Source organism: Nocardia sp. NPDC003183 (assembly GCF_053590715.1).
In genome coordinates, this window is record NZ_JBSFTG010000001.1 from 1,420,730 (window position 1) to 1,534,600 (window position 113,871).

General features: G+C 68.1%; 110 protein-coding genes (2 of these 110 only partly in view). 71 read left to right on the top strand and 39 right to left on the bottom strand.

All coding sequences use genetic code 11. The features are described 5' to 3' along the window. Positions 1-924: the 3' portion of a saccharopine dehydrogenase family protein gene (locus tag ACWDXS_RS06500; RefSeq protein WP_387445165.1), read on the top strand. Its footprint begins 189 nt before the window's first position; only the last 924 of its 1,113 coding nucleotides appear in the window; the start codon falls outside the window, past its left edge; the stop codon is at positions 922-924. A 25-nt stretch (positions 925-949) separates the two neighbouring features. Here the strand turns inward: ACWDXS_RS06500 and ACWDXS_RS06505 are convergent, their stop codons facing one another. Continuing rightward, positions 950-2,161 carry an oxygenase MpaB family protein gene (locus tag ACWDXS_RS06505; RefSeq protein ID WP_387445167.1) on the bottom strand — a complete coding sequence of 404 codons (1,212 nt, stop codon included), beginning with the start codon at positions 2,159-2,161 and terminating at the stop codon, positions 950-952. Positions 2,162-2,236: 75 nt separating this feature from the next. Between ACWDXS_RS06505 and ACWDXS_RS06510 the strand changes: the two genes are divergently transcribed. Further along, a complete protein-coding gene (locus ACWDXS_RS06510; RefSeq protein WP_379313990.1) occupies positions 2,237-2,860 on the top strand; it encodes a TetR/AcrR family transcriptional regulator in 624 nt (207 codons plus the stop codon). Between the two features lie 151 nt (positions 2,861-3,011). On the opposite strand, the gene ACWDXS_RS06515 is transcribed toward ACWDXS_RS06510, so the two are convergent. From ACWDXS_RS06515 to ACWDXS_RS06525, 3 genes are all read right to left on the bottom strand, one after another. Further along, positions 3,012-4,283 (bottom strand): hypothetical protein, encoded by a 1,272-nt coding sequence (locus ACWDXS_RS06515; protein WP_387445169.1) that lies wholly within the window; start codon positions 4,281-4,283, stop codon positions 3,012-3,014. Beyond that, complete coding sequence (locus ACWDXS_RS06520; protein WP_449962789.1) at positions 4,280-5,347, bottom strand: polyprenyl synthetase family protein; 1,068 nt, start codon at positions 5,345-5,347, stop codon at positions 4,280-4,282. Before ACWDXS_RS06520 ends, ACWDXS_RS06515 begins: the two co-directional genes overlap by 4 nt. A 697-nt stretch (positions 5,348-6,044) precedes the next feature. Next, the gene (locus tag ACWDXS_RS06525) at positions 6,045-9,623 is read right to left on the bottom strand and encodes a CHAT domain-containing protein (RefSeq protein WP_449962792.1); all 3,579 of its coding nucleotides are present in this window, start codon (positions 9,621-9,623) and stop codon (positions 6,045-6,047) included. Positions 9,624-9,646: 23 nt separating this feature from the next. Between ACWDXS_RS06525 and ACWDXS_RS06530 the strand changes: the two genes are divergently transcribed. Then, complete coding sequence (locus ACWDXS_RS06530) at positions 9,647-9,997, top strand: hypothetical protein (RefSeq protein WP_449962795.1); 351 nt, start codon at positions 9,647-9,649, stop codon at positions 9,995-9,997. After that, the gene (locus ACWDXS_RS06535) at positions 9,994-10,869 is read left to right on the top strand and encodes a hypothetical protein (RefSeq protein ID WP_387445175.1); all 876 of its coding nucleotides are present in this window, start codon (positions 9,994-9,996) and stop codon (positions 10,867-10,869) included. The genes ACWDXS_RS06530 and ACWDXS_RS06535 overlap by 4 nt, the downstream gene beginning before the upstream one ends. A gap of 38 nt (positions 10,870-10,907) precedes the next feature. Here the strand turns inward: ACWDXS_RS06535 and ACWDXS_RS06540 are convergent, their stop codons facing one another. After that, the gene (locus ACWDXS_RS06540; protein WP_378995984.1) at positions 10,908-11,342 is read right to left on the bottom strand and encodes an STAS domain-containing protein; all 435 of its coding nucleotides are present in this window, start codon (positions 11,340-11,342) and stop codon (positions 10,908-10,910) included. 349 nt (positions 11,343-11,691) lie between these two features. Between ACWDXS_RS06540 and ACWDXS_RS06545 the strand changes: the two genes are divergently transcribed. Then, positions 11,692-12,636: an AraC family transcriptional regulator gene (locus ACWDXS_RS06545; RefSeq protein WP_379313848.1), complete on the top strand. Its 945-nt coding sequence runs from the start codon at positions 11,692-11,694 to the stop codon at positions 12,634-12,636. 71 nt (positions 12,637-12,707) lie between these two features. Here the strand turns inward: ACWDXS_RS06545 and ACWDXS_RS06550 are convergent, their stop codons facing one another. Beyond that, positions 12,708-13,088 carry an ATP-binding protein gene (locus tag ACWDXS_RS06550; protein ID WP_449962800.1) on the bottom strand — a complete coding sequence of 127 codons (381 nt, stop codon included), beginning with the start codon at positions 13,086-13,088 and terminating at the stop codon, positions 12,708-12,710. A 322-nt stretch (positions 13,089-13,410) separates the two neighbouring features. Between ACWDXS_RS06550 and ACWDXS_RS06555 the strand changes: the two genes are divergently transcribed. Beyond that, positions 13,411-13,767, top strand: a complete 357-nt coding sequence (locus tag ACWDXS_RS06555) for an STAS domain-containing protein (protein WP_378995992.1) — start codon at positions 13,411-13,413, stop codon at positions 13,765-13,767. On the opposite strand, the gene ACWDXS_RS06560 is transcribed toward ACWDXS_RS06555, so the two are convergent. The 4 genes from ACWDXS_RS06560 to ACWDXS_RS06575 all read right to left on the bottom strand — a co-directional run bounded on the left by ACWDXS_RS06560 (position 13,764) and on the right by ACWDXS_RS06575 (position 17,862). Beyond that, positions 13,764-14,225, bottom strand: coding sequence for a response regulator (locus ACWDXS_RS06560; protein ID WP_449962803.1), 462 nt, complete (start codon positions 14,223-14,225; stop codon positions 13,764-13,766). The two genes, ACWDXS_RS06555 and ACWDXS_RS06560, sit on opposite strands and share 4 nt — an antisense overlap. Then, a complete protein-coding gene (locus tag ACWDXS_RS06565; RefSeq protein WP_449962805.1) occupies positions 14,222-15,844 on the bottom strand; it encodes a sensor histidine kinase in 1,623 nt (540 codons plus the stop codon). The genes ACWDXS_RS06560 and ACWDXS_RS06565 overlap by 4 nt, the downstream gene beginning before the upstream one ends. Beyond that, complete coding sequence (locus ACWDXS_RS06570) at positions 15,841-17,070, bottom strand: PP2C family protein-serine/threonine phosphatase (RefSeq protein WP_449962808.1); 1,230 nt, start codon at positions 17,068-17,070, stop codon at positions 15,841-15,843. The genes ACWDXS_RS06565 and ACWDXS_RS06570 overlap by 4 nt, the downstream gene beginning before the upstream one ends. Before the next feature lie 453 nt (positions 17,071-17,523). Continuing rightward, a complete protein-coding gene (locus tag ACWDXS_RS06575; protein ID WP_379316125.1) occupies positions 17,524-17,862 on the bottom strand; it encodes a hypothetical protein in 339 nt (112 codons plus the stop codon). A gap of 1,150 nt (positions 17,863-19,012) precedes the next feature. Between ACWDXS_RS06575 and ACWDXS_RS06580 the strand changes: the two genes are divergently transcribed. The 5 genes from ACWDXS_RS06580 to ACWDXS_RS06600 all read left to right on the top strand — a co-directional run bounded on the left by ACWDXS_RS06580 (position 19,013) and on the right by ACWDXS_RS06600 (position 23,596). Continuing rightward, the gene (locus tag ACWDXS_RS06580; RefSeq protein WP_387444380.1) at positions 19,013-19,504 is read left to right on the top strand and encodes a beta-class carbonic anhydrase; all 492 of its coding nucleotides are present in this window, start codon (positions 19,013-19,015) and stop codon (positions 19,502-19,504) included. 67 nt (positions 19,505-19,571) lie between these two features. Beyond that, positions 19,572-20,345, top strand: a complete 774-nt coding sequence (locus ACWDXS_RS06585) for an SDR family NAD(P)-dependent oxidoreductase (RefSeq protein WP_379314497.1) — start codon at positions 19,572-19,574, stop codon at positions 20,343-20,345. Positions 20,346-20,517: 172 nt separating this feature from the next. Next, entirely contained in the window at positions 20,518-21,024 is a 507-nt protein-coding gene (locus ACWDXS_RS06590) for a pyridoxamine 5'-phosphate oxidase family protein (RefSeq protein WP_378996005.1), read from the top strand. A gap of 119 nt (positions 21,025-21,143) precedes the next feature. Beyond that, on the top strand, positions 21,144-22,754 hold the full coding sequence (locus ACWDXS_RS06595; RefSeq protein ID WP_449962815.1) for a GMC family oxidoreductase: 1,611 nt from the start codon (positions 21,144-21,146) through the stop codon (positions 22,752-22,754). Positions 22,755-22,894: 140 nt separating this feature from the next. After that, a complete protein-coding gene (locus tag ACWDXS_RS06600) occupies positions 22,895-23,596 on the top strand; it encodes a Crp/Fnr family transcriptional regulator (RefSeq protein WP_449962818.1) in 702 nt (233 codons plus the stop codon). Here ACWDXS_RS06600 and ACWDXS_RS06605 read toward each other — a convergent pair. After that, positions 23,571-24,122 (bottom strand): hypothetical protein, encoded by a 552-nt coding sequence (locus ACWDXS_RS06605; RefSeq protein ID WP_449962821.1) that lies wholly within the window; start codon positions 24,120-24,122, stop codon positions 23,571-23,573. The genes ACWDXS_RS06600 and ACWDXS_RS06605 overlap by 26 nt on opposite strands. On the opposite strand from ACWDXS_RS06605, the gene ACWDXS_RS06610 reads away from it, so the two are divergent. The 3 genes from ACWDXS_RS06610 (at position 24,115) to ACWDXS_RS06620 (ending at position 25,444) form a co-directional block, all read left to right on the top strand. Then, entirely contained in the window at positions 24,115-24,441 is a 327-nt protein-coding gene (locus tag ACWDXS_RS06610; protein ID WP_378996014.1) for a hypothetical protein, read from the top strand. The genes ACWDXS_RS06605 and ACWDXS_RS06610 overlap by 8 nt on opposite strands. Before the next feature lie 333 nt (positions 24,442-24,774). Beyond that, entirely contained in the window at positions 24,775-24,903 is a 129-nt protein-coding gene (locus ACWDXS_RS06615) for a hypothetical protein (protein WP_378996016.1), read from the top strand. A gap of 34 nt (positions 24,904-24,937) precedes the next feature. After that, entirely contained in the window at positions 24,938-25,444 is a 507-nt protein-coding gene (locus ACWDXS_RS06620; RefSeq protein WP_449962826.1) for a MarR family winged helix-turn-helix transcriptional regulator, read from the top strand. A 412-nt stretch (positions 25,445-25,856) separates the two neighbouring features. On the opposite strand, the gene ACWDXS_RS06625 is transcribed toward ACWDXS_RS06620, so the two are convergent. Continuing rightward, positions 25,857-26,408: a hypothetical protein gene (locus ACWDXS_RS06625; protein WP_449962829.1), complete on the bottom strand. Its 552-nt coding sequence runs from the start codon at positions 26,406-26,408 to the stop codon at positions 25,857-25,859. Positions 26,409-26,522: 114 nt separating this feature from the next. On the opposite strand from ACWDXS_RS06625, the gene ACWDXS_RS06630 reads away from it, so the two are divergent. After that, entirely contained in the window at positions 26,523-26,987 is a 465-nt protein-coding gene (locus ACWDXS_RS06630; protein ID WP_378996022.1) for an SRPBCC family protein, read from the top strand. 49 nt (positions 26,988-27,036) lie between these two features. Here ACWDXS_RS06630 and ACWDXS_RS06635 read toward each other — a convergent pair whose 3' ends face one another. Beyond that, a complete protein-coding gene (locus tag ACWDXS_RS06635) occupies positions 27,037-27,867 on the bottom strand; it encodes an SAM-dependent methyltransferase (RefSeq protein WP_378996024.1) in 831 nt (276 codons plus the stop codon). A gap of 183 nt (positions 27,868-28,050) precedes the next feature. On the opposite strand from ACWDXS_RS06635, the gene ACWDXS_RS06640 reads away from it, so the two are divergent. From ACWDXS_RS06640 to ACWDXS_RS06650, 3 genes are read left to right on the top strand one after another with little or no spacing between them, the layout of a single operon-like run. Continuing rightward, a complete protein-coding gene (locus tag ACWDXS_RS06640; protein ID WP_449962834.1) occupies positions 28,051-29,469 on the top strand; it encodes an MFS transporter in 1,419 nt (472 codons plus the stop codon). Between the two features lie 44 nt (positions 29,470-29,513). Then, on the top strand, positions 29,514-31,106 hold the full coding sequence (locus ACWDXS_RS06645; RefSeq protein WP_449962837.1) for a protein kinase domain-containing protein: 1,593 nt from the start codon (positions 29,514-29,516) through the stop codon (positions 31,104-31,106). Then, on the top strand, positions 31,103-32,299 hold the full coding sequence (locus ACWDXS_RS06650) for a DUF7373 family lipoprotein (protein WP_449962840.1): 1,197 nt from the start codon (positions 31,103-31,105) through the stop codon (positions 32,297-32,299). Before ACWDXS_RS06645 ends, ACWDXS_RS06650 begins: the two co-directional genes overlap by 4 nt. Before the next feature lie 17 nt (positions 32,300-32,316). Here ACWDXS_RS06650 and ACWDXS_RS06655 read toward each other — a convergent pair whose 3' ends face one another. Next, on the bottom strand, positions 32,317-32,808 hold the full coding sequence (locus tag ACWDXS_RS06655; protein ID WP_449962843.1) for a glutathione peroxidase: 492 nt from the start codon (positions 32,806-32,808) through the stop codon (positions 32,317-32,319). Positions 32,809-32,989: 181 nt separating this feature from the next. On the opposite strand from ACWDXS_RS06655, the gene ACWDXS_RS06660 reads away from it, so the two are divergent. Both ACWDXS_RS06660 and ACWDXS_RS06665 read left to right on the top strand, forming a co-directional pair. Beyond that, positions 32,990-34,471, top strand: a complete 1,482-nt coding sequence (locus ACWDXS_RS06660) for an FAD-dependent oxidoreductase (RefSeq protein WP_378631374.1) — start codon at positions 32,990-32,992, stop codon at positions 34,469-34,471. 144 nt (positions 34,472-34,615) lie between these two features. Next, positions 34,616-36,205 carry a GMC family oxidoreductase gene (locus ACWDXS_RS06665; RefSeq protein WP_387444351.1) on the top strand — a complete coding sequence of 530 codons (1,590 nt, stop codon included), beginning with the start codon at positions 34,616-34,618 and terminating at the stop codon, positions 36,203-36,205. A 45-nt stretch (positions 36,206-36,250) separates the two neighbouring features. Here ACWDXS_RS06665 and ACWDXS_RS06670 read toward each other — a convergent pair whose 3' ends face one another. Further along, complete coding sequence (locus ACWDXS_RS06670) at positions 36,251-36,595, bottom strand: DoxX family protein (RefSeq protein ID WP_378996034.1); 345 nt, start codon at positions 36,593-36,595, stop codon at positions 36,251-36,253. Between the two features lie 117 nt (positions 36,596-36,712). On the opposite strand from ACWDXS_RS06670, the gene ACWDXS_RS06675 reads away from it, so the two are divergent. Beyond that, a complete protein-coding gene (locus ACWDXS_RS06675; protein ID WP_449962848.1) occupies positions 36,713-37,591 on the top strand; it encodes a sigma-70 family RNA polymerase sigma factor in 879 nt (292 codons plus the stop codon). A gap of 73 nt (positions 37,592-37,664) precedes the next feature. Here the strand turns inward: ACWDXS_RS06675 and ACWDXS_RS06680 are convergent, their stop codons facing one another. After that, positions 37,665-38,141 carry an HAD-IIIC family phosphatase gene (locus ACWDXS_RS06680; protein ID WP_378631370.1) on the bottom strand — a complete coding sequence of 159 codons (477 nt, stop codon included), beginning with the start codon at positions 38,139-38,141 and terminating at the stop codon, positions 37,665-37,667. 183 nt (positions 38,142-38,324) lie between these two features. On the opposite strand from ACWDXS_RS06680, the gene ACWDXS_RS06685 reads away from it, so the two are divergent. After that, on the top strand, positions 38,325-39,551 hold the full coding sequence (locus ACWDXS_RS06685; RefSeq protein ID WP_378631369.1) for a PucR family transcriptional regulator: 1,227 nt from the start codon (positions 38,325-38,327) through the stop codon (positions 39,549-39,551). Positions 39,552-39,619: 68 nt separating this feature from the next. On the opposite strand, the gene ACWDXS_RS06690 is transcribed toward ACWDXS_RS06685, so the two are convergent. The 3 genes from ACWDXS_RS06690 to ACWDXS_RS06700 form a co-directional block, all read right to left on the bottom strand. Further along, a complete protein-coding gene (locus ACWDXS_RS06690; protein ID WP_379314825.1) occupies positions 39,620-40,801 on the bottom strand; it encodes an esterase/lipase family protein in 1,182 nt (393 codons plus the stop codon). A 184-nt stretch (positions 40,802-40,985) separates the two neighbouring features. After that, the gene (locus ACWDXS_RS06695; protein ID WP_449962854.1) at positions 40,986-42,350 is read right to left on the bottom strand and encodes a lipase family protein; all 1,365 of its coding nucleotides are present in this window, start codon (positions 42,348-42,350) and stop codon (positions 40,986-40,988) included. A gap of 250 nt (positions 42,351-42,600) precedes the next feature. After that, a complete protein-coding gene (locus ACWDXS_RS06700) occupies positions 42,601-43,830 on the bottom strand; it encodes a lipase family protein (RefSeq protein WP_449962857.1) in 1,230 nt (409 codons plus the stop codon). A 274-nt stretch (positions 43,831-44,104) separates the two neighbouring features. On the opposite strand from ACWDXS_RS06700, the gene ACWDXS_RS06705 reads away from it, so the two are divergent. The 4 genes from ACWDXS_RS06705 (at position 44,105) to ACWDXS_RS06720 (ending at position 46,197) form a co-directional block, all read left to right on the top strand. Then, positions 44,105-44,356, top strand: coding sequence for a hypothetical protein (locus ACWDXS_RS06705; RefSeq protein WP_378631365.1), 252 nt, complete (start codon positions 44,105-44,107; stop codon positions 44,354-44,356). Positions 44,357-44,436: 80 nt separating this feature from the next. After that, entirely contained in the window at positions 44,437-44,922 is a 486-nt protein-coding gene (locus ACWDXS_RS06710) for a DUF2599 domain-containing protein (RefSeq protein ID WP_449962860.1), read from the top strand. A gap of 12 nt (positions 44,923-44,934) precedes the next feature. Further along, on the top strand, positions 44,935-45,588 hold the full coding sequence (locus ACWDXS_RS06715; protein ID WP_449962863.1) for an SDR family oxidoreductase: 654 nt from the start codon (positions 44,935-44,937) through the stop codon (positions 45,586-45,588). Positions 45,589-45,942: 354 nt separating this feature from the next. Next, positions 45,943-46,197 carry a hypothetical protein gene (locus ACWDXS_RS06720; protein ID WP_378659728.1) on the top strand — a complete coding sequence of 85 codons (255 nt, stop codon included), beginning with the start codon at positions 45,943-45,945 and terminating at the stop codon, positions 46,195-46,197. A 103-nt stretch (positions 46,198-46,300) separates the two neighbouring features. On the opposite strand, the gene ACWDXS_RS06725 is transcribed toward ACWDXS_RS06720, so the two are convergent. Continuing rightward, complete coding sequence (locus ACWDXS_RS06725; RefSeq protein WP_378992032.1) at positions 46,301-47,185, bottom strand: helix-turn-helix domain-containing protein; 885 nt, start codon at positions 47,183-47,185, stop codon at positions 46,301-46,303. 18 nt (positions 47,186-47,203) lie between these two features. Next, positions 47,204-47,437, bottom strand: a complete 234-nt coding sequence (locus ACWDXS_RS06730; RefSeq protein ID WP_056817490.1) for a DUF397 domain-containing protein — start codon at positions 47,435-47,437, stop codon at positions 47,204-47,206. Positions 47,438-47,789: 352 nt separating this feature from the next. Between ACWDXS_RS06730 and ACWDXS_RS06735 the strand changes: the two genes are divergently transcribed. The 6 genes from ACWDXS_RS06735 to ACWDXS_RS06760 all read left to right on the top strand — a co-directional run bounded on the left by ACWDXS_RS06735 (position 47,790) and on the right by ACWDXS_RS06760 (position 53,876). After that, a complete protein-coding gene (locus ACWDXS_RS06735; RefSeq protein WP_067445892.1) occupies positions 47,790-47,978 on the top strand; it encodes a hypothetical protein in 189 nt (62 codons plus the stop codon). An 87-nt stretch (positions 47,979-48,065) separates the two neighbouring features. Continuing rightward, a complete protein-coding gene (locus tag ACWDXS_RS06740) occupies positions 48,066-48,500 on the top strand; it encodes a CBS domain-containing protein (protein ID WP_378992030.1) in 435 nt (144 codons plus the stop codon). Between the two features lie 86 nt (positions 48,501-48,586). Beyond that, positions 48,587-49,864 carry an aminotransferase class V-fold PLP-dependent enzyme gene (locus ACWDXS_RS06745; RefSeq protein WP_449962869.1) on the top strand — a complete coding sequence of 426 codons (1,278 nt, stop codon included), beginning with the start codon at positions 48,587-48,589 and terminating at the stop codon, positions 49,862-49,864. A 39-nt stretch (positions 49,865-49,903) separates the two neighbouring features. Continuing rightward, a complete protein-coding gene (locus ACWDXS_RS06750; protein ID WP_449962872.1) occupies positions 49,904-51,157 on the top strand; it encodes a heavy-metal-associated domain-containing protein in 1,254 nt (417 codons plus the stop codon). Next, positions 51,154-52,563: a decarboxylase gene (locus tag ACWDXS_RS06755; RefSeq protein ID WP_449962875.1), complete on the top strand. Its 1,410-nt coding sequence runs from the start codon at positions 51,154-51,156 to the stop codon at positions 52,561-52,563. The genes ACWDXS_RS06750 and ACWDXS_RS06755 overlap by 4 nt, the downstream gene beginning before the upstream one ends. Next, positions 52,563-53,876 (top strand): pyridoxal-phosphate dependent enzyme, encoded by a 1,314-nt coding sequence (locus ACWDXS_RS06760; RefSeq protein WP_449962878.1) that lies wholly within the window; start codon positions 52,563-52,565, stop codon positions 53,874-53,876. The genes ACWDXS_RS06755 and ACWDXS_RS06760 overlap by 1 nt, the downstream gene beginning before the upstream one ends. On the opposite strand, the gene ACWDXS_RS06765 is transcribed toward ACWDXS_RS06760, so the two are convergent. Next, positions 53,877-55,268, bottom strand: a complete 1,392-nt coding sequence (locus ACWDXS_RS06765) for a condensation domain-containing protein (RefSeq protein WP_449962881.1) — start codon at positions 55,266-55,268, stop codon at positions 53,877-53,879. Positions 55,269-55,614: 346 nt separating this feature from the next. Between ACWDXS_RS06765 and ACWDXS_RS06770 the strand changes: the two genes are divergently transcribed. The 3 genes from ACWDXS_RS06770 to ligD all read left to right on the top strand — a co-directional run bounded on the left by ACWDXS_RS06770 (position 55,615) and on the right by ligD (position 58,256). Next, positions 55,615-55,998 (top strand): cold shock domain-containing protein, encoded by a 384-nt coding sequence (locus ACWDXS_RS06770; RefSeq protein WP_378992022.1) that lies wholly within the window; start codon positions 55,615-55,617, stop codon positions 55,996-55,998. Between the two features lie 183 nt (positions 55,999-56,181). Further along, positions 56,182-57,261, top strand: a complete 1,080-nt coding sequence (locus ACWDXS_RS06775) for an ATP-dependent DNA ligase (protein ID WP_378992021.1) — start codon at positions 56,182-56,184, stop codon at positions 57,259-57,261. Further along, on the top strand, positions 57,258-58,256 hold the full coding sequence (gene ligD / locus ACWDXS_RS06780) for a non-homologous end-joining DNA ligase (RefSeq protein ID WP_387444329.1): 999 nt from the start codon (positions 57,258-57,260) through the stop codon (positions 58,254-58,256). Before ACWDXS_RS06775 ends, ligD begins: the two co-directional genes overlap by 4 nt. A gap of 4 nt (positions 58,257-58,260) precedes the next feature. Here ligD and ACWDXS_RS06785 read toward each other — a convergent pair whose 3' ends face one another. Continuing rightward, entirely contained in the window at positions 58,261-58,974 is a 714-nt protein-coding gene (locus ACWDXS_RS06785) for a hypothetical protein (protein WP_449962885.1), read from the bottom strand. Between the two features lie 257 nt (positions 58,975-59,231). Here ACWDXS_RS06785 and ACWDXS_RS06790 point away from each other — a divergent pair, with 257 nt between their 5' ends. Further along, on the top strand, positions 59,232-59,585 hold the full coding sequence (locus tag ACWDXS_RS06790) for a hypothetical protein (RefSeq protein ID WP_387444326.1): 354 nt from the start codon (positions 59,232-59,234) through the stop codon (positions 59,583-59,585). Here the strand turns inward: ACWDXS_RS06790 and ACWDXS_RS06795 are convergent. Beyond that, positions 59,582-60,151 carry a TetR/AcrR family transcriptional regulator gene (locus ACWDXS_RS06795; protein WP_449962889.1) on the bottom strand — a complete coding sequence of 190 codons (570 nt, stop codon included), beginning with the start codon at positions 60,149-60,151 and terminating at the stop codon, positions 59,582-59,584. The genes ACWDXS_RS06790 and ACWDXS_RS06795 overlap by 4 nt on opposite strands. Before the next feature lie 235 nt (positions 60,152-60,386). Between ACWDXS_RS06795 and ACWDXS_RS06800 the strand changes: the two genes are divergently transcribed. Together ACWDXS_RS06800 and ACWDXS_RS06805 are read left to right on the top strand one after the other, a co-directional pair. Next, entirely contained in the window at positions 60,387-61,817 is a 1,431-nt protein-coding gene (locus ACWDXS_RS06800) for an SDR family NAD(P)-dependent oxidoreductase (RefSeq protein WP_378992014.1), read from the top strand. Positions 61,818-61,886: 69 nt separating this feature from the next. After that, a complete protein-coding gene (locus ACWDXS_RS06805; protein ID WP_378992013.1) occupies positions 61,887-62,261 on the top strand; it encodes a DUF2784 domain-containing protein in 375 nt (124 codons plus the stop codon). Here the strand turns inward: ACWDXS_RS06805 and ACWDXS_RS06810 are convergent. Continuing rightward, the gene (locus ACWDXS_RS06810) at positions 62,242-62,988 is read right to left on the bottom strand and encodes a thioesterase II family protein (protein ID WP_449962894.1); all 747 of its coding nucleotides are present in this window, start codon (positions 62,986-62,988) and stop codon (positions 62,242-62,244) included. The genes ACWDXS_RS06805 and ACWDXS_RS06810 overlap by 20 nt on opposite strands. Before the next feature lie 48 nt (positions 62,989-63,036). Between ACWDXS_RS06810 and ACWDXS_RS06815 the strand changes: the two genes are divergently transcribed. Further along, positions 63,037-64,413 carry a CoA transferase gene (locus ACWDXS_RS06815; RefSeq protein ID WP_449962897.1) on the top strand — a complete coding sequence of 459 codons (1,377 nt, stop codon included), beginning with the start codon at positions 63,037-63,039 and terminating at the stop codon, positions 64,411-64,413. Positions 64,414-64,422: 9 nt separating this feature from the next. Here ACWDXS_RS06815 and ACWDXS_RS06820 read toward each other — a convergent pair whose 3' ends face one another. After that, positions 64,423-64,992, bottom strand: coding sequence for a TetR family transcriptional regulator (locus ACWDXS_RS06820; RefSeq protein WP_449962900.1), 570 nt, complete (start codon positions 64,990-64,992; stop codon positions 64,423-64,425). A gap of 107 nt (positions 64,993-65,099) precedes the next feature. On the opposite strand from ACWDXS_RS06820, the gene ACWDXS_RS06825 reads away from it, so the two are divergent. The 3 genes from ACWDXS_RS06825 to ACWDXS_RS06835 are packed head-to-tail and all read left to right on the top strand — an operon-like array spanning position 65,100 to position 68,286. Continuing rightward, complete coding sequence (locus ACWDXS_RS06825) at positions 65,100-66,314, top strand: FAD-dependent monooxygenase (protein ID WP_449962903.1); 1,215 nt, start codon at positions 65,100-65,102, stop codon at positions 66,312-66,314. A 53-nt stretch (positions 66,315-66,367) separates the two neighbouring features. Then, a complete protein-coding gene (locus ACWDXS_RS06830) occupies positions 66,368-67,408 on the top strand; it encodes a nucleoside hydrolase (RefSeq protein ID WP_378992008.1) in 1,041 nt (346 codons plus the stop codon). After that, positions 67,405-68,286, top strand: a complete 882-nt coding sequence (locus ACWDXS_RS06835) for an amidohydrolase family protein (protein ID WP_387444311.1) — start codon at positions 67,405-67,407, stop codon at positions 68,284-68,286. Before ACWDXS_RS06830 ends, ACWDXS_RS06835 begins: the two co-directional genes overlap by 4 nt. On the opposite strand, the gene ACWDXS_RS06840 is transcribed toward ACWDXS_RS06835, so the two are convergent. The 4 genes from ACWDXS_RS06840 to ACWDXS_RS06855 all read right to left on the bottom strand — a co-directional run bounded on the left by ACWDXS_RS06840 (position 68,287) and on the right by ACWDXS_RS06855 (position 71,959). Continuing rightward, positions 68,287-69,336 carry an alpha/beta hydrolase gene (locus tag ACWDXS_RS06840; protein ID WP_387444308.1) on the bottom strand — a complete coding sequence of 350 codons (1,050 nt, stop codon included), beginning with the start codon at positions 69,334-69,336 and terminating at the stop codon, positions 68,287-68,289. A 107-nt stretch (positions 69,337-69,443) separates the two neighbouring features. Then, positions 69,444-70,073, bottom strand: coding sequence for an NAD(P)-dependent oxidoreductase (locus ACWDXS_RS06845; RefSeq protein ID WP_449962908.1), 630 nt, complete (start codon positions 70,071-70,073; stop codon positions 69,444-69,446). Between the two features lie 96 nt (positions 70,074-70,169). Next, entirely contained in the window at positions 70,170-70,802 is a 633-nt protein-coding gene (locus ACWDXS_RS06850) for a response regulator (protein ID WP_449962911.1), read from the bottom strand. Continuing rightward, the gene (locus ACWDXS_RS06855) at positions 70,799-71,959 is read right to left on the bottom strand and encodes a sensor histidine kinase (protein ID WP_379312660.1); all 1,161 of its coding nucleotides are present in this window, start codon (positions 71,957-71,959) and stop codon (positions 70,799-70,801) included. Before ACWDXS_RS06855 ends, ACWDXS_RS06850 begins: the two co-directional genes overlap by 4 nt. Before the next feature lie 249 nt (positions 71,960-72,208). Between ACWDXS_RS06855 and ACWDXS_RS06860 the strand changes: the two genes are divergently transcribed. Further along, the gene (locus tag ACWDXS_RS06860) at positions 72,209-73,711 is read left to right on the top strand and encodes a multicopper oxidase family protein (RefSeq protein WP_449962914.1); all 1,503 of its coding nucleotides are present in this window, start codon (positions 72,209-72,211) and stop codon (positions 73,709-73,711) included. A gap of 13 nt (positions 73,712-73,724) precedes the next feature. Beyond that, positions 73,725-75,077: a TIGR01777 family oxidoreductase gene (locus ACWDXS_RS06865; RefSeq protein WP_387444298.1), complete on the top strand. Its 1,353-nt coding sequence runs from the start codon at positions 73,725-73,727 to the stop codon at positions 75,075-75,077. Between the two features lie 194 nt (positions 75,078-75,271). Here the strand turns inward: ACWDXS_RS06865 and ACWDXS_RS06870 are convergent, their stop codons facing one another. Further along, positions 75,272-76,108, bottom strand: a complete 837-nt coding sequence (locus ACWDXS_RS06870; protein WP_378991997.1) for a MerR family transcriptional regulator — start codon at positions 76,106-76,108, stop codon at positions 75,272-75,274. 172 nt (positions 76,109-76,280) lie between these two features. On the opposite strand from ACWDXS_RS06870, the gene ACWDXS_RS06875 reads away from it, so the two are divergent. The 7 genes from ACWDXS_RS06875 to ACWDXS_RS06905 all read left to right on the top strand — a co-directional run bounded on the left by ACWDXS_RS06875 (position 76,281) and on the right by ACWDXS_RS06905 (position 83,007). Next, entirely contained in the window at positions 76,281-76,874 is a 594-nt protein-coding gene (locus ACWDXS_RS06875) for a lipocalin family protein (protein ID WP_387444293.1), read from the top strand. Then, complete coding sequence (locus ACWDXS_RS06880) at positions 76,871-78,181, top strand: cryptochrome/photolyase family protein (protein WP_449962919.1); 1,311 nt, start codon at positions 76,871-76,873, stop codon at positions 78,179-78,181. Before ACWDXS_RS06875 ends, ACWDXS_RS06880 begins: the two co-directional genes overlap by 4 nt. A 61-nt stretch (positions 78,182-78,242) precedes the next feature. Then, positions 78,243-79,160: an alpha/beta fold hydrolase gene (locus ACWDXS_RS06885; protein WP_449962922.1), complete on the top strand. Its 918-nt coding sequence runs from the start codon at positions 78,243-78,245 to the stop codon at positions 79,158-79,160. Between the two features lie 120 nt (positions 79,161-79,280). Continuing rightward, a complete protein-coding gene (locus ACWDXS_RS06890) occupies positions 79,281-79,928 on the top strand; it encodes a fasciclin domain-containing protein (protein WP_449962925.1) in 648 nt (215 codons plus the stop codon). Positions 79,929-80,041: 113 nt separating this feature from the next. Beyond that, a complete protein-coding gene (sigK, locus tag ACWDXS_RS06895) occupies positions 80,042-80,689 on the top strand; it encodes an ECF RNA polymerase sigma factor SigK (protein WP_378991991.1) in 648 nt (215 codons plus the stop codon). Then, on the top strand, positions 80,686-81,417 hold the full coding sequence (locus tag ACWDXS_RS06900) for an anti-sigma factor (protein ID WP_378991990.1): 732 nt from the start codon (positions 80,686-80,688) through the stop codon (positions 81,415-81,417). The genes sigK and ACWDXS_RS06900 overlap by 4 nt, the downstream gene beginning before the upstream one ends. A 48-nt stretch (positions 81,418-81,465) precedes the next feature. After that, on the top strand, positions 81,466-83,007 hold the full coding sequence (locus tag ACWDXS_RS06905) for a molybdopterin-dependent oxidoreductase (RefSeq protein WP_449962930.1): 1,542 nt from the start codon (positions 81,466-81,468) through the stop codon (positions 83,005-83,007). Positions 83,008-83,016: 9 nt separating this feature from the next. Here the strand turns inward: ACWDXS_RS06905 and ACWDXS_RS06910 are convergent, their stop codons facing one another. Together ACWDXS_RS06910 and ACWDXS_RS06915 are read right to left on the bottom strand one after the other, a co-directional pair. Further along, positions 83,017-83,490, bottom strand: a complete 474-nt coding sequence (locus ACWDXS_RS06910) for an SRPBCC domain-containing protein (protein WP_379314931.1) — start codon at positions 83,488-83,490, stop codon at positions 83,017-83,019. Continuing rightward, positions 83,487-83,852, bottom strand: coding sequence for an ArsR/SmtB family transcription factor (locus ACWDXS_RS06915; protein WP_449962935.1), 366 nt, complete (start codon positions 83,850-83,852; stop codon positions 83,487-83,489). The genes ACWDXS_RS06910 and ACWDXS_RS06915 overlap by 4 nt, the downstream gene beginning before the upstream one ends. 109 nt (positions 83,853-83,961) lie before the next feature. Between ACWDXS_RS06915 and ACWDXS_RS06920 the strand changes: the two genes are divergently transcribed. Beyond that, a complete protein-coding gene (locus tag ACWDXS_RS06920) occupies positions 83,962-85,089 on the top strand; it encodes a magnesium and cobalt transport protein CorA (RefSeq protein WP_379314933.1) in 1,128 nt (375 codons plus the stop codon). Positions 85,090-85,102: 13 nt separating this feature from the next. Here the strand turns inward: ACWDXS_RS06920 and ACWDXS_RS06925 are convergent, their stop codons facing one another. From ACWDXS_RS06925 to ACWDXS_RS06940, 4 genes are all read right to left on the bottom strand, one after another. Continuing rightward, complete coding sequence (locus tag ACWDXS_RS06925; RefSeq protein WP_378991983.1) at positions 85,103-85,426, bottom strand: hypothetical protein; 324 nt, start codon at positions 85,424-85,426, stop codon at positions 85,103-85,105. 199 nt (positions 85,427-85,625) lie between these two features. Next, a complete protein-coding gene (gene meaB, locus ACWDXS_RS06930; RefSeq protein WP_449962940.1) occupies positions 85,626-86,723 on the bottom strand; it encodes a methylmalonyl Co-A mutase-associated GTPase MeaB in 1,098 nt (365 codons plus the stop codon). Continuing rightward, positions 86,720-88,984 carry a methylmalonyl-CoA mutase gene (scpA, locus tag ACWDXS_RS06935; protein WP_449962943.1) on the bottom strand — a complete coding sequence of 755 codons (2,265 nt, stop codon included), beginning with the start codon at positions 88,982-88,984 and terminating at the stop codon, positions 86,720-86,722. The genes meaB and scpA overlap by 4 nt, the downstream gene beginning before the upstream one ends. Beyond that, on the bottom strand, positions 88,984-90,855 hold the full coding sequence (locus tag ACWDXS_RS06940) for a methylmalonyl-CoA mutase family protein (protein WP_449962946.1): 1,872 nt from the start codon (positions 90,853-90,855) through the stop codon (positions 88,984-88,986). The genes scpA and ACWDXS_RS06940 overlap by 1 nt, the downstream gene beginning before the upstream one ends. Before the next feature lie 173 nt (positions 90,856-91,028). Between ACWDXS_RS06940 and ACWDXS_RS06945 the strand changes: the two genes are divergently transcribed. The 7 genes from ACWDXS_RS06945 to ACWDXS_RS06975 all read left to right on the top strand — a co-directional run bounded on the left by ACWDXS_RS06945 (position 91,029) and on the right by ACWDXS_RS06975 (position 98,811). After that, entirely contained in the window at positions 91,029-91,703 is a 675-nt protein-coding gene (locus ACWDXS_RS06945) for a TVP38/TMEM64 family protein (protein WP_387444268.1), read from the top strand. Positions 91,704-91,756: 53 nt separating this feature from the next. Beyond that, positions 91,757-92,695 carry a hypothetical protein gene (locus tag ACWDXS_RS06950; RefSeq protein ID WP_449962949.1) on the top strand — a complete coding sequence of 313 codons (939 nt, stop codon included), beginning with the start codon at positions 91,757-91,759 and terminating at the stop codon, positions 92,693-92,695. A gap of 255 nt (positions 92,696-92,950) precedes the next feature. Further along, positions 92,951-94,369: a condensation domain-containing protein gene (locus tag ACWDXS_RS06955; protein ID WP_378991977.1), complete on the top strand. Its 1,419-nt coding sequence runs from the start codon at positions 92,951-92,953 to the stop codon at positions 94,367-94,369. A gap of 2 nt (positions 94,370-94,371) precedes the next feature. Beyond that, the gene (locus tag ACWDXS_RS06960; protein WP_449962953.1) at positions 94,372-95,628 is read left to right on the top strand and encodes a glycosyltransferase; all 1,257 of its coding nucleotides are present in this window, start codon (positions 94,372-94,374) and stop codon (positions 95,626-95,628) included. Beyond that, positions 95,625-96,578, top strand: coding sequence for an ATP-binding cassette domain-containing protein (locus ACWDXS_RS06965; RefSeq protein WP_449962956.1), 954 nt, complete (start codon positions 95,625-95,627; stop codon positions 96,576-96,578). Before ACWDXS_RS06960 ends, ACWDXS_RS06965 begins: the two co-directional genes overlap by 4 nt. Before the next feature lie 29 nt (positions 96,579-96,607). Beyond that, complete coding sequence (locus ACWDXS_RS06970; protein ID WP_449962959.1) at positions 96,608-97,423, top strand: ABC transporter permease; 816 nt, start codon at positions 96,608-96,610, stop codon at positions 97,421-97,423. An 11-nt stretch (positions 97,424-97,434) separates the two neighbouring features. Beyond that, the gene (locus tag ACWDXS_RS06975) at positions 97,435-98,811 is read left to right on the top strand and encodes a hypothetical protein (RefSeq protein ID WP_378991973.1); all 1,377 of its coding nucleotides are present in this window, start codon (positions 97,435-97,437) and stop codon (positions 98,809-98,811) included. A 4-nt stretch (positions 98,812-98,815) separates the two neighbouring features. Here ACWDXS_RS06975 and ACWDXS_RS06980 read toward each other — a convergent pair whose 3' ends face one another. After that, positions 98,816-99,214: a DUF779 domain-containing protein gene (locus ACWDXS_RS06980; RefSeq protein ID WP_378991972.1), complete on the bottom strand. Its 399-nt coding sequence runs from the start codon at positions 99,212-99,214 to the stop codon at positions 98,816-98,818. A gap of 158 nt (positions 99,215-99,372) precedes the next feature. Here ACWDXS_RS06980 and ACWDXS_RS06985 point away from each other — a divergent pair, with 158 nt between their 5' ends. From ACWDXS_RS06985 to ACWDXS_RS07015, 7 genes are all read left to right on the top strand, one after another. Then, positions 99,373-100,368 carry an MsnO8 family LLM class oxidoreductase gene (locus tag ACWDXS_RS06985; RefSeq protein ID WP_449962962.1) on the top strand — a complete coding sequence of 332 codons (996 nt, stop codon included), beginning with the start codon at positions 99,373-99,375 and terminating at the stop codon, positions 100,366-100,368. Positions 100,369-100,750: 382 nt separating this feature from the next. Continuing rightward, entirely contained in the window at positions 100,751-101,800 is a 1,050-nt protein-coding gene (locus ACWDXS_RS06990; RefSeq protein ID WP_378631287.1) for a 3-oxoacyl-ACP synthase III family protein, read from the top strand. Positions 101,801-101,808: 8 nt separating this feature from the next. After that, a complete protein-coding gene (locus tag ACWDXS_RS06995; RefSeq protein WP_449962966.1) occupies positions 101,809-102,708 on the top strand; it encodes a hypothetical protein in 900 nt (299 codons plus the stop codon). Then, entirely contained in the window at positions 102,705-104,363 is a 1,659-nt protein-coding gene (locus tag ACWDXS_RS07000) for a fatty acid CoA ligase family protein (protein ID WP_449962969.1), read from the top strand. Before ACWDXS_RS06995 ends, ACWDXS_RS07000 begins: the two co-directional genes overlap by 4 nt. After that, positions 104,360-105,403: an NAD-dependent epimerase/dehydratase family protein gene (locus ACWDXS_RS07005; protein ID WP_378991967.1), complete on the top strand. Its 1,044-nt coding sequence runs from the start codon at positions 104,360-104,362 to the stop codon at positions 105,401-105,403. The genes ACWDXS_RS07000 and ACWDXS_RS07005 overlap by 4 nt, the downstream gene beginning before the upstream one ends. 77 nt (positions 105,404-105,480) lie before the next feature. After that, positions 105,481-106,683: a peptide synthetase gene (locus ACWDXS_RS07010; protein ID WP_449962973.1), complete on the top strand. Its 1,203-nt coding sequence runs from the start codon at positions 105,481-105,483 to the stop codon at positions 106,681-106,683. A 52-nt stretch (positions 106,684-106,735) separates the two neighbouring features. Next, positions 106,736-106,897, top strand: coding sequence for a hypothetical protein (locus ACWDXS_RS07015; RefSeq protein WP_378631280.1), 162 nt, complete (start codon positions 106,736-106,738; stop codon positions 106,895-106,897). A gap of 437 nt (positions 106,898-107,334) precedes the next feature. Here the strand turns inward: ACWDXS_RS07015 and ACWDXS_RS07020 are convergent, their stop codons facing one another. After that, entirely contained in the window at positions 107,335-108,789 is a 1,455-nt protein-coding gene (locus ACWDXS_RS07020; protein ID WP_449962977.1) for a PLP-dependent cysteine synthase family protein, read from the bottom strand. A gap of 277 nt (positions 108,790-109,066) precedes the next feature. Between ACWDXS_RS07020 and ACWDXS_RS07025 the strand changes: the two genes are divergently transcribed. From ACWDXS_RS07025 to ACWDXS_RS07045, 5 genes are all read left to right on the top strand, one after another. Further along, positions 109,067-109,807, top strand: a complete 741-nt coding sequence (locus ACWDXS_RS07025; protein ID WP_378991964.1) for an IclR family transcriptional regulator — start codon at positions 109,067-109,069, stop codon at positions 109,805-109,807. Between the two features lie 323 nt (positions 109,808-110,130). Beyond that, positions 110,131-111,213, top strand: a complete 1,083-nt coding sequence (locus ACWDXS_RS07030; RefSeq protein ID WP_378991962.1) for an ABC transporter substrate-binding protein — start codon at positions 110,131-110,133, stop codon at positions 111,211-111,213. Next, on the top strand, positions 111,210-112,073 hold the full coding sequence (locus ACWDXS_RS07035) for an ABC transporter ATP-binding protein (RefSeq protein WP_378991960.1): 864 nt from the start codon (positions 111,210-111,212) through the stop codon (positions 112,071-112,073). Before ACWDXS_RS07030 ends, ACWDXS_RS07035 begins: the two co-directional genes overlap by 4 nt. Beyond that, entirely contained in the window at positions 112,066-112,962 is an 897-nt protein-coding gene (locus ACWDXS_RS07040) for an ABC transporter permease (protein WP_378991959.1), read from the top strand. Before ACWDXS_RS07035 ends, ACWDXS_RS07040 begins: the two co-directional genes overlap by 8 nt. 13 nt (positions 112,963-112,975) lie before the next feature. After that, on the top strand, positions 112,976-113,871 hold the 5' portion of the coding sequence (locus ACWDXS_RS07045; protein ID WP_378991958.1) for an LLM class flavin-dependent oxidoreductase. 445 nt of this gene lie beyond the right edge of the window; 896 of the gene's 1,341 nt are visible here — the first part of the coding sequence; it begins with the start codon at positions 112,976-112,978; its stop codon lies off the right edge, out of view.

The window sequence follows — 113,871 nt, forward strand, 5'->3', positions numbered from 1 at the left end:
CTGCTCGGTCGCGGCGATGTTCTGGTGACAACGGTCGGGCCGTTCCTGCGCCATGGGGGCCCCGCACTGGCCGCGACGATCGCCGCGGGCGCGCATTACATCGACTCCACCGGCGAAGGGCCCTTCATCCGCACCGTGTTCGAGCACGACGAGCAGGCCCGTGCCGCCGGCGCGGGGCTGCTCACCGCGTTCGGGTTCGACTACGTACCGGGCAATCTCGCGGCCGGGCTCGCCTTGCGCGAGGCTCCCGCCGCGGTGCGTGCCGAAGTCGGCTACTTCATGAAAAGTCCCGGTACCAGCGGTGGTACCCGCGCGTCCATGGCGGGGATGCTGTTCGAACCCGGCTTCGCGCTGCGCTCCGGACAGGTGGTCGCCGAACGCACCGGCGCGCGTCTGCGTTCCTTCGATGTCGCCGGAGAGAGCCGGACGGGGGCATCGATTCCCGGGTCGGAGCATTTCGCGCTGACTCGCTCGCACCCACACCTGCGAGAAGTCGATGTGTTCCTCGGCTTGCCGCCGCTCGCGGCACAGACGCTGCGCGTCGGCTCACGACTGACCTCGGTCGTCGCACAGGTGCCTGCATTGAAGCGCGGATTCGACGAGGCTTTGGCCCGAACGGTCAAGGGGTCGACCGGTGGCCCCGACGCCGAAGCTCGCCGCCGCACCCGCACCTGGGTGGTCGCCGAAGCTCAGGACGCGGCCGGCACGACGTTGGCCACCGTCACCCTGAAGGGCGGCGATCCCTACGATTTCACCGCGGCGATTCTGGCCTGGGCCGCCGACACCGCACTGGGCGGCGGCCTCCTCGGCTCCGGCGCGCTCGGCCCGGTCGACGCGTTCGGCCTGGACGCGCTGTACACCGCCGCCCGCGACGCAGGCTGGTCGCCGCACCCGGGCCCCTCCATCGAGCCGAAGGCACCCTGACACCGGCCGCCACCGCGTCGCGGCGCTAGGCCGCGTGGGTGAGTCGCGCGGCCGCCGCGCCGACGGTCGGTCCGGCGCTGACCAGTGTCCCCATGAACCGATCCTGTTCTCGCGCACCGCGATTCGCCGCGCGGTCGAGTCCGCCGGGCAACAGCCGGGTGACCGAGCGCGCGACATTGACGGGGATTCGGATCGCCGGGTACCACGGAACGATCGCCGTCGGCAGCCCGAGCGCACGCATCGTGTGGCGGCCGAGGAAGGTCCCCGTCACCGACAGATGCTGGGCATAGGCAAGACGGCGCCTGATCGTGGGCAGCCGGTCATAGTTCCACGACAACGGGTCTCGTGACATCGGTACCGCGAGTTGAGGAGTCGACTCGTCGGGGTCGGCCAAGGCAGACAGCGTGTGCACCAGGACGCGCACACCGTCACGGAAGGAGTGCGGCAGCCACTGCTCCTCGACACCGAGCAGCCAGCCGACGTAGCGGACCAGGTGCGCGACAGCGTCGGTTTCGGCGGGGGTGAGCAACAGACCCAGGCCCATCCCACCGATCGCCGGCGCGATGAAGGCGCCGACGAGCGTTGCCGCCATGTCCGTCTGGTTGATGGGCAGGCCCCAGTCCTCGGTCCGCCAGTCCGGCATGGCGGCCACGTGCCTGCGGACGAAGGCGTGGATGAGTCGCACCCGGATCGTGGACCGGTATCCCAGACCCAGGGGGGACAAGCCGTCCTCGGACAGGACATCCATCGCCCACTGCATCGTCTCGGCCCACCGCTGATTGGAGCCCTTTTCCAGCGCTCCTGTGCGCAACAGGGTCTTGTTGAAGCCGGAGAACTGGTAGCCGCCGAGCATGGCGACATCGCGCGCGATGTACATGCCGTCGGAACCGCTGGTGAGCAGGACCTTGGCCCCGCGCACGAGCGTGTCGTGATCGACCCACGCCGGAACAGTCTCGACCGCGGTGAAGAACTCGCGCAGCGGATCCGGCGCCTGCGGTACCGCAGCGATGCCGTCGGTGAGCGCTCGATCGAACAGCGGACGCATCTGCTTCGAGCCCGCGGCGACCATCCAGTCCACCAGCCGATCCATCGCGTCGTCACCGACGAGCAGGCCCTCGCCGAGATGTTGCCATTGCGTCGAGTCGGGGCTGTGAACCCCTAGCATCGCCGCGAAGCCGCCGACGAGGGGCGGGACGCGGTGGGGACGATCTGGGTGACGGGCGGGAACGGTGGTCATCGACACTCCTCGTTGAGCGCTCCATTGTGGATAACGACTGATATCCAAAATAGGTCGACTGCTAAAGTCCTGTCAATGGCGCGTGCAGAGGTGGTCCGGTCCTACCGTGGAATCAGCGCGGCGACTCGACGTGACGAACGCCGCGACAAACTCCTCGCCGCAGGTCGCCAGATCTGGGGCGAGGCCGGCCCGAGCGAAGTCACCGTGCGCCGCGTGTGCGCCGCGTCGGGGTTGACCCCGCGCTACTTCTACGAACAATTCGCCACCCGAGACGCACTGGTCCTCGCCGTCGCCGAACAGGTGCAACAGGAGCTGTTCACCACCCTCGTCGACGCGAGCCAGGCCGAGCCGGGCACCTTGAAACGCAAACTCCTGCGGGCACTGACGACCTACCTCGACACGATCGCCGACGACCCCAGCATCCACCGCATCATGACCAGCGATACCCACAGCGTGGCAGGGCTCGAAGAGTTGCGCTCCCGTGCCGTCGGGATCGTCACCGACCTCGTGATGCAGTACAGCGCGGAATTCCTCGACGCTCCCGCGAATCCGGAGATCCGGCGCCAGGAAGCACTTTTCGTCGTCGGCGGGATCAACCAGCTGGTGGCGACCTGGCTGGGCGACCCCCATCGGCCGACCACCGAAGTAGCCGCCCTCTGCACCGAACTCGCACTGGCCGTGGTGAACCGAGCACCCTGACATGTCGGTGCAGTCGAATCAGTAGTTCGACCGCACCGCACGGTCGGCAACGACAGTCGTTTCTGGCCGAGTGGGCGGCGCCGACGCCGGTGAATCACTCCCTTCCGTGCGGTACTGCCCGATCCCGGGCGCGCGTGGCGGGTGCGCTGGTCTACCGGTTGTGCCCGCCCACGCTGGTATCGAGCGCGCCGAGTTGGAGTTGGGTGGCGAGGGCCTGGAGCGCTGCGGGGTCGTGCGGTGGCACCCGTTCCATCGCGCTGAAAGCCAGGTGGTCGGCGATCAACATGGTGCGCACCTCGGCGTCGGTGAGCTCGCCGGTCAGGACACCTTCGGGCAGGGTCTGCACCATAGCGAAGGTGGTGTCGACGATCAGTGGCACCAGCGAAGTCGGCATCGACAGCGGGTCGCCCACAACGAGCGCCTCGGTCGCTGTGTTCGTCGCGTCGGTGAACTCCGGTGAGACGTCCAGCATTCGGTGGACCGCCACGTCGACACTTCGCCGCACCCGATCCAGCATCGTGGTCCAGCGCCTCGACGAGGACGCCGCAAGCAGCGCGGCGCCGACCTTGCGCCGAAAGGGCGGGGGCGCGTCGACGGCCCCGCACAGGAAAGCCGTCGTGGTGATGGTCATGTGCGCCATCGCCACCCGCGCACCGAAACTCGGGGTGGCGGGACCGAGCCTGGCCAGGAGAGCGAAACCGCCCAGTGCCGGCACGAGGAGCTGGAGCATGACCTTCCGCTTCAGTTCCTCGCGATCGGCGACGCCATAGATCTGTAGCTCGTTGTCACGCAGGTCGTTGGCGGACTGAGCGATGATGGCGAGACAGCCGGCCAGTTCGCGCAGATCCGCCTCGGGCACAACGGCTTCGGAGGCGAGTTCACACGCGTAATAGGTGACCCGGCCGAGCACACCTTCGCTGTAGGCGACCCGCGACAGCGGCGAGTCGATATTGCGGGCCATCACCACCGCGACATCGATGACCACCGCGCCGACACGCTTGCGCCCGGCCGGCGACAGCGCTCCGAGCAGAGCTCGGATGTCGCCGATACGCTCGGCCAGGAGCCGGTCGACCGCTTCGCTGTCGCGGGCTTCGGTGCTGACCGAAGGCAATGCAGCGGGCTTGGTGTCGGTGTTGCCGGTGAGGTAGTCCGCAGCGTCCAGAACGGACCAGCTCGCGATCGCGCGATCGCTGAGATCCTCGAAGGCGTCCAGAACTCGGCAGGCCAGCAGGGCGGCGGTGGCCTCTGCCTGCAGGTGGGTGGGCAAGAAGCTCACCGCGATACCCAGGTTACGACCGGCTGGGATCAGTGCCAGCCGGGCCAGTTCCTCGGGTGAGGAGGCAGCCCGTAACGCGGCCAGGTCCGGTGCGCGGCGCAGGTGTCGAAATCCATGGGCGAGTGATCCGATTCTGGTCTGCCTCATCGGGTGATCACTTCCTGTAGCAGTGCATGGAGGTCGTCGCGAGCAGGCGATGGCGGGAAGATGTCCAGTGCGGCGCTCGCCTTCTGTGTGGCGTCGAGGGCAACCGCCCGCGCGGCGTCGGTGGCCCCGCTGTCGATCAGGTCGCTCTGCAGGATCGTGCTCGGGGTGTCCGCGGACAGCCACATCTCCCGCGCGCCGGCGCGCATGTCGAGCCATTCGATCACCGGCCAGGTCGGAACCCGTCGTTCCAGGTCACCCCCTGCGTCCTTGCCCAGCCCGGGACCGCCCTCGACGTCGCGGACATCGTCCATGATCTGGAACGCGAGTGCGAGCTCATCGGCGTATGTCATCAGCGCTCGCAGGCGATCGTGATCGGCACCGCCCGCGGTGCCGCCGTAGGAGCACGACAATCGGAACAAGGTGCCGGTCTTGGCGCCCGCGACGAGTCGGTAATGGCGGCGCAGCGCGGTGGCATCGACCGCGGGCGGCAGCATCTCGATGAGCTGACCGAAGGACAGGTCCGACAGCCCGTCGGAATACGTCACACCGGGCACCTCCCCCAGACAAGCAGACATTCCCGGGTTGTCGGCAAGCACCTCGGCGATCACCTGCACTGCGGCACCTGCCATGTGGAACCCCGCTCGGGCCGCGATGCGCACGCCGAATGCGGCGGGCACCGACGTCGCGCCGCGGCGTAGCAACGAGCCGTCACAGATATCGTCGTGCACCAGCGAGGACTCGTGCAGCATCTCCATCGCGCAGGCCAGATCGAGGGCGGCGCGACTGGGTTCGGACCCGACGGGCGCAAGCAGGCCTGCACTCGCGAGAACCAGACGTGCGCGCACACGCTTGCCCGGAGCGGCGAGGACGTGCCTGCCGATGTCGTCGAAACCCCCACCGCTGATGAGGATTTCGTACATGCGCGCGTTGACCAGCGCGAGAAGTTCGTGCTGAGTCCCACTCGGATGTCTGAGCATCAACGCGACCGGTTCGCCCTGGTGCTGCGGGTTGGCTGCCGGACGAGCGTCGTTACGGCGGACTTCGGGTAGCGCGGGATTGTCCATAACGCTGAATTCCTTTGGTGCGGCCATATGGCGGTGAGATCCCCTGATGGTTCACGGGGGCTGACGCGATTCAGACGGAGCCGTCCTGCCACAGCTACTGTTCTGCCGCAACGACAGACAGATAGGTAGCGTCGTGGCACGTAGGCATACGGTGAGCTGGTATTGCGCTGAAACAGTGAGGTTCGGACCTCACGATCCGTGGACGGTCACCTCGACGGGACCGGGACGATGTGGGTACGGTCGGCAAACACCTGCACTCGGACCGTTCACGAAAACGCCATTGTCCGGCGATCGGTCGTCGAAGGGAGCGACGTCGCTCTGCCGGCAATTCTACGGCGTGGATCACGTTGCTGCACAGTAGATTCGGCGCTTCGTGAGACTCCACGGCGCCGATCTCCGATATTGTGGGTTCCCGCCCAGTTTCCCGGCCATGACCGAACCGAGTCCTCGTTCCAGAGGGCACCCTCGACGTCCCACACCCACGCGGACCCTTGGATGCTGACGCGAATAGCGTTGTGCCACAGTGACTTATCCGGTCCGGGTCGCACCGGCCGCGGTCAGGGGTCAACGGCGAGGATGCGCGGGACGGTGCCGACGATTCAGCACGCTCCCCGCGCGAGTCGGCTTCCCTGGGTTTCGCCGCCGTCGGTCGATCGAGTCACCGAGATCATCGAGGTGTCGCACCACTGCGGGTAGCTCAGTCACCGACATGGACGTGTGCGGCCCACCTGGTCGGCACGGCCGGATAGGCGTTGCGCATGGTGCGCAACGCCTCGGTGAGCGCGGTGGCCGCCTCGGCCGTGTCGGGCGCCCGGGTGCCGTGCGCGGTGAGCGCCGCGTAGACCGCCTCGGCGGTCTGGGAGCTGTCCGCGGTGTGCCACAGCGTGCCGATGACACCGCGGAAGCCCGCGAGATGGAAGGCCGACGCCAAGTTCAGCGGCTCGTCGAGCAGAGCCGGGTCCGGGCTCGCGGTGTCGCAGGCGGACAGGAACGCCAGCTGTGCCCGCGTGGTGCGCAGGTCGTGCACGAACGAGGGCACGAACATCCCGTCGCTGAGCACCAGTCCCCCCTGGTCGGGATGCTTTGCCGAGCTGACCGCCCGGCCGTGGCAGGCGAAATGGGCGATCGCGTGCTCGTGCAGCCCCTGCTTGATGGCATCGAAGTCGGCGGCGGCGTCGATGAGCACAGTAGAGCCGGGCAGCAGTCCCGCCACCGCCTCGGCCTCGGCACGGGCGCTCGGCAGCACCGAGACGCCGTTACGCTCGCCGACACCGACGATGAGCGCGGTGTGACGGGCATGGCGCGGCCGGGGTGTGCTCAACGTGTCGGCGAGCGCGGTCAGCGACGGTGTGTACGAGGAGACCGCCCGGTCGAACACAGTCTGCCCCGCGTCCTCGCGATGTCTGCCCGCCGCGTGCAAGGGCAACTGGGCCATGATTCCGATCGGGCACCACCACAGCCGCGGCGTCGTGACCTTCTCCAGCACCGGCCGGGCCGTGGTGGTCCACAGCCATTCCAGCACCGCGTGCACCTCCAGCTGGGCCTGCTCACGCCGGTCGAACGAGCACGCCGGGTCCTTCACATCGGCCAGTGCTGCTCGCAACCGCCGGACCTGGGCGCGGGCGGTGGTCTCGGTGATCTGCGGCAGCGACACAGCCTCGACGGGCTCCCGACGGTCGGCGGGAACCACGAGCGCGCTGCCCTGAGCGCTGACGATCACCACGGTGTGCCCGGCCGTGCGCGTGCGCAGGACTTCGAGATTCGGCGGCACCAGCAGATCCTCGAACCCCGGCACCGTGCGCGCTCGCGCGAGCAGCCGGTCCCGCCGCATCGAGAGCTGCCGGATCTGTTCGACGGCCTGTGGTCGCGGGTCCCAGTCCCGGGAGGAGATCCGGCCGTTGAACTCCACTTCGATGTGAAACGTCAGGTCGGCGTATCCGTCGGCCCCAGCCAGCTCGCGCTCGACCTCGCTGAGCTCCTCGGCCAGCGACGGTTGCGTCTCGCCGAGTCGTGCCCAGCCGCGCCGGATACCCCACGCGTCGCCGAACAGCACGCCGCGGCACCGTTCGACCAGTTCCAGAGCTCGGTCGAGCTGGCCCGACCGCACACCGGCATCCACCACCCGGTCGGCGAGGCCGTGCAGCTGCCGCGCCGCCTCCACCCTGCGGACCCAGGACAACGCTCGGCTGACCGTGGCGGGGATGGCGGTGATCACCCGTTCCTGCGCGTCCAGCCATGTTGCCGGGTTCGCCTCGGCGAACATCGCGGCCTGGGCCTGTTCGCAGATCATCCGATGCTGCGTGCTGGTGGCCGGGTGGCCGGAAACTGACCGGTAATAGGTGATCGCGAGTTCGCGCAACCGGTCGGCTCCCGGCCCGCCGAAGGTGGCGAGCGCACGGGCCGAGCGCGCGAGCGCGAACGCACGCAACGGCCACCAATGGTGGTCTCCAGGGGTCTGACCGACGGCTTTCTCCGCGAGCGCGAGCGAGTCCTCCAGCGCGCCGAGATCACCGCACTGCCGGTACCGGTGATACAACACGTCGGCGATGGTGCTCTCGATGCGCGGCACGTCGGGGTGATCGGGACCCACGAGCGCGAGCGCGGCCCGGTAGGCGCGTTCGGCCTCGTGAAACGGTTCCGCATGCGTGACATCGGTGCTGACCGCCCGGGCCTGCACGGCACCGGCGTAGTTGTAGAGCATGCCGACCCGGCGCACATCGTCTGTCGCCATGGTGGACACCGCCGATGCCGCCGCGTCGACAGCTGTGGTGAACATGGCGTGATCACCGGCCTCGGCTACCTCCTCGGCCGCCCTGGACAGGGACGACCAGCGCAGCGGGAGGTTCGGGTCATCGGGTGGGGTCAGCGCGAGGGCCTGCTCCGCGACGGTGACAGCCTCGCGGCCCGCCGCGGGGCTGGAGCCGACTCGGCATTGCGTGATCAGCGCGGACGCGAGTGCGGAGAGCCGGAGTGCGCGCTGGTCATCGTCGGCGGCCGGTAAGTTCAGCGCGGCCCGGGCGGCGTCGACCGCCAGCTTCGCTTCGTCGCGAGAGCCGCTCGCCATCGCGACGGTGCTCGCGCAGTGGGCGAGCGCTTTCAGCAGCTGCGCCCGCAGCGCGTGGCTCGGTGTGGTGGCGAGCAGCGCTTCGGTCACCGCATCGTAGGCGAGCGTGATCGCCTCGGTGTCGCCGCCGATATCCCAGAGGTCGTTGTGCGCGTAGTAGAGATCCAGCAGCGCGGCAGGCCGCTCAGCGTGGTCCAGCGGCAGTCCGACGGCCAGCACCCACGCCTGGTCACGTCGCCGCACCAGCACATCGCCGGTGACCGGCTGCCGCCGCAGGCTCGCGACCAGGTCGTACTGCGCCTGCAGAGCGCGCGGATCGCGATGGCAGGTCATCAGGAATCGCGCGATATCGGAGCCGATCTCCCTGCTCGCCTCTTGCTCGAGCTGCGCGAGCGCGGGCACCCGCGCAGTGTCGCCGTAGTCGCGCTTCAACGCGTCGGCGAGATCACGACATGCGACCAGCGCACCGGCCAGGTGGATGGGCGCTGCACCGTCGGTGTAGAGATCGAACTCGTACTGGGCGAGCTCGAGCACGACGTCGCGCCACACCGGGCGTTCCCGCAACGCCAGTTGGGCCGCGGCCCGGTAGTCGGCGACGATCTTGCCCGGCGACAGGCCCGCGATGTCCTGCGCTCGGGCGCGATCGACCAGCCTGCGGGCGCGTTGCGGATCGTCGCGAGGTGTGTGCGCGATCGTCCAGTTCAGCCCGTTGACGACGGTCTCGCGGTAGGTATCGGAACCGTCGTGCTCGTCGAGCAGGAGCAGCAATGTGGCGTGATCGGCGGTGAGCGCGGCTTTCATCCGCTCGTCGTCCAGTGCGTTCATCACCGTCGTACAGGCGTTCGCGAACAGCACCAGCGAGTCACGGTCCTGGTAGACCTGGAACTGCTCGCGTGCCTGGTTCAACGCCCGGTATTGCGGCATGGCGACGACGCTCGCGACCGCGAGATCACCTGATGTGCCCGCGATGGCGGCCGCGATCTCCCGGTCGACCAGCCCGGCGAACCCGCTCTGCGCCTGGAACCGGTGCCAGTGCGCTCGGGCCAGGTGCGGCAACAGATTCGCGGGGCATTGCTGCGGTGGCGGCAGGCCCGCGGCCAGCAGTGCGCCGATGTCACCGGTGTCGGCGAAGTTCTCGACCACCGACCGAATGTCGTCGTACACGCGCAGCCCCCGATCCCGTTCGGTCCACGGTAGCGTGATCCGAATCACCAAGCAGGAGGTTCGAATTCGGCATGACATCAACGAGCGGTCCCCGAGTCGAGGTTCTCTGCGAGCAGGCCGGAGCGGCGCTGGCCGAACGCGCTTCCCGCTACGGCGTCGCGGACGTACTGGCCAGAATCGTCACGGCGGCACAGCAGGGCGAGGTGTCCGAAGCTGACCTCGACCTGCTCGACAGTGCCTTCGCCCAACACGGCATCGACAACCTGACGCGGGCGCACCGCGGCTTCGAGCCGTGGAAGGGACCGCGCGACATCGCCGTCACGGCATGGGTGTGCCCGACGAGTGCGTGCACCAGGGCGAGGATCGACGAAGGTGCGCGGTGCGGGCTCACCGGGCAACCGTTGCGCAGGATCGAGCTGTGAACGCGTTCCTCACCGAGCTCGGCAAGAACCTTGCTACCCGCTGGGCTGCCGCGCTCGCGCTGCCCGCCGCGGTGTTCGTGGCCGTGGTGGTCGTGGCGGTCGCGCTCGGGCCCTCGCACGCACTCGACTTCAAGCTGTTGTGGACCCGGGTGACGACGGTGTCGACCGGTCCCGCGCTGGTGTGGGCCGCTGCGGCGTTCCTCGCCGCGACCGCGATGGTGGGGTTGGCGGTTACCGCGCTCGGCGGCATCGTGATCGCCGCGTGGGCAGCCACCGGCACCGGTGCAGGCAGACCGTTCGTCGCGCTGCGCCACCGCCGTTGGCGGCGTGCGACGGCCAAGGCGGACGCCGCGGTCAAGGCGGTGCTGGCCGACCGATCGGACCGCCGGGCCAAGAGCACTGCGCAGCGAGCTGTGCTGCGGCGCAACGCGATCTCCGAGATCGAACCGGCATGCCCCACGTGGGCAGGCGACCGACTGCGGAGCGTGGACGAGCGCGTCAGCCGCGGCACGGGGCTCGACCTGACCACGACGTGGCCGCGATTGTGGCTGGTGCTGCCCGACGCGGCGCGCACCGAGGTGACGACGGTCCAGGAACGGTGTGGCTCCGCCGCCCGCACCCCGGTGTGGGGCTTGGCCTATCTGGCAGTCGGTGTGTACTGGTGGCCGGCGCTCGTGCCGGGAGTGTGGGCATTGCTGGTGTCGCGCCGTCGGATCCGCCGTGCGGTGGGGGTCTACGCGGACCTCGTGGAAGCCTCGATCGACCTGTACGCCCGAGACGTCGCCAACCAGCTCGGGTTCGAACTGACGGGCAGGTTGACACCGGCGATCGGCGAGCAACTGACCGAGGTACTGCGGAAACAGCCCGGGTAGCTGTGTGGCCATTTCTCGCGCGATCCAACCGGCCGGCGTCAGCCGCCGGAGCGCGGACCGGCCGTAGCGGCCAGAGCCGTGGCGAGGTCCCGGTGGATCGAAATCCACTCGGTCATCCCGGCGAGGTCGATCACGCGCGCGATGCTCGTAGGGGCCAGCCCGCCGGCGAGATGCATCCCGATGCCGCGGCGGTCCAGCTGCTGCGCCAGGTCGGCGACGACCATGATGGCACGGACCGACAGGAACGTGATCTCGGCCAGATCGACAACGAGATGACCACCACCGGCGGACGCCGGGACAGCCGACTCGAGCAGGCCCCGCCAGCGCGGGAGGGTGTAGGCGTCGATCTCCCCACGAGCATGCAGCACGATGACCTGTCCTGCGGATTCCGCGACGGCACCCAAGCGGCGGCAGAGATCGGCAGCCGGGTCGCCGGCTGCGGGCGAGCGGGTTTCGTCGGGACGATTGTTCAACGGACTCAATTCTTCAGCACCGGAGAGCAGTGCGCTGCCAACTGTCCTGTGTGCTCAAGATCGGGCCGGCAATCCTATTCCAGCACGCGGCCCGGCAACAGCCTTGCCCCGTCGCTGCCCTGGCGCCCAGTTGTTCGCTATCGGTCCTGATTCGCGGTGATCGGCCTTCGCATTTCGTCTCTGCGGCCGGGCGCCGCAGGGACGACACGCGGTGCGCCGAGGACGAGACAACGGGTGCGTCGCCAGTTGCCGAGCCGGTAAAATGGGGCCGGGAAACCATACGGGCGCGGTCGTCCGGCGCCCGTCTACACCGGCGTGCCCTTCATCGCGTGTCCACGGAGGGAGCGTCGTGCAGAGTCTGAATTTCGAGAGCGACGACCTCGCCGCGACCGAGGAGTTCCTCAACAACGCCTACACCCGGGTGCAGATCGGCAACCACGGCCCGCACCAGGTGCGTTCCAGGATTCGTCGCGAGGTGCTCGGTTCGATCAACTTCGACCAGCTCGAGATGGGTTTCGACATGGCCTACGATGCCGACCCGCTCGGCCGGGTCTGCCTGGTCACCGTGCACAGCGGTCGGATCGAGGAGAACTATCACGGTAGCGGTACCGACACCTTCACGCCCGGGCAGACCGGTCTGCTCACCCCCCACGACCTGCCCTACTCGGGGGTCATCCGAACCAGCCGCTACGACATCACCATGTTCGACCCTGCGATCCTGAACCGTATGGCCACCGCCGCGGGCGGAGACCGCGTGCGCGTAGACGGGCACCGACCTGTCACTGTGGCGGCCGGACAGCGGCTGCGGCGGGTGATCATCCACCTGCAGCAGATCGCCGCGGACCCCGATGCAGCGAGCAGCCCGCTCACCGTCACGACGGCCTCGGACTATCTCGCCGCGACTGTGCTGGCCACCATGCCGACGACCGCCGAGCACGAGCCCACCGCCACCGATCGTCACGATGCTCACCCGCACACCGTGCGCCGTGCCATCGCCTACCTGGAGTCGCATCTGAGTGACAAGATCGCGATCAGCGACGTCGCGGCGGCAACCTTTGTCACGCCGCGCGCCTTGCAGCTCGCCTTTCGCCGCCATCTGGACACAACACCGCTCGAGTACCTGCAGCGACTGCGCCTTGCCGCGGCGCACGAGCAACTCGGCGCCGCGCTGCCCGGTGACGGTCAGACTGTCGCGACCATCGCCTACCGATGGGGCTTCCCCCATCCGGGCCGCTTCGCCACGGCCTACCGCCGGCGCTACGGTCGGCCACCGAGCCAGACCCTGCGCGAATGAGCGCTGCCGTATCGCGTCGCGAACGCGGTCCGAGCCCGCCGCGCCGGCGCGACCGAGGGGTCAGGGCCGTCTCACGCCCGAGCGAACCGCATGTCCACCACCGTGCCTGCCGCCGATGTGCTGACCTCGAATTCACTGCTGAGAGCGCGCATGATGCCCATCCCGCGCCCACGTGACCGATCGATGTCCGGATCAGGGGTCGACCAGCGTCCCTCGTCGGTCACGACGGTATGGACGTGAGTCTCGGTGAGCGCCGTAGTGACGCGTACTGTGCCGCCGTCGCCACGGTGACCGTGCTCGACCGCGTTGGTACACGCCTCACCGACGGCGAGCACTATGTCGTACGCCTGGTTCGGGTCGACCGGTACCTCGGCCAGCCAGGCCTGTAGCGCGTGGCGCACTTCGGCCAACCGCGCGGCCTCTGCCGAGAAATCGATCTCGAACGGTTTCACGGCGCTGTCCTGCCGAGACGGGTGCGTCGTCACCTGATGCCTCCCTCTCCATCTCGACGTCCAACGAATCCGCGAGAGAACACCCGCGCCCTTGGCAGTACCCCTGCAGTATCCGGATATGCCACGTCCGGGCGTGACAAAACCCTCTCGCGGCAGCCCTGCGGATACGTCCGAGCCAGGGTACCCCGGTGCGGCGCAACGGTTTGCGGCCCGAGCGGATGGGGTAGGTTGCTCGAGCAAGAATCGCTCGCACATTCGCCGACCCGGCGAAGCTAGAGGCAAGAGGTAGAAAAGTGGCGAATCGCAACCGAGGAGACCTTCGGTGAGTGTAGAAGGCGGCTTCCGCGACCTCGACGTGCAGACACGAGCACAAGACGACTTCGAAATCCTCTCCGTGCGCGGTGAAGTCGACATGGCCTCGGCGCCCCAGTTGCAGGCGGCGCTGGAGAAGGCACAGCAGGGCGGCAAGACACTGGTGGTCGATATGACCCAGGTCGGCTTCCTCGGCTCGGCCGGACTCAGCGCGTTGCTGGTCGTGTCCAAGGCAGCGCCCTACCAGCTGCGCGTGGTCGCCTCCCATGAGGTGGCTCGACCGATCGAATTGACCGGACTGGACAAGCTGCTCGCTGTCTATGCCACCCTGGAGGCGGCAATCGCCGCGGAGCCGAACGCGCACTAGGTCCGCAGTCGCGGCTCCCGCACTCGCGGGAGCCGCACGACCTGCACGAAGAACTCATCGATCTGCCTGATCGCAGCGATGAACTGGTCGAGATCCACCGGCTTGGTGACGTAGGCGTTCGCGTGCAGTTTGTAACTGCGCAGAATGTCTTCCTCAGCCGCCGATGTGGTGAGCACGACCACGGGGATGTGGGACAGCTCCGGGTCGGCCTTGATCTTCTCCAGCACCTGCCTGCCGTCGTACTTGGGCAGGTTCAGATCCAGCAGGATCAGATCCGGCCGTGGGGCGTCGACGTGCGCGCCGGTGCGATAGATGAAGTCCAGCGCTTCCTGACCGTCCCTGACCACGTGCAGCGTGTTGCCGATCTTGTTGTCCTCGAAGGCTTCCCGCGTCATCAGTTCGTCGCCGGGGTCGTCTTCGACGAGCAGGATATCGACCGGCTGGGCGGGATCGGTCATGCGAATACCTCGTTCTCGATGGATGCGGCGGTGGTCGCGGGCGCTGCCGCCCGCAGGGTGAAGCACAGGCGGGTGCCGTCACGGTAGTCGGTGTCGAGCCAGATCCGGCCGCCGTGGAACTCCACGATCTTCTTGCACACGGCCAGTCCGATCCCGGTGCCGCCGTACGCATCTCGCGGGTGTAGACGCTGGAAGATGACGAAGACCTTCTCCGCGAATTCGGCCGCGACGCCGATTCCGTTGTCCGACACCGAGAACTCCCATTCCTCGGCGTCGTCGACGTTGGGCGCGCACGCCACCCGGACCACAGGGGTCAGGCCGGGCGTGCGGAATTTGATCGCGTTGCCGATGAGGTTCTGCCACAGCATGATCAACAGGGTCGGTTCCCCGAGGAGCTCCGGCAACGCCTCCGGGCGCTCGATCACGGCCTCGGATTCCTCGATGGTCGCCGACAAAGCGGCCATCGCCTCGTCCAGGGTCTGATCCAGGCCCACCGGCTCGGTGCCCTCCGACATCCGGCCGACGCGGGAGAAGGTGAGCAGGTCGTTGATCAGCACCTGCATGCGCTTGGCGCCGTCGACGGCGAAGTCGATGTACTGCTTGCCGCGCTCGTCGAGCTGGTCGCCGTAGCGCTTCTCGAGCAACTGGCAGAACGAGGCCACCTTGCGCAGCGGCTCCTGCAGGTCATGGGACGCGACGTAGGCGAACTGCTCCAACTCGGTGTTGGATCTGCGCAGTTCGTCGGCCTGGATGTCGAGATCCTGCTTCTGGCGCAGCAGTGCCGCTTCCTGGATGCGCGTGGAATCGAGCTCGGCGACGATGTGGTGGCGCATGTTCTCCACCGCCTCGCAGACCAGCGCGATATCGGAAGGACCGACAGCCTCGATCTGCGCGTCGAACTCCCCCGCGGCTACCCGCCGCGACGACTCGGTGAGATAGCCCAACGGCCGTACCACCAGTCGCCGTACCAGCACGGTGAGCAGCACCCCGGTCAGCAGGAAGACCGCGACGATGCCCCACAGCACGATGTTGCGGGTGGTGCGTGCGTTTGCCAGCTCGGCGGAATCGCTGTCGACGACCGCGACGAGATGGTCGTTCTGCACCGCGAAGGTATCGCGCACGGCGTCGAAGAGCGCCTTTCGACGCACCGCTCCGGTGGCGGCGTCGAGACCGATGCCCGTGCGAGACGACACGGCCCCGGTCGCCGGATCGGTGAAGTCGGCCCGCCACTGCTGGGCGGCGAGGTCGACAGCGACGAGGTCGGCGAGCAATCCGGGGTGGCCGACGAGCAGCTCCCGTAAGCGGTCCGCGGCGCGTGTCTGCTCCTGGCGCCCTCGGTCGTAGGGCTCGAGGAACTGCGGGTCCCCGGTGATGGCGTAGCCGCGGATGCCGGTCTCCTGATTCAGCAGCGCACCCTGCAGCCGATGGGCTTCGGTGGACGCGGGCAGAGTTTCGGCGAGCAGACGATCGGTGACCCGGCTGGTGTGCGCGATGACCTGTGCACCCGCCGCGGCACCGACGACCACCACCAGGATCATCAGCGCGAACACGAGCTGGAACCAGCCCTGTGCCGTCAGCTGACGGATCGCCCCCGACCGAGCTGGTGCACTACTCGTCACGTCATCCGCCTCGTCACATCACTCCACCGCAAATACAGGATGGCCACATCGTCATCCAAACCGCCTGCCGCCGAGGAAAGCTCCGCCACCTGCCCGATCAGCGCGTCGACGAAGGACTCGGGCTGCCTGACGGGCAGTGTCTGTGCCAGTTCGAACAATCCGTCCTCGCCGAGGCGGGTGCTGCCGTCGCCGACGCGCCCTTCGAACAGTCCATCGGTGAACAGCATCAGCCCCGCCTCATCCGGCAGTGCCACCTCGTGCGCGGGCCACTGCGCGTAGCCCGGCACGAAACCCAGGGCCGGTCCGCCGGGCACCTCCACCCAGCTCAGTCCGGCACCGGTGCACGACAGCATGCCGGGGTGACCCGCGCGGCGTACCGACACCTGCCGGGTCGCCGGGTCGAGTACCAAGCTGGTAGCGGTGGCGAAGGTTTGCTGGTCGGCGCGTTCGGCGAGCAGCACTTCCTCGAGCAGGCTCAGTTGCCTGGCACCGGTGACACCGCTGAGCACCAGCGTGCGCCACGCCAGCCGCAATGCGACCCCGGTCGCCGCGGCGTCGGGACCGTGGCCGGAGACATCACCGATGATGGCGTGCACGATGCCGGTCGGGTCCTGGACCACGTCGTAGAAGTCGCCGCCGAGCAGTGAGTGGTCGCGGCCGGGCCGATACCGCGACACCACCTCCACTGCGGGGTCGGCACCCAACAGCGGGGTCGGCAACAGTCCGCGTTCGAGTCGGGAGTTCTCCTGCGCCCGCATCTGACTGGCCTGCAGGGCCGCGCTGGTGAGTTCGGCCTGCTTGCGCTGGATCGCGTAACGCACTGCGCGCCCGAACAATTCCGGGTCCACCCGGCCCTTGACCAGGTAGTCCTGCGCGCCGGAGGCCAACGCGAACAGCCCGGTGCGCTCTTGGTCGAGCCCGGTCATCACCACGACAGGGACCTGATCGTTGCGGTCGCGGATCCCGGCCAGCGCCTCGAGTCCGTGCGCATCGGGCAGATGCAGATCGAGCAGCACGCAATCGGGGACGTCGGCGCGTAGGCGCTCGCCGGCCTCGGTCAGGGTGCGTACCCAATCCAGGTGCGGGCGCGGAGACAGATCGGCGACCATCTCTTCCACCAGCAAGGCGTCGCCGGGATCGTCCTCGACCAGCAGTATGCGGAGTTGACGTTGCGATCTGGGCCCGGCCGCGATGAGATCGGCGTTCAACGCGTCACTGCGCACCACGACCACCGCCGGCGCAGCCGAGAGTCGCCTGCTCGCGCCACATCAGACCTCCCCCTCCCCACCTGGACAGCACAAAACCCAGGGTGTGCACGAAAGCCTCCGATCACAGGCGCCCACGACGCGAACTGACTCCGCCGGCCGGTTGCTGGACCGAAAGGTAGTACCGGGGATGCTATCCGATTGCGCCGACACCCATGCCCACGCGGGATTTCGGCGTGGGCATGGACACCTTCGCCTATCGCACTACGTGCCCGGACTTGCGTGTCCGCGAGGTCGACCACCCTATCGAAGGCCACTCCGCCCCTGAGCTCATCGCCGGCTACCTCCACGGATCCGAAGGTTCGAGAGCGAATCGCCCGGCGCACTGCCCGCGAGCCGCGCACTGCCCGCGAGCCGCTGAGGATTGCCCGCCGCATCGACATGCACCACACCGGCCGCCGACGGGCCTCGTTGTCACATATGTGGTGGCTGGAGGTGGTCCTTCGCGAACACCGCCGTCACGTAATCGACGAGGTGAAGACGGAGGGCCGAAGGCCACTCTGCCGAGAGATCGTCGAGGTCCACACCGAGTGCCTTTTCGACTTCCTTCAACACGAAGGGAAGCGGGATGCTCTCGCGCGAACAAACCTGTACCGCGTACTCCAATTGATCCACGACATCGTGGAGATGAGCGGTCTCGCTGTCATAAGATTCAGCGCCATGAGCCGCAAAGCGGTATTCAAGATTTCGTGAAACCCGATCGCCGCCTGCGTCATCGCGCGATAGCGGGGTACCACTGATGTTCTCGTCCATCGATCCCCCTGTCGAAGTAGTTCCCCGTCAATGGTCGACCGTACCCGAATATTCGCAGAAAATGGAGGGCCAAACCGGACATCTTATAGCTAATTAGTAGCTAACATAACCGGGTTTGTGAGCCGTACCAAAGAGCATGTGATCTGCGCGAGATCGGCAGCCGGGCGCGAGGGCGGCCGCCTATCCGCGTGGCGCAGGGCGCTTCGGGCAGCCGTCACGACGCTTCCCACCTCGGCAAACGCCCAGTCTCGTCCGGATACAGCACTGCCGACAGGAACGTCGGCGAGATGCCGAGGCCGCGAGGTCAGCCCAGGTGAACCAGTGAGCCGATACGGCGCAGATATCCCGACCGGCCGAACGGAACCGTGTTGCGCTCAGCTTCGAGGAAGGCTGGCATCATTATCGCGGCCAGTTCTATAGCGTCCTTACGGTCGTGGCCGCTGTCGCAGTGTCGAAGCATTCCCCTGGAAACTCCGCAGCTTCGCGATGTTGGTGTTGAGAATTTTCTGTCAAACACCGGAAAGCACCGGAATACTACGCCTGAACGGCCGGTCCGGGCGGTCGAAAATTCTTCATCCCCTGCCGCCGATGACCATACTGTCGACACTGCATCCAACTGTGAATTGACCTGCGGCACAGAACAACCCGATTACTCCGTCTCGAATATTCATACTGCGATACCCGCGCCCGGCAAATAGCTGGCTCGACATTTCACTACGGATGCGACAGGAATCTCTTATACACGTCATCCATGGACCCAGCGCCGGTCGACATGCAGTGCTGACGCACACGGCCCCGGCGGTTACACCTCTGCCGTCACGACGGATCATGTTCGCGACCGGATTCGATTCACAGCTGACGCGAATCCTGATTTCATATCAACTCTCGCAATAGATGAATCAGGTTGCCCTGGACGACACACCGCCCCGCACAGGTGCGGGCCACAGAGGCGGCCGGTCGCGGTCGATCAGGCTTCCCTCCCTGCCCGACGCAGGCACCGTGGCATCGACACGGGCGGCGCCTACTCGTTCGCACCGCTGCGAACGACCCTTCGCCTCGATCTGCGCGAATCTCTGGCCGCCCTCCGAAACAGCACCAACCATGAAGGCGGAGATTCGTTGTCGCGACCCATCAACCCTAGGACGCCGCCATGACCGTCACAGACGAATACCTCAGTAACAACACCGCGTACGCAGCGCAGTTCAGCGGCCCGCTCCCGCTGCCGCCCAGCAAGCACGTCGCGGTGGTGGCGTGCATGGACGCCCGCCTCGATGTCTACCGCATCCTGGGCCTGCACGACGGTGAAGCGCACGTCATCCGCAACGCGGGCGGCGTGGTCACCGACGACGAGATCCGCTCGCTGGCCATCAGCCAGCGACTGCTCGGCACCACGGAGATCATCCTGATCCACCACACCGACTGCGGCATGCTCACCTTCACCGACGACGATTTCAAACGAGCGATCCAGGACGAGATCGGCATCAAGCCCACCTGGTCCGCCGAGGCCTTCGGCGATCTCGACGAGGACATCCGCAACTCGCTGCGCCGCATCGAACGCAGCCCCTTCATCACGCGCACCACCTCCCTGCGCGGATTCGTCTTCGACGTCGCGACCGGAAAACTGAACGAAGTACTCGACTGATCATCGGTGTGACTGCCCGAGTGGCCGAGATCAGATCCGCTGCTCGGGCTCCGACACAAGGCCCCAGATGAGCAAGCCCTCCCCCGCCGACGCGCGTCGCGTCGCGATCGTGACCGGCGCCGCGTCCGGTATCGGCCGAGCCACTGTCGAGTTGTTCGCCGAACGCGGGCACGACGTGGTCGCGGTGGATCTCTCCGAGCACGGCCTGACCGGATTCGGCGACGGCATCGTGACCCTGGCCGGCGACGTGTCCTCCGACGCGGTGAACCAGGCCGCGGTCGACGCCGCGCTGAGCCGTTTCGGCCGACTCGACACCATCGTCCTCAATGCCGGAACCGGCGGCACCCCGCCGCTCGAGGCTGCCGATGCGGTGCGCACAGCCGACCGCATCCTCGACGTGAACCTGCTCGGGCCGATTCGCGGGCTGCGAGCGGCGATTCCGGCATTGCGTCGGTCCGGGGGCTGCGCGGTGTTGACCGCATCGGTGGCCGGTTTGCGTGGCGATGCGGGAAACTGGGCCTACAACGCGTCCAAAGGCGCGTTGATCAACCTGGTCCGCGCGGTCGCGATCGACTATGCCGCGCAGGGGATTCGGATCAACGCCATCGCACCCGGGCTCACCCGCACCGGCATCACCGCCGGCGTACACCAGGACCTCGCACTGCTCGCCGCGATCGAACGCCGGATCCCACTCGGACGGTTCGCGGAACCACGTGAACAGGCGGAGGCGATCTGGTTCCTCGCCTCGCCCGCCGCCGGCTACATCACCGGCACCACCCTCGTCGTCGACGGTGGCCTCGACGCCAACCTGGGCATTGTGCCGCTGCCCGGCCAGTTCTGAACCAGCAGCGCCCATCCGAAGTTCTGTCGACTGCTGCGATTCACCCTGTGGGACGCGCTGTTCCAGCAGGCGACAACCACATGGGCCGCTGACCAGCGGAATAGTCGCGTTCGGGATCGCCGATCGCGGTTGCTCGATAGGGTCGGCGCAACGATCGAGCTGGAAGGTGAACGTGGGAATCAAACAGCGGGCCACGGTGCAGATGAGCGCGGACGAGATCGCGCAGTTCCTCGACCGCAGCAGGGTGCTCACCTTGGCCACCCTCGATGCCGAGGGGAAACCGCATCTGACAGCGATGTGGTTCGGGCACCTCGACGGCAAGATCTACTTCGAGACCAAGGCGAAGTCGCAGAAGGCCACCAACCTGCGCCGTAACCCGACCCTCACCTGCATGGCCGAGGCGGGCGACACCTACGACCAGTTGCGCGGCGTGTCGATCGAAGGAACAGCGCATCTGATCGAGGACCCCGCCGATGAGGAGTACTGGAACGCCGGAATCGACGTCTTCCGCCGCTACGTCGGTCCCTACACCGAGCAGGCTCGTCCGCTGGTCGAGTCCATGATGCACAAACGCATCGTCGTTCGGGTCGAGCCGACGCGGATCCGCTCGTGGGACCATCGCAAACTCGGTCTGCCCGCCATGCCGCTCGGCGGCAGCACAGCCGGCGTTCAACCCTGATCTGAGCCCGTCGGACGAGCACAATGAAGGGGTCCACTCTCGACCGCATCCTGGAAGTCGTCTCCGGCAGGGTGATCGTCGCCGTACCGGAAGAACGGTAATCGAACGGAGAAACGCCGATGACCGACGCCGATTACATCGTGGTTGGAGCCGGTAGCGCCGGTTGCGCGGTAGCTCGCCGACTCGCGGAAAGTGGCGCGTCTGTCGTGCTGATCGAGGCTGGGCGCGCCGACGACAAAGGCATCGCCAAGATGCTCTTCCAGATTCCCGGCGCTATCAACGTCATGCACTCCACGCCGCAGTTGAAGAAGCTGTTCGACTGGGGTTCCAAGTCGACGCCGCAGCGCTGTGCGCTCGACCGCACGATCCCCATGACGCGCGGCCGGGTCCTGGGTGGTTCGAGTTCGGTCAACGGCATGCTCTTCGTCCGCGGCAACAAGAAGAACTTCGACGACTGGGCGGCCGAGGGCTGCGAGGGCTGGGACTACGCCGGTGTCCTTCCGTACTTCAAACGACTCGAAGATTGGGAGGGCGGCGCCAGCGAGCTCCGTGGTGGCGGTGGCCCGATCAAGGTCACCCGGAAGAGCGATCTCACCGAGGCGGCCCGCGCGTTCATGGGAGCGGCGACCGAGCGCCTAGGGGTGCCTGCCATCGACGACTACAACGCGGAAAGTCAGGAAGGCGTCGCGGTCTTTCAGCAGAGCGCCGCGAAGGGGTTGCGCTACTCCACCGCGCAGGGCTACATCCATGCGGATCCGCTCCCGAACCTGCTGGTTCTCACCGAGACGACGGTCATCAGGATCGTCATCAACGGCTCGCGGGCCACCGGCGTCGAGATCTCGGTCGAGGGCGGCAAGCAGATTGTGCACGCCTCGCGCGAGGTGATCCTCTCGGCGGGAGCGTTCGGGTCGCCGCAGATCCTCCAACTGTCCGGAATCGGTCCCGCCGAACACCTCGCGCGGCACGGTATCGCGGTGCACGCGGATCTGCCGGTCGGCGACAACCTCCACGACCACCTCTTCGTCCCGCTCTCGTACAACATGAAATCGGCGGTGCGTCGACCGACTCCGTCGTACTTCCTGCGCGGACTCCTCGCGGAGAAGCGCCGGCCAGGGAGCTCGTGGGCGGCCGGATCATCGTTCGAGTCCGTCGCGTTCGTGCGCACGTCGTTCGCCCAGGACATTCCCGACCTGCAACTGCTCAGTCTCTACTGGGTCTACCCCTCGCCCAACCAGGACTCCGACAAGCGGGTCGTACCGCCGACGAAGAAGCCGGGGCAGAGTGTCTTCCCGACGCTGATCTACCCGGAGAGCCGGGGCACCGTCAGGCTCTCCTCGGCGGATCCGACCGCGGCTCCACTCATCGACCCCGGGTATCTGAGCGTGCCCAAAGATGCGGAAGTGCTGCTCGAAGGCATCGCGATGGTGCGCGAGATCATGGCGGGAACCGGCGACAACGCAGGCGAGATCAACCCCGGGGCCGAGTTCGCCGACGACGCGTCGCTGCGCGCGGAGCTGCCGAACCGAATTCACACCGTGTACCACCCGGTGGGCTCGGTGCGGATGGGCGTCGACGAGCGTGCGGTCGTCGATCCGACGTTGCGGGTTTCGGGCATCGACGGTCTGCGCGTCGCGGACGCGTCGATCATGCCGTCCATCATCGGCGGGAACACCAACGCGCCCTCGATCATGATCGGCGAGAAGTGCGCGGACCTGATCCTTCGCCCTTGAGCGGTTCCGCATCGGTATGCACGCGGTGGGTTCTGTTGCCGAAGGGAGGACAATGGGCGGTGGGTTGACCAGTTCGTACGCACCTTCAGGAGCACGCGATGCTACACAGCCACCGAACGTTCTCCCACTTGCTGCACGATATGGGTGAGCAGTCTTTCGACGACCACCGAGTGCGTCATGCGGCCTGGGTCGCGCGATGGGTAGGCCACGGCGCCACCGCTCCCCTGCATCTCGACGACCTCACCGCCCTTGCCGACCGTCTCGAGCCCCAAGCCCTGCCCGCCGGATCGGTGATGTTCTCGGCGGACCAACCGCCGGACGGAGTCTGGATCGTGCGGCAAGGGCAGGTCGAACTGTTTGTCGAGTCGGGCACACAGCGTGCGGTGGTAGGCATGTTGGGTCCTGGCGATGTCGACGGCGATATCGCGCTGGTGCTGGGGGTGCCACTGGCATACACCGCGCGCACGCTCGCCGAGGCGCAGTGCCTGTTCCTGCCTCAGCGCAATTTCGACACAGTGCTCACCACCCACCCCGAGATCGCTCGGCGCTGGATATCCACTGTGGCGCAACGGGTTACGACGGTCCAGACCCGGCTGACCGATATGCTCGGCCGCCCGCTCCCGGTCCAGGTGGCTCAATTGCTTCTCGACGAAGCCGTCGACGGGTCGGTGCAGCTGGATCAGCGCACGCTCGCCGCCATGCTCGGCGTGCGGAGCCCGTCGTTCCACAAGGTCATCGAGGAATTCGAGCGACACCGCCTGATCACCATCGGCCCAGGAAGCATCGGCATCGATGACGGCGACGGATTGCGGCAGCTCACAGCAAAACTTCACAGCCACTGAGCAGCCGGCGGGTGATGACAGGCCGAGACAATACCGGCCTGCGAAAAACCTTTCCGCAGTTAACTATTCCGGATAGATATCTAATTGCGGATAATGATATTTTTGACACGCTTGGATTTGCGATTTCAACAACAGAAAGATGTGAGCGGGTTATATTTTCTGAACACCCATTTTTTAGCGGTTCGAACTCCCGTCTTACCGCTGCTCGACATTCCCTGGAGATCGCCATGATATCGACCTCTTCCCTGTTTCGTGCGGGCTTTATTGCCCCGGTCGCCATCGCTACCGTCTTTTGTTTGGCCGCACCGGTAAATGCTGCGCCCGTCAGCGTGAACTGGAGCTGCCGGGGCACGGTCCTCGGTATCGGCCAAACCTCGAGCATGAACACCTCGGTCACCGGCACCGCGCCGAGCTCGGCGGCGTCGGGTTCCGCGGTGGCCATCACCATCACACCGGGCGCCTCGTCGGTGCCCAGTTCGGCTTCCGGATTCACCGTGAACAACATCAGCAACCTGAAGATGACCATTCCGACTCCGGCGAATTCGACGGTGGTCTCGGCTACCGCCTCCGGGGGCACCGTGGCGGGCACCGTGGCCACATCGGGCGGGAATGTCGTACTGACCGTGCCGGGCCCGATCGCCGGCGGCACCAGCTTCACCCCGCCGGCGGTGACCATCAACGTCACCGCCGGCGCCGCCGGAACACCGATCACCAGCAAGTACGCGGGGACCAGCTACACCAGTCCCGGTATGACCATGACGACCAATGTCTCCTTTGTCGGCAATGTCGCGACCTCGTGCTACCCGAACCCGTCCCCGACCCTGACCACCACAGCTGTCGTCTGAGCTCACCCGACGAGTGCCGCCGGATGATGACCGGTGTCCGCGCCGGCGGCCTGTGGTGAAGGGGCCGGACCGGGTTGCCTCAGCAGCCCGGCCCGGCCCCACCGACCCACACCCGACGGCAGCATCACCTGATAGTGGTTGCCCTGCTTACGGTTTGGAGCCGAGAAGTCACTTCGACCGAATTATCCGATGCGCAGTATCGCCTCGCCCGGTGTGTCGTACAGTGCATGTCCGGCACAGCCACGGCCGCTTCGATGACCGGAGCGGTGCCGCTTTCGTGATGTTCGTCAGCCGCGGTTCGGGCAGCCGGTCGATCGATGGACAGGAGCGCCCATGCCCACTTCGAGCACCTGGCCGCAATCCCTGCTGCCGCGCCCTGCGGCATCCATCGACTCCGCCGCGCGTCCCGGCTCCCCTGAACGGATCGCGGCGCTCAGCAACCGAGCAGGCCCTGATCGGTGACTTGTGCTGAGCGGTTCTCTGTTTCCAGTGATCGATGGGAAAGCCCGTGTGCCCGACAACAAGCGAACCCGCCCGGATCTCGGTCGAGCTCAAAAGGGCGCTGGAGTTCTACCACGGAAGCGTCGAGGACCTGGTCCGTGAATTGATCAGAGTGCTGGGCGTGAACGAGACCGATCGGCGTGCGCTGGAGATCGTCCTGCTCGAGGAGAAGTCCACGACGCCGGGCAGGCTGGCCGAGCGGCTCGGTCTCACCTCCGCCGGTGTCACGATCATGCTCAACCGGCTGGAGAAACAGGGCTACATCACACGGTCGCTGCACCCGACCGATCGTCGTCGCGTCATTGTGATGGCCACCGAACTCGCGGCCGATCGCGTACAGGAACTCGTCGTTCCGATGATCGTCGAGAGCTACAAGATGTTGCTGAATTATTATGACGCCGCCGAACTGGAAATAATCGCCGACTTTCTCACCCGTGCGGGCGAACTGCAACGAATTCACCGGCAACGGCTGCGCGAGGTGGATCCCTACTCGCGCCCCTGAGAACAGCACGCCGGTCGGCGTATTTCGAGGGAGAAAGCAGGAATGCAATGCGCACCTTCGACAACAGCGAAGACCCGGTTACGGAGCCTGTCACCGAGACCGAGCCTCGACCTCAGAATGCGCGACGGTGCGGCCACCCGCCCGCGCCGCGATCAACAGATCGGTTCCGGCGGCACGTGTCGCGTGCCGGGGTGGCGGCCGCGTTGGCGATGACGGTTATCGGGACAACGCTCGTGGTGCGGGCAGATTCGAGCCCACCGGCGCGGGCGAACAGCGCGGGGCCGTTCGCGGGCCAACCCACCGCACGATTTTCCGACTACAGTGCCGGCCGAAGCCAGTCCATCGCGACGATCACGAGCACAACAGCCGACAACCCGAGCGAGGTCGCCGTACCGGTCGACGTCTCGGGCGGCTACCCCACTACCGATACCGAGTCCGCCCAACCGGGCGCCGATTCCCCGAGCACGACCACTGCGACGGAAACGACGACAACCATACCGACGGAAACCGCGACGGCGAACTCGACGGTTGTTTCGGTGAGCGCGAGTTTCTCTGCCACGGCAAGCCTTTCGGTCCAGGACACCTCCGATGTGCCGGGCCCAGCTGCCGTCACCCAGACCCCGACCTCCACGGTGCCCGTCGCCATGACTCCGACTGACACGTCGACGATCACGGTGACGGCCGATCCGAGCACGGTGACGATGTCTGCTGATCCCTCGACCGTCACCATCACTTCCACCACAGTGCCGGGCACCACTACGACGGCACCGCCCAGCAGCACGACAACAACCGATCCGCCGAGTTCGACCACGACATCCCGGTCACCGGCGATATCCACGACACCGGCGGCGCCGACGACCACATCGGCGCGGTCGACAACGACCACGTCGCCGACGACGACCATGCCCCCGCCCACGACGAAGCCGCCGCGTCCGACTCCATCGATCGCCCGCCCACCGGCCACCGCACCGAGGTGACAGCAGCGGGACGATCGGACCTGCCGCGCACGCGTAGCCGTCCGGTTCAGCTGGCGTCAGTGGCGGACCGCATCGACGCCGAGTGTGCGAGGGTGGACGACATGACGGTAGAACGGTTCGAAGTGCAGCGGCAGGTCCCCGCGTCACCCTCGGAAATCTTCACACTGCTGTGTTCCCCCGAAGGGCACGTAGCGATCGACAGTTCGGGCATGCTGCAATCGGCGGAGGGCAAGCCCGTCACCGGCGTCGGCGACGAGTTCATCGTGCACATGGATCGTGAGTCCCTCAACGATTTCCCGATGGGCAAATACGATGTCACAGTGATCATCACCGAGTTCGAGCAGGACAAGCATCTCGAGTGGACGATCTCGGGCGCCATCCAACCGCCGATCGAGCACCTGTACGGATATCGCCTCGAGCCCAGCGACATCGGCACCCTGGTCACCTCGTACTACGACTGGAGCAGGATCGCGCCCCGCTACCGCGAAGCAGCTATCTTCCCGATCATTCCCGAGTCCGCGCTGCGGGCCACTCTCGGCATCCTCGCCCGCACCATCAAGAAGTAACCCAGCGCCCCGAAAGGTAGCGCCGGGAACTCGGATCCGGATCGCGGCGCTAGGGTTTGCGGCCGACGCCGCCGACGATGCAGTTGCGGACGTCGGAGAGGGGGGTGAGGTGGGGGCCGTCGGACCACCAGTCGTCGCAGCGGACGAGGCCGGGTTCGACCATGTCGAGGGTGCCGAACATGGCCTGGATTTCGTCGCGGGTGCGGAAGCGGCCGCTACCCATCGGGCTGTGGATGAACTTCTCTTCCATTTTCCGGGCCAGCTCGCTGTATTCGGCGGTTTCCGGGTCGTGGAAGTGGGCGATCGCGACGAACGAGCCCGAGGGCAATGCGTCGATGTAGGTCTGCATGAGGGCGGGGCCGTCGTCGCCGAGATAGTGGTGCAGGGTGCCGATGTGGAACAGCGCCAGCGGGCGGGTGAAGTCGAGTTCGCGGCGGACCGTCTCGTTGCCGAGAACTTCCAGGGGGCGGAAGATGTCGGCTTCGGCGATGCGGGTGCGGCTGTTGCTGGCCAGTAATGCCTGCGCGTGGACGAGCACCGACGGGTCGTTGTCGACATAGACGACCTTGGACTGAGGGTTCACCCGCTGGACCACCTGGTGGGTGTTCTCCGCGGTGGGCAGACCCGATCCGAGGTCGAGGAACTGGTCGATGCCCGCCCTGGCCAGGAATCGGCAGGCGCGGATCAGGAAGTCACGGTTGGCCCAGGCCAGGTCGTTGACCTGCGGAGCGACGGTGCGGACCTGGTCCAGCACTGCGCGATCCACGTCGTAGTTGTCCTTGCCGTTGAGTGCGGCGTCGTAGACACGCGCGATACTCGCACGGGTGGTGTCCACCCCGACCGGAACAGCGCTGGGGTAGGCGGCAGAAGAATGCGACATCGGGAGCGCCTTTCGAGCATCGGAGCCAACTGGACGAATCAAGCCTAGAGCATCAGTTACTTTGGCAGACAAGCTATTCCGACTCCATCCGGGGCAGGCCGCGAGCGGGGTATCGGGAGTACCCGTATCGGTGGGCTCCTATTCATCCTGTGCATCCGGTCCCAGGATCTGAGCATGATCCAGATGCTCAAACCAGCCCCGGTGCCCGATTCGGTGGTGGGCAGGCGTTCGATCGCCGTGCTCGTCGTCATCCTCACCGGCCAGTTCATGACGGTGCTCGACGGCTCCATCGTCAATGTCGCCATTCCGTCCATTCGGTCGAGCCTCGACACCGGTGGGGCCGCACTGCAATTGATCGTCGCCGGGTATGTGATCGCGTACGCGGTGTTGCTGATCGGCGGTGCGCGCCTGGGTGATCGGTTCACGCAGCGACGCACCTTCATCGCGGGGCTGGCGGGGTTCACCCTGGCTTCACTCGCGTGTGGACTGGCATGGAACGAGCTGTCGCTCATCGTGTTCCGGTTCGGTCAGGGCGTCGGGGCGGCCGCGATGGCGCCACAGGTGATGACGTTGATCCAGCGCACGTTCGCCGGGGCGGCGCGAGCCAGAGCCCTGAGTATCTATGCGGCGATCGTCTCCGGTGGCCTGCTGGCGGGCCAGATTCTCGGCGGATTGATCGTCGACGCCGATCTGGGCGGCACCGGTTGGCGTGGGGTGTTCCTGGTGAATGTGCCGATCGGCATCGCACTGCTGGTGCTGGCTCCACGTGTCCTCCCGGTCACCGTCGCCCGCACCGATCGAACGGTCGACGGGCTGGGCTTGGTGACGCTCACGGCCACCGTGTTGTTGCTGGTCGTGCCGCTGGTGCTCGGCCGGGAGCTCGGGTTTCCGCGGTGGTCGTGGCTGTGTCTCGGAGCGGGTGTGCTCGGGCTGGCGGTGTTCGTTGTGATCGAGCGGGCGGTCGCCGGGCGCGGCCGCGATCCCCTGTTCGCGCCGCAGGCGCTCGGCGCGCCCGGTCTGCTCGCCACTGCCGCCACCCTGCTCATGGTGATGGGGACCTTCGGCGGCTGGCTGTTCGTGAGCGCCATCCACATGCAGAGCGACCTCGGCTACAGCGCGCTGCGGGCGGGCATGCAGTTCTTGCCGATGGGTGCGGCGTTCGCCGTGGCCGGACTGTCCTGGCAGCGCGTTCCGGCCACGCTGCACGCGAGGATGATTCCGTTCGGGCTGGTGATGAGCGCGGCCTCGCTGGGCTGGCTCGCGTGGCTGCTGGGCGACGGCGCGGGTATCGGTATCGCGGCGTCGATCGCGTTCGGGGTCTTCGGTCTCGGTAACGGGCTGGCGTTCAGCCCGTTGATGACACGGGCATTGGCCGCGGTACCGGTGACACTCGCCGCCGACGCCAGCGGCATTCTCGTCACCAGCGTGCAACTGGGGACCGTGGTCGGGATCGCGAGCATCGGGTCGGTGTTCTTCGAACTGGTGGGAGCGACCGCGTCATCGGCGGCCGACGCGGTCGCGGTCGTGCATCTGATCTGCGCGGCGATCACGCTCGTCGCCGCCGTCTCGGCGGCACTGGCTGTGCGCGGGATCCGCCGCTGAGCGTGCTGATCGCGGCGCCACCGGTCCTGAGCTAGCGTGACACCATGCACGAGCTCAGGGCCGGTGACCTTTTCGCCGGCTATCGGATCGAGCGGGTGCTCGGGGCGGGCGGGATGGGGAGTGTGTACGCCGCCCGGCACCCGCGGTTGCCGCGTCTGGTCGCGGTGAAATTGCTGCACTCCTCGTATTCGGCGGATCCGGTGTTCCGGGGTCGATTCGAGCGCGAGGCCGATCTCGCGGGGCGCCTCGATCATCCGAATATCGTGGCGATCCACGACTGCGGAAACGAGGACGGGCGGCTGTGGATCGCGATGCAGTACGTCGCGGGCAGCGACGCGGAAACGGCGCTGCGCACAGGGGCTGTGGCACCGCGGCGGGCGTTGCACATCGCACGGTCGACGGCGGACGCGCTCGATTGCGCGCACACGGCCGGGCTCCTGCATCGCGATGTCAAACCCGCCAATATTCTGCTGAGCGAGAGCGCGGGCGGCAGCGGTGAGCGGGTGCTGCTCACCGATTTCGGCATCGCGAAGGCAGTCGACGAGGGCACAGCGCTGACCGAGACCGGCACATTGGTCGCGACGCTGCGCTACGCGGCGCCCGAACAGCTCGACGGGCGCACCGCGGGCGCGCGGTCGGACCAGTATTCGTTGGCGTGCACGCTGTTTCACCTGCTCGCGGGGCGCCCACCGTTTACCGCGACCCATGCGGGGGCGTTGATCGGTGCGCATCTGATGCAGCCGGTGCCGCGGATCAGCGAGATCGCGGCGGGCATGCCCGCTGCGATGGACGCGGTGTTCGCGCGCGCCCTCGCCAAGGATCCCGATCATCGATTCCCCAGTTGTGCGGCGATGGTCGCGGCGGCGTCCACGGCCCTGACCACCGGAACCGCTCCAGCTCGTCCGATGACCGGCCCCGTCGGACCGGCTCAGCCGATCGACCACTTGGTGCGAGGGCCACAGGTCAGCAGGGTAGGCCCAGACGCGGTAGCTGGGACCGGCGTCGCGGGCAACCCGACGTTCGGTGCCGGCAATCGGGCCGAGCTCGACACCGCCACTCGTGCTGGAGCGCGTCGCCGGAACGCCGGGTGGTGGGTAGCTGGCGCACTCGGGGCGGTCGCCATGATCGCGATCGGAACTGTGATCCTGTCGATCCGAGACTCCGGGAGAACCGGCGCCGTTCCGACGAGCGCAACGGTCGCGCCGCCCACCACCGTCGACGCGTGGGCGGCGGCGCGGCCCACGATCGCGATGTTCCCCGACCTGCTGCCCGCGAGTCCCGACAGTGCAGGGTATCGGGAACTGCGGTGCAGTTTCGCGACGAAGAGCGCGGAGGCGATGTGGGATACGGGGTTCGACTGCACCGACCGCGAAGGACTGCACGTGCAGGTGATGGCACACAAGGATTCCGGGACCGTCGAACGGTTCGTCGCGACCCTGCCCGCCGGGGCGACCCAGCAGCCGCGGTCGCGGTACGGCAGACCGCTGACCGTGCACAGTTTCAACGGCTCCACCGGACCATGGCTGCTGGTGCGATTCGACGCCGCGCCGTATTCGACTGTGCTGCTCCAGGTGTACTGGAAGGGCCACACCCATCAGGAGATGATCGACCAATGGTTGAGCACCGCACCTCTGTGACCGCACGACTGGCGCTGGGCTCGCTCGCTGTTCTGCTCGTCGGCTGCGGCGCGGTCGAGGGCACCGCGACGCCGGGTGAGATCGATGTCCGCTCCCTCGGCGTGGGTAGTTATACGACAGCGCCCGCCGATATCGAGGCGGGCCGAAAGTCCACGGACGGGCCGATTCTGGAAGGGCTGCGGATGGCGGGCGCGGTGGTGTTGCCGCACGAGGTCGATCCGGCTCTGACCCACAGCTGGGGCACCGATGTCCTGGACACCCCACGGCGGGCTTCGGACACCTCGGCGATCTCGAATGTGAATCTTCCCGTGCTGGAACGGCATCGGATGATCGTGGCCTTCGACGTCGCCGAGGGCAGCCAAGCCTTCGACAAGGCGACACCGGCGATCGAGACCGACGCGCGGATCACCAGGGTGGTGCTGGCGCGGTTTCCCGGCGCGAAGACCGCCGAGGAGGCGGCGCGGGAACTCGAGGCGACCGATTTCCGGGTGAGTCCGGACAATCAGCCGGTGTCGATCCCCGGTTACGCTGCCGCACACGCGCATTGGCGGCCCGGCATCAAGACGATCGGTGCCACCTTCGCCCACGGCGAGATCGTGGTGAGTATGTTCCTCCAGCATCCCTCGCCCGACATCGACGCGCTGGCCACACGCGTCGCGGCCGTCCTCGACGCCCAGATCCCCCTGCTCGACAAGTTCACCCCGACCGCGCCCGACCGGATCGCCGAGCTACCCCGCGATCCCGACGATCTGTTGCGCCGCACCCTGATTCCCGGCCCGGCCAATCAGCGGATCGCCATCTCCTCGCGCGAGTTCGCGGCGTGGACCGGCCGTGCGGGACTGCACTACCGCCCCACCGAACCCGCCGAGCTCGGCGCGGCGTGGGATCGCGGTGGCGTGGACAGCGTGGCGAATTCCTACAGCACCACGCTGTTCCGGTTCCGTGACGAGGCCGCGGCCCTCGCCTTCGGCACGACATGGCAGAACACACTCAGCGCGGCAGCGCATCCGGTCGCGGCGCCCGAGGGCCTGCCGCAGGCGCGGTGCGCGGAGCGGCGTGCGGGGAGTGCGCCCGCACTGACCCGCTGCTATGTGAGTTACCGGCGCTACGGCGCGTTCGTCAGCGGCGCCGAACCCGCCGGAGTTCGCCAGCAGGCCGCGGCACAGTACGCGCTGCTGGCGAACGCTCAGTAGTTCGGTGCTGGTCTAGATCAGAGCTGGGCTTCGATCGCCTGCACGACCTCGGCGGCATCGGGGGTCGTGCGCGGGCGGAACCGGCCCGCGACCGTGCCGTCGCGACCGACGAGGAACTTCTCGAAGTTCCACTGCACGTCGCCCGCCGCGCCCTCGGCGTCGGCGGTCTCGACCAGCGCGGCGTAGAGCGGGTGCCGGTCGTCGCCGTTGACATCGGCCTTGGCGAGCAGCGGGAAATCGACGCCGTAGGTGACCGAGCAGAATTCGTGGATCTCCTCGGCGCTGCCGGGCTCCTGGCCCATGAACTGGTTGCTCGGGAAGCCGATCACGGTGAAACCGCGCTCGCCGTAGGTCTTCTGCAGTTCCACCAGGGCGCCGTACTGCGGGGTCAGGCCGCACTTGGAGGCCACGTTGACCAGCAGTACCGCCCGCTCGCCCGCCAGCTCACCCAGTGTGGTGTCCTCGCCCGCCAGGGTCTGCACCGCAATGTCTCGAATGTTCGCGCTCATCACATCACCACCAGATCTCGTCTATGTCGGTTCGATCGCCACCGTACCGGAGCCCGATCGGCGCGCAAGTGTCCCGCTCGGCGAGAGAATCTGTAACACGTTCTTGTTTTGTGACGCGGTTCACGGCACCATTCCTATGGATGGGCGGTGATGCCCGCACCCTGAGCACCGGAGGAAGCCCGTGAGCGACCAGCCACATCGGATCGATACCGTCCGCCCGCTGCGCGCGAGCGAGGTGACGCAGTGGGATTTCGACGCCGATGTGGTGGTGGCCGGTTTCGGCATCGCCGGCGTGTGCGCGTCGATCGAAGCCGCGCGAGCGGGCGCGAAGGTGCTCATCCTGGAACGGACCGGCGGCTGGGGTGGCGCGGCGGCGCTGGCGGGCGGATTCGTCTACCTCGGTGGCGGCACACCGTTGCAGAAGGCACTCGGGTTCGACGACACCCCGGAGAACATGGCGGCGTTCCTCACCGCCGCGCTCGGACCCGGCGTCGACGAGGCGAAGATCAAGGACTACTGCGCGGGCAGCGTCGAGCACTACAACTGGCTCGTCGACTGCGGGGTGCCGTTCAAGGAGTCGTTCTGGGGCGAGCCCGGCTGGGAGCCCCCGCACGACGAAGGCCTGATGTACTCCGGTGGCGAGAACTCCGCACCGTTCCTCGACATCGCCGAACCCGCTCCGCGCGGCCACGTTCCGGAGCTGGCGGGTAAGAAGATCGGCGAGCGCAGCGGCGGCTACATGCTGATGAAGCCACTGGCCGACACCGTGGCCGAGCTCGGCATCGACGTCGAGTACGACACCCGCATCCGCCGGCTGGTCGTCGACGACGAGGACCGGGTGGTGGGCGTGCTGGCCACCACCTACGGCAAGCCCGTCACCGTGCGGGCCGCGCGTGGTGTCGTCCTGGCCACCGGCAGCTTCGCCTACGACACCGAGATGATCGACCGCTACACCCCGCGCCTGAGCGGCAGGCCCGGCGCGGCCATCGAAGAACACGACGGCATCGGCATCCGGCTGGCTCAAGCGCTCGGCGCCGAGCTGGCGCACATGGATGCAAGCGAGGTGGCCATCTTCGGCGATCCGCAGATGATGGCGCGTGGCATCCTCGTCAACGGACGCGGCCAGCGCTACGTCACCGAGGACACCTATCCCGGCCGCATCGGTCAGGCGACGCTGTTGCAGAACGACAACCAGGCGTTCTTGATCATCGACGAGACCTCGCTGGAAGAGGCGCTCGCCACCGAGAGCGCCACCCCGTTCTTCCGCTTCCAGCCCAAGTGGGTCGCCGAGACGGTCGCCGAGCTCGAGGCCGAGATGGGCCTGCCCGCACAGACATTGCAGACCACCGTCGCCACCTACAACCAGCACGCCGAGCACGGCACCGACCCGCTGCTGGGCAAGAAACCCGAATGGGTGCGCCCGATCAAGGGGGCGCTGGCCTGCTTCGACCTGCGCGGGTTCACCGCCGGGTTCACCCTCGGCGGGCTGCGCACCGACCTGGATTCGCGGGTGCTGCACGTGAGCGGTGAGCCGATCGAGGGCCTGTTCGCGGCGGGACGCTGCACGTCCGGCCTGTGCGCGTACGGCTACGTCAGCGGGGCCTCGCTCGGCGACGGCAGCTTCTACGGCCGTCGCGCGGGCAAAGCGGCGGCCGCCGGCTGAACCGCGGACGACCCACCGCACGGGTTCTGTCAGTACTCTGCTTGCAGCGTCACGCCCGACGACGAGTCCGGCTGGGCTCACGGTCTTTTCACGCCCGGGAGCAGGCGCGCCGAACGAAGACGCAATGCAGATCGGAGTTGGACAGTGCAAGCAGGTGGGACGTCCGCGGATTACGTGATCGTCGGCTCCGGATCCGCGGGGGCGGTGCTCGCGAATCGGCTCAGTGCCGACCCGGGCACCACGGTCGTGCTGTTGGAGGCAGGTCCGGCAGACGACGACAAGTTCGCCCACATCCCGGCCGCGTTCTCGAAACTGTTCCGCAGCGAGCGCGATTGGGACTATCTGACCGAGCCACAGCCCGAGCTCGGCGACCGGCAGATCTACTGGCCGCGCGGCAAGACCTTCGGTGGCTCGTCATCGATGAACGCGATGATGTGGGTTCGTGGCTTCCGCGCCGACTACGAGGAATGGGGGCTGCTGGCGGGCGAGAAATGGAATTTCGCCGCCGCGGTGGAGCAGTTCCGCAAGATCGAGAACGTCCAGGACGCACAGTTTCCCGACGAAGGTTCCAAGGGGCCCCAGCACGTACAGCGCCAGCGCAGCCCGCGCGCGTCGACGCACGCGTTCCTCGAGGCCGCGCGGCAGGCGGGCCACGAGCTCGAATCGGCGAACCGGCCCGCGCCCGAGGGCTTCACCCAGACCATGGTGACCCAGCGCGACGGCAGGCGCTGGAGCACCGCCGACGGGTACCTGCGTCCGGCGATGAAGCGGGCGAACCTGACCGTGCTGGCCGAATCGCTGGCCACCCGGGTGCTGTTCGAGGGCACCAAGGCTGTGGGCGTCGAATACCGCAGCGGCGGGCAGACCCTCACCGTGACCGCCGATCGTGAGGTCATCCTGTGTGGTGGCGCGGTGAACAGCCCTCAGCTGCTGCAGCTTTCGGGCATCGGCGATCAGGACGAGCTGAAAGAACACGGCATCGAACTGGTCGCGCACTCCCCCGAGGTCGGCGCGAACCTGCAGGATCACCTCATCTCGGCGCTCGGCTACAGCGTGGACTCCGATTCGCTGTTCACCGCGGAGAAGCCCCTCGAACTGATCAACTACCTGGTCCGCCACCGCGGGATGCTCACCTCCAATGTCGGTGAGGCATACGGCTTCGTGCGCAGCGCGCCCGACCTCGAGCACCCCGACCTCGAGCTGATCTACGCTCCGGCGCCGTTCTACCACGAGGGTCTGGTCGAAGCCACCGAACACGGTGTGGTGCTCGGCGCGATCCTGCTCCGCCCGCGCAGTCGCGGCAAGATCAGCCTGGCCTCGGCCGATCCGACGGCCAAGCCGGTGATCGATCCCCGGTATCTGTCCGATGCCGAGGGCGCCGACCGGGCCGCGCTGACCGCCGGACTTCGGGTGTGTGCCGGGCTCGCCGCGCAGCCCGCGCTCAAGAGCGCGCTGGGCGCGCTGATCTACCCGCCCGAGGCACCCGAGGATCTCGAGGCGGCCATCGCGCTGACCATCGAACAGTTCTCGCACACCCTCTACCACCCGATCGGCACCTGCCGGATGGGCACCGATGCCGCCAGTGTCGTCGCCCCGGACCTGAAGGTTCGCGGCGTCGAGGGTCTGCGCGTCGCCGACGCCTCGGTGATGCCGCTGATCATCCGCGGCCACACCAACGCCCCCGCCATCTTCATCGGCGAACAGGCCGCGGACTTCATCCTCGCCGAGGCCTGACCCAGGTGCTGGTGGCGCGCGGGCACGGGCGCGCCACCAGCTGCCTCATGCTCCCGCGAGGCCCAGCGAAGCGGCCGCGAGCAGCAGGTACGGCAGCGGATAACCCAGATCCGCGTACTGGCGCGCCCGCAACACGGTGAATTCGGCGGCGACGAAATACAGCACGAGCCCGGCCGCGGCTGCCACCGCCAGCGGCCGATAGGCCAGACCGGCGAGCAGACCGAGTCCACCCGCCGCCTTGATCAGGGCCAGCGGCGTGAGCGTCCAGGGCGCGATGCCGTAGTGGCGCATGTTCTCGCGTACCCAGTCGGCGCGAACGACGTCGATCAGCGCAGCTGCCAAGGCGGCGACGGCCGCGAGCACGGTGACGACGAGATAGGTGGTGTGCATCGGATCAGATCCTCCGGTTTCGGTGATCGGCGCCTCTGTCATCGTGGAGACAGCCGCCGTGATGGGACAGCGAGTGCCGTCCTCGGATAGACGACCGGCGCGAGCGAAAGGTGACCGATGCGCACTGACCGGACCGAAGTGTCGGCGCGCGCCTTCGAACAACGGCGCGACCGCCTGCGTGGCGTGGCCTTTCGGATGCTGGGTTCGGGAGCCGAAGCCGAGGACGCGGTACAGGAGGCGTGGTTGCGCTTGGCCGGGACCGCTACCGAGATCGCCGATCTCGACGGCTGGCTCACCACGGTGGTATCGCGGATCTGCCTCGATATGCTGCGCGCCCGTACCCGTCGCGCCGAGATAGCGTCCTCCGAGACTTCCGTTCCGGTGGCGACGGGCGCGGGTGTGGATCCCGAAGCCGAAGCGGTGCGGGCGGATTCCGTCGGGCGGGCGCTGCTGGTCGTTCTCGACACGTTGGGCCCCGAGGAACGTGTCGCTTTCGTGCTGCACGATCTGTTCGCGGTGCCCTTCGCCGAGATCGCGCCGATGCTCGGGCGCACGCCGGCCACCACCAAGAAACTCGCGAGCCGGGCCCGGCTGCGTGTGCACGCGCCCGCCCGGGTCGAGCCGGCGGAACTACTCGCGCATCAGACCGCGGTGACGGCTTTTGTGCAGGCTGCTCGCGAGGGCGATCTCGGCGGACTGCTCGCGGTGCTCGCACCCGACGTGGTGCGAACCGCCGACCCGGCGGCGCTCTCGCCCGGAATGGCCCTGGTCGTGCGCGGCGCCCGTGCCGTGGCCGACGGCGCTCTCGCGCTGCGGCGGCGCTCGCGCGAGGCGGTGCTGGTGCTCGTCGACGGCAGGCCCGGCCTGGTGGTGCCGGGAGCCGACGGACCGGATTTCGTGGTGACGTTCCTCGTGCGCGGTGGGCGCATCGAGGCTTACGACGTGGTGGCCGCGCCAGCTCGGTTGGCCGCGCTCACCCTGTCGCTGCTGCCCTGATCAAAACCCGCGAACGCCCGGATTCCGCATTTTTGCATTCGATGCAATGTTGCGGTCACTGCGTCGATCGCGGTCAGAGGGCGGGAACGCGGGCGAATCCCAACGGTGGAGTCGGCACGGGGCCCGAACGGAGTTCGTGGCGGAAGTCCGGGAGCAACGGCAGCATGTCGACATTGCGGGCGGCGTAGCAGCGCACCATCGGCAGCGCTCGCGAGACCTCCGCGCGTTCGACCGGCTCGGCGTCCACGAACGCGAGGGAGTCCAGACCCAGGCCGAGGGTGCCTGCGATGCGGACGATCGAGGCGGACTTGCGCCCCCAGCCCACCTCGACCGCCGAGAACATCTCGTACAGACCGTGGCGGTACAGCGTGTGCATGGTTCTGGCTCGGTCACCGCGTGCGGCGACAGCATGGAGCACACCGCGCTCGCTCAGTTTCGTCAGCGTGCGCAGTGCCGGTGGGCGCGGCGTGGTGCCGGTCTCGTCGTGGACGACACCCTCCCACAGGGTCTCGTCCAGTTCCCAGACCAGACAACGGACGGCAGGTCGCATGGCGCTGAACTCTACAACCACTGATAGCTAAGAACCAGACTTGTGATCCGTCACTACGGCGACCGCCAGGGCTGGGCCCCCTACCCAGAACCTGACAATCCATTCCGGTTTCCTTTGTCGTTCGTTAGGGTGGGGTTCGCTGGACAGCGGGGGGTACAGCCGAAACTGGCGAAGGGAACACAGATGTCCGTCCACAATCCACCCCGACCGTCGCTGACCGTCTCGGGCAAGCCGATGTCGTTGCCACTCAAGGACGTTCGCGCACTCTCGCGGCAGATGGTCGGCCATTTCGTCGCTACCGTCGCACCCTGCGGGACGCTACCCGGTGACGCCATCTCCGGCGATGTCACCACGATCACCCGGATCTGCCTGGAATTCGCGGTCGGCATGCTCGACGGGCGTGATGTCCCGAGCCAGCTACAGCGCCTGCAGGACGCGGCCAGCGCGTGGGCCCGGGAGGGCGTACCGATCGACACGATCCACCACTCGATCGCCGAGGGCTTCAAAATCGGCCTCGACCTGGTGGTATCGAGCGCTTCGGGCAAGGATTTCGACAGCCTGGTCGGCGGCGTCAAGGTCGTGATGGAACTACTCGACACCATCACCGCCCAGATCTCGCTGGCCTACGTGCGCGAGCTGCGCGGCGTGGTGAGCGAGCACCACACCGCCGTGCACACCCTCACCTCCGCCCTGCTCGGCGGGCACAGCACCTCGACGATGGCCCGCGAATGCGGCATCACCATCGCCGAGACCTACGCGGTCTTCGCCCTGGCTATCCCCCAGCACCGCGAGGAAGCCAACCCGGCACTGGACTCGAAGGTCGTCGCCCGCCGCAAGTTGCGCCGGGTACAAGCCGAACTGGCCAAGCGCTGCGGCGACTCGGCACTGTCGCTGCTCAGCGTCGACGGCGGGACGGTGCTGATCCCCGCCAACGCCTTCGACCGCGAGGGTTTGACCGCGCTCGTCGCCCAGCTCTCCCAGGCGGCCCAGGTCGGCATCACCGCCGCGATGGTCGAAACGAGCACCACCGGGGTTCCCGATGCCGCCGATCAGGCCCACGAGTTGCTGGACATGGTGCAGCGGCTCGAGGTGACCTCGGGTCTGTACCGCTTCGACGAGCTCGCCCTGGAATACCAGCTGACCCGCCCCGGGCCCGGCCGCGAATTCCTCGGCTCGCTGCTGGATCCGCTGGATCAGTACCCCGAGCTGCTCGAGACCCTGCAGCGTCACATCGCCAACAACCTCAACCGGCAGCGCACCGCTCGCGTGCTGCATGTGCACACCAATACGGTCGACTACCGGCTCAAGCGGATCGGCCAGCTCACCGGCTTCGATCCGACTCAGCCTTCGGGGCTGTGGTACCTGCGTTCCGCGCTCGTCGCGCGCAGTTACCGCTCCGTTCCGGCCTGATCCCCGACACGACGAAGGCGCTGCCCACCATGGTGGGCAGCGCCTTCGTCGTGCTCAGTGCGGGCGGGTCAGAGCGAGCCGCCGCCACCGACCAGCCACGGGTTGAACGCGCAGGTCAGCTGCGGGTTCTGCACCGGGTCGAGCGCGCGAAGCGCGATCGAGAGGGCGCGCGGTGAGTACATCATCGTCAGGTGATCGGAGATGTCCTGCTCGCAGCCGTCCTGCAGGGTGATGTTGTGGACCGTCGCCCCCGGGCCTGCCTTCATGAAGGTCAGTTCGTAGGGGTTGGTCACCTCGTCGTAGCGGGTGCCGACGATGGTGTAGTCGACACCGGCGACGGTGTCACCGCCGGCATTGAGGTTGTTGACGAAATCCGAGCCGATCGTCTGCTGGATACCCGCGTGCCCGACGAAGATCTCGATCGGACCCAGGATGTCGATGCCCAGGTTGTTGATCATGCGACCCAGGGCGCCGATGCCGTCGAGGCTGGTGCCGTGGTGGGTGGCGCCGAAAGTGATCAGCTTGTTGACCTTGGCCGCCCCGCCCTCGAACTTCGTGTAGTAATTCGCCATCGACCCACCTTGGGAGTGCGCGATGATGTCGACCTCGTCGGAACCGGTCGCGGCGAGCACGCGATCGACGAACGCCGCGGTCTGCTTCGCCGAATCCTCGATGTAACCGGTGCCCATCACGCCGGGCAGGAACGAACCGAGGCCGCCGCCCTCCATGATGTTGGAGCGACCGTAGTTGAACGTGAACGTGCAGTAGCCGGCGTCCTTGATGGGCTGGCCCATGTAGGCGTACCCGTTGTAGGCGTTCATCCAGGTGCCGTGCAGCAGCACGACCGGGCGAGGATGCTCGGCCGTCGGCTTGCAGTTCCAGTCGTTCGTCCCGGGCGCGGCCGCATCGGGGTTGCCGAGGCCGTAGGCGAACGCGGCGAGGAACGCCGTCGACTCCGGTCCGTACGCACCGGGATCGGAGGAATAACCGCCCGAGGAACCCGAGCTGGAACCCGAACCGCCGTAGCAGTCACCGGACCCGTTACCGGAGCCGGCGCCACTGCCGGAGGTGCACGCCGACCCGGAGCCGGCGACCTGCCGGCCTTCGGAGATGATGCCGGCAAGATCCTGCTCGGTCGGCGCCGAGGCGGGAGCCGCGCTCGCCCCCGGCCCGGTGAACACCATGGAGAGAGCGCCGACTCCGGCGAATACCGCCGTGTGCAGCGTGCGCCTGCGACTGGGAGATTTCATGTGTTGACTTGTCTTCCTGTGCGATTCGAATATTCGTCGCCCTTTTCTTCCGGGAGAACGAATGGCTTGTCGAAACCGCCCAAAACATAAGCCGCAGAATTACTTACGAGACGATTGTCACGCGCGGTCTGGGCAGGTCACCACAGCCCCTCGAAAACTGCCATGACAGGGCACAGGAAAATATTCAGCACTCGCTACGTGCCGCGACTCCGAGAAGTCGCTCGTCGAGCCACAGCACCGCCTCCGGATAGCCCGTCGCCGCACCGATGATGTGCTCACCGAGCACGCCGCGATACACCGCGTTCGCCCCGAGTTCGCACTGCTCATCGTAGAGATTGCGCGCGCCCTCGGCAGGAATCCACCACTCCTGGTCGCCGTTGTAGATGTAGAGCGGCGTCGACGACCGCATTCCTTGCATCCGGGTGATCTCGTAGATGTCGGTGGCCAGTTCCGAACGCAGGGGGTCGGCGATGTTGGCGCCCACATCGATCGGCAGTTGCAAGATTCCCGGCACCGCGAACACGCTGGCGCACGTATCTTTCATAATCGAGGTGGTGACCCAGCGCCCGAGATTGTTCATCGCGGCGAGGATTTCAGGTCGCTCCCGTCCGATTGCGAAGGTCGCGGCCATAAATATTCCGGATGCGAGGTTGGCATTCATACTGCGCGAGAGGATTTCGAAGTCGGCGGGCACCCCGCCCAGTGCCGCACCGACGATGACGTCGGCCAGTTCCGGTGCGTAGGAATCGATCAGCTTGGCCGCACCGTGGGTGGCGATGGCGCCACCGGAATAGCCGGTCATCGCGAATCGGCTGTCGCCGTAGGCCGCCAGGTCACCACCGCGCACCGCCCGGATCGCGTCGAGCACCGCGTGCCCGGCGACATACGGTTCGGCGTAAGCCATCCACGGGCCCTCGTGGTCGGGCACCAGGACCGCGTACCCGCGCAGGACCGCCAGCTGCGTCGTCGGCGGAATGAACTCTGTCGAGCTCGACTGCGATGTCAGGCCGTGCGCCAGCGAGTAGCCGGGAGTGCACTTGCGACCCAGCGCGTCGATGGGCAGGTTGTTCACCAGCACAGGGCGATCCCCCGCCCCGGTCCACTCGGTGGCGGGCACGATCAGGGTCGCGGTGGCATAGGACGGTCTGCCGTGGGCGTCGTCGGTGCGGAATTTCAGCAGCGTCGCCGAGCGGATGGGGACCAGGGTCAACCAGGCCGCGGTCGCGGTGACGTCGCGGGATTCGATCAGATCGCCGGGCGACAACTCGTCGAGCCCAGCCGGCCACTGGTCGAAGATCGGATCGCCGACCGCCGACGGGAGCACCGCCGCGTGGAGTGCCGCGAGTTCGGCCGCCGGATCGGCGGCGTTCGCCGGGATCGGCGAGGGAATCACCTGGTCGATCCAGCGCTGCAGATCGGGCAGGAAACCGGGTGTCCCCAGCTGCGGCACCGGGAATTCCTGGGTCGGCGGCGGCTCGGCGGCCGCGGTACCTGCCGCACAAGAGACGAGCAGCAGCACCGAACCGATAAGTACTCGAACAGATCTCATGGCACACACGCCTTCGGGTGGCAACGGATTCGTCGATGACGTGCCACTATGCGGTGCTCCGACCCCTACCGAAACTCCCCCACCGCGCCGTCGTCAGATCCTTCACGCTACGGGGCGCGGCGAACCGACTTCGGCGTTGTGCCCGAGTCGTGTGCGCAATGCCGCTGTATCGCAACAAGAATCGTCGATGGCGACGCGAATCGGCCCGGATCCGCTTCGGGGCGAGCGGATCCGGGCCGATCGAACCGGCTCAGCAGGTGCTGGGCGCCGGTTCCCCCTGCAGCCGGGCATCGAGCCAACTCAGCGCGGAAGGCAGTCCGAGCACAGCTGCGGTCAGATGGTCCGGGGTCGGTGTCTGCTGACTGACAACCTTGGCGCCCGCGGCACACCAGCGATGAGTGGTGGAGGTGATCGCGTCGACCGGGATGAGGCCGTCGATCGGCGAATGCCATTCGAAGACAGGCATTGTCGGCGCGCCCGGATACAGCTCCAGGCTGTTCTCCTCCACCACAGCGCGAGCTTCGGGATCCTCCACCAGTGAGGTGGTGGCCGCGAAGTCGAGGATGCCGCGCCCGGCTCCCGCCCCGAGGATGTCGTTGGTGCAGGCGTCACGGATCGACGCGCGGGCGGCCAAACCGCTGGCATTCATCTGATCGCTGATCGGGAACCGTTGGGGGTATTCCCGTTCGAGCCCGATCCCCGCGGCCAGCGCGAGACCGAACACGGGATGTGAACCGAAGCCGAGCCCCTCGAGCATCGACACCAGGTTCATCGGCACCCCGCCCATCGCCGCCCCCGCGATCTCGAGCTCGGGCGCGTACTCGGGCTGCAATGCCGCCGCCCACGCCGTCGCCATGCCGCCACCGGAGTACCCCGCCATCGCGACCCGGCTGCCACTCACCCGCAACTGCTCGACCTGGCGCACCGCGCGGATACCGTCGAGGGTCACCTGGCCGCCCAATTTCGCTGCGCCGTAGGCGAAATTCGGTCCGAGGTGGTCGGGCACGGCCATCGTCCAGCCGCGCTTGAGCGCGTAGTTCCAGGCCACCGCCTCGCGCACCATCAGGTCCGGATCGTCGGTGTAGAGGACCTTGGAAACCGAGCAGCGCGTGCCGAGCCCGTTGATGATGTGCTGGTAGGACAGCACGGGGGCGTCGGTGCGGTGGTTGTTCGGCTGCAGCACCGTCGTCGTCGCGGCGATCGGGTCGCCCGCGGAATTGGTGGAGCGGAACTGGATCAGGGTGATGGTGGTGTCGGGGAACATGGCCAGCGCCGGCATCTGCCGTACGCCGAGTACGTCGCCGGGCTTGTGCTCGGCCAGGTCGGCCGGCTGGCTGTAGAAGGGGTCGGGGTCGGCGGTCGGGTACAGCGGTGTGGTGTGGCCTGCCGCGGCGGGGACCACGGTGAGCACCGCTGCCGCCAGGCAGACCAATAGTGTTCGGCCCGGCCAACTGTGTCGTGCCGCGGCATCCCAGATCATGCGGCTGTCCCTCCCGTGTCGCTGCTGTCGAGACCGATCTTCGCCGGTACCGTGGCTCCTCGTCGACGGGTCGCCGCGAACATCGGCGGAGCTCACAACCTCATCTGTGTGTGGTTGTGACCGGAGGCAGCACGCCGATATGCGGGCGCACCGCCGCGGCGACAGGTGGATTGTGAGATCTCCAAGCGAAATCGGAACGTGTTCCTCTCGATGGTGCAAGACCTACCGTCGAGTAGGAAGGCGCTCACCAGTGCCGGGGCGAAAGGAGCACGCCATGATTCCCACCGACGAGAACATCGCCGCCACCCTCCACCGCATCGACCCGAACGAGATACCGACCCGGCGGATCACGGTCTACTTCGACGGCCCCACCCCCGAGGACGCACTGGTCCTGGAATACGCCGCGACCCAGGCCGAGGCGTGGGAGTTCACCTCGGCGGCCGTGCATTCCGGCCTGCTGGTGACCGTCGACGGCAATGTCGGCCCCGGCCTGCGCCGGCTGCCCTGCCGGTCGCTGTGGCACTGACGCTCGCGGCGCCGCACCGCCGGCCGCACTAGGCTGGCACGGCGGGCACCGCTCGGCCCGCGGTGAGAGAAAGGGCATTCGTGACACGGTGGCAGTTCCCGCTCGCACTGGCCGCGGTGGCCGTCCTCACCGGCTGCGGCTCGGCAGACACCACCGAGGTCGCCACCCCACCCAGCACCACCACCCCGACGACGACCACCACCAAGCGGGTGCCCGCCACCATCGCGCCGCCCACCACCACCGTCGACCCCTACGCGGGCCTACCCCTGATCGATCACGTGACCTGGACCGAGAACGTCGACGGCCCCCGTCTGCTCGTCTTCCCCACCCAGGCGGGCCGCAAGACCGCCGCGCCCGGCACCGACGAACTCGCGTGGCAGGAAGTACGTGCCCTCGACGCCGACGCCGACGCGCCGGGGATGCGCGACCAGTTCGTCTGCCACTGGGTTTGGGCCAGGATGGTAGCGCCCGACAAGCCGAGCTGGAATCTCGAACCGTGGCGCCCCGACGTCGGATATCAGGCCACGGTGGCGGCGAACTGCAATCCCGGCGGCCCCGAACGCTGATAGGAGCATCCCATGCGCATCGTCATCGCCGGTGGACACGGCAAAATCGCTCTCCTGCTCGCCCAGGTCCTGACCCGGCGCGGCGATCACGTCCACGCCCTCATCCGTGAACCCGGCCAAGCCGCCGATATCGCCGCGACCGGCGGCGTGCCGGTCATCTACGACATGGAACGCGACACCCCCGCCGACCTCGCGGCCGCGGTCGCCGGTTCGGACGCGGTGGTGTTCGCAGCGGGTGCGGGCGCGGGTAGCGGTGCCGCGCGTAAATACACGGTCGACCTCAACGGTTCGGTACAACTGGCCGACGCCGCCGAGCACACGGGCGTCACGCGGTTCGTGCAGATCTCCACGATGGGCGCGGGCAGCCCGCCCGCGCCGGGGACCGATGAGGTGTGGGCCGCCTATATCGACGCCAAGACCCGCGCCGAGCAGGACCTGCGGACTCGCGAGCTGGAGTGGACGATCCTGCGACCGGGCCGGCTCACCGACACCGAAGGCAACGGTCTGATCACGCTCGGACCGCCGCCGATTCCGCGCGATGCGGTGCCACGCGCCGATGTCGCCGCGACACTCGCGTCGATCTTGGTCGCGGACAACACTTTTCGACGCACACTGGAGCTGGTCTCCGGATCGGAGACGATCGAGTCAGCCGTCGCGGCCATTTGATAGCCACAAATTAACTATCACAACATATTTCGCCCATTGAACGCCATTGTCGTCAACTCGCGCCACATTGTCGTCACCTGATGAACACGGCCAGCCGCCGGTCACGCCGATATTCGAGCGCCACATATGACGGAGATGGTGGCGCCACCCTGGATTCGCCGCTCAGAAGCCGGGAAATGCACCGCATCGAGACGGAATCGATCGTGCAGATGTGCTTGCATCTGAAAGTCTCCCCGTCCTAAACTCAGGGCCGCAACACAATTCAGGGGACAGTCAGGGGAGGCCGCGAGCGGCACACCCGGGGCCAGGATTGCCTTGGGTTTGCCACTGCCTGAGAAGCACAGGGGCATTCACATGAACAACACCACGGGCCGTTTCGGCCTCGCCGATCGCGCGGCGGCCGATCACCCAGGCTCCGCTCGATGGTCCAGGGAAAGCGCGGTCGCCTTCGTCATCGATGCCGTGGAATCCACCGGCGCGGCGACCCGCAACGATTTCGATATCGACCGAATCGTGACCACTGCGCACGAACTGGCCGATGACTGGGATCTGCAAACGCTGACTCCCGATACTTTCTGGCGTATCGCCGCCGGCTGTATCCGGTACTGACCACGAATCGGTACCGACGGATCGACTGTCCCGCCCCTCGCGCGCAGTCCGATCAGCTCTCCGTGTGTTCGATTCCGCCCGACCGATCAGCTCCGCTCGGCTGTCAGTCCCGCTCGGAGTAGGACAGCAGTATCTCGCGTGAGCGATCCGGCCGTTCGGCTTGGACGCTGAGCTGATCCATCACCGATAGATACATCGCGAGGTCCTGGCGGCGCTCGAGGTAGAGCGCGCTGGTGAGTTGCTCGAGGTAGACGATATCGGGCAGTTCCGGCTCGCCGAAGCGCAGAATGCTGAACGAACTACCCGCCGCCGCGTGCCCGCCCGCCGAGTACGGCAGCACCTGCACCGTCACGTTCGGCAGTTCCGAGAGCTCGGCCAGGTAGCGAAGCTGGGCCCGGTGCACGTCACGTCCGCCGATCGGACGATGCAGCACTGCCTCGTCGATCACCGCCCACACCACCGGCGGGTCGACCCGGCGCAGGACATCCTGGCGTAACTGCCGAACCTGGACCCGGCGGTCGGTTTCGGCGTCGTCGAAACCGAGGGTGACGATCGCCCTGGTGTACTCCGGCGTCTGCAGCAGGCCGGGTACCAGCTGTGCTTCGTAGGTGCGGATCTGGCTGGCCGCCTGCTCGAGCCCGAGATAGGTGCTGAACCACGACGGCAGCAGGTCGCTGTAGCGATGCCACCAGCCGGGTTCGCTTGCCTGCCTGGCCAACTCGAAGAACGAGGTGCGTTCCACCGGGTCGTGCACGCCGTAGAGCGTGAGCAGATCCCGGATGTCGCGTTCCTTGAAACCGGTGCGGCCCAGCTCGAGTCGGCTGATCTTGGCGTGCGAGCCGCGGATCGCGTCGCCCGCGGCCTCGCGGGTGATGCCTTTGCCCTCGCGTAGCTTGCGCAACTGGCCGCCGAGCGCGATACGCAACACGGTGGGGCCACGGTCGACAACAGGTTGTACGCGACCGATCTCGTCGGGTTCAGCCGTCATGGACCCAGATCCTACCGATTACCCGGTGAGGTAGTCGAACTCTCCGGCCTTCGCGCCGCGGATGAATGCGTCGATCTCGGGCCGGGTGTAGAAGATCACCGACCCCTGCGGGTCGCGCGAGTTGCGTACGGCGACCGAGCCGTCGGCGGCTTCGGCGACCTCGACACAGTTGCCGCTGGGGTTGCTGTAGGTGCTTTTGCGCCACGCACCGTCTCCCGGGCGTTCACGCTGATCATGCTGCATTCCGGACATACCGCACTCCTCGTTGTCGAATGATGCCCACCGGTACGAAAATTGCAGATGCACGCACAAACGTTCTTGCATCTGCCTTGCGCGATGGGGACATTAACACGCGAAACGCCACCGCGCACCGGTCGGTACTTTCCCGGCGTCATGACCGCGGCCAGGCGCCGACCGTCTCGTCCAGCCCCCTGAATTCGTAAGCGCCGCAACCCCATCGCGAGCCGACACGGCCGCAACGAGCGTGCAGATGTGCTTGCATTCGAAAACGAACCGCCCGTAGACTCAGGCCGCAAGATCACCGGGAGGTACCGCGGCTCCACCAGCCGGGCGGGCCTCCCGTCGCCGAATGGGAGGGGACTCGATGAGCAGTCCGTTTCAGCGACACCTCGGTGCCGCAGGCGCACCACCCACGGCGTGTAGCGACGAGCCGAACGGGCTCACCTACCGTCAGGCGCGCGAGATGCTGAGCCAACACGACATCCATGGTCCGCAGTGCCGTCAGTGGCTGGCCGCTGCCGCGTACCTGTCCGCGGGACTGGACGACGAATAGTGCGGTCGTAACGTCTTCGTGCTGGTCAGACCGGTTCCGACAGGTCATGCTGGTGGGCGACGATCGATCCGGACAGGTGGTGCGCGTATGCGGATAGCGGAGATCCTGCGCAACAAGGGCAGGGCGGTCACGACCGTGCCGCCGCAGACCACCGTGCGCGACCTGCTCGCGGCGCTGGCCGACCACAATATCGGCGCGGTGGTCGTTTCCCCCGATGGTGCCGTGATCACGGGCATCGTCTCCGAACGCGATGTGGTGCGTCATCTGCACGCCCACGGCGCCGCGCTGCTGGATCGGCCGGTCACCGACATCATGACCGCCCGGGTTCGTACCTGTGGGCCCGATGAGGATGTGTCCTCGCTGCGCGACGTGATGACCGAGCACCGGATCCGGCACATGCCGGTGGTGAAGTCCGACCGGCTCATCGGCATCGTCAGCATCGGTGACGTGGTGAAGAGCGAGATCACCGAACTGGCCGCCGAACGTGAACACCTCGTCGAATACCTGCAGGGCAACTACTGAGCCCGGCACCGACCGGCGACACCGAAAAGCCTTGCGCCTGAGAATTCTTCGCGAGCTGTACCAGAAACGTGCGTATCGTTGAGCGGGTGCACCCCGTCCGGCCCGAGCTCGCCGCCGCCTCGGCGATTCGGCACGCGCCCACCCCGGTGCCCGCCTCGATTCGCACGCGGTTTCCGGCCCTGGCCGATCCCGCGGTGGTCTATCTCGACAGTGCCGCGACGACGCAGAAGCCCGATACCGTCATCGCGGCCGTCACCGACTACCACCGCGAGCACACCGCCAACGCGGGCCGCGGCACCTACGGCTGGGCCACCGCGCTGTCGGCGCGGATAGCCGGCGTCCGTACCCGGGCGGCCGGTTTCCTCGGCGCGCACCACAGCGACGAGATGGTGTTCACCAGCGGAGCCACCGCCGCACTCGGCGCGATCGCGCACAGTTGGGGCCTGGCCGAGCTCGACGACGGCGACGAGATCCTCTACAACCCGGCCGATCACGCCGCCAATGTGCTGCCGTGGCACCACCTGCGCGACACCCTCGCCAGGTTCGGGCGCCGAATAGTGTTGCGGCCCTATCGCAGCACCGCTACCGGCGAAGCCGACATCGACGACATCCTCGCGCGGGTCGGTCCGCGCACCCGTCTGATCACCACCAGCCATCTCCATCACGTGTACGGCGGGCTCACCACCCTCGAGGAATTGCACGGCCGGATCGACCCCGAGATCCTGCTGTGCTTCGACTGCTCGCAGAGCGGAGGGCACCTGCCGGTCGACGTCACCGCGCTGCGAGCCGATTTCGCGGTCTTCGCGGGACACAAGATGTTCGGTACGCCCGGGATCGGCCTGCTGTACTGCCACCGCCGGGTGCACGCCAGGCTGCACCCCTTCCTGCCCGGCGGGAACACCGGGGTCAGGATCACCGAAGACGGTCTCGTCACCACCGGAATGCCCGAGCTGCTCGAAGGCGGTACCCACAACATCCCCGGGATCCTCTCCCTCGCACCGGCTTTCGACCTGCTCGACGAGCTCGACCGATTCGCTGTCGCCGAGCACAACCGGGTGCTCACCCTGCGGCTCATCGACGGCCTGCGCGAGGTCCCCGGGCTCGACTTCCTCCCCGGGCCGGCACACGCCACCTGCGCCGTCGGCTATGGGATCGTCTCGTTCACCCTCGACGCCATCAGCGCCGCCGACCTCGGGTTCGTCCTGGCCGATGCCGGATTCCTGGTGCGAACCGGAGCGCATTGTGTGCCCTCGGCCGACGCCGGGAACGGTTCGGTGCGGGTGAGTACCCACCTCTACAACACCCTCGACGAGATCGACCGATTCGTCGCCTGCGTGGCCGGCCTCGCCGGTGACGGGCGCTGAACAACCTGTCCTTCAAGCCCCCGACGCCGAGGAGGAACGATGGGCTCGCCCACCGTGCAGCACTACGATCGTCGCGCCGCGTCCCGGGTACTGGCCCGCCTGGCCGCTCCCGGACTGTTCGCCGCCACCGAACCGCCGCCTCCGGCCCGAATCACCTACCGTGCCACGGCATTACAGCCTGAATCGGGTGCCGCGCTGACACAGTCCCAGCGGATGTACCTGGAACGGTTCATGCGCCCCTGCCGCCCGGATCAGGTGACCAGCGCGACCCATCGCCTCACGTGGACCGACAGCGCGGGAATTCCCAACACCGGGTACTTCCACACCGCGGGCGCGGGCCCCGAACTCGCGGTGCTCGCGCGGGAAACAGTCCTCGCGCTGTGGCATTCGCTGGCGGCATCCGAACTCCCGGCGCGCGCTGCGGCCCTGTCCGCCCACGATCACGGCGTTCTTTCCGCGACCACCACCGATCACGATCCGCACGAGATCTTCCGGGTCGGTATCGAGGCCACAGGGCGCGCACTGGTCCAGCACGGGCTGATCGCCGCCGACACCCCCTATCGCGGGCTCGTCGAATTCGCCACCGGCATGCGTGATTGCGGCATCTTCACCGCCGTCGCCACCCGCTGGTTCTGGGAACTGCAGGCATCGACATTCCGGCGCGGGATGATCCCGGTGCGCTTTGCCACCCAGCCCGACGGGTCCGTGCGCTACACCGCCGACTCGATCGCCGTCCTGCGCGCGATGAAAGACGCCACCATCGCCGACGCGCACGCGGTGATGCTGCGCGCGACCGGCGAGGAGGGCCTCGAGACCGAAGCGGCCGTCGCGAAATACCACGACGACCTCGACCTGATCTCACGGCAATACGCGCTGCTGCCCGCCGACACGCGACCCACCTGTCTCGCGGCGACCCAACACGACATCGACGGCGCCGATGTGCACGTCCTCGCCACGGTCGTCGATCGGTTCGTCGAGACGTTCGCCGCGCTGACAGGCTCGGTGGAAGTGCTCGAGGACCTGACCGAGGAACAGCCGGGTACCGCCCCCACCGGCGACGACGGCGTCTTCTACGTCCCCGATATGAGCTGCCGGCATTGCGTCCGCACGATCACCGCCCTGCTCGAGTCGATGGAGATCCCGGTCGTCGAGATCGATCTGGAGTCCAAGCGGGTGATCGCCCGGATCCGTAGTCCGCGCAACAGGTTCCGTGTCTTCGAGGCACTGCGCGATGGCGGCTACAACCCGGTCGACGACGTGCCGGCGCAGGTGCCCGGCGCGTCGGTGGGATGATCCCGCCCGCCGTTCCCGCCGCGCTGCATCCGCTCGTCGCCGCGTTCCTCGCCGATCGCGACGGCGTGCGCGCCGCCCTGCGCCGCTACGGCTCCCCCGTACATCTGGTGTTCCCGCAGATCTTCACCGCCAACCTCGCCGCACTGCGCGCCGTGCTCGACGCGGGAGCGGTCCGGCATCGAATCTGCTATGCGCACAAAGTGAATCGCTCCGCGGCGTTCGCCCACACGGCCGCGCACGCGGGAATCGCCGTCGACGTGGCGTCCACGGGGGAACTGCGTTCCGCGCTGTCCGCCGGATTCCCCGCCGATCGCATCGAGGTGACCGGCCCCAAGGGCACCACGATGCTGCGGGCCGCGTTGACGGCCACGGCGACGATCAATGTCGACAACCTCTGGGAACTCGCGACCCTGGCCGAGCTGGCGTCACCGGCGGCGGCTGTCCCGGTACTGCTACGCATTTCGGGTTTCTCCGGCAGCTCACCGAGCCGGTTCGGGATCGATCTCGCCGACGTGGCCACGGCGCTGGAGCTGCTGGTACGTCACCGCGACCGGCTGCGGCTGCTGGGATTCGCCTTTCACCTCGATACCGCTGCCACCGCGGAACGGGTCAACGCCGTGGGCGACTGTCTGGAACTGATCGAACGGGCCTACGCGCACGGCCTGACGCCGACGGTGCTCGATATCGGCGGCGGCCTGCGCCAGGTCTTCACCGCCGATGCCGGGGGGTACGACGCCTACGACCACGCACTGCGGGCGGGCCTGCTCGGGCGTGGCCCCGCGATGCACTGGGGCAACAACACTTTCGGCTATCACGTCGCCGAGGGAATGGTGCACGGCGCACCGGTGTTCCACAAGTACGCCAATACCGAACCCGCCGCCGGCATCCTCGCCGAACTGCTCGCCGCTCCGCTGCCCGGGCACGGTGGACGGGCGCTGGCGGCGGTCCTCACCGACAATCTCCTCGACCTGTGGCTCGAACCGGGCAAAGCGCTGGTCGACCAGGCAGGCATCACCGTGGCCCAGGTCGAGTTCGTCAAACAGGCGGGCAACGGCGCGACGCTCGTCCATCTGGATCTCAGCCGCGACACCGTCACCGCCGCCGACCAGGAGGTGCTCATCGATCCGATCGTGCTGACCGACGTAGCCGAGTCACGGCCTGCCGGGGTGTATTTCGCCGGGCACCTGTGCCTCGAGCGCGACCTGATCACCCAGCGGCAGGTGCGAGTCACGCAGCTGCCGTCCCCCGGCGATCCGGTGGTGTTCCCCAATACCGCCGCGTACCACACGGACCTGTCGGCCGCGCAGGCCGGCATGCACCCGACACCCGCGAAAGTCGCTGTGCTGCACCGAGAAGGACAGTTCGTTCTGTGCCCTGATGCCGACTATCGGCCTGGGGGCCGGTGATGGTCTACACCCACATCACCGAGCTGATCGGCAACACTCCCCTGCTGCGCCTGGACCCCGCCGTCCACGGGCTGGCCGACGTCGAGCTGTACGCGAAACTGGAGTCGCACAACCCCTTCGGTTCGGTGAAGGACCGCGTTGCCTGGGCGATGATCCGCGACGATCTCGAGCGCGTCCGCGCAGGCGGGCAGTCTTTCATCGAGGCGTCGAGCGGGAACACCGCCAAAGCGCTTCGGGTACTCGGCGCGCTGCACGGCATCCCGTTGCGCGCGGTCACCAATCGGATCCGGGTGAGCGAGGTCCGCCAATTGCTGCAACTGCTCGGGACCGAGATCGTGGAACTTCCCGGCCTGTCCGAATGCCCTGATCCCCATGCCGCCGATGATGTTTCGGCGGTCATCGAGCAGACCATCGGCCAGGCGCCCGACCGCTGGTATCACCCCTCGCAATACACGAACGAGCGCAATATCGCCGCCCATCACGACGGCACCGGCACCGAGATCGCCACCGACCTCGCGGACGCGGGCATCGACCACCTGGACTACCTGATCGGCGGACTCGGCACCACCGGCTCCACCCGGGGCACCGCGACCGCCCTGCTCGCCCACCATCCGGACCTGCGCACCGTCGGGGTGGTGTCGGACCGCTTCGATTTCATCCCCGGTATCCGCTCCGAGCGCGAGATGTGGGACGTCGGGCTGTTCCGGCCCGATTTCTACGACGAGATCGTCACCGTCGACTCCGCCGCGGCCATCGAGTCGACCCTCGACCTGATGCGCGGCTACGGCGTACTCGCCGGACCCACCAGCGGCGCGGGCTATTGCGCCGCCCTTCGCACTCTGGCTGCGGCACCGCGCCCCGAGGGCAGAGCACTGGTGGCTGTGCTGATCGTGTGCGACCGGATCGAACCGTATCTGTCCTATCTCGCCAAACGCAGGCCGGAGCTGTTCGGCAAGCCCACCGGGCCCGCACCCCCGAGCCCCGACGACACCGCGCCGACGCTGTCTCCCGCTGAGCTGGCCGAACTCGACCGCACCGCCAGACCCACCGTCGTCGATACCCGCGGCGCGATGGCCTACCGCGTCGGGCATGTCCCCGGCGCGCTCAACATCCGCGACGACCAGCTCGACGAGATGCTCACCCAGGGCGTGCCGTTTCCGCGGTCACGGCCGGTGGTGTTCGTGTGCCCGGTCGGGGAAACCTCGCTGCGTTTCGCCGCGGTGGCCCACCGCGCGGGCTACGAGGCATACAGCCTCGCGGGCGGCATCGTCGCGTGGCGCGACGCCGGATACGCGATGGAGCGCGGCGGCTGATCAGACGAGCACCCTGGTGGCGCGGCGCGCGGTGCTCAGCGCACGACCGCGACCGGTGGTCGCCAGCAGCGCCGTGAGCGGTCCGCGATACCCATCGGCGAGCAGCCCGACGACCGCGCGGAAGCGCGCCACGAACTGCTGCGCGGTCGCCTCGTCGAACCGGGCGATCGGGTAGATGAACGACCCGTCGACCCCGGCGGGCGCGCCGAGTGGATCGTAGTGGTCGGTGAGCCCGAACTCGAGGTCATGCTTGGCCCTGACCACCCCGGTCGGCAACTCGGTGATCGAAAGCCCCTGTGCAGGAGGGTGTTCGACGGCGGTGCGTGGGGCCCCGGCTCGCTGCAGGATGAGTGTGGCCTGGAACAGCGGCAGCGCCGCGTCCTGCGGCAGGCAGCGCTTGAGGCGTGGGTTGGGGGTGTCGGGGTGGGCGTACGCGGCGAGCGCGACCCGGCGCACCTGCTCGAGAAGTTCGCCGACATCGGCGGCACGGTCGAGGCGCACCCGCATCAGCACATCAGCGGAGAAGTTGCCGACGAGATCGTCGAGCAGGCGGTGATCGCGACCCGAAACCGCTGTGGCGACTGTGACATCGGCGCTACGCGCGAACGCGCCGACGGTGAGCGCGAACGCAGTCTGCAACACCATGAACAGGCTCGCCCGCCCCTCCTGCGCCATCCGCAGCAGCCCGGCATGGGTCTCGGCGTCGAACGAAATCGGCAGCAGCGCACCGGCAACCGGGTCGATCGGGGCCGCGGGGAGCTCACGCGCGGGTAGGTCCAGCAGGGCGGGGCGGCCGGCCAGCGCATTGGCCCAGTACCGCAGCTGATGGGTGGCCCGGCTCCACTCGTCGGTGAACTCGCCGAGCTGCTCGTGCTTCCACAGGGTGTAGTCGATGTAGCTGATCGGCAGCGGCGGCCAGTGCGGGGAGGTGCCGGCGCGACAGGCCAGATAGGCGGTGACGAGGTCGCGGATCAGTGGGCCCATCGAGCGACCGTCGACCGAGATGTGGTGCACGACAAGGGCGAGCACCACATCGTCGGGCCCGAGCACGAACAGCCGCGCCCGCACCGGCAGATCGCGGGCGAGGTCGAAGGGCTGCCCGGCCAGCGCGGCGACGGCGGGGGCGAGGCCGGCTTCGCCGACGCCGCATTCGGCCACATCGAGGACGGCATCGTCGGGGTCGACGACGCACTGAGCCGGACCCAGCTCGGTCGCCGGAAACCGGGTCCGCAGCGGAACATGGCGACCGACGAGAAGTTTCAGCGCCGCTCGCAGTGCTGCCACGTCGACCGACGCGCCACGCAAGCGCATCGCCCGCGCGACATTCCAATCCGCCGACCGGCCGAGTCGCGCGGCATGCCACATCCGCTCCTGCGCGGGCGCCAGGGGCACATGCGACGGACACGGTCGCGGGCCGAGCACCGGTGACGCGGCGGGCCGCGCACAGACCGGGTCGCTCCCGGTGCGCGCCGTCGCCGGCAAAACGCCACTGCCGGCGCCGTATCCCCCCGATCTCCGCCCCACACCGGGGTCCGACACGCGTCTACAACCTCCACACCGTTTCGACAGGTGAGCAACGCTAACGAGCCGATGTGAACACGCAGTTACCGGATCGTGACCATGCTCGGTCAGCCCGCCCGCATCGCGAATCCCAAGATTTCGCCGACTATCCACTTTCCGGGCGAAATCGCCCAAAAGCCGCGTTAGAGTAGCGACGGGAAGCGGAGCGAGGAGTTGGTTGGTGTCCATCGGGAAATTGGTGTCGTTCGACGGTTCACGGGGTTTCGGTTTCATCCGGCCCGATGACGGCGGGCCCGATGTATTCGTCCACGTCAACGACATCGGACTCGACGAGGACGAGTTGCGCCAGGGTCGCCTGTTCGAATTCGATGTGACCGAAGGCGATCGGGGTCCCAAGGCGATCAACCTGACCGGGGTCGGACAGCCCCCCGCCGCTCCGAAGACACGCAAGGGCGGCGACCGGCTCGGTCCCGACGAACTGCGTCAGCAGATCACCGAATTGCTGCTGGAGGCGTCCCCCGCGCTCACCGCGGCCGAGATCATCACCATCCGCGACCGGTTCACCACCTTCGCCGACGAGCACGGCTGGCTCGACAGCTGATCTCGCGCCGGGGCGGTTGTCGCGCCCGCCGATGAACTCCGGCGCGGACTCGGCGAGCGCGACAGGCACGCACTCGATGTCCGCGCACGTGTCGGTCCCCCGTCCTACGATCGCCTCACACACCGATGAATCGGGCGTGCTCGCATCGTCGACACGGGTGAACACACCCGCGAGGAGGATCGGATGGATCTACCGGTGATGCCGCCAGTGCGCCCCATGCTGGCCAAGTCGACGCCGTCGCTACCGCGCGAGCCAGGACTCAGCTATGAGCCGAAGTGGGACGGCTTCCGCTGCGTCGTGTTCCGCGACGGTGACGAGATCGAACTCGGCTCCCGCAACGACCGCCCGCTCACCCGGTACTTCCCCGAGCTGGCCGAGCTGCTGAAGGAGGCGCTGCCGCAACGCTGCGTCATCGACGGGGAGATCGTGGTCGTCACCGATCACGGCCTCGATTTCGACACCTTGCAGCAGCGGTTGCACCCGGCCGCGTCGCGGGTCACCAAACTCGCGGCGCAGACACCGGCCAGTTTCGTCGCCTTCGACCTGCTCGCCCTCGGCGATCGCGATCTCACCACCGCACCGTTCGCGCAGCGGCGCCGCGAACTCGAGTCGTTGCTCGACGCCGCGCCGGGCCGGATCCATCTCACGCCGATCACCCAGGATCCCGACGTGGCTCAGGACTGGTTCACCCGCTTCGAAGGCGCGGGCTTCGACGGCGTGATGGCCAAGTCCGACGAACTGGCCTACCTGCAGGACAAGCGAGTGATGCTCAAGATCAAGCACGAGCGCACCGCCGACTGCGTGGTCGCCGGTTACCGGATGCACAAGGACGGCGAAGGCGTCGGTTCGCTGCTGCTCGGCCTGTTCGACGACGAGGGCAATCTGCACCATGTCGGGGTGGCGTCGAGTTTCACCGCGGCCCGGCGCCGCGAATTGCTCGGCGAGCTGGCGCCGTTGCGCGAGAACGCGCTCGACGACCATCCGTGGCGCACCTGGGCCGACGCCGCCGCGCAGGCGAACGCCGACGGCAAGATGCCCGGCGGGCAGAGCCGCTGGAGCGGGGGCAAGGATCTGTCGTGGGAGCCGCTGCGGCCCGAGCTCGTCGCCGAAGTGCGCTACGAGCACGTGCAGTCGGGACGGTTCCGCCACGGCGGGCGGCTGGCGCGGTTCCGCGCCGACCGAACCCCCGATTCGTGCACGTACGCCCAGCTCGATGAAGTGGCGCCCGCCGAGCTCGACGCGATCTTCGGAGTCGGCCGATGAGCGCCGCGGTAGAACTCGACATCGACGGCCGGGCGCTCACCATCAGCAATCCCGACAAGGTCTACTTCACCAAACGCGGCGAGACCAAGCTCGATCTGGTCAACTACTACCGCGCTGTCGCCGAACCGCTGCTCGGTGTGATCGGTGGTCGCCCGCTACTGCTGGAACGCTATCCCGACGGCGCGTCGGGCAAATCGTGGTTCCAGAAGCGGGTGCCGAAGTCCGCGCCGGACTGGTTGCAGACCGTGGAGGTGTCCACCCCCAACGGCACCACCAGCGACGCGCTGGTGGCCCACGATCTCGCGCACATCCTGTGGGCGGTGAATCAGGGCTGTCTCGGTTTTCACGTGTGGCCCAATCATGTTCCGGATCTGCGGATCGCCGATGAACTACGCATCGATCTCGATCCCTCGCCCGGCATCGGTTTCGATGATCTGCGCCGGGCCGCGGTGCTCACCCGCGAACTGCTGGCCGAACTCGGCGTCGACTCGTCCATCAAGACCTCGGGCTCACGTGGCCTGCACATCTACGCGGCGCTGGAACCGCGCTGGGACGGCTACGAGGTGCGGGCCGCCGCGGTGGCGCTGGCCAGGGAGCTCGAGCGCAGGCATCCCGAGGAGATCACCGCGCAGTGGTGGAAAGAGGAACGCGGCTCGCGGGTGTTCATCGACTTCAATCAGAACGCCCCGCACAAGACCGTGTTCGGCGCCTGGTCGGTGCGGCCGAAGGTCGGCGGTCAGGTGTCGACACCGATCACCTGGGCCGAACTCGACACCGTCGTCCCCGATGAGCTCACGCTGGCCACCGTGCCCGCCCGCCTCGCCGAGTCGGGTGATCCCTGGGCGAACCGGGCACCGCAATCGATCGAACCGCTGCTGACGATGTCGGAGCGCGATATGGCAGCGGGGCTGATGGACGCACCGTGGCCACCGCAGTATCCGAAGATGCCCAACGAGCCGCCGCGCGTGCAACCCAGCCGGGCCAAGAAGGAGTGAGAACCTATTCGGAGGTCCACAGCGACCAGACCGCGGCGCTGCCCTTGCCCTCGCACACAAGCGCGTGGTTGTCGGAGGTACGGCCCGATTTGTCCACCGAGGGATCGCATTTCGCCCCCGCGGTGTAGTAGGACCCCGATACCTTGAACGGCCCCGACCAGGTATGACCACTCGGTCCGCGCAGACACAGCAATGTCGCACCGTCTGCCGCGACGCCGAGCAGACCGGCCTTCTCCGCGGTGCACTCCGTGCCCTTCTCGACCACGCCGCTCTTCTCGCCGCCGCCCGCGGGGCTCGTCACCGGGACGGCCTCGGTCACCGTCGGTGCCGTGTGCGAGGTCACCGACACCGGCGTCGGCGTCGTGGTCGCCGCCGACTGGGCGAGTGCCGGCATCGACACGTCCAACCCGCCGAAAACGGCGAGCCCGATCGCTGCCGCGACCGCCACCTCGGAGATACCGAGCAGGAGTGCCAGCACCGCGATCCCCCGCCCGCGTGGATGCCCGAACGACAGCAGCCCGAACACGATCGCGATCGGGAACAGCAGCACCAGCGCGGCGGCCAGTGCCACCATCGAGTACGGATTCACGCGCGGTTGGTCACCGCGGCGACCGCCGGTCGCACTGTCCGCGCTCACCTGCGGCCAGCGCTGGCCGTCCCAACGCCGATCGTCGGACTCCTGCTCGGGGTCGTCATCCCATTCCTCGTACCGTGCCATCAACCCCGGGTCCCTCTCCGATCTTCCCGGGCGCACAACGAAACAGGTGCGGCGCCGGGTTACGCGACGAGAATAAGGACTCACAGCCCGGTAGCACAGCTCAAACGCGAAATAGGGTCACAGTGACATAACGTGTCAACTCGCGCGAGCGCCCTGGTAACGAACCGGCTAACACCCTTACCCCGGCGGACGGAACAGGTTCATGCTGGTCATCAAGTGCAGCGTTGCGCGCACCCCTGAGCTCGCGAGGAGGACTCATGTCCGACAGCACGCCGTCGGCAGACCGCGCCTGGCATGCCCAAGCCGGTGATCTGCTGGCCGACGATTACAACGTTCCCGGCATCATCATGTGCGCGATCGGGGTGGTCGGGCTCGCGTGCACCCTCGTCGCGGCTGGTACCGAGCACACCGGATGGGCCGTGCTGGCCGGGATCATGACGTTACTTTTCCTCGGCGGCGGTGTCGGTGCGCTGATGTTCGAGCATCACCGGGAGAAGAAGATCGAGCAGATGCTCGGCCGCACCGGGCACGCGCCCGGCCATGCCGGACCCCAGCGCTACAGTGCCGCCGCGATCGCGATGCGGCGCTCGAATCGCGCGCTCGATTCCTAGCGCTCGCCCGATTCCACGGTCGGTTCCGGCTCGGTGATCAGCACGCTGGGAATCGTCACGGTGATCATCGTGAGCAGGGTGTCGGCCAGCAGTTGATGCACCTGCGCCCTGGTGAGGGTGCCGCGGGTGATCCATTCGCGCCCGGCGACTTTCACCAGTCCCGCGTAGGCGAGGACCAGCGCGCGCAAACGTGCACTGTGTGCCAGATCGGCGCGCCCGATCATCACCAGCATGCGTTCGGCGGCGGCATCGTCGGCCTGATCGAGGATCTGCTGCACCTCGGGGTCGTCGCCGACGCCCTCGTGGCTGGTCACCTTCACCCAGGTGGTGCCGTGCTCGGCGATGGTGTCGAGCAGCCAGCCCACGATCGCGTCGACCCGCTCACCCGGTGTGCCGTCGGGAATGGACACCTTGTCCTGACGCGGCAGAGTCACCATGCGGCGCACCACCGCCAGATACAGGTCGCGCTTGTTGCCGAAGTAGTGGTTGATCAGGCCACGGGCCACCCCCGCGCGCTGGGCCAGTTCCGCGGTCGACACCGCCGCGTAGGGCCGCTCACCGAACATATCGATGGCACACGCCAGGATCTGCGCTCGTCGCTCGTCGGGTTCGAGCCTGCGCCTGCGCGGCGCGTCTGCGGTGTCGGTGTCCAGCGGGGAAATCGCGGTTCTCCGTCGAGTTCGATAGCCGTCGCGCGGTTGCGACGACGGCCCATCACGATACCCAGCGGGTCGCTCGCGCGGCCAATGCGACAATAGATGTCGTCCACCGCTCCCGCACGAAGGAATGTCGCACTCCCCGATGACCGAGAACATGATCGATCCGGACGAGTTGGCGACCTGTCTGCGGGTACTGGAACGCGCCGGGCAGCTGGAGAAGGAACATCCCGACTCCATCGCCGTGCAGCGCGCCGTCGGGCACATGTTCAAAAAGCTCAAGCACCGCCGTCGCATCGAGGCCAGGGAGCAGATCTCCTCGAACGACCGCGCCGTCATCGCCGCGACCGCGACGGGCTCCCCGCAGCGCATCGACGACGAAACCGCGGGCATCCCGATCAGCTCGTCCACCACGGGCGCCAGCGCGGGCACCCTGCTCAAGGCGCGTCCCTGCTACATCTGCAAGCAGAAGTACACCCAGGTCGACGCGTTCTACCACCAGCTGTGCCCCGAGTGCGCGGTAGCGAGCCACACCAAACGCGACGCGCGCACCGACCTGTCCGGCAAACGCGCCCTGCTCACCGGCGGTCGCGCCAAGATCGGCATGTACATCGCGTTGCGGCTGCTGCGCGACGGTGCGCACACCACCATCACCACTCGCTTCCCCAACGACGCGATCCGTCGCTTCGCCGCCATGGAGGACAGCGCCGACTGGCTGCACCGGCTGCGCATCATCGGCATCGATCTGCGTGACCCCGCGCAGGTCGTGGCGCTGGCCGATGACGTCGCCGCCCAGGGCCCCCTCGACATCCTGATCAACAACGCGGCCCAGACGGTGCGCCGATCGGCCGGCGCCTACAGCGCGCTGGTCGACGCCGAGACCGCGCCGCTGCCCGCGGGCGTCCTGCCGGAGATGGTCACATTCGGCAAGACCATGCAGGCCCACCCGACCGCACTCACCGCCTCCCTCACGCCGTCGCTGTCGGCCACCGATGTCGCCGAACTCGCGCTGGTCGCCGGTTCGGCCACCCCGGAGCGGATCGCGGCGGGCGTCGCCATCGACGCCGGTGGTCTTGTCCCCGACCTCGCGCACACCAACAGCTGGGTGCAGACCGTCGGCGAGGTGGAGGCCACCGAGCTGCTCGAGGTGCAGCTGTGCAACTCGGTCGCGCCGTTCATCCTGGTGTCACGGTTGCGCCCTGCCCTGGCCGCCGCGGCAGGCCGGCGCAAGTACGTGGTCAACGTCTCGGCGATGGAAGGCCAGTTCGGCCGCGGCTACAAGGGCCCGGGGCACCCGCACACGAACATGGCCAAGGCCGCGCTCAACATGCTCACCCGCACCAGCGCCCTCGAGATGTTCGAGGCCGACTCGATCCTGATGACCGCGGTCGACACCGGCTGGATCACCGACGAACGCCCGCACTTCACCAAGGTCCGCCTCGCCGAGGAGGGCTTCCACGCACCCCTCGATCTCGTCGACGGCGCCGCCCGCGTCTACGACCCGATCGTGCAGGGCGAGGACGGCGTGGACCTCTACGGCTGCTTCCTCAAGGACTACCGGCCTTCACCCTGGTGACGCAAGCGATGCCGAACCGGAATGATGATCATGATGCCGCCCGGGGAGCACGGTACATATCCTGAATAGGTGCCGTTCCGGGTGCTGGCCGACGTTCTCGCCGTCACCCACGTCGCGTTCATCGCGTACGTGGTCGCCGGCGGCTTCCTGGCGTGGCGATGGCCCCGCACGATCGGCCTGCACGTACTGGCCGTGGCGTGGGGCTTCGGCACCATCCTGATCGGCTTCGACTGCCCGCTCACCTACGCCGAGAACTGGGCGCGCAGGCAAGCGGGGGTGGGCGAGTTGCCCGCCGCCGGCTTCATCGACCACTACCTCACCGGGGTGATCTACCCCGACAGCGCCCTCGGCTTGGTGCGGGCACTGGCGGCGCTGGCGGTGCTCGTGTCGTGGCTGGGCTACGCGCGCCTGCACCAGCGCCGGCTCAGTTCACGTGCCGTGTGATCTCCTGCGCCACCGCGGCGTGCTGTTCGTCGAGGTAGAAGTGCCCGCCACCGAACGTGCGCAGGCTGAACGGCCCGTCGGTGACCGCACGCCACTGTTCGGCCTGGTCCACCGTGGTCGTCGGATCCTCGGTACTCACCAAGGCGACGACCGGGCAGCTCAGCTGTGCTCCCGGCCGACGCCGATAGGTCTCGACCGCCTGGTAGTCGGCCCGCACGGCGGGCAGCACGAGATCGGCCAGGCCCGGTTCGGTGCGCAGCAGTCGCACCGGTGCGGGATCGTTCGCCAGCCGCTCCAGCTCGTCGATGAGCGCGGTGTCCGATCCTCTGTGTAGCTGTCCGGTTTCGACGAATTCCGGTGCGGGACGACCGGAGACGATGAGGACGCGGGGCGGTTGCCCGGCGGCGGCGAGTCGCAGTGCGGTCTCGTAGGCCACGGTCGCGCCCATGCTGTGCCCGAACAGCGCACGGGCCGGTCCCGGCTGCCGCGCGATGTCCGCGGCGATCCGGTCGGCGAGCAGATGCAGGTCGGTGATCGTCGGATCGCCGAGCCGGTCCTGCCTGCCGGGATATTGCACCGCCGTCACTTCGACACCGGCGCCGATGTGTCGCGCCAACTCCCGATAGAAGGTCGCCGATCCCCCGCCGGGCGGGAAACACGTCACCCGCACGCGGGCCGCCGCCTCCGATCGCAGGATCCGAACCCACTCCGTCGCAGCCGTATTCACGCCCACATCACACTCCTCACCCTCTCCACCGCAACTAGGCTGGTCGATGTGACCACCGCGCAGCAGCTCGTCCACGCCTACGAGACGGGACTGGGACTCCCGCCGTCGAGCGATGCCGACGTGCCGGATCCCGGTGCGCGGTTGGCGGCCACCCTACCGGTGTGGGCGCTCGCGGCGGGTTCGGTCGCGGCAGTGAGCGCGGCCGCCAACCGGGTCAGAGTCGTACGCGGCCTGCCCGCGCGCCCCGTTCGCCTCGATGCCGACCGGGTGACCGCGGCGTTCAGCAGTGAACGGCTGTTCCGGCGAGGCGGTAGCGCGCCCGCGTTCTTCGCCGAGCTGTCCGGCTTCTTTCCCACCGCCGACGGATGGGTGCGCACCCACGCGAACTACCCACATCACCGGGAGCGCTTGCTGCGCGCGCTCGACCTCCCGGCAGCCGGTGACGCCGCCCAGCTCACCGCCCGGTTTTCCGCGATGAAGGGCGCCGAGATCGAAGATGCCGCCGCGGCCGTGGGCGCCATCGCGGCACGCGTCCGCACCGAGGGCGAATGGGCGGAAAGCCCGATGGGCCGCGCGGCCGCTCTCGGAGCATTGGTCGCCGTCGACGCCCGCGACGCCCGCACATCCACCCCACCGTGGCCAGGTGCGGGCGAGCGCGCCGCTACCGTCGAGCGACCGCTGACCGGCCTTCGCGTGCTCGACCTCACCCGCGTCCTCGCGGGCCCGGTGGCCACCCGAACGCTGGCCTTGCTCGGCGCCGACGTGCTGCGGATCGACCCACCGCACCTGCCCGAAATCGACTGGCAGTTCTCCGACAACTGCCAGGGCAAACGCTCGACCTTGCTCGACCTGCGCACCGACCTGGCGACCTTCGAGATCCTCCTCGACGAGGCCGATGTACTGGTCACCGGTTACCGCCCGGGTGCCCTCGCCGCGGCCGGTGTCCGCGCTGCCGGACGTCCCGGCTTGATCGAGGCCACGGTCTCGGCCTGGGGTACGAGCGGGCCGTGGGGCGAGCGACGGGGCTTCGACAGCATCGTCCAGGCGGTGTCCGGCATTTCGTTGCTCGAGGGAGCGCCCGATCGGCCCGGCGCACTGCCCGCCCAGGCACTCGACCACGGGTCGGGCTACCTGCTGGCCGCCGCCGTCATGGATGCCCTGCTGGCTCGCGCCGACGACGGGTTCGGCCGCAATGTCCGAGTTTCCCTGGCACGCACCGCATCCTGGCTCCTGACCGCGGACGACCGCTGCCCCGGCCACCCCGCGCCGACACCGCCGGACCCGGCGTCGACCGTCACGCACAGCGAACTGGTCACGGCCGCACCGGCATTCGCCGACTACGACGACTACCGCTGGCCCGCACCACCCTACGGATCAGCGCAGCCGTTCTGGGTCGAAGCACCCGATCACTACCACCGCCCGTGACCCGCCGGGTCACTTCCCCGCGAGCGCCCGGATCGCCACAGTGAGCTGATCACCATCGACGGCCACCTCGCCCGGGTCCAGCAGCCACAGCATCCCGAGCCCCTGGGCGATCACGAAATACATCCGCCCGATCGCCGCGGCCTGTGCCGCGTCGAGCTCGGGGTGGGCCGCCCGCACATGGGCACCGAGGTCGGCGAACGCCCCGGACAGCTGGTCGCCCAGCTGCGCTCGTGCGTCGTCGGAGCGCACGATCCGCACGATGTTCTCCAGGCTGGCCAGCATCGCCTCGTGATTGCCCGCGAACACCTCGGGCATCCCGTTCCACAGCAGCGCGAGCCCCTCCAGCGGTGACTTGCCGGTGCCCGCGGCGATCAGCTCGTCCATCGCATCGCCCATCCCGGTGCCGAGCGCCTCGCTCAACGCCTCGGTGACGAGGCGATCCTTCGACCCGAAGTGGTAGCCGATCGCGGCCAGGCTCACCCCCGCCGCGGCGGCGATATCACGCGCGGTCGCCTTCGCGACGCCGCGCTCGAGAATCACTTTGCGCGCCCCCGCCAGTAGGTCTTCTCTGTTTCCCATGCTCAGCAGCCTACCCGACCGTCTAAGACATTTGTTCTAGACATACGTGCCAATCTCTGTTAGACATATGTCTAAGACATTCGTACATCAGACGGGGAACCACCATCATGAGCATCACCAGCACCCTCCACGTTCTCGTCTCCGGCGGCGGCATCGCCGGCAACGCGGTCGCACTCCAGTTGCTGCGCACCGGCATTCGCACCACCGTGGTCGAGCGCGCCGCGGCCCCCCGCCCCGGCGGCCAGGCCGTCGACCTGCGTGGCCCGAGCAAGGAAGCCGCTGAGCGGATGGGCCTGATGGAAGGCATCGCCAAGTACCAGCTCGACGAGCGCGGCATGTCCTACATCGACGGCGACGGCAAGATCTACGCCAGGATGGCGATGGAGGACTTCGACGGGCAGGGCGCCGTCGCCGAAATCGAGATCACCCGGGGCGACCTCAATCAAGTGCTCCTCGACGCGCTGGCCACCGCCGACAACGGTCAGCTGGACTACCGCTACGGCGAGTGGATCGACCAGGTCGTCCAGGACGACACCGGCGTGGACGTCACGTTCGCCTCCGGGGCCACCGAGCGGTTCGACCTGGTGATCGGCGCCGACGGCATCCACTCGGCGACGCGGCGACTGGTCTTCGGGCCCGAGGAGAAGTTCAGCACCAACCTCGGCGGCTACGGCGCCTTCTTCACCATGCCCAAGCCTGCTGATGTGGAGCCCGGCTGGTTCAGCATGCGCCTGGTACCCGGCGCCATGCTCGGCATCCGTCCCGACGCCGACCCGAGCACCGCCAAGGCGATCATCACCATGCGCACCGAGCCGGACCCGGCGCTGCGCCGCGACGTCGACGCCCAGCGCGCGCTGATCAGGAAGACGATCGGCGACGCGGGCTGGCATGCTCCCGCCGTCCTCGCGGCGATGGAAACCACCCCCGACTTCTACTTCGACGAAGTCGCCCGCGTCGACGTTCCCGAATTGTCCGTCGGGCGCGTGACACTGATCGGCGACGCGGGCTACTGCGGCTCACCGCTGACCGGCATGGGCACCGCGATGGCCATCGTGGGCGCCTACATCCTGGCCGCCGAGATCGCGGCCACCCCGGACGATCTGGCCGCCGCGCAGCAGCGCTACCAGGACAAGATCTCGCCGTTCCTCGACAAGGCCAAGGAGATCCCCGGTGGCGGCATGGCGATGATGATCCCGAAGTCCCCGCTGTTGACGCGGCTCGCCAAGACGAACGTGCGGCTGATGATGTCGCGCCCGATGCGTCCGCTCACCAAGAAGATCTTCTTCGGCCACACCGAGGAATTCGCCCTCCCGACCTACTGACCACCCGCAGACTGGCCGCGGACCTCGACAGGTCCGCGGCTACTCTCGATGACGTGCCGCAGAAGATCATCCTCGACGTCGATACCGGAATCGACGACTCCCTGGCCATCCTCTACCTGCTGGCCTGCGACGACGCCGAGATCATCGGCATCGCGGCCACCGCGGGCAACGTGGACGGCGCCCAGGTCGCGGCGAACACCCTGGCGATGCTCGACCTGGGCCGGGCACCCGAGATCGAGGTGGCGCTCGGTGCCCCCGAACCGCTCGCCGTGCCCTTGCGCACCACCGAGGACACCCACGGTCCGCAGGGACTCGGCTACGCCGTGCTGCCTGTGTCCTCGCGTGCGCTGTCGCCTCGATCGGCGGCCCAGCTCTGGGTGGACCTGGTTCGCGCCGCGCCGGGCGAGGTGATCGGCCTGTGTACCGGTCCGCTGACCAATCTCGCACTGGCCCTGCGCATCGAACCCGAGCTGCCGCGCCTGCTGAACCGTCTCGTCATCATGGGCGGCGCGTTCAACCACCCCGGCAATACGACGCCGACCAACGAGTGGAACATCCACGTCGACCCCGAAGCGGCCAAGGAAGTGTTCGACGCCTTCTCGGCGGCGCCACCGGAGCGCAGGCCGCTGGTGTGCGCGCTGGATATCACCGAGTCCATCGAGATGCTGCCCGAACACCTCGCCCTGCTCGCACAGGCGGCACGCAGCGCACCGATCGAGCATGTCGGAGCGGGTGATCCCCCCGAATTCCGTTCGGCGGCCAGTAATCCGATCATCCGCTATCTCACCGACGCGGTGCGGTTCTATTTCGACTTCCACCACCAGTACGACCTGGGATATCTGGCCCACATGCACGACCCGTTCGCGGCGGCGGTCGCGCTCGACCCGACCTCGGTGACCACCCGCCCGGCCACCGTCGACGTGGAACTGGCCGGCACCATCACCCGTGCCACCACGGTCGCCGACTGGGCGGGCATGTGGGGCCGAGAACCCAACGCCGACATCGTGATCGGCACCGACCCCGCCGTCTTCTTCGAACGCCTCGTCACCCGCGTCGGCGCCCTGGCCCGCCGCCTCTACCCGGAGCAGTCATGACCGTAGACACTGTCGCCTACCTCGCCGACTTCCGCGCGCGCTACCAGCTGCCCGCGATCATCGACGTCCACACCCACTTCATGCCCGACCAGGTGATGCGCAAGGTCTGGGCCTACTTCGACACCGCGGGGCCACTGACGGGCCGACCGTGGCCGATCACCTATCGCGACGACGAACAGGTGCGCCTGAAGACCCTGCGCGACTTCGGCATCCGGGCGTTCACCTCCCTGGTGTACCCGCACAAACCGGAGATGGGCGCCTGGCTCAACGACTGGACCGCCGAGTTCGCCGCACGCACCCCCGATTGCCTGCACACCGCCACCTTCTACCCCGAGCCGGACGCGCCACGCTACGTTCGCGAGGCCATCGACCGTGGCGCGCGAGTGTTCAAGGTGCACATCCAGGTCGGCGCGTTCTCGCCCTTGGATCCGCTGCTCGACCCGGTGTGGGCGATCCTCGCCGAAACCGGCACGCCCGTTCTGATCCACTGCGGATCGGGCCCCGCCCCCGGCGAATTCACCGGACCCGTGCCCATCGCCGAACTCCTGCGGCGCTTCCCGACCCTGCGCTTGATCATCGCGCACATGGGGACCCCCGAGTACAGCGAGTTCCTCGACCTGGCCGAGCAGTACCCGCGGCTCTACCTCGACACCACCATGGTGTGGACCGATTTCAGCGAAGGCGATGCGCCCTTCCCACCCGCCGAACGAGAACGCCTGCGCCGCTTCGCCGATCGCATTCTGTTCGGCAGCGACTTCCCCAATATCCCGTATCCCTACGCCGAGTCCGTCGCCGCACTGGAACGCCTGGACCTCGGTCCGGAGTGGCTGCGCAAGGTCTGCCACGACAACGCGGCGCGGTTGTTCGAGCTCGACTGATCAGACGGGGATCCCCATCCCCTCGGCCAGCAACGGCCAGGAGTTCTTGAAGGCCTTCTGCCAGTAACCCCACGAGTGGGTGCCCTGGGTCGACAGGTCGAAGGTCGCCGGAATGTCCAGTTCTTCCAGGCGATTCTGCAGGTTCTTGGTGCACCAGCGGGTCGTGGCCTCGATGACGCCGCCGACGACGATCTGGTTGGCCAACCCGACCGGGCCCCAGGTCACCAGGTGCGAGTCACCGAGCTTGTCGAACTCGCCGGGTAGTCCGTTGCCGTTCGAGACGTAGAGCTTGGTCCCGCGCAGGCCCTCGGCGTTGACGACGGGATCGTTGGCCGCCCAGGCCGGATCGCCGGGCGGTCCGTACATGTTCGACGCGTCGCCGCCGCCGGTTCCGACCACAACATTGACGAACTGCCTGCCCACCGGGTCGCTGATCTGGGCGCAGCCGCTGTAGGCGGCTACGGAGCGGAACAGGCCCGGCTTCGCGATCGCGAGCTGTAACACGGAGGTGGCCGTCATCGAGTTCGCCGCGATCGCGTTGCGCCCCGTCGTGGCGAACATCGTGTCGACGAGCGTGGGCAGTTCGTCGAGGAAGAAGGTCCGCCATTTGTTCACGCCCAGCATCGGATCCGGCTCGCGCCAGTCGGTGTAGTAACTCCACGCGCCACCGATCGGCATGACGACGTTGACGTCCTTGCCCGCCAAGAAGTCGACGACATCGGTGTTCTGTTCCCAGGTGGCAGTGTCTTCGCCGCCGCCAGCGCCGTTCACCAGATACAGCGACGGCCGCGGCACCGACGTGTCGGCGGGGCGCTGAACCTTCACCGAGACCTCGCGTCCCATGGCGGCCGAGTGGATCCGTACGGTCACCTGCCGACCGTCGATCGAGGTCACCTCGGCCCGCGAACCATCGATTGTGACGGTCTGATTCACCACCGCGACAATCGGTTCCGGCTCTTGCGCGTGCGCCCCGCTGACGCCCGTCATCGAGCCCACCACGACGAGCACCGCCGAAACCGCGCTGCGGCACCTCACCGATCCAACCTCCATGCGAAAACCGACCGCTCAGTGCGGCTCGTCACAATATCGGGCTGGATCACACTGTCGTTACCGGTTTCTTACCGATTTGTCACCGAACACAACGCCGATTCGGTGAATCAGCGTGCCGCGACGGTGAATCGGGCCCGTCGATGAGCGGGCCGCTCCGCCTCGTCGAGCAATGCCACCGCGAAGTCCTCCATGGAGATCGCCGAGACGCCGTCCGCGTCGACCAGCAGTTCGTCGGCACCGACCCGGTACCCACCGGTGCGCTCCCCCGGAATCAGATCAGCGGGCGGGCTCAGATAGGTCCAGTCCGCCACCGCGTCCGATCGGCACGCGGCGAGCTGATCGGCGCACGCCTGTGCGATCGCCGCGAGTTCGGCCGGGAACTCCGGGGTTCGGCTCAGCGGCGCCCCGGCGCCGGGAACCGTCAGCGTCGCCGCACCACCGACGACCAGCAGCCGCACACCGGTGCGTGCGGTGCCGTCGAGCATCGCCGCCGCGACGGCAGGCAGTTCGGATTCACGTCCCACCGCGGGCCGGGTCGCCGAAATCACGAGATCGTGTCCGGCGCTGATCTTTTCGACGTCGTCGGCTCGGCTCGCGTCACCGATCCGCACCCGCACACCGTCCGGAACCGGCATCTCCCGCCGCGACACCGCGGTCACCTCGTGCCCACGCGCCACCGCCTCGGCGACGACCCGGCTCCCGACGGCCCCACCAGCTCCGAACACCGCGATCCGCATGACCAATCCTCCTGCACGACAATCCGACTGCCTGACAGAGGGAAATATATCTTAATGTTGACTTAGTTAATGATGACTTATCTCACTCTCGAGATATCAGCGGCCGATGACCTCTGCCGCGTAGACGGCGAGGCGAACACGGTTGTCGGTGCCGGTCTTGCCGAGCAGGTTGGCGATGTGGGCCTTGACGGTGCTGACGCCCAGGTGGAGCTGGTCAGCGATCTCCTGGTTGCCGTACCCCTGGGCCACGAGACGAAGGACGTCGAGCTCCCGTGGCGTCAGATCAGGAGTGCGGACCAGCGCCGACGGCGCCGCGAGCGCCCGATCGACCAGGCGGCGCAGCAGCGCGGGCGAGAACATCAGATCGCCCTCCACCGTGCGCCGGATCGCATCGAGTAGCACGGCGGGCTCGGTGTCCTTGACGAAATAGCCCGCGGCCCCGGCCGACAGCGCGGGAAACAGGTGTTCGTCATCGTCGAAAGTGGTCAGCACCAGCACTTTCGCGCGTGGTGACGCGGCCAGGATCTGCCGGGTCGCCGCGACACCGTCGAGTCCTGGCATCCGCAGGTCCATCACGACCAGGTCGGGCGCGAGCTCGGCGTAGAGCCGCACCGCCGCGACACCGTCGGCCGCCTCCCCGACGACGGCGAGGTCGGTGGTGTCCTCGATGAGCATCCGCAGGCCCGCGCGCACGAGGCGCTGATCGTCGACCAACAAGACCGTGATCACGACAGCCCCATTCCCCTCGTGGTGTCCGGCAGCCGAGCGCGCACTGTCCACGTCGCGTCGCCGTTCGCGACCGTACCGACGGTGAGAGTGCCTCCGGCGAGTTCGGCGCGCTCGCGCATCCCGACGATTCCGTGCCCAGGAGGCGCCGCCGCCCCGTCGCGTCCGCCGTTGACGACTTCGATGGTGACCCCGCCTTCGCACCGGAGAATTGCGAACCGTACCGGCACATCACGAGCCGCGTGTTTCATCACGTTGGTCAGCGATTCCTGGACCAGACGCAACAGCGTGAGCCTGCTGATCGCGTCGAGTCCGCCGAGGTCGGTATCGATTTCGGTCACGACAGTGAACCCGGCAGCACGAGCCCGAGCGAGCGCGGCCTCGACCTCGGTCGTGACCGCGTCGGAGTCGACCAGGGCGACCGTGCCGAGGGCCGGATCGCGCAGGGCGGCGAGCAAGCGGCGAATGTCGGCGAGCGCGTCGGCCGCGGTGTCGCGCACATCGTCGAGCACCGCGACCACCCGCGGATCGGCTTCGCGCACAACATGTCCCGCCACCGAGGTCCGCAGCACGATCGAGGCCATGTGGTGAGCGACCACATCGTGGAGTTCCCGCGCCAGCGCGGCGCGCTCGTCGAGGCGGGTACGCGCTTGCGCCTCCTCGGCGCGCACGCGCAGATTCTGCGCCAGGTCACGCTGCCCCCGCAGGTACAACCCGAGCAGCAACGGAAGTCCCACATATGCCGCGGCCTCGACGAGGGTCGACGCCCGCCCGATCGAGTTGTCGTGGAGGCCGACCCGCCCGAGCGTCACAGCCGCGGCCCAGCCCGCGGTCGACACCGCGACCGTCGACCACCGGTGGGTGCGCGCCACCACATCCACCAGGGCCACCGCGCCGAGGTACGGCGCCAGCCCGGACACTCCCCAGGCATCGGTGCGCAGCATCGGCACAGCCAGCGCCGACAGCGCGAGCGACACCGCGAGCGGCCACCGAGCGCCGGCCAGAAACACCACGGCCGCGGTCATCGCCAGCAGCCAGTAGTGCGGCGGCACGCGGTACTGGCCCGGGTAGGTGCTGGCCAGCAGCAACACCGGGATCAGCGCCAGCGGCAGCCACCGCAGCAGCCCTCGCCAGTCGCGGTGGGCGCGGATGTCGATCACGCCCCCACGGTAAGCGACCGAGTGGTTCGGGCCGCGCGAGTAGGCGGTCGGCGCGCCCGTGCGAGAGCGGGCGCGATCCGCGCGGGGGCTCGATCGGCGAGCCGTTCTGGATCGGCTCCAGTACCAGGCGAACCGCGTGCGCGCAAGGGCCGCGCGGGTGGAATCCGGCGGATCGAGTCGGGCCGTTCGGCGGAGTCCCCGCCGCCGCCCCCGAACGAAGCTGGAGGTTCCCGCACAGAAGGAGCACACGTGGTCTCGCGACGAGGATTTCTCACCGGGCTCGCCCTCGCACCGGTGGCGTACGCGGCCGGGTGTTCGATCCGCCCCTCGGCACCTGATTCAGCACCCGGGTCGACGCGACCGTTGCCGATCCCACCGCTGGCCGCATCCACCGCCGGCGCGGACGGCGTCCGCCGATTCACGCTGCGGGCCCAGCCGGGCACGACCGAGATGATCCGGGGCAAGCAGACCCCGACATGGGGGTACAGCGGTTCGGTCCTCGGACCCACCGTGCGGGCTCGACGCGGCGAGAAGGTGGCCTTCACCATCACCAACGACCTGCCCGAACCCACGTCGGTGCACTGGCACGGCATGCACCTGCCCGCGAAGTTCGATGGTGGCCCCCATCAGATGATCGCGCCGGGTGCCCAGTGGGCGCCGCAGTGGACCGTGCAGCAGCAGGCCGCGACGCTCTGGTACCACCCACATCCGCACGGCGCGACCGAAAAGCATGTCCAGCGCGGCCTTTCCGGCTTCTTCCTGATCGACGACGACGCGTCGGACGCCCTGGATCTGCCGAAAGACTATGGCGTCGACGACATTCCGCTGGTGATCCAGGACCGCCGGTTCACCGCCGACGGCGCCCTCGACGATTCCGACGCCACCGATGTCGGCCTGCTCGGCGACACGATCGTCACCAACGGCATCGCGAACGCCCACCTGCCCGTCACCACCGACCGGGTCCGGTTGCGGATCCTCAACGGCTCGTCGGGCCGGCTCTACCAGCTCGCCTTCGGCGACGGCAGAACGTTCCAGCTCATCGCCACCGACGGCGGTCTGCTCGCCGAACCCGTTGCGCTGAAGCGGATTCAGGTCAGCCCTGGCGAGCGTGTCGAGCTGGTGGTCGCCCTGGATCCGGGCGAGAACGTCACGTTACGGTCGCTGCCGATCACCGAGCGCGCGGGTATCGACCGCGCGGGCGAGTTCGGTTTCGACGACACCTTCGACATCCTGACACTGCGTGCCGGCGCCACTGTGCGCCCCTCCGCCGCACTACCGGCGACGCTGATCCCGATGCCCGCCCTCGCCGCCGCGACCACCCCACCGACCCGTTCGTTCGACCTCCAATGGTTCATGATCAACGATCGCCGCATGGACATGAATCGCATCGACATGACCATTCCCGTCGACACCACCGAAGTCTGGACGGTCCGCAACAAGGACAACTGGCCCCACAACTTCCACGTCCACGACGTCCAATTCCAGATCGTCGCCGTCGACGGAACACCGCCTCCCCCAGCCCTTTCCGGCTGGAAGGACACCGTCTACACGACCCCGGGCGCCACCTACACCCTGGCCATGCACTTCGCCGACCACACCGACCCCACCTATCCGTACATGTACCACTGCCACCTGCTCCACCACGAAGACCAGGGCATGATGGGCCAGTTCCTGGTGCTGGCCCCCGGGCAGCAACCCGCACCTGCGCTGATGGACATGGACATGGGAGCCATGGATCACGGCGGATCGTGACTACAGTCGAGGGATGGGCATCGAGTGTTCTGACATCGTTGCAACACCCCGATCCGACGTTTTCGCCTGGTTCGCCCGTCGCGGTGCGTTCACGCGATTGGCGCCACCGTGGCAGCCGGTCACCCTGATCTCCGAAGCCGATTCGCTGGCCACCGGGCGAGCGGTGCTCGGCCTGCCCGGCGGGCTGCGCTGGATCGCTCAACACGACCCCGAGCAGTATCGGCCGCCCGAGCGGTTCGCCGATGCCGTCGCGGCGGGCGGACCGGCCTCGTTGCCGGTCTCCCGGCTGTTGCCGTGGCAGCATATCCACGAGTTCGCCGAGGTCGGCGCCACGCACACCCGTGTCATCGATCGGGTGCGGACGCCGATTCCGGAGTCGGTGTTGCGGCCGATGTTCGAGTACCGCTACCGCCAGCTCACCGACGATCTGGCGAGCCACCGCCGTGCGGCGCAGGCAGGCCTGCCGACCACGACGATCGCGATGACCGGCGCGTCAGGGCTGGTCGGCTCCGCGCTGAGCGCCTTCCTCAGCACCGGCGGCCACCGCGTGGTGCGGTTGGTCCGCCATCGCGCACAGCATCCCGACGAACGACAGTGGGACCCCGACGCGCCCGCCGCCGACCTGCTCGCCGACATCGATGCCGTGGTGCATCTGGCCGGGGCGTCGATCGCGGGCCGATTCACCGCCGCGCACCGGCGTGTGGTGGCCGACAGCCGCATCGAGCCGACCCGGCGGCTCGCCGAGCTGGCCGCGGCCTCGGGCGTCGAAACCTTCGTCAGCGCCTCCGCCATCGGTTATTACGGCTATGACCGTGGCGAGCAGGCGCTGACCGAGAAGTCCGAGCGCGGTGACGGATTCCTGGCCGATGTGGTCGAACAGTGGGAGGACGCGTGCGAGCCCGCCGCACTGGGCGGAGTCCGGGTCGTGCGGGTGCGTACCGGCATCGTGCAGTCTCCGCGTGGGGGCACCCTGCGGTTGCTGCGGCCGTTGTTCAGCGCCGGTCTCGGCGGTCGGATCGGGGACGGCCGGCAGTGGTTGTCATGGATCGGTATCGACGATCTCGTCGATGTCTACCACCGCGCCCTCTGGGACGACACGCTGGCCGGTCCGGTCAATGCCGTTGCGCCACAGCCGGTTCGCAACAGCGAGTACACCCGCGTGCTGGCGCGAGTGCTGCATCGCCCGGCGCTGCTGCCGGTCCCGAGCTTCGGCCCGGCGGTACTGCTGGGCAAGCAGGGCGCGCGCGAACTCGCCGAGGCCAGTCAGCGGGTGACGCCGACCCAGCTGACGAAGGCCGGGCACCTCTTCCGGAGCGAGGATTTGGAGCAGACGCTGCGGCACCTGCTGGGGCGGACGGCGGGCTGACACGGTCCGGCACCGGTCGTCGCGAGCGGACGATGCGTGTCAGCGAGTTCGCCGACGTGGGAGTCGACTAGTTCCTGTATCGCATCGCCTGCGCATCGTTCGATGGTCGGCAGGTCAGATCGCGCGGTTGTGTCCAGCCGGGAGCGCGGTTGATCGGCGACACCGAGGCGCAAACATGATGTCCTCGAACGCATTCAGCGCAGCGCGTCGACCGCGGCCGTCAGGCTACCGATCCGCTCGACCGTGTCGGGCAACAGCACGGCGTCCCAGCCCGGCCCGCCGACGAGCACCCGGGCGCCGGACCCCGCGCAGGCGAGCACCGCCGAGGTCAACGCGGTCGACTCACGTTGCGACCACAGCAAAACCGAGGCCTCGTTCGAATGCCGGGCGAGCGCATCGGACAACGCGACCGTCGGCACGTCAGCGCCCAGCATGCGCGCACCTACTCCGGCCTGCGCCAAAGCGGCGCGCAGCACATCGAGCGGGAGCGAATGCGTTTCGCCGCTGGTGCACGCGAGCAGCACGGGCGCGCTGCTGCGCGCCGGTCTCACCTGCTGCATGACCGCCGCGATGGACCACGACAGCAGGTGTTCGACGTCGATGCAGCCCTCACCGCCGCCCTGGCGCGCGACGATATCGGTGAACGCGGGGCGGCACAGGGCCTCCCAGGTCTGTACGACGCCATGAGCCCGCACATGGGCGTCCAGATGGGCACAGACGGTGGTGGTGTCCAGCGCGAACGCCGCGTCGAGCAGGCCGGCACGGTCACCGAGGGCAGGCGCGGGTCCACGGGCCGCCGCCGCGGCCCCGGCGGGACTCGCGCCCCCGCCGATCAGCTCGAGCATGTGCTCGAGCACAGCGATATCGGTGTCGGTGTAGAGCCGATGGCGGCCGGGCCGATCCTGGGCGGGACCGATGCCGTACCGGCGATTCCAGCTCCGCAGGGTCGCGGTCGGGATGCCGAGACGGTCGGCCACCGCGCGAACCGTGAAACCGGCCGCGGCGGAGACAGGAGCAGAACCGGCGGGCATCGCCTCATTCTGCCCGGAACGCCTCGGCGGGCGTGTCACGGCCCGGCCTCCGCGCGTCGGCGCCGGGTCTCGCCCGTCGAGCCGACAACCCGCTGAACCGTCCACATCATGCATCAATAGTGCATCAATTACTGTTAGCATGGAAGAACACCGACTACGCGAGGAGTTTCCTGTGCGCACCCGATTCGGCCCGTGGACCACCGCCTTGCTGATCGCCGCCGGCCTCACCGTGGCAGGCTCCGGCTCCGCGGCCGCCGAGCCACCCGCACCGGTGCCGAGCCTGGACCTCGACCGCTATCTCGGCGATTGGCATCAGCTCGCGGCAGTACCGCAGGTGTTCAACCTCAATTGCGCACGCGACACCTCCGCGAACTACAGCCTCGACGCGCGCGGCGACATCGCCGTCCACAATCGCTGCCACACCTGGAGTGGCGGCGTCGACGAGATCCGCGGTACCGCGACCGTGAACGACCCGGTCACGAACGCGCAACTGCACGTGAGCTTTCCGGGTGTCATCGGCCAGGACGGGCGCGAGGGACCGACCAACTACCTGGTGACCGCACTCGGCCCGGACTACTCGTGGGCCCTGGTCACCTCGCCGAGCAGACTGTCGGGTTTCGTCCTCTCCCGCACCCCGGCCCTGGACGAGAGCACCTGGCAGCGGATCGACGAGGCGATCAGAATCGCGGGCCAGGACCCGTGCGTCTACCTCACCTCACCCACGACCGGCGGCCGCGAGGGTGTGCTGCCCCTCTGCGCACGATGAGCGTCGCGATCGCTCTGTTCACCCGCGACCTGCGCGTTCACGACAATCCGGTACTCACCGCGGCCGTTCGCGAAGCCGACCGGGTGGTACCGCTGTTCGTCGTCGACGAGGTACTGGTGCCCGATCGCTGCCCGCCCAACCGCGCGCACTTCCTCGCCGCCGCACTCGCCGAACTCGACAAGGAGCTGCGCTCGCTCGGCGGACCGCTCGTCGTGCGCCGCGGCATGGTGGCCGATGTCCTCGACCACGTGATCGAGGAGACCGGCGCCACGAGCGTGCACCTGGCCGAGGATGTCAGCCGCTACAGCAGGCAGCGCGAGCAGGCACTGCGCCGCAACCCCGGCATCGTCGTGCACTGCCATTCCGGTTCCGTCACAGCCACCTCCGCCGAACTCGTCCCGTCGACCGGACGCGATCACTTCGCCGTCTTCACCCCCTATTTCCGGCGCTGGAGCGCGGCCCACCGCCGCACCCCGCTGCCCGCGCCCCGCTCGCTGTCGGTGCCGCCGATCCACAGCGAACCGCTGCCGGAGCCGACGGATCTCGGTTCCGGGCAACCGTCGCCGCAATTGCGGGTCGGCGGGGAATCCACCGGACGTGCGCTGCTGCACGACTGGCTCGACGGCCCGATCACCGGCTATGCCCGCGACAACGACGATCTCGCCGCCGACGCCACCTCCCGGCTCTCGCCGTACCTCCACTTCGGGTGCGTGTCCCCCACCGAGGTGGTGCGCCGGGTCGATACGGCGACCGACGGCGGACTCGCCTTCGTCCGGCAGCTGGCCTGGCGCGATTTCCACCATCAGGTGCTCGCCGCCCGTCCCGATGCCGCCTGGTCGGACTACCGCACGCGGGTGGCCGCGGGCCCCGACGACGAACAGGCCGTCGCGGCCTGGCGAGACGGGCGCACCGGCTACCCGATCGTCGACGCGGGTATGCGGCAGCTCCGTGCCGAAGGCTGGATGCCGGGGCGAGCACGGCTGATCGCGGCGAGCTTTCTCGCCAAATCACTGCGCCAGGACTGGCGGGTCGGCGCGGCCCACTTCCTGCGCTGGCTCGTCGACGCCGACCTCGCCAACAATCAGCTCAACTGGCAGTGGGTCGCGGGCACGGGCACCGACACCCGGCCCAACCGGGTCCTCAATCCGCTGCGCCAGGCCGAGCGCTACGACCCCGACGGCGTCTATGTGCGGCGGTGGCTGCCCGAGTTGGCGCACCTACCCGGTGCGAGCATTCACCGACCGTGGCGCGCGGCCATCGACCCGGCGGACTATCCCGCGCCGATCATCGACTGCGTGGGCAGCTAGACCGATGAATTCCGGCTGCGGAGATCGTCTTTTCCACAGACGCAACCGCAGAGGAGTCGCCATGCCGCTTCATGGTCAGGGATCGCCCGAGCACACGGTCGCCATCGGTGACGTCGACCTGTGTGTGAGCACCTTCGGGGACCGGCGCCATCCACCGGTGCTGCTGCCGAACACGTCGAGACTGTTCTGGGAGGACCGGTTCTGCGACCGGCTCGCCGACGCGGGCCGGTTCGTGCTGCGCTACGACATTCGCGATACCGGCCGGTCGACCGCCTCCGCGCCGGGCGCTCCCGGCTACAGCCTCCGGCATTTGGTGGCGGATCTCGTCGGGCTGATGGATGTCTTCGAACTTCCGCGAGCCCACCTGGTGGGTTTCTCGGTGGCCGGATGGATCTGTCAGCTCGCTGCCCTCGACCACCCCGATCGGGTATCCGCCCTGACGCTGATCAACACCCGTCCGACCGCCCCCGGCCCGGCGGACCCGGATCTGCCCGAGCACTCGGACCGGATCATGGCGTTCTTCACCGAGAGACCCCACCCGGACTGGTCCGACCGGGCGGCGGTGATCGACTACGGCGTGGAACAGGCCCGGGTACGCGCGGGCACGCACGGATTCGACGAACTGCGGGCCCGCCGCCACGCGACCCACATGGTCGACCGCACCACCGACATGGCCTCCAGTGTGCTCAACCTGGCCTATGTCGAGGCCGGCGACCGGTGGCGGGAACGTCTGGGCGAGATCGCCGTGCCGACCCTGGTCGCGCACGGCACCGATGACCCGTTCTTTCCGTACGGCAACGGAGAGGCCATGGCTCGCGAGATCCCCGGCGCCGATCTGCTCCCGCTGGCCGGCATCGGCCACGAACTTCCCGACGTCACGTGGGATCGACTGCTCGCCGCCATGCTGGTGCTCCACCCGGAATCGGTGGCCGAGGACGCCGTCGGACGAGGGTCGTCCGGTTCGACGCCCGGGCGCTAGCAGCGTGTCGGGAATATCGACGGCCACGGTCGGCAATCCGAACCGCCGAGCCAGCCGAACTCCGTTGCATCCAACATCTACGCGGCACCTCGCCGCATCGACGGAAGTGACGGAACCACCATGCGATCCTTGCCAAAAGCCCTCGTTGCGGCGATACTCCTCGGCTCGGCACTCGGCCTCTCTGCCTGTTCCGACGACGATTCGAGCACCACGTCCGCGAGCTCCTCCGCGCCGATGACGTCGGCACCGATGACCACCGGCGCGTCCGCGGCCGCCGACCTCGTCGGGCCCGGTTGCGCGGCATATGCCGCCCAGGTTCCCAGTGGTCCCGGCTCGGTCAGCGGGATGGCCCAAGAGCCGGTCGCCGTCGCCGCGTCCAACAACCCGATGCTCACCACGTTGACCTCGGCGGTCTCGGGCAAACTCAATCCCGACGTCAATCTCGTCGACACCCTCAACGGTGGCCAGTTCACCGTCTTCGCGCCCGTCGACTCGGCGTTCGCGAAGATCGATCCGGCTACGATCGACTCGTTGAAGACCGACTCGGCTACGCTCACCTCGATCCTCACCTATCACGTGGTGCCGGGCCAGATCTCGCCGCAGAGCATCGCGGGCACGCACAAAACTGTCCAGGGCGCCGACGTGACGGTCAGCGGCTCGGGTGACACATTGAAGGTCGGCGACGCGAACGTGATCTGCGGTGGCGTGCGCACCGCGAACGCCACCGTGTACATGATCGACAGCGTGCTCATGCCGCCCGCGGCGTGATGACGGCGACGGCGCTTTTCCCGGCGTCGCCGCGGAAATTTCCCGGCGGCGCCCATCCGAACCCGAAGGCAGGCCGAAATCCCTCTCATGCTGATGCAAGCAGGGACCCTCCGATGACGGCCCGGCGCGGCTCCGCACCGATCAACCTGCGATCGGTCACCGAGCCCGCTCCGGCCTGCCCGACGGGCGACCGCCGCGACCATGCCGTCCAAGAGCAACTGGTCGACCTGCTCGACGATGTCGCGGCAGGCGATCGGGCGGCGTTCGCCGAGTTCTACCGCGCCACGAGCCCGCGGGTGTTCGGGCTCGCGCTCCGCGTGGTGCGCAACCACGGCGCCGCCGAGGACATCGCTCAGGAGGTGTTCCTCCAGGTCTGGTCGCTGGCCGGACAGTACGACGCGACCAAGGCCAGCCCGATCGGCTGGCTGATGATGCTGACCCACCGGCGCGCGGTCGACCGGGTACGGGCCGAGCAGTCGGCCACCCGCCGCGACATCGTGTTCGGCCACGCCCACCTCGGCCGAGACCACGACGTCGTGGCCGAGGAGGTCACCCAGCGTCTCGACGAGCAGTCGGTGCTGGACTGTCTGCAGACCATGACCGAACTCCAACGCCAAGCGGTGGCGCTGGCGTACTACGGCGGGCGCACCTACCTCGAGGTTTCCGAGACCTTGGCGGTGCCGTTGCCGACGGTGAAGAGCCGCATCAAAGACGGCCTGAAAAGGCTGGAGAACTGTTTGACCGGAGGGAATACCCGATGAGCGAGACCGATCGGCGGACCCCTTGGTCGTGGCTGGACGAGGCCTACCCCTATGCCATCGACGCGCTGGATCCACCACAGCGACAGGCGCTCGAGGAGTGGCTCGACGCCGCAGGCCCCGACCGGGTGGCCGAGTTCCAGGCCGCCGTTCGCCGCATCCAGGAGACGATGGCGGACCTGACCGTGTTCGACTCGGTCCCGCCACCGGCACGCCTCGAAACCGCGCTGATGCGAGCACTGGACCGGTACGACACACAGCCGTCTCCGCTCGCGCGGCGCGGCGCGACCGGCAGGCGCTGGCACCTTCGATGGTTGACCGTGGCCGCGGCGGCGATCGTGGCGGTCGGTGCCGGTGCCGGTATCGGGGTGGTGATCGAACGCGCGAACGACGGGACGGGTGCGGTCACCGCGCAGCAGGTGCTCGACCAGCCCGACAGCCGGGAGTCCTCGGTCGCGGTCACCGGTGGCGGCGCGATGACGGTGTACGAGTCGAAGTCGCTGGGCGCGGCCGCGGTGTCGTTCCAGGACATGCCCGCGCTGCCTGCCGACCGCGCGTATCAGCTGTGGCTGATCCGCGCGGGCACACCGACATCGGTGGCGGTGATGGACGGTCCGGCCTCGGTCGTGACCACGGTCGACGTCGCCGACACGCTCGCGGTGACGGTCGAACCCGCCGGTGGTTCACCCGGGCCGACCACCTCCCCGATCGTCAGCATGACAGTCGGCTGACCCGCTGCGGCGGGCCGTGCCGACACTCGAAACCCCAGGAGTGACAGCATGGTCCGCCGTTTCAGGTTCACCCGTCGCCATCCGGGCCGGTTCGCGGCGGCAGTCGCGGCCGCGGCCGCCGCCGCGCTGGTCCTCGGGGTCGGACACCTCGTCGCCGTGTTCATCGACCCGGTGTCCTCCCCCTTCTTCGTCCTCGGTGCCACCGTGGTCGATCACACGCCGAAGTGGTTGAAGGACAGCGCGATCCGCTGGTTCGGCACCAACGACAAACTGGCACTGGCCGTCACTATGGCCGCGGTCATGGCCGTGGCGGCCGCGATGATCGGCTTGGTGGCCCGCCGCAGCCCGGCGTGGGCGGCCGGTCTGCTCGGCGCTCTCGGTATCGCCGTGAGCGGCTTGGCGCTGCTCCGCCCCACCGCCACACCGCTGTTCGCCGTTCCGGCGGTGGTCGGTGCACTGACGGGGATGGCGGCGCTGTGCGCGCTGTTCCTCGTGCCCGCCGAGGCCGACCGGGGGGCCGGGCCGACGCGGCGCGGGTTCCTGCTCGCTCTGACGGCAGTGACGGCCGGCGCAGTGGCGGCCGGGGCGGCGGGCCGAGTCATCGGTAGCCGTCTGCGCGATATCGCCGCCGACCGGGCGGCTTTCGTACTCCCCCGGGTCGCGGCGCCGGTGCCACCGGTCACCCCCGAGATGGACCGAGTCGTGCCCGGGCTCACCCGATTCATCACTCCCGCACCGGATTTCTATCGCGTCGACACCGCGCTGCAGCTTCCGTCGCTGACTCGCGCGCAGTGGCGATTGCGCATCCACGGGATGGTGGAGCGCGAGATCCGGCTCGACTTCGACGAATTGAGCGCCCGGCGCGCGGTCGAGTCACTCATCACGCTCACCTGTGTCTCGAACGAAGTCGGCGGAGACCTCGCCGGAACCGCGCTGTGGACCGGTTACCGCCTGGCCGATCTCCTGGCCGAGGCGGGACCCTCCCCCGATGCCGACATGATCCTGTCGCGCAGCGTCGACGGATTCACCGCGAGCACGCCATCGGCCGCTGTGCTGGGCAACCCCGACGCCCTGCTCGCCGTCGCGATGAACGGCGAGCCACTGCCTGTCGCTCACGGCTACCCGGCCCGGATGATCGTGCCCGGTCTCTACGGCTACGTTTCGGCCACCAAGTGGGTTGTCGATCTGGAACTCACGAGATTCGACCGCGCACAGGCGTACTGGACGCAACGCGGCTGGGCGACTCGGGCACCGATCAAAACCGCATCCCGGATCGACGTCCCGGCGGCATTCGCGCACCTGGACGCCGGACCGGTGATCGTGGCAGGCGTGGCGTGGGCCCAGGGGCGCGGAATCGATGCCGTGGAAGTCCAGGTCGACGACGGACCGTGGCAACCGACCACACTCGCCGCCGCCTACTCCCTCGATACCTGGCGCCAGTGGACCTGGACGTGGGATGCCTCGCCCGGCACGCATTCGCTTCGGGTGCGCGCGGTCGACGCCACTGGATCGGTGCAGACCGACGCCAGGGCGACCCCGTTCCCCGACGGCGCGACGGGCAGGCACTCGCGCGTGGTCATGGTGCGGTGAGCGATTCGCTCAGGCTTGGCCGGCGAGATAGGTCACCAGGGCGTCGACGAGGCCGAGGGTGCCTTCCTCGCGTTGGTCACCGGTGTCGAAACCGTCCAGGTGGGCGCCGAATTCGACGAGAGTGAGCTTGGTGCCGGTGGTGGTGGGTTCGAATTCCCAGGTGGCCACCGAGGTGGAGATGTGGGAGCCGTTGAGCCACATGTCGTAGGTGTAGACGAGGCGTTCGTTGGCGATGATGTCGGTGTAGGTGGCGACGAAGCGGGAGGTCATCGTCTGCTGGAAAGTGCCTTCGTTGATCTCGCGGCCGCCGACCTGGAAGTCGATCGAGGACTCGCCCTGCTCCCAGCCTTCCTCGCCGCCGAACCACTTCGCCTTGATGGCGGGGTCGGCGAAGGCCTGGAAGACGACGGCGGGCGCGACGGGCACCTCGCGTTCGATGGTGAACTGGGCGTGGTTGATGGAGCGGGTCGCCGTGTCGGTCATTGTTGTTCTCCCTCTGAGTTTCTGGTTGATTCCACGAGTAGTGCCGTGAGCCGGTCCACCTGCCGTTGCGCCGGTGGACGGTGGCCGTGCAGCCAGTCGATCGCGGTTGCGAAGGCGTCCGGCACCAGTTGGTAGGTGCGCACACGGCCGATCTTCGCCGAGCTGACGAGCCGACCGGCTTCGAGCGCTTTCAAGTGCTGCACGATCGTCGGGAGCGCGACCTCGAACGGTGCGGCGAGATCCGATACCGATGCGGGCCCGCGCGCCAGCCGTTCGACGATCGCGCGACGAGTCGGATCGGCCAATGCCCGAAAGACACTGTCGAGTCCTCCGTCCGGTTCGCCGCTCGAATACTTAGTCACATACCTAAGTATTCACACTTGGATCGATCTGCGCAACCCCCCGCTTCGGTTGCGTCCGCGTCGGCCGCCGTGGGATGCTGCGGCACGATCGAAGAGAGCGAGGTGAACGATGGTCGACGGCCCTCGCATCACACCCGCTCCCACCGCGACCCGGCGCGGTATCGGAGCCCGGGTGGCGGATTCCCCGTTCCTGTCGCGCAGCCGACGGCGAGTGGAAGTCGTCCACAAACCCTCGGTACCGACCGCGCGCGCCATCATCGACTGCGCCGCCTATGTCGACGGCAAACGTCTGCCCGGCCGCTTCACCCCCGAGACCGCGCTGACCGAAATCCGCAGGCGTGGCACAGGTTTCGTGTGGATCGGCCTGTTCGAACCGGACCTGCACCAGATGGGCGAGATCGCCGCGACGTTCGGGCTGCACGAACTCGCCGTCGAGGACGCCGTCACCGGCAGACAGCGCCCGAAGTTCGAACGCTACGACGACACCATGGTCACCGTGATGCGGACCGTCGCCTACGTCGAGCACGATATGCACACCGTCAGCGAGATCGTGCAGACCGGCGAGATCATGGTCTTCCTCGGCGCCGATTTCGTGGTCGCGGTCCGCCACGGCGAACACAACGAACTCACCGCCGTGCGGCACCGGCTCGAAGACGAACCCGATCGCCTCGCGCTCGGCCCCGGCGTCGTGCTGCACGCGATCGCCGACCACGTCGTCGACACCTACATCGACGTCACCCAGGCGACGGAGTTCGACGTCGAGTCGATGGAGGAAGAGCTCTTCAGCCCGCGGAGCAAGATCCCGATCGAGGCCATCTACCAGCTCAAACGCGAGATCGTCGAGCTACGCCGCGCCGTTCGCCCGCTCGCGGGCCCGCTGCAAACCCTCACCGCGCCGCGTACTCCCCTGCCCAAGGAGGTGCGCCGCTACCTGCGCGACGTCGCCGACCATCACAGCGGCGTCGCCGAACGCATCAACGACCTGGACGAAACCCTCACCACTCTCGTGGGCGCCGCGGTGGCCAAGATCGCCGTCCAGCAGAACACGGACATGCGTAAGATCTCCGCCTACATCGCGATCCTGGCGGTTCCCACCATGATCGCCGGCATCTACGGCATGAACTTCGATCACATGCCCGAACTCCGGCAGACCTGGGGTTACCCCGCCACTCTGATCGTCATGGCCACCATCTGTGCCACCCTGATCGTCGCCTTCCGACGTATCCGCTGGTTGTGAAAATCCGGCCCGGTCAGACGAGTCGACCCCATCGGGTCGCCACGAACCCGCAGAGCGCGATGGCGGTGCTCATCCGCTTCCAGAGTCGCACCATCGCGAGCTCGAGGATGATGCCGATGCGGTCGGCACAGGTGGTGGCCTCCGCCAGTGCCATCCGGTCATAGACCAGGGCCGGATCACTGAGGATCTCGTCCAGCCTCAGTCCTGATATCGCCTGATCGGACGTCAGGCCGAGTTCTGGCAGCCAGGTGAGCCGCCAGCGACCGTCGCCCCCGAGAATCGCCCGCTCGGGCGTCCTGTCACTGCTCATGGTCCGATTCGTGCGGAAGATCGTCATCACTACCTCCTCGGCCGTCAGCTCTCGACGTCCACTTCCGAGGATCCTCGAAAATCGGCACAGGCAACAGCTGGCAAAGGAGACGGAATCGGAATATCATCCACAAACCCCGACGTGAAAGCCAAAAATCCCCGGCGATCATCCTGGATACGACTCGCTGACGATGCCATCAGCTACCGGTGGGCACCGTGCAGGTGTCTCAACTCCGGTCGAAGGCCGTGAGGATCTGTTCGGCGGCGAGGGCGGGAGTGAGCGTTCCGGCGCGGACAGCCGATTCCACCTGCGCGCGAACATCTTTCACGTTCGGATTGTCGGCCAGGCGGCGCAGGATCTGGTCGTGCACCATGGTCCAGGTCCAGTCGACCTGCTGGCGGCGGCGCTTCTCGGCGAATTCGCCTGCCTCGGTGAGGACCCGGCGGTGGTCGAGGACGGTACTCCAGAACTTGTCGAGGCCGACACCTTCCAGACCGCTCATGGTGAGTACCGGCGGTTTCCACAGGGCGTCGTGCGGGTGGATCAGGCGCAGGGCGCCCGCCAGTTCGCGCGCGGCGCCCTTGGCTTCGATCTCGTGTTTGCCGTCGGCTTTGTTGACCGCCACCAGCTCGGCGAGTTCCAGCACGCCTTTCTTGATGCCCTGCAACTGGTCTCCGGTGCGGGCCAGCGTGAGGAAGCAGAACACATCGACCATGTTGGCGACGGTCACCTCGGACTGGCCGACGCCGACGGTCTCCACGAGGATCACGTCGTACCCGGCGGCTTCCAGGAGCACGATCGTCTCCCGGGTCGCCTTGGCCACGCCGCCGAGGGTGCCCGCCGTCGGGGACGGCCGGATGAAAGCGTCCGCCTCGAGCGACAACCGCGCCATCCGCGTCTTGTCACCGAGGATCGAGCCACCGGTGCGGGTCGAGGACGGGTCGACCGCGAGGACCGCGACCCGATGTCCCTTGGCCAGCAAGTACATCCCGAGCGCGTCGATGAACGTGGACTTGCCAACGCCCGGAACACCGGTGATGCCGACCCGGTTCGAGACGACGCTGCCCGGTTCCGCCGCCACCCGCAGCAGCAGCTGCTGCGCGAGTTCCCGGTGATCGGAGCGGGTGGATTCGACCAACGTGATCGCACGGGCCAGCGCCGAACGCTGCCCTGCCTTGACCTGCTCGGCGAGCGCGTCGACATCGATCGTCCGGCGAACGCCCACGGCGGTGCGCCCCTCGTTGCGTGGCGAGCCGACGCCCGCGGTGGTCCCGAGCCGAGGGTGCGCGTCGGCACCCCCGGCCACCTGTGCGCCGTCGCTCATTCGGCTGTGCCGCCACCGATCTCGTGCCCGAGTGCCGCGCCCAGTTTCTTCAGCAGGTCGATGGCCGCGTCGGCGATGACGGTGCCGGGCGGGAAGATCGCGGCCGCACCGGCCTCGTAGAGCTCGTCGAAGTCGCCGGGCGGGATCACACCGCCCACGATGACCATGATGTCGGGGCGACCCACATCGGCAAGCGCCTGCCGCAGCGCGGGCACCAGCGTGAGGTGACCGGCGGCCAGCGAGGACACACCGACAATGTGCACGTCGTTGTCGGCGGCCTGGCGAGCCACCTCTTCGGGCGTCTGGAACAGCGGGCCCACGTCGACGTCCATGCCGAGGTCGGCGAACGCGGTCGCGATCACCTTCTGGCCGCGATCGTGTCCGTCCTGGCCCATCTTGGCGACCAGAATGCGCGGACGGCGTCCCTCGGCCTCGCCGAATTCCTCGACCAGCGCGATGGCGGCGCCGATGTTGGATGCCTTGCCTGCTTCGTCACGGTACACACCGGACAGGGTACGGATTTCGGCCTGATGACGGCCGTACACCTTCTCCAGCGCGTCGGAGATCTCACCGACCGTGGCCTTGGCGCGCGCGGCGTCGATGGCGAGCGCGAGGAGGTTGTTCTCCATACCGCCTTCGGAAGACGCTGCCGCACGGGTCAATTCGGACAGCGCCCGCTCCACCGCGACCGAATCACGGTCGGCGCGAAGCCGTTCCAGCTTCTCGATCTGCTCGGCCCGCACCCGCGAGTTCTCGACCTTGAGAACTTCGACGGCGTGGTCCTCTTCGACCTGGTACTTGTTGACGCCGATCACCGGCTGCTGGCCGGTGTCGATGCGCGCCTGGGTCCGCGCGGCGGCCTCTTCGATGCGCAGCTTCGGAATACCCTCCGAAATCGCCTGTGCCATACCGCCGTGCGCCTCGACCTCGGCGATGTGGGCGCGCGCCCGCTCGGCGAGCTGGTGGGTGAGCCACTCGACGTAGTACGAGCCGCCCCACGGGTCGATCGGGCGGGTGGTGTTGGACTCCTGCTGGATGAGCAGCTGGGTGTTGCGGGCGATGCGGGCGGAGAAGTCCGTCGGCAGGGCCAGGGCCTCGTCGAGCGCGTTGGTGTGCAGCGACTGGGTGTGTCCCTGGGTCGCGGCCATCGCCTCGATGCAGGTGCGCGCCACGTTGTTGTAGGCGTCCTGCGCGGTCAGCGACCAGCCCGAGGTCTGCGAATGTGTCCGCAGCGACAGCGATTTCGCGCTCTTGGGTTCGAACTTCGACACCAGCTCGCTCCACAGCAGCCGCCCCGCGCGCAGCTTGGCGACCTCCATGAAGAAATTCATGCCGATGGCCCAGAAGAACGACAGACGCGGCGCGAACTTGTCGACATCCATGCCCGCGGCGATGCCGGCGCGGATGTACTCCACACCGTCGGCGAGGGTGTAGGCCAGCTCCAGATCGGCTGTCGCACCGGCCTCTTGGATGTGGTATCCGGAGATGGAGATCGAGTTGAACTTCGGCATCTTCGCGCTGGTGAAAGCGAAGATGTCGGAGATGATCCGCATCGAGGGCTTGGGCGGGTAGATGTAGGTGTTGCGGACCATGAACTCTTTCAGAATGTCGTTCTGAATGGTTCCGGCCAGCTGCTCGGGCGTCACGCCCTGCTCTTCGGCGGCGACGACGTAGAGCGCCAGGATCGGCAGCACCGCGCCGTTCATGGTCATCGACACCGACACCTGGTCCAGGGGGATCTGGTCGAAGAGCTGGCGCATGTCCAGGATCGAGTCGATCGCGACACCGGCCATACCGACGTCACCCTGGACGCGGGGGTGGTCGGAGTCGTAGCCACGGTGGGTGGCGAGGTCGAAGGCGACCGAGAGCCCCTTCTGGCCCGCCTGCAGGTTGCGGCGGTAGAAGGCGTTGGAATCGGCGGCGGTGGAGAAGCCCGCGTACTGGCGGATGGTCCACGGCTGATTCACGTACATGGTCGGGTACGGGCCACGCAGGAACGGCGCGACGCCGGGCACGGTGTCGAGCGGATAGCCCTGCGCGACCACAGCATCCCGATCGGCCTTGGTGAACACCGGCGGAACGTCGATGCCCTCCGGGGTCGACCAGACCAGCTGTTCGGGCGTGGTGTGGTTCGCCGTCGCCGCGTCGGCCACGAACGCGCGGACCTGCTCGGCGTCGACGTCGGCCGGCGCGGACGCGTGATCGGTCAGCGGCACCTCGGCGAAACTGCCGATGACGTGCTCGATATCGGACGTGGTCATCAGGCTCCCACCTTCTCCAGCAGCTGCGACAGAACCGCGACCGCGTCGATACGCAGGGCCAGGTACCCGTCGGGACGCTGCGTCCCGCTGAATTGCTCGACCGCCTTCTCCGGTCCGGCCAGCAGCACGGTCTCGATTCCGGCGGCGCGCAGGGCGTCGGTGGCGGCTCCCGCCTGCTCGCCGTAGCGCTTGTCCGCACCGCACAGAACCGCGATGCGCGCACCGGATTCGGTGGCGGCGGCAGTGATCGCGTCGACCGTGAGCGGACCGGGGTTGACCGACTCGATGCCGCCCGAGGCGAGCACGTTCGCGGTGAAGATGGTGCGCGCGTTGTGCTCGGCGACCAGGCCGAGCGGCACGATCAGCGCCTTCGGACGGGCACCGTTGGCGGCCAGGTAGGCATCGGAGCGGTTGCGCAGCGCTTCGAAGGCAGCGCCGTAGCGCGCATTCGGGCCCGGCTCGCGAGCCTGCTCCGAGAGCGGGGTCTCGGCGAGGTTGGGGAACTCGTTGACGCCGGTGACCGCGGTGCGGCGATGGGCGACGTCGGCAGCGCGCGCGGCGGCGGTCTCGGCGATCCGGGCCGCGAGCACACCGGTGTCGAGCGCGGCGAGGTAGCCGCCCGCCGACTCGAGCTCCTGCATGAACTCCCATGCCTTGGCGGCGAGTTCGTCGGTCAGCTTGTCGACGTACCAGGAACCGGCGGCCGGGTCCTGCACGTGCCCGAGACGGGATTCCTCGAGCAGCAGCAGCTGGGTGTTGCGCGCCAGGCGCTGGGAGAACGTCGTGGATACGCCGAGTTCGCCTGCGGGCAGGGCCGCGTCGAAGGGCAGTACGGTCACCGAATCGGCACCGCCGACGCCGGCGCCGAACGCGGCGAGCGTGGTGCGCAACAGGTTCACCCAGGGATCGCGCTGAGTCATCATGGCGGCCGAGGTGATCGCGTGCTGCGGGGCGGCGCCGAAGGCGGGCGCACCGGAGACCTGGGCCACTCGGGCCCACAGGCGCCGGGCCGCCCGGAATTTCACGATGGTGGCGAATTGGTCGTCGGTCGCCGCGAAGCGGAACTCGAGCTGACCGAACGCGTCGGCGATGTCGACCCCGGCACCGGTGAGCAGGCGCAGGTAGGCCAGACCGGCCGCGACGGCGGCGCCCACTTCCTGTGCGTCGGCGGCACCGGCGTTGTGGAAGGCGATGCCGTCCACCGTGATCGCGCGGACCGTCTCGGGCCGGGCGATCGCGCGCACGGCCAGCGCCACGGTCTCGGCGTGGTCGAGGTCTTCGGCACCGGCGAAGGCGCTGGTCAGCGGGGCCGCGCCGAGGCCGACCCGGATCTGCGTGCGATCGGCGATCGAGTACCCGTCGAGGACGTCGAACACCCGCTCGGCGGCCGTGCCGGTCGCCGCCCCGGCCACCAGCGTCAGCGGTGCCAGCTCGAACAGCAGCCCACGCAGGGCAAGGGGGATGTCGTCGACGGCGACGCCGTAGGTGCCCACTCCGAGCGCGATCGCGCTCACGCCGTTCTCCAGACCGGTCAGAATCGCCCGGTTGGTGGCCTCGGCATCGTCCTCACCGGCGAACGCGCCGACGAACCAGCCGCGCTGCGGGTCGCGCGCGGCGTCGCCACCGCGCACGTAGGGGAAGGCGCCGGGCAGCGGCTGCTCGGGCAGCTCGTCGCGGCGGGTGTAGAGCGGGGCGATCGTGAGCCCGTCATAGGTGGTCTCGTCGAGCAGATGTTCCGGTTCGGCGGGGAGCTCGGAAGCCTCGACCCGTCGCGCTTTCGCCAGCACACCCGCCACGCCCTTGCGCCACGAGGCGTACTCGGGCACCGGATCCGGTGCGAGCCCCGCCCCGGACTCTGAACCAATCGGCATAGCTGCTGTTCTCTCTTCCATTCGACGACCGCACCCCGGTGTGCTGCCGGTCCGTGAAATCCCACAAACGGGCCCACAGCGAACCAGGATGTATCCGGTTCCCTGATGATGCTATCTGTGACAGGGTGTCCGACCACCCGGGCCATCCCCTACCGGCCGGTACGCTTACCCGGGTGTCTCGACTGATCCGCTCCCCGCGCCTGCTCATCGCCCTGGCCGGGCTCGCCGCGCTGTTCGTGGTGGCGATGATGGTTCCGTTGCCGGGCCCGCAGCAGATCCGGGACTGGGCCGGCGACGCCGGGCCGCTGTTGCCGCTGCTGTTCTTCCTCTTCTACGCGGTGGCTGCCGTCGCCCCCGTTCCGCGCACCGTGCTCACCGTGACCAGCGGTGTGCTGTTCGGTCCGATCCTCGGTTCGGTCATCGCCCTGGCCGCCACGGCGGTGAGCGCGACCGTGGCACTGCTCGGGGTACGCAGGCTGGGCCGCGACCGGGTCGCCGAACACCTCACGCACCCGGCGGTGCGGGCAGTCGACGACCGGCTGGCCCGCCGTGGCTGGCTCGCGGTGGCCGCGCTGCGGCTGATCCCCGTCGTCCCCTTCTCGATCCTCAATTACTGCTGCGGCCTGTCGTCGGTCCGCCTTGCCCCGTATCTCGCTGCGACAGTGGCCGGTTCGGCCCCCGGCACGATCTCGACGGTGGTGCTGGCCGGTTCCCTGGCAGGCGACAGCCACCCGATCGCGATCACCGTGTCGGCCATCTGCCTGTCGGTCGGGCTGATCGGGCTGATCGTCGACCTGCGGCTACCGGTCGACCCGGCAGCGCCGGAGCCGGAACCCGCCACCTCCTGACCGACGGCGCGCCTCCCCCGAGCCGTCGCGATCCGCGCGGATAATCCCAGGTCATGGCGATCACGGTGGGACGCAGATCCGCACTCGCGCTTCTGGCGGGACTCCCACTCCTGGCAGCGGGCACGGCCCGCGCGCAATCCTCGCTCGGCCCCGGGGTGGGCATCGACGCCCACCGCACCCCGGTCCGGTACACGATGACGGCCTTCCGTGCCGACAGTGATACCACCCTCGCGGTCTACGAGTCCGCGGACGGCACCGATTTCACCCCGGTCAGCGAGCACGCGTACGTGCCGCCGACCGGCCTGGTCCGCGATCCGAGCGTGCTGCTGCACACCGACGGGAACTACTACCTCACGTACACGATCGCCGGTGACGCCACCGCGATCGGCTTGGCCCGCAGCCGCGACCGGATCACCTGGACGTTTCTCGCCAACGTGCCGATGCTGGTGGCGGGCAGGCTCGAAGGCGCGTGGGCGCCGGAGTGGTACGCCGACGCGGCGGGGCGAGTCGGCATCATCGTGTCGCTGACCTGGGGGCACGGCTTCACCCCGCACCTGCTCATCCCGCTCGATGGCGGGCTCACCGTCTGGGCGCCGCCGGTGCCGATGCTCGGGCTCGGCCCTGCCGGGCCCGGCTCACTCGGCCATATCGACACCACCTTGGTCCGCCTGGACGGACGTCTGTTCGCGTTCGTGAAGAACGAGGACTCCAAGCTGATCGAACTCGCCGTCGCCGACCGCCCGCTCGGGCCGTACAGCTTCGTCGCCACCGGCGACTGGGCGGGGTGGGGCGGGCCACGGGAGGGACAGTCGATCGTCCGGCTTCCCGACGGTGGGCACCGCATCTACCTGGACGCCTACACCGAGGGCCGGTACCTCTTCAGCGACAGTGTCGACGGCTTCCGCACGTGGTCGCCACCGGTCGAACTGCCAGGTCTGTCGGGTCTCGTCCGGCACGGCACGGTGCTGACCGAGTTCAGCCCGGTGATCTGAACTAAAACCCCATTACTCCAGGGGCACCTGATCTAGGTTGTGATTCGGAACAAATATGAAAGTGAGCTTCTTCACACTGCCCAGTTGTGAAGAAGTAATATTTCAGAAAACTCTCAGAGTTATAGACTCCGAATAGCCCAGGGTTCGCCAGCTACGTCCGGTGCGGGATCCAGAGCAACATCCGGTGACGCGCCCGCGATCACCGAATCCCCGTCGCGCCGTTCTCGGCTTGCACTCCCCATGAGGTGACCCGCCATGGAATACACCCATCTCTCCGAATTCCGGATCCGCTCCGGCGACCTGGTGATCTGGACCCCCGAACTCACCTCCCCCGACGCCTGGCGCGACGACGAACGCCCCCTCGCCAGCGTCCACGAGCAGTACCTCGGGTTCCTCGACCCCGAAGACGCCCGCCCCGGCCGCGGCCGCTGGATCGGCACGATCTTCGAGATGGACGCCCCACTCGACGCCGACGCCTGGGCCACGACCCTGCGACTGTGGCACGACCGCCACGAGGGCTTCCGCACCACCGTCGCCCCCACCGGCGACGGCGGCTACCACCGTGTGACCACCGCCCCCGGCACCGTTCGAGTCACCGGCGCCCCGGTCGCCGATCTCTCCGACGGCGACGAGATCAACGAATACCTGTGCGACGCATTGGAATTGCGCCTGTCGGCACTGGTGTGGCCGCATCTGCTGGTGGCCACGGTGGCCCACGACACCGACGACTTCACCGTCCTGGTCGGCGCCGACCACTCGGTGCTCGACGCCTACTCCCAGGCCGTGCTCATCCTCGAGCTGCGCACCCTCTACACCGCGGTCACCACCGGCGGCGAGATCCGCGACTCGGCCACCTTCGGCAGCCCGGCCGACTACGCCGTCATCGAGCGCGCCGCCGCTGAGGAACTCGATCCCGACTCCCCCGCCGTCGCGGTGTGGCGCGAGTTCCTCGGCACGCCGGGCTCGCCCATGCCCCGCTTCGCCGCGGATCAGGTCGCCGTCCTCGACGGTGAACACGCCCAGCCCAGCGTCTCGCGCACACTGCTCAGCATCGAGCAGCTCGAGGAGGTCGAGGCGGCTCTCGATCGGCTCAAGCACCGGCTGTCGGTGACCGTGTTCGCCGCCCTGGCGATGGCCTCTCGGGAAACCTTCGGCGACGACCGGTTCCGCACCGTGATGCCGATCGCGACCAGGCCCGACCTCACCTGGCTCGAGTCGATGGGCTGGTTCGTCAATGTCGTTCCGGTCGACGTGACGCTGCCGCCGGGCGCGGACATGACCGTCGCGCTGGAAGCCACCCGCGCCTCACTCAAACGCGCCCACCTCTGCAACGACGCGTCCTGGGGCCGTTCCCTGGCGATGGTCGGCGCCGTGGAAGGTCCGACCTACGGCGCGTCCTTCCTCGACATCCGCATGCTTCCGGATTACGAATTGGTCGCCGACCTGCGCGGACGCACCCTGCGGGCGGTGTCGTACTCCACCGACGAGGTGTACTTCTGGGTCGTGCGCGGCCCCGACGGGCTCTATGTCTCCACCCGCCACCCCGCGGGCCTGCCCGGCGAGGTCATGGAACGCTTCCTCGCCGAGTTCGCCAGGGCCATGTACGCGGTGACCATGGTGGCGCCCGCTCCCGCACCGGTCACCGATGCCGCGGCAGCGCTGAGCGCGGGCTGAGAATGCGTGCACTGCTGGCCTTCACCGGGAGCCGGGGCGACGCCCAGCCCGGCATTCTTCTCGCTCGCGAGCTGCTGGCTCGCGGGCACTCGGTGACGCTCGCACTCTCGCCCAATCTCGTCGACTTCGCCACCGCGCACGGCGTCGCCGCCGTCGGTTTCGGCCGCGACAGCGCCGAACTGCTGCGCACCCAGCACGACGATCACCGCTTTCGCAGCCCGAATCCGCGACAGCGGGTGCGCGCGGTGCTGGATCTGCAACGGCGCGGAGTCGTCGAGGCGGTGCGCGATCTGCTCGTGCTCGCCCCCGGTCACGATGTGCTCGTGACCGGGATGGCGGGCGAGGAGGCGGCCGAGAAGGCCGCGCGACGCGTCGGGTTGCCGCTGGCCGCGGTGCACTTCTTTCCGATCCATCCGAATCGATCGGTCCCCGTGGTCCCCACCGCGTGGGGCGCCCGTATTCCGAAGGCGCTCAACCGGCGGATCTGGTCGGCGCTGCGCTGGGCGCGCGACGCCGCGCTGGAACAGCCGCTGTCGGAGTTCGGGATCGTCGAACATCAACTGCCCGATCGGGTGTCGATCCAGGCCTATGACGTCGACCTGTTTCCCGGGCTGGCCGCCGAGCTGCCGGATCGACACCCGGTGACCGGCTTCGCCGTCGATGCCGACGGATTCCTCAGCGCTGCGGCCGATCCCGCGCTGACCGCGTGGCTCGACGCCGGTTCGGCGCCGATCTATGTCGGCTTCGGCTCGATGGCGGTCGACGACCCGGCCGCGCTGGTGGCGATGTTGCGCGCGGCCTGCGCCCGTCGTGGTCGCAGGCTGCTGCTGGCCGCGGGGTGGGCGGGCATCGCACCTGTCCTGTCGCCCGAGATGGCCGTCGTCGAGCAGGTCGATCACGCGTCGGTGTTCGCGCGCTGTATCGCCGCGGTACACCACGGCGGCGCGGGCACCACCGCCGCCGCACTGAGAGCCGGTGTCCCGCAGGTGATCTGCGCGATCCAGGCCGATCAGCCCTATTGGGGCCGGGCACTGGAACGGCTCGAGATGGCGGGTACCGTGCGTGCCGCCGAGCTCACCGAGGACGGGCTCACCGCCCTGCTCGATCGCGTCGCGGACCCGGACGTGGTCTCGCGAGCGGCCGCGTACGCCGGCCGGTTCGCCGGCACCGGGGTGGCACGCGCTGCCGACGAGGTGGAATCCCTTGTCCCCCTGCCGTTCCCGAGTAGTTTGTCCATCCACGCCGGGAGGCCACAGTGAGCACCGATATCGCCGTCCGCACCCGCGGTCTCGGTAAGTCCTACGGCGACTTCACCGCCGTCGGCAGCGTCGACCTCAGCATCGCGGCCGGATCGGTGTTCGCGATGCTCGGTCCCAACGGCGCGGGCAAGACCACCACCGTCCGCATGCTCGCCACGTTGCTGCGACCCGACCGGGGCAGCGCCGAGGTATTCGGCTACGACGTGGTGCGCGAGGCGACCGCGGTGCGCTCGATGATCGGGCTCACCGGCCAATACGCCTCCGTCGACGAAACCCTCACCGCCGGTGAGAATTTGCGATTGTTCGGACGGCTGCTCGGCCTGTCGCGGTGCGCTGCCGCCGACCGGGCCGAGCAACTTCTCGAGGAATTCGAGCTGTCGGCCGTCGCGCGCCGCAGCGTCAGCGCGTTCTCCGGCGGCATGCGACGTCGACTCGATCTGGCCGCGACGCTGATCACGGTGCCACCGCTGATCTTCCTCGACGAGCCGACCACCGGCCTCGACCCGCACACCCGCGACCGCATGTGGGGCATCGTGCGCGGACTGGTCGCTCGCGGGGCCACCGTGTTGCTCACCACCCAGTATCTGGAGGAGGCCGACGCACTCGCCGACCGGATCGCGGTCATCGACCGTGGCACGCTCGTCGCCGACGGCACTCCCGCCGAACTCAAGTCCTCGATCGGTGAGCAGGTGCTGCGCCTGGACATCCCCGACACCGCCGACCTGCGCCGGGCCGAGGCGCTGATCCAGGAGATCACCGGCGACGTCCCGGAAGGGTCGTCGACGGGGACGTTGACCGTGGCACTGCACGACGTCACGCGCGGCGCCGATATCGTCGCCGCCTGCCGCGCCGAGGGCATCACCCTGCGAGGTTTCGCGGTGGACCGGCCCGATCTCAACGAGGTGTTCCTGTCGCTGACCGGGCACGCGCGCACCGTGGACGCGGCATGAGCACCCTTCGCGAAAGTTCGAGGACCACCATGACCCACACGGTCGACAAGCCGCACCAGGTGGTGCGCGCGCCGCGCGTGACCCGTGTCGGTCCGCTTGCCGCCCTGCGGCATTCGCTGATGATGGCCTGGCGCGGACTGCTCACCTTCCGGCACAGCCCGCAGCTGCTCTACGACGCCATTCTGCTGCCGATCGTCGGTCCGGTGCTGTTCGGCAGCATCTTCGGCACCGCCATCGCCGGCAGCATGGCGGCGTATCTGCCGATCATGATCCCCGGCGTGCTGGTCCAGATCGTGCTCACCTCCTCGGTCGCCACCGGCGTGCAATTGTCCGAGGACATCCACTCCGGTGTCTTCGACCGTTTCGTCGCCATGCCGATCGCCCGGTCCGCCCCGGTTGCCGGGGCATTGCTGGCCGGGGCCGTGCGCTACCTGATCGCCGCGACCACTGTGGTGATCGTCGGCTTCTGCATGGGCTACCACCCCGCGCACACCGCCGGATTCCTGGCGGGCGCGGTGCTGGTCGTGTTCGCCACCACCGCCATCAGCTGGTTGTTCGCGTTCATCGGTGCCACCATCGCCCGCCCAGCCGCCGTGCAGGGCATGTCCATGCTGGTGCTCACCTTTCTCGGCTTCGCCTCCAATGCGCTGGTCCCCGAGGAATCGATGCCGAGCTGGATGCGGCACGTCTCGGACCTGAATCCGGTGTCCTACCTGGTCTCTGCCGTACGCACCCTCGCCGCGGACGGCACCGTCGGCGCCGATGCCTGGTGGTCGCTGGTCGCCTCGGTGGTCGTGGTCGCTGTTTTCGCGCCGCTGACCGTGCGCACTCTCCGTTCCCGCTAAGGAGCCATTCGATGACTGTCATCGCCCCCGCTGTCACGGTGTCCACCGACCTCAACCGGATCACCGCCGACGACGATCTGTTCTTCAAACTGCACAGCCTCTACCCGAACGCCCTGGTCAACCAGCTGGCGTACCGCTTCGACAGCGCGTTGAGCCGGGATCTGCTCGCCGACTGGCACGCGCACCTGGCGACCGGGTTCATCGCGCGCCGGGTCCGCACCACGCGCTTCCCGATCGCGCGTGCGCACTGGGAGCCCGCCACCGAATCACTGCCGCTGCGCTGGTCGGACACCCCGATTCCCGAGGAGCGGGTCCTCGACTGGTTCCTCGAGCAGGCCGCCGTCGAGTTCGACCCCGAGCGCGGGCTCGTGTGGCAGCTCGCGGGTGCGCCGCTCGCATCCGGTGGCACCGTGGTCACCTTGGTCGCCTCGCACGTGGCGTGCGACGGCGGCGCCATGATGCACGCGATCGTCGATTCCCTGGACCGGCTCAACCGCGGCGAGACACCCGACCGCCACACCAGCGCGGGCAGGCTCGTCGGCCCGGTCGCGGGCGCGGGCCGCTTCGCCGCCGATCTCGCGGATGCGCGTAGCCAACTCGGTGCCGTCGCCCGTGGCGTCCGGGCGGCACGCCGCGCCCGCGGTGTCAGCGAACCCGCCCGCAATCCGCGCCCGGCGGCGCCGCGGCTGCCCCATGCCGACACCTGGCAGGCGGCCGAGGCCATCGTTCAGCTCGATCTCGCCGAATGGGACGCCGTGGCCACCGCGCACGGCGGCACCACCAACGGCCTGCTGATCGGTGTCGCGGTCGGGCTGCTCGGTCGCAGTGGCCGCGTCGCCGACGGCGCCGAGGTGCGCGTCGACATTCCGCATTCGATGCGCGAGGCCGACGACCCACGCGCCAACGCCACCACCGGGCTGCCGATCAGCGTCGGCTACCGGGCGGGCGAACGCGCCGATCTGCCCGCGATCCGCGCCGCGCTCAAGGCGGCGGGCCTTGCCTATCGCGATCCGGCGACCATCCCACCCATCCAGCACCTGCAACCGGTGCAGATGCTGTTGCCCAAGGTGGTGCTGCACAAGTTCGCGCGCACCGCCAAGGCGCCGGAATGCCTGTGCACCAACATGGGTCGCACCGCGCAGAACATCGCGGTCCTCGGATCACACCGCGCACGCGATGTGATCATGCGCCCGGTGGTCAATCCCGGTCCGGTCGAGTTGTTCCGCCAGGTAGAGGTCGGTGTCAATCTCGCGTTCTCCTGCGATGACGACACGGTGACACTCGTGGTGACCGGCGGCGACCCCGATCGTTTCCCCACCCGCGCGGCACTGCGCGAGCTACTGGCCGCCGAATTCGCGGACTGGGGACTGACGCCGCGGTTCTGGTGACGGGCTAGGAGGCTTCCTCGACGAAGTCGACGGCCGCCTCTGCCTTGTCGATCCGCAGCGCGAACCGGAATCCGCATGCCGTCTCGAGTGAGGCGGAGCCCGGCTGCGGACGGTTGCGTACCTCGATGCTGACATCGAGGTCGTCGAACCCGACGTGGAACCGGTCGGCCATCCACAGTTGGGTGTGCCACGCCGTCTGCCCGGCGAGGACATCGCCGGGCGCGGGCCGGAAGTCCCGCAGCCGCACACAGACCGGCGTGTACCCGTCGGTGTCGGGCGCGAGGTACAGCACCACCGGGCCGTGCATCTCGAGCAGCAGCCGCAGCACACGCAGCGCATCATCGCTGGCCTCGACCGCACGGTGGCGATGATCTACCTTGCGGCCGTTGGGATGTCGAACCATAGTGCGCTCCTCGCAGTTTTCTCGCCGGTGATCGTGCTCGGGGCACACTATCGTTGCGAAAGGTTGGTCCAGGGTTGGTACCGGTCCAAACCTGCGAAGATCACCCGCGCGTGTCACCGCCACGGAATCGCCTCGCGTCTGCGACGTTGACTACTGATATGGCACTCGAATCGGTTCGCTTCTCGATCCTGGACCGCTCACGCGTGCGGCGCGGGCAGGACCACGCCGACGCCCTGCGGGAGACGGTCGCGTTCGCGGTCCTCGCCGAGCAGTGGGGCTACCACCGGTTCTGGGTCGCCGAGCATCACAGCGTTCCCGGTGTCGCCGGAACCGCGCCGACCGTGCTGGCGGCGGCGGTCGCGGCGGCCACCACGCGCATCCGCGTCGGCACCGGTGGGGTGATGCTGCCCAATCATCAGCCACTCGTGGTCGCCGAGCAGTTCGGCGTGCTCGGGTCGCTGTTCCCCGGACGAATCGACATGGGCCTCGGGCGTTCGGTCGGATTCACCGACGGCGTCCGCCGCGCGCTCGGCCACGGCCTCGACGACGCCGACGATATCGACGCACGCCTCACCGAGGTTCTCGACTACTTCGCGGTGGGCAGGCAGGGTGTGCACGTCCGCTCCGCGGAGGGCGCGGACGTCCCGGCGTTCCTGCTCGCCACCGGCTCCGGGGCCGAGCGCGCCGCACGATTCGGGCTGCCCCTGGTGATCGCCCCGATCGCGGGCACGCAGGCGATGGTGGACGCGATCGAGCGGTACCGCACCCTGTTCCAGCCCTCGGCTCGAGTCCCCCGACCGTATGTCGTCGTCTCCGCGACGGCGATGATCGCCGACTCGACCGAGCAGGCGCACCGACTGCTGCTCCCGGAGGCCTGGTCGAGCGCCTACTCGCGCACGCACGGCGAGTTTCCCGCACTGATCCCACCCGAGGAGATCGACCCGGCGACGATGACCGACCGCCAGCGCCACCTGTTCGAGCAGGCGCTGGGCCACCAGATCCACGGCACCGAGGATCAGGTGGCCGAAGCATTGGAAAAGCTGGTGAGCCGTACCGAGGCCGATGAAATCCTGGTCCACACCAGTACTTTCGATCGAGCGGCGCGTCTGGAATCACATCGGCGGCTGGCCCGCGTCGTGGGCCTGGCCGGCTAGTTCTCGCCGACAAAATTCGCGAGACCACTTGTACTCCGAAAACAAACCCGTCCGGCTCGCAATTTATTCGACGGTGTAAACAATCGTGAAGTGACTCACTGCGCGAGCACCGTTCTGCAGGACCACATCACCGCGGCGAGGCAGATCCGCCCGATAGCCGTACCATTGCCCACAGCCACCCAAACGCCCTGGTCCAGGTGATCTGTGAGATACGAGTGGATTGCCGAAGTTTCCGCAACACCGTGTCGCACAAACGATCTCGCACCGGCCAGTGCGCTGGATCACTGCACCCGATGCCGGCCGATGACCGGTATGGTTCGAGTCCACCGGCGCTCGAGATTCGTCCGGTAAACCATTCTTTCGACCGCATCCGGGAGCTCACGTGTCACAATCGCGTTTCGAATCCATCGGGGCATATCTTCCGTCGAACATCTTGTCCACCACCGAATTGATCTCCCGGTTGAAAACGCCACCGTCGTTCGATCTGGAGCGCATCACCGGCGTGAAAGAACGCCGTGTGCGCGACACCCGCCCGGAGTCGGTCGAGGACTCGTTCACCCTCGCCGTGAACGCCGCGCGCGACTGCCTGTCGCGGTCGAGCTACGCGCCGGGCGAGCTGGACGTGATCATCTCGTGTTCGATCACCCGCAGCAACGACGGCACCCGCATGTACATGGAGCCCTCGTTCGCGTCGACGATCGCCAAGACCCTCGGCGCTGAACGCGCCATCACCTTCGACGTCTCCAACGCCTGTGCCGGAATGCTCACCGGCACCTACATTCTGGACCGGATGATCCGCTCGGGCGTGGTGCGCAACGGCATGGTGGTCAGCGGCGAGGCGATCACCCCCATCGCCGAGACCGCGGTGAACGAGATCACCGAGAAATACGATCTGCAGTTCGCCTCGCTGTCGGTGGGCGACTCCGGGTGCGCGGTCGTGCTGGACCGCGCGGTCGACGACGCCGACAAGATCCACTACATCGAATTGCTCACCGCCGCAGAACATTCACACCTGTGCCTCGGTATGCCCAGCGACAAGTCGTCGGGCGTCGCGCTCTACACCGACAACCGCAAGATGCACAACGAAGCGCGGTTCCTGCTCTGGCCCGACGCCCAGGGCAGTTTCCTCGAACAGCAGGGCCGCGACTTCGCCGGCGAGCAGTTCGACTACATCATCCATCACCAGTTCGGTGCTGCCGCAGTGCCCTACATCAACGCGGTCGCCGCGCGTGAGTTCGGCGCCGAGATGCCGCCGGACCTCAATGTGATCGAGAAGTACGGAAATACTTCGACCACATCACATTTCATCGTTCTGCACGATCAGCTCGCCGACGACAACATCGCGGCGGGATCGAAACTGCTCATGGTGCCCGCCGCGTCCGGTGTCGTCGCGGGATTCCTGTCCGCCACCATCTCCTCCCTGAAGGTCTGAGGTCAACAATGGGCATTCGCATCCGAGCCACGGGCACGAGCAGGTCGACCGACACCCACAGCGTCGTCACCCACAGCGGGCGGGCCGCCGCACAATGTCTGGAGCAGGCCGGCGTCCGCCCCGACCAGGTCGGCGTGCTGATCAATACCGGCGTGTTCCGCGACTCGAACACCGTGGAACCGGCGGTGGCCGCGCTGATCCAGAAAGCGGCGGGTATCGGGCTCGACTACACCAGGACCGATCCGCGGACCTTCTCCTTCGACCTGATGAACGGCGCGGTCGGCGTCGTCAACGCCGTACAGGTGGCGGGCTCGGTCTTGGCGACGGGCAGCACCGAGCACGTTCTGATCGTCGCGGGCGACACGCACCCGTCGATGACTCGGTCGAGCGCCGATGCCGACTTCCCTTACGCCACCTCCGGTGCCGCGCTGCTACTCGAGCAGGTCGACGACCCCGAGGGCTTCGGCCCGGTGTACACCGCGACCGCACCCGGCACCGCCGCGGGACAGGCCTACGTCGACACGGCCGCCATGGGCACCGTCGGGCGAACGCTGATGACGATCGAACGCGAACCCGACTTCGAGGACCGCATCCTCGCGGTGGCCACCGAAGTCGCGCACTCCGCGCTCGCCGACTTCGAGGGCGCCTTCGTCGCGTTGATCGCCTCCACTCCGAGCCCGCGCTTTCCCGGGCGCCTGGCCGAGGAGCTCGGCATCGACCAGGACGCGGTACGGGTGCCCGACCTGTCCGACGGCGACCCGCACACCGCCGCACTGCCGCTGGCCTACGCCCGCGCGAGCGCCGAGGGTACGCTCGCCGGCTACACCCACGTGCTGTTCGTCGCCGCGGGCGCGGGCCCGTCCGCCGCCGCGACGCTGTACCGGCTCCCCGCGGAGACCACCGCGTGACGACGGCGACCTACTGGGCCACGATCGACCGCTTCCGCACGCTCGCCCACGAGGAGCCCGACCGCGAGGCGGTCATCTATCCCGACGGCACGACCGCCGACGGGCTACCCGACTACCGCGACATCACCTATCGCGACCTCGATCGCTGGTCCGACGCCATCGCCGAACATCTCACCGATTCCGGGGTGGGCAGCGGCACCCGCACGATCGTGCTCGTGCTGCCGAGCCCGGAGCTGTACGCGATCCTGTTCGCGCTGTTGAAGATCGGCGCCGTTCCGGTCGTCATCGATCCGGGCATGGGTGTGCGCCGCATGGTGCACTGTCTGCGCGCGGTCGAAGCGCAGGCGTTCATCGGGATCCCGCAGGCGCATGCCCTGCGGGTGCTGTTCCCGCGCAGTTTCCGGGGTGTGCGCACCACGCTCACCGTGGGGCGCCGCTGGTTCTGGGGTGGGCCGACGCTGGATTCGTGGACTCGCACCCCCTCCGGTACGCCGCCCGAGCGCGTACCCGCCGATCCCGACGAGTTGCTGATCATCGGATTCACCACGGGCAGTACCGGTCCCGCCAAAGCCGTCGAGCTGACGCACGGCAATCTCGCGGCGATGGTGGAGCAGGTGCACGCCGCCCGCGGGCACACGCCACCCGGCACGTCCCTGGTGACACTGCCGCTGGTGGGCGTCCTCGATCTGCTGCTCGGGTCGCGGTGTGTGTTGCCACCGCTGATTCCGAGCAAGGTCGGCTCGACCGATCCGGCGCACGTGGTCGACGCGATCGGGCGTTTCGGCGTGCGCACGATGTTCGCCTCGCCCGCGGTCCTCATCCCGCTGCTGGAACGGTTGCGCGCGCATCCGGTCGACCTACCGTCGCTGGCCAGTATCTTCTCCGGTGGCGCCCCTGTTCCGCACTGGTGCGTCGCCGGGTTGCGCGAGGTCTTGCGCCCCGATGTCGAGATCTACGCCGGATACGGCTCGACCGAGGCGCTGCCCATGTCGACGATCGAATCGCGGGAATTGCTCGCCGGTCTGGTCGAGCGCGCCAAGAGCGGCGAGGGCACCTGCATCGGCCGGCCCACCGATCGAGTGCGTGTCCGGCTGCTCGCCATCACCGATGACCCCGTCGCGACCTGGGACGACACCGAAGAACTCGGCGCACGCGAGGTCGGCGAGATCGTGGTCGCGGGCCCGAATGTGAGTACGCGCTACTACTGGCCCGCGCAGGCCAACACCGCGGGCAAGATCAGCGATGGCGAGCAGATCTGGCACCGCACCGGTGATCTGGGATGGCTCGACGAGCAGGGCCGGATCTGGTTCTGCGGGCGCAAGAGTCAACGGATCACGACCGCGCGTGGTCCGATGTTCACCGTGCAGATCGAACAGGTCTTCAACGCGGTCGCCGGAGTTACGCGCACGGCGCTGGTCGGTGTCGGCGCCCCCGGCGCCCAGCGTCCGGTCCTGTGCGTGGAGCTCGAACCCGGCGCGGACGCGGTGGCCGCACTCACCCGATTGCGGACGCGCGCCACCGAATTCGACACTCTCGCTCCGATCGCCGAATTCCTCGTACATCCGCGCTTCCCGGTCGATATCCGGCACAACGCCAAGATCGGCCGCGAACAACTCGCCCGCTGGGCCACGAAGAAACTGGACTCGCGACGATGAAGATCCTGGTCACCGGCGCGTCCGGATTCCTCGGCGGCGCCATCGTGCGGGCGCTGGTCGCGCAGGGCTCCCACGATGTCTCGATCCTGGTGCGGCGCAGCAGTATTCTCGACGATCTCGGTCCAGCCGTGGAGCACGTCACACTCGTCTACGGGGACCTGGCCGACGCGGCGTCGCTGAGCCGGGCCACCAGCGGCATGGACGCGGTGATCCACAGCGCCGCGCGGGTCGACGAACGCGGCACCAGGGACCGCTTCTGGACCGAGAACGTGCGGGCCACCGAGCTGCTCCTGGATGCGGCGCGCCGGGGCGGCGCGGGCCGGTTCGTTTTCATCTCGAGTCCGAGTGCCCTGATGGAGCGGGACGGCGGCGATCAAGTCGACGTCGACGAGTCGCTGCCGTATCCGAGCCGCTACCTCAATCATTACTCCGAAACCAAGGCCGCGGCCGAACGCGCCGTACTCGCCGCGAACACAGCGGAATTCACGACCGTGGCGCTACGACCGCGAGCGATCTGGGGCGCCGGAGACCGATCGGGGCCGATCGTTCGATTGCTCGATCGCACCGCCGCGGGCTCGCTGCCGGACCTGTCCTACGGTCGCACCGTCGAGGCCTCGCTGTGCCACGTGGACAATATCGTGCACGCCTGCCTCCTGGCGGTGCGCTCGGACACGGTGGGCGGCAAGGCGTATTTCATCGCCGATGCCGAGAAGACCGATGTCTGGGGGTTCCTCGGTGAGGTCGCCACGAGACTGGGCTTCCAGGCCCCTGCGCGCCGACCGAACCCGCGGGTGCTCGCCGCCGTCGTCGCGACCATCGAAACGATCTGGCGGATACCGGCGGTGGCCGATCGCTGGTCGCCTCCGCTGTCGCGCTACGCCGTCGCGCTGATGACACGCACCGCCACCTACGACACCGGTGCGGCTCGCCGCGATCTCGGCTACGTGCCTGTGGTGGATCGCGAGACCGGTCTGGCCGGATTCCTGGCTTGGCTCGACGAGCAGGGCGGCATCGAGGTGCTCGCCGAGAACCTTCGATAGTTCGCGGCCACCGTCACACCCGCCACGACACCTTCGGCACGGCCCGCGCGGCACCGACGACGCCCCAGGAGGCAATCATGAACGGCAGCAAGGTTTTCCGTCGTCCGGTGACGACCACCGAGCGGATGTATTTCCCCATGCGCGAGCTGGCCCCGCCCTTCCTCATGCAACTGGTGGTTCCCGGTGAGGGCAACATCGACCCGGATGCATTGCGCACAGCGGTAACCACCGCCGCGGCGGCCACCCCCGGTGCGCGACTGCGGCGGCGCGGCAACGAGTGGGTCGACAGTGCCATCGCCCCGGCCGTGCGCGTTCTCGACCACCGGCTGAGCTACCCCGCCCTCGAGACCGATCCGGTCCTCACGGGCGCGATCGGACCGACCCCTGATGCCACCGTCGAGGTGCTGCTGCTCGCCGGCGCGCCGACCACGCTGATCTTCCGTGTCTTCCACGGAGTGATGGACGGCATCGGCATGGTGGCGTGGGTGACGAATGTGCTGCGCGCACTACGCGGTGAAGACCCGGTTCCCCAGCCCGATCCGATCGCCGACCAGGAACTCGTCGCGAGAATCGGCGCTCCCGGCAGGCCGACTCCGATGGTTCCGCGCTACCGCACCGCCGTCGGCCGAGGCCGGCAGCGCCGCGATCTCGCGCCGCATCTGCTGCGTCATCGCCGGATCGCGGCCGCTGGTTCCGGCGCGTTGGCCCGCGTCTGTGCCCTGCTGGCCGCCGAGACTCCCGGCGCCTCGCGCATCATGATGCCCGTGGACCTGCGCCGCCACGACCCGGCGCTGCGCTCCACCGCCAACCTCGCGCTACCGCTGTTCCTCGATATCGAGCCCGGACGCGACTGGATCTCGATCAAAGACCAGATCAAGGCCGGTTTGCACGAACGGCGCGAGCTGAATCAGCTGGCCAGCACCCGCATCACCCTGGTCCCCGACCCGATCAACCGCGGCGTGCTGCGCACCACGAACTGGCTCGGCGCCCGCCTCGGCCGAAACCTCGCCTCGGCCACCGTCTCCCATATGGGCCGCTTCACCGCCGACGAACTCGCCGTCCCCGGCTTCCGCCCGACCGGACTGTTCGTCCTGCCCCAGCACAGCATCGCCATGCCCCTGCTGTTCGGGCTGACCGAGTTCGACGGCCACACCGACCTGACCGTGTCGGCACGCAACGGCGTGGGCATCGAGGCCCGCCTCGAAGCCCTGCTCGATCGCATCGTCGCCATGCTCGAAGCCGACCTTCCCGCACCGAGCCCGGCAGACCGGCAGCGGTAGCCACCCGCCCGACTCCGGCGACCAGGTCGCTATCGCGACTATCCTGGACACCGTGGGCATCATCGGTGAACTCTTCCCAGGCAAGAAGCTGCAGAACGAGGGCAGCGGCGACTCCAACGGTCAACCCCACCTCGACTTGGACCTCGAAGCAGGCGTCATCCGGGTCTCCGGCGCCACTACCGCGCCCCCGACCGACGACGAACCCGACGCCTGACCTGCCACCGTCGGTCCGCGTGACCGGCTCGGCAGTGCGCTGTCGTTCGCGGGCCACTCGATCGACGCGACCGTTCTGACATGCCGTCTCTGGGCCGGGCCGGCGCTCGCATGCGCCGCGGTCGCCTCGCGAGTCACTAACCACCGAGGAAGGCCGTCCAAGCGAGCATCGAAGCGGCGAGCGCGTTCTCCCATTCCGGTTCCCGCTCCCGTGGTTCGTCGCGCGATCCCGAAGGCGGAATCGCCCGCCGATTCGGTGCCGACGCGGCGACCGGATCCCTCCACCGGCGCCCACCCCAGCGGGGGTGTTCGCCGCCCATCGCTACCGTCGCCATCACTGCGCCGAGGAAGCGTCGGCGGCCGGATGCGCGCGTCGGCCATGGACGGAGTCCACTGTGGACACACCGAGCGCCCCCAGCGCGGCCCATGTCATGCGTCTCATGACGCCTCCGCGCGCACGAGTGCGGCGACGAACGCAGCAGCGTCGACCCCACCGACCACGCGGCCCTCGTGCACGATCAGCACCTCACCGTGATAGTCGGCGAGCCGTGTCACCGCGGCTCCCACCGGCTCGGTGGTGCCGGCGAAGGCCGGCGGCGGATCCAGGTGCGCGCCGATCGGATCCTCGTCCGGAGCGCCGACGAGGCGCGCCTGCGTTGCGGTACCCAGCACCTCGGCGACCACCACCGGCCCCGCGGTCTGCCGGGCGAGGACGACCGGAAGAGATCGTCGGGAAGCCAGTTCTCGGCGGACCGACGCCACGGTCGTTGTCGACGGGAGCAACCGCGCCTCGGCGAGCACCGACGAACCCGGCCCGACCGACCGGGCTCCCTCGACCACACCGAGCGCCGAACCGACCGTCAGCTCACCATGGGCCGCGAGCAACGGAAATCCGTACTGCCCGAGCCAACCGTCGTCGAAGTACTTCGACAGGTATCCGCGTCCCGAGTCAGGCGCGATCACCACCACCACATCCTCGGGCCCGAGCGCGCGGGCCACCCGCAGCGCCGCGGCGATCGACGTGCCGGAGGAACCACCGAGCAGCAGACCTTCCTCCTTGGCCAGCCGGTGCAGCACTCGGAGCGATTCCCCATCGGAGATCCGCTCGACACGGTCGATCACCTCGGTGTGGTAGGACTGCGGCCATTCGTCGAGCTCGGTGTCGGGATGCCGGTAGTGGCCCACCGACTCGACATACCAGGCACGACCGTCACCGCCGCCGTACACCGATGTCTCGGGATCGGCGCCGACGACCTGGACCCGGCCGCCCGAGACCTGCTTCAGGAATTCCCCTGTGCCACTGACGGTTCCGCCGGTGCCGATGCCCGCGACAAAGTGGGTGACGCCGCCGCCGGTCTGCGCCCAGATCTCGGGACCAGTGGTTTCACGATGAGCGGTGGGGTTGGCCGGGTTGTCGTACTGGCCCGCGAACCAGGCACCCGGGATTTCCTCCGCGAGCCGCAGCGCGACACTGCGCAGGTGCTCGGGGTGCCCGACCGGACGGCCGCCGGGTGTCACATGCACCTCGGCGCCATAGGCCCGCAGCAGCGCGATCTTGTCGCGGCTCGACTTGTCCGGCACGACCACCACCGTGCGATAGCCGCGCGCCGCCGCGATGGCGGCCAAGCCGATGCCGGTGTTGCCGGAAGTCGCCTCCACCACGACCCCACCGGGCCGCAACTCCCCCGCGGCCTCGGCCGCGTCGAGCATGAACAGCGCCGCCCGATCCTTCACGCTCCCCGCGGGATTGAGATATTCGAGCTTCACATACACCGTGGCGGCGATGTCGTCGGTGATCCGGTTCAACCGAACCAGCGGGGTGTGCCCGATGGCCTGGTCGATGGAATCGAACACCGTGGCGGTGCGCACGGTGTGGTCGATGTCGATGGTCATGCGTCCGAACTTCCTGTTTCGCCGAGCGACCGCGGCACTGCACACCGCCGTCGCAGATAGTCGGGGTCGAAACCGCTTTCTCCGAGCACAATTCGGCGCGGACCCTCGGCCGCGCGTGCACATTCCAGATTCCTCGCCACCGCACCGCGTCGACAGGTTTGTTCTCACCCGGATTCGATCGGCGCCTCGTGAATTACTCGCACCGGTGCGCCGAATCATTGCGCCTGGACAGCGTGGTGGCGATAGTTCTCGGCACGTCGTCGACCAGGAGGCCGCCATGACCGCGACCGAACCACCCCGCTCCGGCGCACAAGCCGTCGACCGTGCCGTGTACGTGTTGAACTGCTTTCAGGGCGGGGACCCCGAATTGTCGCTGAGCGAATTGGCGCAGCGGGCCGGGCTCCCGGTGAGCACCACCTTCCGGCTGGCGCAGGCGCTGGTGCGCGGCAGGCTGCTGGAGCAGGACCCGGCAACCGACCGCTACCGGATCGGGCACGGACTGGCGTGCCTGGCCCGTCCCGCGCTGTCACGGCTCGGGCTCGACGACGCGGCGCCGCACCTGTACGCGCTGGCCGCCGGCATCAAGATCACCGTCAGTCTCAGTGTCGCCGATGCCGACGAAGCCCTCACAGTGTTCCAGGCCAGGCCACCGATCCATTTCTGCCACAACCAGATTCCGCAGGAGCGGCGACCGTTGAGCACCAGCGCGGTCGGTCACGCGCTGCTCGCGCATGCCTCGGTGGGACTCGACCGCGGCAACGGCGAACTCTTCGACACCATTCGCCGACGTGGGTTCGCCATCGAGGAGATCGACAGCGACGAACCGATCCGCGCGATCGCCGTCCCGGTCCTCGGTCCGGATCGGCAGGTGTGGGGTGCGATCGGTGTGCAGGCGCGCGCGGTACGTCTGGATCGCGATCTCGTTCGTGCCGTACTGCCCGCCATGCACCAGATCGCGGTACGTATCGGTCCGTATTTCCATACCGCGGCCGCAGGTGAGGGATTCGACGCACCATGATTTTCACGATGTGGAAACAGTATTGCCGAGCCGTTATCTGTTGACGCACTATTGAATACAGGCGGCGTCCCCTACGCCGATCCCGCTCACGAAAGTCTCATCATGATCGAATCCCCCGCGCTCGTCCGCCGTCGTACGGTGGACTTGATGCGCCTGTCCCCCGGATTCTGTCGCAGCTGAAACAGCGGCGGCATTCCTCCGTCGCCGATCTCCACTTTCTCTCATATCCCGTTGATCCGCCCTTCGTGTGCGGATCGTCGCGGCGTGCGCCCCTGGTGGCCCGTCGCGTGGTCCTCCCACGCCGTAGAAAGAACTCGCGAACCATGTTGTCCAATACCTTCCGACGACGTCCGCTGCGTGCGCTCGCCGCCGCGCTCGTCGCACCCGCCGTCCTCGCGGTCGTCACCGCATGCGGCGGTACCGATGCGGTGACGACCGCCGACGGCAAGACCGTGCTGCGCTACCAGGGACAGACCGGACAGGTCACACCGTACGAGCTCGCCGACAACCTGGGCTACTTCACCAAGATCAGCTTTCAGTGGGAGGGCGACACCACCAGCGGCCCGGCCAACATCCAGGCGGCCGCCACCAAGCAGGTCGAATTCGGTAGCGCGTTCAACGGCGCGGTGGTCAAGCTCGCCGCGGGCGGCGCGCCGGTACAGGCTGTGCTCAGCTCCTACGGCTCCGATGCCAAGTCGTTCACCGGCTACTTCGTGCGCGATAACGCCGGCATCACCAACGCCCGTGACCTGATCGGCAAGAAGGTCGGCGTCAACACCCTCGGCGCGCACCACGAGTTCGTCACCCGCGAATGGCTGCACCAGCAGGGCCTGAGCGAGGCCGAGATCAAGCAGGTCCAGCTGATCGTGGTGCCGCCGGTCAACACCGAGGAGGCGCTGCGCAGCGGTCAGATCGACGTAGGCGCGCTCGGCAGCGTATTCCGGGAGACCGCCGTCGAGCGCGGCGGCCTGCACCCACTGTTCACCGACAAGGACATTTTCGGCGAATTCGATTACGGCACCTACGTTTTCCGCAAGGACTACATCGCGCAGAATCCCGAGGCCGTCAAGGACTTCGTGCAGGGCACCGCGCGTGCCACCCGCTGGCTGCAACTCACCCCGCGTGATCAGGTCGTCGCCAAGTTCACCGAGATCATCAACAAGCGCGGCCGCAACGAAAACCTCAAGTTGCTCGACTACTGGCGCAGCCAAGGGATTCCGGTGCCCGGAGCGGTGATCGCGGACAAGGAGATCCAGATCTGGATCGACTGGCTCGAGCGCAACGGCGAACTGCCCAAGGGGAAGATCACCGCCAAGGACCTGTTCACCAACAAGGACAACCCTTACGCCAACGGCACCTACCAGCCGACGAGCGGCCCGACCGGAGAGGTGGTGGCCGCGAAATGACCGGCACCCCAGCTAAACTCGCGTTGCGATCGGTGGGCAAACAGTTCGCCGTGCGCGGCACCGACGAGAAGTTCACCGCGATCGACGACATCTCCATCGAGGTCGAAGCAGGCGAATTCCTCGTCCTGGTCGGGCCCAGCGGCTCCGGCAAATCCACGCTGCTCGATCTGCTCGGCGGGCTGAGCAAGCCCAGCTCCGGCCAGATCCTCCTGGACGGAGCCCCGATCACCGGTCCCGGCCTCGACCGCGGTGTGGTGTTCCAGCAGTACGCGCTGCTGCCGTGGCGCACCGCCCGCGCCAACATCCAGTTCGGCCTCGAAGCCAAGGGCATCGCTCGCAAGGAACGCAAGGCGATCGCCGAGCACTACCTGGAACTGGTCGGCCTGGCCGGCTTCGGTGACCGGTATCCGCACGAATTGTCCGGCGGCATGAAGCAACGAGTAGCGATCGCGCGCAGCCTGGCCTTCGATCCGGAAGTGCTGCTGATGGATGAACCATTCGCCGCGCTCGACGCGCAGACCAGAGAGTCGCTGCAGGACGAACTGCTGCGGATCTGGCGCACGACCGGCAAGACGATCCTGTTCATCACCCACGGCATCGACGAGGCGGTGTACCTGGGCCAGCGCGTCGCGGTACTCACCTCGCGTCCCGGCCGGGTGAAGGCCGTGATCGATATCGACATCGACCGCAGTGGCGATATCGATGTCCGCTCCAGCGAACAGTTCCGCGACTACCGCCATCGGATCTGGACGGAACTGCAAAGCGAGGTGAGCCGGGCCCAGCGCCTCGAACTCGCCGCCGACGACAGCACGGCCGCCGCGGCGGTCGCGTCCACCGACAGGAGTCCCGCCCATGTCTAGCGCCGTCCCCCTGCTCGTCCGTCCCGTCGAAGTCGCCGCCGCCGAACCGGCCGCATCGCCGGTTACCCCCATCGCGGCGCCCGCTGCCCGCTCCACGCTCACCCGGGCGGCGGGCTCGGCGGGCAGCGCGGTGCTCCGCATCGCCAAACCACTGCTCGCCTTCGCGTTGCTGCTCGGGGCGTGGGAGTTGGCGCCCCGGTTCGGCCTGGTCGACGAGGTATTCCTCCCGCCGTTCTCCACGGTGGTGCAGGCCTTCTTCGAGTTGGCGGGCAACGGCCAGCTGGCCGAACACACCTCGGCGAGCCTCACCCGCTCGGTCACCGGCTTCTCCTTCGCCCTGGTGATCGCCGTCCCGGTCGGCATCGCCATCGCCTGGTACAAGCCGGTATCGGATTTCCTCAATCCGGTGCTCGAACTGTTCCGCAACACCGCCGCGCTCGCGCTGCTGCCGGTGTTCGTGCTGATCCTCGGCATCGGCGAGACCTCGAAGATCGCGCTGATCGGCTACGCCACGTTCTTCCCGATCCTGCTCAACACCATCACCGGCGTGCGCACCGTCGACCCGCTGCTCGTGAAATCGGCGGTCTCACTGGGCTTCTCGCCACTGCGGTTGTTCCAGAAGGTGATTCTGCCCGCGGCGATCCCGTCCATCTTCACCGGCATCCGGATGGCCGCGGCGGGCTCGATTTTGGTCCTCATCGCCGCCGAGATGATCGGCGCGCGAGCCGGTTTGGGCTATCTCATCACCGCCGCGCAGCAGAACTTCCAGATTCCGCAGATGTACGCGGGGATCGTCGCGATCTCGCTGATCGGTCTCGGTTTCAACTTCGCCCTCGTCGCGCTGGAACGCCGGCTCTCGCGCTGGCGCACCTCACCGACCAACGCCTGATCAGGAGATCACCATGGCTCGCAAGACTTTCCACCTGAACGCCTTCCTGATGGGCGTCGGCCACCACGAGGCCGCGTGGCGCCATCCCCGCACCGACGAACAGCGCGTACTCGATGTGCGCCACTTCCAGGAGCTGGCCCGCATCGCCGAGCGCGGCAAGCTCGACTCGGTGTTCTTCGCCGACACCCTCGCCGTGGGACCGCGGATCGAACGCAACACCCTCACCGTGTTCGAACCGATCACCCTGCTGTCGGCGATCGCCGCGGTCACCGAGCGGATCGGCCTGATCGCCACCGCGTCCACCAGTTACAACGAACCGTTCAATCTCGCACGCAAGTTCGCCTCGCTCGACCACATCAGCGCGGGCCGGGCCGGATGGAACATCGTCACCTCCGGCAATGTCGACGAGGCCTACAACTTCGGGCTCGACGCGATACCCGAGCATGCCCGCCGCTACGAACGCGCCGAGGAATTCGTCGACGTGGCGCTGGCACTGTGGGACAGCTGGGAAGCCGAGGCGATCGTGCTCGACACCGAGACCGGTGTCTTCGCCGACCCGAGCCGGGTGCACACCCTCGACTACGCGGGCGAACGGTTCCGTGTGCGCGGGCCACTGAACTCCCCCCGTGGACCGCAGGGTCGTCCGCTGCTGGTGCAGGCCGGGTCCTCGGAATCGGGCAAGGAGTTCGCCGCTCATCGTGCCGAAGCCGTGTTCACCGCCCAGCGCACCCTCGACGAGGGCGTGCAGTTCTACCGCGATCTCAAGTCGCGCCTGGCGAAATACGGTCGCGCCCACGACGACTTGAAGGTGCTGCCGGGCCTGGTGCCGTTCATCGCCGACACTGTCGAGGAGGCCAGGGCGCTCGAGCAGGAGTTCACCGACCTGATCTCGCCCGATTACGCACTGCG

Excerpts from the sequence above, each read along its gene's own strand:
- ACWDXS_RS06720 (WP_378659728.1), top strand. The coding sequence starts at position 45,943 with ATGAACAACACCACGGGCCGTTTCGGCCTCGCCGATCGCGCGGCGGCC.
- ACWDXS_RS06620 (WP_449962826.1), top strand. The coding sequence starts at position 24,938 with ATGGGAAAGCCCGTGTGCCCGACAACAAGCGAACCCGCCCGGATCTCG.
- ACWDXS_RS07020 (WP_449962977.1), bottom strand. The coding sequence starts at position 108,789 with ATGACCATCGACATCGACCACACCGTGCGCACCGCCACGGTGTTCGAT.
- ACWDXS_RS06940 (WP_449962946.1), bottom strand. The coding sequence starts at position 90,855 with ATGCCGATTGGTTCAGAGTCCGGGGCGGGGCTCGCACCGGATCCGGTG.
- ACWDXS_RS07025 (WP_378991964.1), top strand. The coding sequence starts at position 109,067 with ATGACCGCGACCGAACCACCCCGCTCCGGCGCACAAGCCGTCGACCGT.
- ACWDXS_RS06835 (WP_387444311.1), top strand. The coding sequence starts at position 67,405 with ATGACCGTAGACACTGTCGCCTACCTCGCCGACTTCCGCGCGCGCTAC.
- ACWDXS_RS06510 (WP_379313990.1), top strand. The coding sequence starts at position 2,237 with ATGGCGCGTGCAGAGGTGGTCCGGTCCTACCGTGGAATCAGCGCGGCG.
- ACWDXS_RS06505 (WP_387445167.1), bottom strand. The coding sequence starts at position 2,161 with ATGACCACCGTTCCCGCCCGTCACCCAGATCGTCCCCACCGCGTCCCG.
- ACWDXS_RS06675 (WP_449962848.1), top strand. The coding sequence starts at position 36,713 with ATGCGCACTGACCGGACCGAAGTGTCGGCGCGCGCCTTCGAACAACGG.
- ACWDXS_RS06515 (WP_387445169.1), bottom strand. The coding sequence starts at position 4,283 with ATGAGGCAGACCAGAATCGGATCACTCGCCCATGGATTTCGACACCTG.
- ACWDXS_RS06560 (WP_449962803.1), bottom strand. The coding sequence starts at position 14,225 with ATGACCGATCCCGCCCAGCCGGTCGATATCCTGCTCGTCGAAGACGAC.
- ACWDXS_RS06800 (WP_378992014.1), top strand. The coding sequence starts at position 60,387 with ATGACCGAGAACATGATCGATCCGGACGAGTTGGCGACCTGTCTGCGG.
- ACWDXS_RS06865 (WP_387444298.1), top strand. The coding sequence starts at position 73,725 with ATGGGCATCGAGTGTTCTGACATCGTTGCAACACCCCGATCCGACGTT.
- ACWDXS_RS06725 (WP_378992032.1), bottom strand. The coding sequence starts at position 47,185 with ATGACGGCTGAACCCGACGAGATCGGTCGCGTACAACCTGTTGTCGAC.
- ACWDXS_RS06680 (WP_378631370.1), bottom strand. The coding sequence starts at position 38,141 with ATGCGACCTGCCGTCCGTTGTCTGGTCTGGGAACTGGACGAGACCCTG.
- ACWDXS_RS06575 (WP_379316125.1), bottom strand. The coding sequence starts at position 17,862 with ATGGACGAGAACATCAGTGGTACCCCGCTATCGCGCGATGACGCAGGC.
- ACWDXS_RS06585 (WP_379314497.1), top strand. The coding sequence starts at position 19,572 with ATGAGCAAGCCCTCCCCCGCCGACGCGCGTCGCGTCGCGATCGTGACC.
- ACWDXS_RS06880 (WP_449962919.1), top strand. The coding sequence starts at position 76,871 with ATGAGCGTCGCGATCGCTCTGTTCACCCGCGACCTGCGCGTTCACGAC.
- ACWDXS_RS06995 (WP_449962966.1), top strand. The coding sequence starts at position 101,809 with ATGGGCATTCGCATCCGAGCCACGGGCACGAGCAGGTCGACCGACACC.
- ACWDXS_RS06980 (WP_378991972.1), bottom strand. The coding sequence starts at position 99,214 with ATGGTTCGACATCCCAACGGCCGCAAGGTAGATCATCGCCACCGTGCG.
- ACWDXS_RS06960 (WP_449962953.1), top strand. The coding sequence starts at position 94,372 with ATGCGTGCACTGCTGGCCTTCACCGGGAGCCGGGGCGACGCCCAGCCC.
- ACWDXS_RS07005 (WP_378991967.1), top strand. The coding sequence starts at position 104,360 with ATGAAGATCCTGGTCACCGGCGCGTCCGGATTCCTCGGCGGCGCCATC.
- ACWDXS_RS06975 (WP_378991973.1), top strand. The coding sequence starts at position 97,435 with ATGACTGTCATCGCCCCCGCTGTCACGGTGTCCACCGACCTCAACCGG.
- ACWDXS_RS06630 (WP_378996022.1), top strand. The coding sequence starts at position 26,523 with ATGACGGTAGAACGGTTCGAAGTGCAGCGGCAGGTCCCCGCGTCACCC.
- ACWDXS_RS06715 (WP_449962863.1), top strand. The coding sequence starts at position 44,935 with ATGCGCATCGTCATCGCCGGTGGACACGGCAAAATCGCTCTCCTGCTC.
- ACWDXS_RS06790 (WP_387444326.1), top strand. The coding sequence starts at position 59,232 with ATGTCCGACAGCACGCCGTCGGCAGACCGCGCCTGGCATGCCCAAGCC.
- ACWDXS_RS06700 (WP_449962857.1), bottom strand. The coding sequence starts at position 43,830 with ATGATCTGGGATGCCGCGGCACGACACAGTTGGCCGGGCCGAACACTA.
- ACWDXS_RS06655 (WP_449962843.1), bottom strand. The coding sequence starts at position 32,808 with ATGAGCGCGAACATTCGAGACATTGCGGTGCAGACCCTGGCGGGCGAG.
- ACWDXS_RS06705 (WP_378631365.1), top strand. The coding sequence starts at position 44,105 with ATGATTCCCACCGACGAGAACATCGCCGCCACCCTCCACCGCATCGAC.
- ACWDXS_RS06820 (WP_449962900.1), bottom strand. The coding sequence starts at position 64,992 with ATGGGAAACAGAGAAGACCTACTGGCGGGGGCGCGCAAAGTGATTCTC.
- ACWDXS_RS06905 (WP_449962930.1), top strand. The coding sequence starts at position 81,466 with ATGGTCCGCCGTTTCAGGTTCACCCGTCGCCATCCGGGCCGGTTCGCG.
- ACWDXS_RS06520 (WP_449962789.1), bottom strand. The coding sequence starts at position 5,347 with ATGGACAATCCCGCGCTACCCGAAGTCCGCCGTAACGACGCTCGTCCG.
- ACWDXS_RS06605 (WP_449962821.1), bottom strand. The coding sequence starts at position 24,122 with ATGGTCATCTTCAGGTTGCTGATGTTGTTCACGGTGAATCCGGAAGCC.
- ACWDXS_RS06840 (WP_387444308.1), bottom strand. The coding sequence starts at position 69,336 with ATGGAGGTTGGATCGGTGAGGTGCCGCAGCGCGGTTTCGGCGGTGCTC.
- ACWDXS_RS06635 (WP_378996024.1), bottom strand. The coding sequence starts at position 27,867 with ATGTCGCATTCTTCTGCCGCCTACCCCAGCGCTGTTCCGGTCGGGGTG.
- ACWDXS_RS06690 (WP_379314825.1), bottom strand. The coding sequence starts at position 40,801 with ATGAAATCTCCCAGTCGCAGGCGCACGCTGCACACGGCGGTATTCGCC.
- ACWDXS_RS06600 (WP_449962818.1), top strand. The coding sequence starts at position 22,895 with ATGGGTGAGCAGTCTTTCGACGACCACCGAGTGCGTCATGCGGCCTGG.
- ACWDXS_RS06900 (WP_378991990.1), top strand. The coding sequence starts at position 80,686 with ATGAGCGAGACCGATCGGCGGACCCCTTGGTCGTGGCTGGACGAGGCC.
- ACWDXS_RS06670 (WP_378996034.1), bottom strand. The coding sequence starts at position 36,595 with ATGCACACCACCTATCTCGTCGTCACCGTGCTCGCGGCCGTCGCCGCC.
- ACWDXS_RS06950 (WP_449962949.1), top strand. The coding sequence starts at position 91,757 with ATGGCGATCACGGTGGGACGCAGATCCGCACTCGCGCTTCTGGCGGGA.
- ACWDXS_RS06530 (WP_449962795.1), top strand. The coding sequence starts at position 9,647 with ATGACATCAACGAGCGGTCCCCGAGTCGAGGTTCTCTGCGAGCAGGCC.
- ACWDXS_RS06910 (WP_379314931.1), bottom strand. The coding sequence starts at position 83,490 with ATGACCGACACGGCGACCCGCTCCATCAACCACGCCCAGTTCACCATC.
- ACWDXS_RS06640 (WP_449962834.1), top strand. The coding sequence starts at position 28,051 with ATGCTCAAACCAGCCCCGGTGCCCGATTCGGTGGTGGGCAGGCGTTCG.
- ACWDXS_RS06615 (WP_378996016.1), top strand. The coding sequence starts at position 24,775 with ATGCCCACTTCGAGCACCTGGCCGCAATCCCTGCTGCCGCGCCCTGCG.
- ACWDXS_RS06730 (WP_056817490.1), bottom strand. The coding sequence starts at position 47,437 with ATGTCCGGAATGCAGCATGATCAGCGTGAACGCCCGGGAGACGGTGCG.
- ACWDXS_RS06795 (WP_449962889.1), bottom strand. The coding sequence starts at position 60,151 with ATGTTCGGTGAGCGGCCCTACGCGGCGGTGTCGACCGCGGAACTGGCC.
- scpA (WP_449962943.1), bottom strand. The coding sequence starts at position 88,984 with ATGACCACGTCCGATATCGAGCACGTCATCGGCAGTTTCGCCGAGGTG.
- ACWDXS_RS06845 (WP_449962908.1), bottom strand. The coding sequence starts at position 70,073 with ATGCGGATCGCGGTGTTCGGAGCTGGTGGGGCCGTCGGGAGCCGGGTC.
- ACWDXS_RS06890 (WP_449962925.1), top strand. The coding sequence starts at position 79,281 with ATGCGATCCTTGCCAAAAGCCCTCGTTGCGGCGATACTCCTCGGCTCG.
- ACWDXS_RS06760 (WP_449962878.1), top strand. The coding sequence starts at position 52,563 with ATGGTCTACACCCACATCACCGAGCTGATCGGCAACACTCCCCTGCTG.
- ACWDXS_RS06740 (WP_378992030.1), top strand. The coding sequence starts at position 48,066 with ATGCGGATAGCGGAGATCCTGCGCAACAAGGGCAGGGCGGTCACGACC.
- ACWDXS_RS06580 (WP_387444380.1), top strand. The coding sequence starts at position 19,013 with ATGACCGTCACAGACGAATACCTCAGTAACAACACCGCGTACGCAGCG.
- ACWDXS_RS06870 (WP_378991997.1), bottom strand. The coding sequence starts at position 76,108 with ATGCCCGCCGGTTCTGCTCCTGTCTCCGCCGCGGCCGGTTTCACGGTT.
- ACWDXS_RS06925 (WP_378991983.1), bottom strand. The coding sequence starts at position 85,426 with ATGACGATCTTCCGCACGAATCGGACCATGAGCAGTGACAGGACGCCC.
- ACWDXS_RS06750 (WP_449962872.1), top strand. The coding sequence starts at position 49,904 with ATGGGCTCGCCCACCGTGCAGCACTACGATCGTCGCGCCGCGTCCCGG.
- ACWDXS_RS06685 (WP_378631369.1), top strand. The coding sequence starts at position 38,325 with ATGTCCGTCCACAATCCACCCCGACCGTCGCTGACCGTCTCGGGCAAG.
- ACWDXS_RS07035 (WP_378991960.1), top strand. The coding sequence starts at position 111,210 with ATGACCGGCACCCCAGCTAAACTCGCGTTGCGATCGGTGGGCAAACAG.
- ACWDXS_RS06825 (WP_449962903.1), top strand. The coding sequence starts at position 65,100 with ATGAGCATCACCAGCACCCTCCACGTTCTCGTCTCCGGCGGCGGCATC.
- ACWDXS_RS06695 (WP_449962854.1), bottom strand. The coding sequence starts at position 42,350 with ATGAGATCTGTTCGAGTACTTATCGGTTCGGTGCTGCTGCTCGTCTCT.
- ACWDXS_RS06955 (WP_378991977.1), top strand. The coding sequence starts at position 92,951 with ATGGAATACACCCATCTCTCCGAATTCCGGATCCGCTCCGGCGACCTG.
- ACWDXS_RS06985 (WP_449962962.1), top strand. The coding sequence starts at position 99,373 with ATGGCACTCGAATCGGTTCGCTTCTCGATCCTGGACCGCTCACGCGTG.
- sigK (WP_378991991.1), top strand. The coding sequence starts at position 80,042 with ATGACGGCCCGGCGCGGCTCCGCACCGATCAACCTGCGATCGGTCACC.
- ACWDXS_RS07010 (WP_449962973.1), top strand. The coding sequence starts at position 105,481 with ATGAACGGCAGCAAGGTTTTCCGTCGTCCGGTGACGACCACCGAGCGG.
- ACWDXS_RS06645 (WP_449962837.1), top strand. The coding sequence starts at position 29,514 with ATGCACGAGCTCAGGGCCGGTGACCTTTTCGCCGGCTATCGGATCGAG.
- ACWDXS_RS06970 (WP_449962959.1), top strand. The coding sequence starts at position 96,608 with ATGACCCACACGGTCGACAAGCCGCACCAGGTGGTGCGCGCGCCGCGC.
- ACWDXS_RS06920 (WP_379314933.1), top strand. The coding sequence starts at position 83,962 with ATGGTCGACGGCCCTCGCATCACACCCGCTCCCACCGCGACCCGGCGC.
- ACWDXS_RS06610 (WP_378996014.1), top strand. The coding sequence starts at position 24,115 with ATGACCATTCCGACTCCGGCGAATTCGACGGTGGTCTCGGCTACCGCC.
- ACWDXS_RS06785 (WP_449962885.1), bottom strand. The coding sequence starts at position 58,974 with ATGGCACGGTACGAGGAATGGGATGACGACCCCGAGCAGGAGTCCGAC.
- ACWDXS_RS06885 (WP_449962922.1), top strand. The coding sequence starts at position 78,243 with ATGCCGCTTCATGGTCAGGGATCGCCCGAGCACACGGTCGCCATCGGT.
- ACWDXS_RS07030 (WP_378991962.1), top strand. The coding sequence starts at position 110,131 with ATGTTGTCCAATACCTTCCGACGACGTCCGCTGCGTGCGCTCGCCGCC.
- ACWDXS_RS06775 (WP_378992021.1), top strand. The coding sequence starts at position 56,182 with ATGGATCTACCGGTGATGCCGCCAGTGCGCCCCATGCTGGCCAAGTCG.
- ligD (WP_387444329.1), top strand. The coding sequence starts at position 57,258 with ATGAGCGCCGCGGTAGAACTCGACATCGACGGCCGGGCGCTCACCATC.
- ACWDXS_RS06755 (WP_449962875.1), top strand. The coding sequence starts at position 51,154 with ATGATCCCGCCCGCCGTTCCCGCCGCGCTGCATCCGCTCGTCGCCGCG.
- ACWDXS_RS06595 (WP_449962815.1), top strand. The coding sequence starts at position 21,144 with ATGACCGACGCCGATTACATCGTGGTTGGAGCCGGTAGCGCCGGTTGC.
- ACWDXS_RS07040 (WP_378991959.1), top strand. The coding sequence starts at position 112,066 with ATGTCTAGCGCCGTCCCCCTGCTCGTCCGTCCCGTCGAAGTCGCCGCC.
- meaB (WP_449962940.1), bottom strand. The coding sequence starts at position 86,723 with ATGAGCGACGGCGCACAGGTGGCCGGGGGTGCCGACGCGCACCCTCGG.
- ACWDXS_RS06735 (WP_067445892.1), top strand. The coding sequence starts at position 47,790 with ATGAGCAGTCCGTTTCAGCGACACCTCGGTGCCGCAGGCGCACCACCC.